100 protein-coding genes (2 of these 100 cut by a window edge) are annotated in these 115,343 nt (G+C 59.7%); 58 read left to right on the top strand and 42 right to left on the bottom strand.

Annotation, left to right across the window (positions count from 1 at the left end; all coding sequences use genetic code 11):
* Positions 1-407 carry the 5' portion of an RNA methyltransferase gene (locus tag MJ639_RS13510; RefSeq protein WP_243373701.1) on the bottom strand. Its footprint begins 328 nt before the window's first position, so 407 of the gene's 735 nt are visible here — the first part of the coding sequence; it begins with the start codon at positions 405-407; the stop codon falls past the left edge of the window.
* Between the two features lie 27 nt (positions 408-434).
* On the opposite strand from MJ639_RS13510, the gene MJ639_RS13505 reads away from it, so the two are divergent.
* From MJ639_RS13505 to MJ639_RS13460, 10 genes are all read left to right on the top strand, one after another.
* Positions 435-1,163, top strand: a complete 729-nt coding sequence (locus MJ639_RS13505; RefSeq protein WP_243373699.1) for a hypothetical protein — start codon at positions 435-437, stop codon at positions 1,161-1,163.
* A 163-nt stretch (positions 1,164-1,326) separates the two neighbouring features.
* Positions 1,327-2,076 (top strand): bestrophin-like domain, encoded by a 750-nt coding sequence (locus MJ639_RS13500; protein WP_243373697.1) that lies wholly within the window; start codon positions 1,327-1,329, stop codon positions 2,074-2,076.
* A 99-nt stretch (positions 2,077-2,175) separates the two neighbouring features.
* On the top strand, positions 2,176-2,553 hold the full coding sequence (locus MJ639_RS13495; RefSeq protein WP_243373695.1) for a phospholipase A2 family protein: 378 nt from the start codon (positions 2,176-2,178) through the stop codon (positions 2,551-2,553).
* Between the two features lie 110 nt (positions 2,554-2,663).
* On the top strand, positions 2,664-3,878 hold the full coding sequence (locus MJ639_RS13490) for an NADP-dependent isocitrate dehydrogenase (RefSeq protein WP_243373693.1): 1,215 nt from the start codon (positions 2,664-2,666) through the stop codon (positions 3,876-3,878).
* Between the two features lie 239 nt (positions 3,879-4,117).
* On the top strand, positions 4,118-5,158 hold the full coding sequence (locus MJ639_RS13485) for a ParA family protein (protein WP_243373691.1): 1,041 nt from the start codon (positions 4,118-4,120) through the stop codon (positions 5,156-5,158).
* Positions 5,159-5,288: 130 nt separating this feature from the next.
* Positions 5,289-6,140, top strand: coding sequence for a hypothetical protein (locus MJ639_RS13480; protein WP_243373680.1), 852 nt, complete (start codon positions 5,289-5,291; stop codon positions 6,138-6,140).
* Positions 6,141-6,196: 56 nt separating this feature from the next.
* Positions 6,197-6,640 carry a GFA family protein gene (locus MJ639_RS13475; RefSeq protein ID WP_243373678.1) on the top strand — a complete coding sequence of 148 codons (444 nt, stop codon included), beginning with the start codon at positions 6,197-6,199 and terminating at the stop codon, positions 6,638-6,640.
* 53 nt (positions 6,641-6,693) lie between these two features.
* Entirely contained in the window at positions 6,694-7,158 is a 465-nt protein-coding gene (locus MJ639_RS13470) for a GFA family protein (protein WP_243373676.1), read from the top strand.
* A gap of 171 nt (positions 7,159-7,329) precedes the next feature.
* Positions 7,330-7,761: a DUF2231 domain-containing protein gene (locus MJ639_RS13465; RefSeq protein WP_243373674.1), complete on the top strand. Its 432-nt coding sequence runs from the start codon at positions 7,330-7,332 to the stop codon at positions 7,759-7,761.
* Entirely contained in the window at positions 7,758-9,041 is a 1,284-nt protein-coding gene (locus tag MJ639_RS13460) for a PQQ-dependent sugar dehydrogenase (protein ID WP_243373672.1), read from the top strand. The genes MJ639_RS13465 and MJ639_RS13460 overlap by 4 nt, the downstream gene beginning before the upstream one ends.
* A 79-nt stretch (positions 9,042-9,120) precedes the next feature.
* On the opposite strand, the gene alaS is transcribed toward MJ639_RS13460, so the two are convergent.
* The 3 genes from alaS to cckA form a co-directional block, all read right to left on the bottom strand.
* The gene (alaS, locus tag MJ639_RS13455; RefSeq protein ID WP_243373670.1) at positions 9,121-11,772 is read right to left on the bottom strand and encodes an alanine--tRNA ligase; all 2,652 of its coding nucleotides are present in this window, start codon (positions 11,770-11,772) and stop codon (positions 9,121-9,123) included.
* 900 nt (positions 11,773-12,672) lie between these two features.
* Positions 12,673-13,767, bottom strand: a complete 1,095-nt coding sequence (recA, locus tag MJ639_RS13450; protein WP_279306631.1) for a recombinase RecA — start codon at positions 13,765-13,767, stop codon at positions 12,673-12,675.
* 172 nt (positions 13,768-13,939) lie between these two features.
* Positions 13,940-16,471, bottom strand: coding sequence for a cell cycle histidine kinase CckA (gene cckA / locus MJ639_RS13445; RefSeq protein ID WP_243373666.1), 2,532 nt, complete (start codon positions 16,469-16,471; stop codon positions 13,940-13,942).
* Between the two features lie 376 nt (positions 16,472-16,847).
* Between cckA and MJ639_RS13440 the strand changes: the two genes are divergently transcribed.
* Positions 16,848-18,086 (top strand): hypothetical protein, encoded by a 1,239-nt coding sequence (locus MJ639_RS13440; RefSeq protein WP_243373664.1) that lies wholly within the window; start codon positions 16,848-16,850, stop codon positions 18,084-18,086.
* A 74-nt stretch (positions 18,087-18,160) separates the two neighbouring features.
* On the opposite strand, the gene dksA is transcribed toward MJ639_RS13440, so the two are convergent.
* From dksA to MJ639_RS13410, 6 genes are all read right to left on the bottom strand, one after another.
* The gene (dksA, locus tag MJ639_RS13435; protein WP_116529411.1) at positions 18,161-18,580 is read right to left on the bottom strand and encodes an RNA polymerase-binding protein DksA; all 420 of its coding nucleotides are present in this window, start codon (positions 18,578-18,580) and stop codon (positions 18,161-18,163) included.
* A 165-nt stretch (positions 18,581-18,745) separates the two neighbouring features.
* Positions 18,746-19,801 carry a hypothetical protein gene (locus tag MJ639_RS13430; RefSeq protein WP_243373662.1) on the bottom strand — a complete coding sequence of 352 codons (1,056 nt, stop codon included), beginning with the start codon at positions 19,799-19,801 and terminating at the stop codon, positions 18,746-18,748.
* Entirely contained in the window at positions 19,776-21,149 is a 1,374-nt protein-coding gene (locus MJ639_RS13425) for an MBOAT family O-acyltransferase (protein ID WP_243373633.1), read from the bottom strand. The genes MJ639_RS13430 and MJ639_RS13425 overlap by 26 nt, the downstream gene beginning before the upstream one ends.
* Positions 21,150-21,277: 128 nt before the next feature.
* Positions 21,278-22,264, bottom strand: a complete 987-nt coding sequence (locus MJ639_RS13420) for a YcjF family protein (RefSeq protein ID WP_243373631.1) — start codon at positions 22,262-22,264, stop codon at positions 21,278-21,280.
* The gene (locus tag MJ639_RS13415; protein ID WP_243373629.1) at positions 22,261-23,709 is read right to left on the bottom strand and encodes a YcjX family GTP-binding protein; all 1,449 of its coding nucleotides are present in this window, start codon (positions 23,707-23,709) and stop codon (positions 22,261-22,263) included. Before MJ639_RS13415 ends, MJ639_RS13420 begins: the two co-directional genes overlap by 4 nt.
* Positions 23,710-23,775: 66 nt before the next feature.
* On the bottom strand, positions 23,776-24,783 hold the full coding sequence (locus MJ639_RS13410) for a hypothetical protein (protein WP_243373627.1): 1,008 nt from the start codon (positions 24,781-24,783) through the stop codon (positions 23,776-23,778).
* A 126-nt stretch (positions 24,784-24,909) separates the two neighbouring features.
* Between MJ639_RS13410 and MJ639_RS13405 the strand changes: the two genes are divergently transcribed.
* On the top strand, positions 24,910-25,425 hold the full coding sequence (locus tag MJ639_RS13405) for a GNAT family N-acetyltransferase (RefSeq protein ID WP_243373625.1): 516 nt from the start codon (positions 24,910-24,912) through the stop codon (positions 25,423-25,425).
* Here MJ639_RS13405 and MJ639_RS13400 read toward each other — a convergent pair.
* Together MJ639_RS13400 and MJ639_RS13395 are read right to left on the bottom strand one after the other, a co-directional pair.
* On the bottom strand, positions 25,422-25,946 hold the full coding sequence (locus tag MJ639_RS13400) for a SixA phosphatase family protein (RefSeq protein ID WP_243373623.1): 525 nt from the start codon (positions 25,944-25,946) through the stop codon (positions 25,422-25,424). The genes MJ639_RS13405 and MJ639_RS13400 overlap by 4 nt on opposite strands.
* Entirely contained in the window at positions 25,946-26,791 is an 846-nt protein-coding gene (locus MJ639_RS13395; RefSeq protein WP_243373621.1) for an AAA family ATPase, read from the bottom strand. Before MJ639_RS13395 ends, MJ639_RS13400 begins: the two co-directional genes overlap by 1 nt.
* A 137-nt stretch (positions 26,792-26,928) precedes the next feature.
* Between MJ639_RS13395 and MJ639_RS13390 the strand changes: the two genes are divergently transcribed.
* From MJ639_RS13390 to MJ639_RS13365, 6 genes are all read left to right on the top strand, one after another.
* Positions 26,929-27,774 carry a COG3904 family protein gene (locus MJ639_RS13390; protein WP_243373619.1) on the top strand — a complete coding sequence of 282 codons (846 nt, stop codon included), beginning with the start codon at positions 26,929-26,931 and terminating at the stop codon, positions 27,772-27,774.
* Positions 27,775-27,819: 45 nt separating this feature from the next.
* Positions 27,820-29,109, top strand: coding sequence for a cystathionine gamma-synthase family protein (locus tag MJ639_RS13385; RefSeq protein ID WP_243373609.1), 1,290 nt, complete (start codon positions 27,820-27,822; stop codon positions 29,107-29,109).
* A gap of 222 nt (positions 29,110-29,331) precedes the next feature.
* Positions 29,332-31,122 (top strand): cation:proton antiporter domain-containing protein, encoded by a 1,791-nt coding sequence (locus MJ639_RS13380; RefSeq protein WP_243373607.1) that lies wholly within the window; start codon positions 29,332-29,334, stop codon positions 31,120-31,122.
* A gap of 4 nt (positions 31,123-31,126) precedes the next feature.
* Entirely contained in the window at positions 31,127-32,302 is a 1,176-nt protein-coding gene (locus MJ639_RS13375; protein ID WP_243373604.1) for a vWA domain-containing protein, read from the top strand.
* A gap of 4 nt (positions 32,303-32,306) precedes the next feature.
* Positions 32,307-32,876 carry a PNPOx family protein gene (locus MJ639_RS13370; RefSeq protein ID WP_243373602.1) on the top strand — a complete coding sequence of 190 codons (570 nt, stop codon included), beginning with the start codon at positions 32,307-32,309 and terminating at the stop codon, positions 32,874-32,876.
* 4 nt (positions 32,877-32,880) lie between these two features.
* The gene (locus MJ639_RS13365) at positions 32,881-33,450 is read left to right on the top strand and encodes an NUDIX domain-containing protein (protein WP_243373600.1); all 570 of its coding nucleotides are present in this window, start codon (positions 32,881-32,883) and stop codon (positions 33,448-33,450) included.
* A 9-nt stretch (positions 33,451-33,459) separates the two neighbouring features.
* On the opposite strand, the gene MJ639_RS13360 is transcribed toward MJ639_RS13365, so the two are convergent.
* Together MJ639_RS13360 and MJ639_RS13355 are read right to left on the bottom strand one after the other, a co-directional pair.
* Positions 33,460-33,885, bottom strand: a complete 426-nt coding sequence (locus tag MJ639_RS13360) for a universal stress protein (protein ID WP_243373597.1) — start codon at positions 33,883-33,885, stop codon at positions 33,460-33,462.
* A 15-nt stretch (positions 33,886-33,900) separates the two neighbouring features.
* Positions 33,901-34,221: a 2Fe-2S iron-sulfur cluster-binding protein gene (locus tag MJ639_RS13355; protein WP_243373585.1), complete on the bottom strand. Its 321-nt coding sequence runs from the start codon at positions 34,219-34,221 to the stop codon at positions 33,901-33,903.
* A gap of 319 nt (positions 34,222-34,540) precedes the next feature.
* On the opposite strand from MJ639_RS13355, the gene MJ639_RS13350 reads away from it, so the two are divergent.
* Complete coding sequence (locus MJ639_RS13350) at positions 34,541-39,223, top strand: apolipoprotein A1/A4/E family protein (RefSeq protein ID WP_243373583.1); 4,683 nt, start codon at positions 34,541-34,543, stop codon at positions 39,221-39,223.
* Between the two features lie 120 nt (positions 39,224-39,343).
* On the top strand, positions 39,344-39,850 hold the full coding sequence (locus tag MJ639_RS13345; protein ID WP_243373581.1) for a MepB family protein: 507 nt from the start codon (positions 39,344-39,346) through the stop codon (positions 39,848-39,850).
* Between the two features lie 410 nt (positions 39,851-40,260).
* Here the strand turns inward: MJ639_RS13345 and MJ639_RS13340 are convergent, their stop codons facing one another.
* From MJ639_RS13340 to MJ639_RS13325, 4 genes are read right to left on the bottom strand one after another with little or no spacing between them, the layout of a single operon-like run.
* Positions 40,261-40,923 (bottom strand): ABC-type transport auxiliary lipoprotein family protein, encoded by a 663-nt coding sequence (locus tag MJ639_RS13340; RefSeq protein ID WP_243373579.1) that lies wholly within the window; start codon positions 40,921-40,923, stop codon positions 40,261-40,263.
* 25 nt (positions 40,924-40,948) lie between these two features.
* Positions 40,949-42,286 (bottom strand): MlaD family protein, encoded by a 1,338-nt coding sequence (locus MJ639_RS13335; protein ID WP_243373577.1) that lies wholly within the window; start codon positions 42,284-42,286, stop codon positions 40,949-40,951.
* A 9-nt stretch (positions 42,287-42,295) separates the two neighbouring features.
* Entirely contained in the window at positions 42,296-43,096 is an 801-nt protein-coding gene (locus tag MJ639_RS13330; RefSeq protein WP_243373575.1) for an ABC transporter ATP-binding protein, read from the bottom strand.
* 5 nt (positions 43,097-43,101) lie between these two features.
* Complete coding sequence (locus MJ639_RS13325; RefSeq protein WP_423790796.1) at positions 43,102-44,208, bottom strand: ABC transporter permease; 1,107 nt, start codon at positions 44,206-44,208, stop codon at positions 43,102-43,104.
* A 124-nt stretch (positions 44,209-44,332) separates the two neighbouring features.
* On the opposite strand from MJ639_RS13325, the gene dgcA reads away from it, so the two are divergent.
* Positions 44,333-45,316 (top strand): N-acetyl-D-Glu racemase DgcA, encoded by a 984-nt coding sequence (dgcA, locus tag MJ639_RS13320; protein WP_243373573.1) that lies wholly within the window; start codon positions 44,333-44,335, stop codon positions 45,314-45,316.
* Here dgcA and MJ639_RS13315 read toward each other — a convergent pair.
* From MJ639_RS13315 to MJ639_RS13305, 3 genes are all read right to left on the bottom strand, one after another.
* On the bottom strand, positions 45,286-46,494 hold the full coding sequence (locus MJ639_RS13315; protein ID WP_243373571.1) for an MFS transporter: 1,209 nt from the start codon (positions 46,492-46,494) through the stop codon (positions 45,286-45,288). The two genes, dgcA and MJ639_RS13315, sit on opposite strands and share 31 nt — an antisense overlap.
* 731 nt (positions 46,495-47,225) lie before the next feature.
* A complete protein-coding gene (locus tag MJ639_RS13310; RefSeq protein ID WP_279306638.1) occupies positions 47,226-48,233 on the bottom strand; it encodes a glycosyltransferase family 4 protein in 1,008 nt (335 codons plus the stop codon).
* Positions 48,233-49,081 carry a UDP-2,3-diacylglucosamine diphosphatase gene (locus tag MJ639_RS13305; protein ID WP_243373561.1) on the bottom strand — a complete coding sequence of 283 codons (849 nt, stop codon included), beginning with the start codon at positions 49,079-49,081 and terminating at the stop codon, positions 48,233-48,235. Before MJ639_RS13305 ends, MJ639_RS13310 begins: the two co-directional genes overlap by 1 nt.
* A gap of 212 nt (positions 49,082-49,293) precedes the next feature.
* On the opposite strand from MJ639_RS13305, the gene MJ639_RS13300 reads away from it, so the two are divergent.
* Both MJ639_RS13300 and MJ639_RS13295 read left to right on the top strand, forming a co-directional pair.
* Complete coding sequence (locus MJ639_RS13300; RefSeq protein ID WP_243373559.1) at positions 49,294-50,226, top strand: DMT family transporter; 933 nt, start codon at positions 49,294-49,296, stop codon at positions 50,224-50,226.
* A gap of 106 nt (positions 50,227-50,332) precedes the next feature.
* The gene (locus tag MJ639_RS13295; protein ID WP_243373557.1) at positions 50,333-50,950 is read left to right on the top strand and encodes a helix-turn-helix domain-containing protein; all 618 of its coding nucleotides are present in this window, start codon (positions 50,333-50,335) and stop codon (positions 50,948-50,950) included.
* 20 nt (positions 50,951-50,970) lie between these two features.
* Here MJ639_RS13295 and MJ639_RS13290 read toward each other — a convergent pair whose 3' ends face one another.
* The 6 genes from MJ639_RS13290 to uraH form a co-directional block, all read right to left on the bottom strand.
* Positions 50,971-51,921: a c-type cytochrome gene (locus MJ639_RS13290; protein WP_243373549.1), complete on the bottom strand. Its 951-nt coding sequence runs from the start codon at positions 51,919-51,921 to the stop codon at positions 50,971-50,973.
* 62 nt (positions 51,922-51,983) lie between these two features.
* Positions 51,984-52,418 (bottom strand): c-type cytochrome, encoded by a 435-nt coding sequence (locus MJ639_RS13285; protein ID WP_243373547.1) that lies wholly within the window; start codon positions 52,416-52,418, stop codon positions 51,984-51,986.
* A 139-nt stretch (positions 52,419-52,557) separates the two neighbouring features.
* A complete protein-coding gene (locus tag MJ639_RS13280; protein ID WP_243373545.1) occupies positions 52,558-52,878 on the bottom strand; it encodes a rhodanese-like domain-containing protein in 321 nt (106 codons plus the stop codon).
* 70 nt (positions 52,879-52,948) lie between these two features.
* Positions 52,949-53,395, bottom strand: coding sequence for a peptidoglycan-binding protein LysM (gene lysM, locus MJ639_RS13275; RefSeq protein WP_243373543.1), 447 nt, complete (start codon positions 53,393-53,395; stop codon positions 52,949-52,951).
* Between the two features lie 73 nt (positions 53,396-53,468).
* Positions 53,469-54,911, bottom strand: coding sequence for an allantoinase PuuE (puuE, locus tag MJ639_RS13270; RefSeq protein WP_243373541.1), 1,443 nt, complete (start codon positions 54,909-54,911; stop codon positions 53,469-53,471).
* Between the two features lie 3 nt (positions 54,912-54,914).
* On the bottom strand, positions 54,915-55,268 hold the full coding sequence (gene uraH / locus MJ639_RS13265) for a hydroxyisourate hydrolase (RefSeq protein ID WP_243373539.1): 354 nt from the start codon (positions 55,266-55,268) through the stop codon (positions 54,915-54,917).
* Positions 55,269-55,463: 195 nt separating this feature from the next.
* Between uraH and MJ639_RS13260 the strand changes: the two genes are divergently transcribed.
* From MJ639_RS13260 to ligD, 7 genes are all read left to right on the top strand, one after another.
* The gene (locus MJ639_RS13260) at positions 55,464-56,666 is read left to right on the top strand and encodes a urate hydroxylase PuuD (RefSeq protein WP_243373528.1); all 1,203 of its coding nucleotides are present in this window, start codon (positions 55,464-55,466) and stop codon (positions 56,664-56,666) included.
* 58 nt (positions 56,667-56,724) lie between these two features.
* Positions 56,725-57,159, top strand: coding sequence for a GlcG/HbpS family heme-binding protein (locus MJ639_RS13255; protein WP_243373526.1), 435 nt, complete (start codon positions 56,725-56,727; stop codon positions 57,157-57,159).
* A 171-nt stretch (positions 57,160-57,330) separates the two neighbouring features.
* A complete protein-coding gene (locus MJ639_RS13250; RefSeq protein WP_243373524.1) occupies positions 57,331-58,926 on the top strand; it encodes a peptide ABC transporter substrate-binding protein in 1,596 nt (531 codons plus the stop codon).
* An 85-nt stretch (positions 58,927-59,011) separates the two neighbouring features.
* A complete protein-coding gene (locus MJ639_RS13245) occupies positions 59,012-59,932 on the top strand; it encodes an ABC transporter permease subunit (protein WP_243373522.1) in 921 nt (306 codons plus the stop codon).
* 8 nt (positions 59,933-59,940) lie between these two features.
* Positions 59,941-61,086, top strand: coding sequence for an ABC transporter permease subunit (locus MJ639_RS13240; protein WP_243373520.1), 1,146 nt, complete (start codon positions 59,941-59,943; stop codon positions 61,084-61,086).
* 1 nt (position 61,087) lies between these two features.
* Positions 61,088-62,722, top strand: a complete 1,635-nt coding sequence (locus MJ639_RS13235) for an ABC transporter ATP-binding protein (protein ID WP_243373518.1) — start codon at positions 61,088-61,090, stop codon at positions 62,720-62,722.
* A gap of 40 nt (positions 62,723-62,762) precedes the next feature.
* The gene (gene ligD, locus MJ639_RS13230; protein ID WP_243373516.1) at positions 62,763-64,328 is read left to right on the top strand and encodes a non-homologous end-joining DNA ligase; all 1,566 of its coding nucleotides are present in this window, start codon (positions 62,763-62,765) and stop codon (positions 64,326-64,328) included.
* Positions 64,329-64,332: 4 nt separating this feature from the next.
* On the opposite strand, the gene MJ639_RS13225 is transcribed toward ligD, so the two are convergent.
* A complete protein-coding gene (locus tag MJ639_RS13225) occupies positions 64,333-64,968 on the bottom strand; it encodes a glutathione S-transferase family protein (RefSeq protein WP_243373514.1) in 636 nt (211 codons plus the stop codon).
* A 140-nt stretch (positions 64,969-65,108) separates the two neighbouring features.
* On the opposite strand from MJ639_RS13225, the gene MJ639_RS13220 reads away from it, so the two are divergent.
* From MJ639_RS13220 to MJ639_RS13210, 3 genes are all read left to right on the top strand, one after another.
* A complete protein-coding gene (locus MJ639_RS13220) occupies positions 65,109-65,933 on the top strand; it encodes a polyphosphate kinase 2 family protein (protein WP_243373512.1) in 825 nt (274 codons plus the stop codon).
* 62 nt (positions 65,934-65,995) lie between these two features.
* Positions 65,996-66,832, top strand: a complete 837-nt coding sequence (locus tag MJ639_RS13215) for a universal stress protein (protein WP_243373510.1) — start codon at positions 65,996-65,998, stop codon at positions 66,830-66,832.
* A complete protein-coding gene (locus tag MJ639_RS13210; protein WP_243373508.1) occupies positions 66,832-67,746 on the top strand; it encodes an SMP-30/gluconolactonase/LRE family protein in 915 nt (304 codons plus the stop codon). Before MJ639_RS13215 ends, MJ639_RS13210 begins: the two co-directional genes overlap by 1 nt.
* Here the strand turns inward: MJ639_RS13210 and MJ639_RS13205 are convergent.
* The gene (locus tag MJ639_RS13205) at positions 67,743-68,198 is read right to left on the bottom strand and encodes a PaaI family thioesterase (protein ID WP_243373502.1); all 456 of its coding nucleotides are present in this window, start codon (positions 68,196-68,198) and stop codon (positions 67,743-67,745) included. The genes MJ639_RS13210 and MJ639_RS13205 overlap by 4 nt on opposite strands.
* An 83-nt stretch (positions 68,199-68,281) precedes the next feature.
* On the opposite strand from MJ639_RS13205, the gene MJ639_RS13200 reads away from it, so the two are divergent.
* The 7 genes from MJ639_RS13200 (at position 68,282) to greA (ending at position 74,682) form a co-directional block, all read left to right on the top strand.
* On the top strand, positions 68,282-69,217 hold the full coding sequence (locus MJ639_RS13200; RefSeq protein ID WP_243373500.1) for a DMT family transporter: 936 nt from the start codon (positions 68,282-68,284) through the stop codon (positions 69,215-69,217).
* Positions 69,218-69,320: 103 nt separating this feature from the next.
* Positions 69,321-70,511: a substrate-binding domain-containing protein gene (locus MJ639_RS13195; RefSeq protein ID WP_243373499.1), complete on the top strand. Its 1,191-nt coding sequence runs from the start codon at positions 69,321-69,323 to the stop codon at positions 70,509-70,511.
* 7 nt (positions 70,512-70,518) lie between these two features.
* Positions 70,519-71,298, top strand: a complete 780-nt coding sequence (locus MJ639_RS13190) for an ABC transporter ATP-binding protein (RefSeq protein WP_243373497.1) — start codon at positions 70,519-70,521, stop codon at positions 71,296-71,298.
* Complete coding sequence (locus tag MJ639_RS13185) at positions 71,291-72,016, top strand: ABC transporter ATP-binding protein (RefSeq protein WP_243373495.1); 726 nt, start codon at positions 71,291-71,293, stop codon at positions 72,014-72,016. Before MJ639_RS13190 ends, MJ639_RS13185 begins: the two co-directional genes overlap by 8 nt.
* Complete coding sequence (locus MJ639_RS13180) at positions 72,013-73,038, top strand: branched-chain amino acid ABC transporter permease (RefSeq protein WP_243373494.1); 1,026 nt, start codon at positions 72,013-72,015, stop codon at positions 73,036-73,038. The genes MJ639_RS13185 and MJ639_RS13180 overlap by 4 nt, the downstream gene beginning before the upstream one ends.
* The gene (locus tag MJ639_RS13175) at positions 73,035-74,153 is read left to right on the top strand and encodes a branched-chain amino acid ABC transporter permease (RefSeq protein WP_243373493.1); all 1,119 of its coding nucleotides are present in this window, start codon (positions 73,035-73,037) and stop codon (positions 74,151-74,153) included. The genes MJ639_RS13180 and MJ639_RS13175 overlap by 4 nt, the downstream gene beginning before the upstream one ends.
* Before the next feature lie 61 nt (positions 74,154-74,214).
* Positions 74,215-74,682: a transcription elongation factor GreA gene (greA, locus tag MJ639_RS13170; protein ID WP_243373492.1), complete on the top strand. Its 468-nt coding sequence runs from the start codon at positions 74,215-74,217 to the stop codon at positions 74,680-74,682.
* A gap of 12 nt (positions 74,683-74,694) precedes the next feature.
* Here greA and MJ639_RS13165 read toward each other — a convergent pair whose 3' ends face one another.
* A complete protein-coding gene (locus tag MJ639_RS13165; protein ID WP_243373490.1) occupies positions 74,695-76,116 on the bottom strand; it encodes a sensor domain-containing diguanylate cyclase in 1,422 nt (473 codons plus the stop codon).
* A gap of 372 nt (positions 76,117-76,488) precedes the next feature.
* On the opposite strand from MJ639_RS13165, the gene MJ639_RS13160 reads away from it, so the two are divergent.
* On the top strand, positions 76,489-77,058 hold the full coding sequence (locus tag MJ639_RS13160) for a histidine phosphatase family protein (RefSeq protein ID WP_243373489.1): 570 nt from the start codon (positions 76,489-76,491) through the stop codon (positions 77,056-77,058).
* A gap of 3 nt (positions 77,059-77,061) precedes the next feature.
* On the opposite strand, the gene MJ639_RS13155 is transcribed toward MJ639_RS13160, so the two are convergent.
* From MJ639_RS13155 to MJ639_RS13145, 3 genes are all read right to left on the bottom strand, one after another.
* Positions 77,062-77,289, bottom strand: coding sequence for a hypothetical protein (locus MJ639_RS13155; protein WP_243373487.1), 228 nt, complete (start codon positions 77,287-77,289; stop codon positions 77,062-77,064).
* A 167-nt stretch (positions 77,290-77,456) separates the two neighbouring features.
* Entirely contained in the window at positions 77,457-77,831 is a 375-nt protein-coding gene (locus tag MJ639_RS13150; RefSeq protein WP_243373485.1) for a hypothetical protein, read from the bottom strand.
* 27 nt (positions 77,832-77,858) lie between these two features.
* Entirely contained in the window at positions 77,859-78,059 is a 201-nt protein-coding gene (locus tag MJ639_RS13145) for a hypothetical protein (RefSeq protein ID WP_243373483.1), read from the bottom strand.
* A gap of 325 nt (positions 78,060-78,384) precedes the next feature.
* On the opposite strand from MJ639_RS13145, the gene MJ639_RS13140 reads away from it, so the two are divergent.
* Positions 78,385-79,827 carry a protein adenylyltransferase SelO gene (locus tag MJ639_RS13140; protein WP_243373480.1) on the top strand — a complete coding sequence of 481 codons (1,443 nt, stop codon included), beginning with the start codon at positions 78,385-78,387 and terminating at the stop codon, positions 79,825-79,827.
* Positions 79,828-80,203: 376 nt separating this feature from the next.
* Positions 80,204-80,788: a hypothetical protein gene (locus MJ639_RS13135; protein ID WP_243373479.1), complete on the top strand. Its 585-nt coding sequence runs from the start codon at positions 80,204-80,206 to the stop codon at positions 80,786-80,788.
* Positions 80,789-81,177: 389 nt separating this feature from the next.
* Here MJ639_RS13135 and MJ639_RS13130 read toward each other — a convergent pair whose 3' ends face one another.
* Positions 81,178-82,512, bottom strand: a complete 1,335-nt coding sequence (locus MJ639_RS13130; RefSeq protein WP_243373478.1) for a type II and III secretion system protein family protein — start codon at positions 82,510-82,512, stop codon at positions 81,178-81,180.
* A 460-nt stretch (positions 82,513-82,972) separates the two neighbouring features.
* Here MJ639_RS13130 and MJ639_RS13125 point away from each other — a divergent pair, with 460 nt between their 5' ends.
* The 7 genes from MJ639_RS13125 to MJ639_RS13095 all read left to right on the top strand — a co-directional run bounded on the left by MJ639_RS13125 (position 82,973) and on the right by MJ639_RS13095 (position 87,850).
* Entirely contained in the window at positions 82,973-83,488 is a 516-nt protein-coding gene (locus tag MJ639_RS13125) for a tetratricopeptide repeat protein (protein WP_243373470.1), read from the top strand.
* A 355-nt stretch (positions 83,489-83,843) separates the two neighbouring features.
* Positions 83,844-84,029 carry a Flp family type IVb pilin gene (locus tag MJ639_RS13120; RefSeq protein WP_243373468.1) on the top strand — a complete coding sequence of 62 codons (186 nt, stop codon included), beginning with the start codon at positions 83,844-83,846 and terminating at the stop codon, positions 84,027-84,029.
* A gap of 104 nt (positions 84,030-84,133) precedes the next feature.
* Entirely contained in the window at positions 84,134-84,649 is a 516-nt protein-coding gene (locus tag MJ639_RS13115; protein ID WP_243373466.1) for an A24 family peptidase, read from the top strand.
* Positions 84,650-84,710: 61 nt separating this feature from the next.
* Positions 84,711-85,481 carry a Flp pilus assembly protein CpaB gene (gene cpaB, locus MJ639_RS13110; protein ID WP_243373464.1) on the top strand — a complete coding sequence of 257 codons (771 nt, stop codon included), beginning with the start codon at positions 84,711-84,713 and terminating at the stop codon, positions 85,479-85,481.
* A gap of 40 nt (positions 85,482-85,521) precedes the next feature.
* Positions 85,522-86,868, top strand: coding sequence for a CpaE/TadZ family protein (locus MJ639_RS13105; protein ID WP_243373446.1), 1,347 nt, complete (start codon positions 85,522-85,524; stop codon positions 86,866-86,868).
* Between the two features lie 14 nt (positions 86,869-86,882).
* Positions 86,883-87,437, top strand: coding sequence for a TadE/TadG family type IV pilus assembly protein (locus tag MJ639_RS13100; protein WP_243373444.1), 555 nt, complete (start codon positions 86,883-86,885; stop codon positions 87,435-87,437).
* Positions 87,434-87,850 carry a TadE/TadG family type IV pilus assembly protein gene (locus MJ639_RS13095; RefSeq protein ID WP_243373442.1) on the top strand — a complete coding sequence of 139 codons (417 nt, stop codon included), beginning with the start codon at positions 87,434-87,436 and terminating at the stop codon, positions 87,848-87,850. The genes MJ639_RS13100 and MJ639_RS13095 overlap by 4 nt, the downstream gene beginning before the upstream one ends.
* Positions 87,851-87,867: 17 nt before the next feature.
* Here MJ639_RS13095 and MJ639_RS13090 read toward each other — a convergent pair whose 3' ends face one another.
* Positions 87,868-88,305, bottom strand: coding sequence for a pilus assembly protein N-terminal domain-containing protein (locus MJ639_RS13090; protein ID WP_243373440.1), 438 nt, complete (start codon positions 88,303-88,305; stop codon positions 87,868-87,870).
* A 240-nt stretch (positions 88,306-88,545) separates the two neighbouring features.
* Between MJ639_RS13090 and MJ639_RS13085 the strand changes: the two genes are divergently transcribed.
* From MJ639_RS13085 to MJ639_RS13075, 3 genes are read left to right on the top strand one after another with little or no spacing between them, the layout of a single operon-like run.
* Entirely contained in the window at positions 88,546-90,036 is a 1,491-nt protein-coding gene (locus MJ639_RS13085) for a TadA family conjugal transfer-associated ATPase (RefSeq protein ID WP_423790795.1), read from the top strand.
* The gene (locus tag MJ639_RS13080; protein WP_480212885.1) at positions 90,036-91,031 is read left to right on the top strand and encodes a type II secretion system F family protein; all 996 of its coding nucleotides are present in this window, start codon (positions 90,036-90,038) and stop codon (positions 91,029-91,031) included. The genes MJ639_RS13085 and MJ639_RS13080 overlap by 1 nt, the downstream gene beginning before the upstream one ends.
* Before the next feature lie 7 nt (positions 91,032-91,038).
* On the top strand, positions 91,039-92,007 hold the full coding sequence (locus MJ639_RS13075) for a type II secretion system F family protein (RefSeq protein WP_243373434.1): 969 nt from the start codon (positions 91,039-91,041) through the stop codon (positions 92,005-92,007).
* Between the two features lie 163 nt (positions 92,008-92,170).
* Here MJ639_RS13075 and MJ639_RS13070 read toward each other — a convergent pair whose 3' ends face one another.
* The 4 genes from MJ639_RS13070 to glgA (MJ639_RS13055) form a co-directional block, all read right to left on the bottom strand.
* Positions 92,171-93,562, bottom strand: coding sequence for a TadE/TadG family type IV pilus assembly protein (locus MJ639_RS13070; RefSeq protein ID WP_243373432.1), 1,392 nt, complete (start codon positions 93,560-93,562; stop codon positions 92,171-92,173).
* Positions 93,563-93,682: 120 nt separating this feature from the next.
* Positions 93,683-96,337 (bottom strand): hybrid sensor histidine kinase/response regulator, encoded by a 2,655-nt coding sequence (locus MJ639_RS13065; RefSeq protein WP_243373429.1) that lies wholly within the window; start codon positions 96,335-96,337, stop codon positions 93,683-93,685.
* 21 nt (positions 96,338-96,358) lie between these two features.
* Positions 96,359-97,087 (bottom strand): LuxR C-terminal-related transcriptional regulator, encoded by a 729-nt coding sequence (locus tag MJ639_RS13060; protein ID WP_243373427.1) that lies wholly within the window; start codon positions 97,085-97,087, stop codon positions 96,359-96,361.
* A 699-nt stretch (positions 97,088-97,786) separates the two neighbouring features.
* Positions 97,787-99,316, bottom strand: a complete 1,530-nt coding sequence (glgA, locus tag MJ639_RS13055; protein WP_243373425.1) for a glycogen synthase GlgA — start codon at positions 99,314-99,316, stop codon at positions 97,787-97,789.
* Positions 99,317-99,576: 260 nt separating this feature from the next.
* Between glgA (MJ639_RS13055) and treZ the strand changes: the two genes are divergently transcribed.
* From treZ to glgX, 4 genes are all read left to right on the top strand, one after another.
* Positions 99,577-101,397, top strand: coding sequence for a malto-oligosyltrehalose trehalohydrolase (gene treZ / locus MJ639_RS13050; RefSeq protein ID WP_243373423.1), 1,821 nt, complete (start codon positions 99,577-99,579; stop codon positions 101,395-101,397).
* Complete coding sequence (gene treY / locus MJ639_RS13045) at positions 101,394-106,247, top strand: malto-oligosyltrehalose synthase (RefSeq protein WP_243373422.1); 4,854 nt, start codon at positions 101,394-101,396, stop codon at positions 106,245-106,247. The genes treZ and treY overlap by 4 nt, the downstream gene beginning before the upstream one ends.
* 124 nt (positions 106,248-106,371) lie before the next feature.
* Positions 106,372-108,600, top strand: coding sequence for a 1,4-alpha-glucan branching protein GlgB (gene glgB, locus MJ639_RS13040; protein ID WP_243373419.1), 2,229 nt, complete (start codon positions 106,372-106,374; stop codon positions 108,598-108,600).
* A 91-nt stretch (positions 108,601-108,691) separates the two neighbouring features.
* On the top strand, positions 108,692-110,899 hold the full coding sequence (glgX, locus tag MJ639_RS13035) for a glycogen debranching protein GlgX (RefSeq protein WP_243373416.1): 2,208 nt from the start codon (positions 108,692-108,694) through the stop codon (positions 110,897-110,899).
* A gap of 10 nt (positions 110,900-110,909) precedes the next feature.
* On the opposite strand, the gene glgA (MJ639_RS13030) is transcribed toward glgX, so the two are convergent.
* The 3 genes from glgA (MJ639_RS13030) to MJ639_RS13020 form a co-directional block, all read right to left on the bottom strand.
* Positions 110,910-112,361, bottom strand: a complete 1,452-nt coding sequence (glgA, locus tag MJ639_RS13030) for a glycogen synthase GlgA (RefSeq protein WP_243373414.1) — start codon at positions 112,359-112,361, stop codon at positions 110,910-110,912.
* Positions 112,358-113,641, bottom strand: coding sequence for a glucose-1-phosphate adenylyltransferase (glgC, locus tag MJ639_RS13025; protein WP_279306629.1), 1,284 nt, complete (start codon positions 113,639-113,641; stop codon positions 112,358-112,360). Before glgC ends, glgA (MJ639_RS13030) begins: the two co-directional genes overlap by 4 nt.
* Before the next feature lie 145 nt (positions 113,642-113,786).
* On the bottom strand, positions 113,787-114,188 hold the full coding sequence (locus MJ639_RS13020) for a DUF2934 domain-containing protein (RefSeq protein WP_243373412.1): 402 nt from the start codon (positions 114,186-114,188) through the stop codon (positions 113,787-113,789).
* Between the two features lie 264 nt (positions 114,189-114,452).
* On the opposite strand from MJ639_RS13020, the gene MJ639_RS13015 reads away from it, so the two are divergent.
* Positions 114,453-115,343: the 5' portion of a phospholipase D-like domain-containing protein gene (locus tag MJ639_RS13015; protein WP_243373410.1), read on the top strand. 621 nt of this gene lie beyond the right edge of the window; 891 of the gene's 1,512 nt are visible here — the first part of the coding sequence; the start codon lies at positions 114,453-114,455; the stop codon falls past the right edge of the window.

Here is a 115,343-nt window from a genome sequence, read left to right as displayed (position 1 = left end):
GGGAAGGTGATGATGGCATCCGCCAGCGAAACCTCGTCGTTCTCAAGGCCCGTCCGCTCGCGCCCGAACATGATGCCGATGCGCTGGCCTTCCGCGCCTCGCCTGTGAGTTTCCGCCATCGCCTCATCCGGCCCGAAGACCCGCTTCATCTGCCCCCGCTCCCGCGCCGTGGTGGCGAAGACGAAGTTGAGATCGGCAATGGCCTCCCGCGCGGTGTCGTAGAGGGTCGCACCTTCCAGCACATGCACTGCGCCGGAAGCCGCCGAATGCGCGCCCTTCCTCGGCCAGCCGTCGCGCGGGGCGACGATGCGCAGTTCCGAGAGGCCGAAGTTGGCCATGGCGCGGGCCACCATGCCGATATTTTCGGCCAGTTGGGGTTCCACGAGGATAATGATAGGAAGTTGCATAGGAACCCTTTACAGGTCTTCAGGTCGATGAATCAAATCGAACAAGGTTCGAGCGGAAGCAAGATGCCGTCGAGGCTCTCTGTTCCCATGGCGGACATCCTAGCGATCTACGTCTTACCGCTCGCATGCTTTGGCGCCGATTTCGCGATCGGGGGCATTGTCGTCAGCACCTATCCGCTCTCGATCTGGGTTTTTGCGTCATCCGGCATAGCCGCATTCGCGCTCTCCCGTCATGTCACGGCGCCGGGAAGTCAGGCGATTGTCAGATCCGCCCTCCGCACATCAGGGATCGGCGCCGTCGTCATTGGAGTTTTGCTTCTACCCTTATCGATGATGGCGATTCTTCTCGCTGGCCTTGGGCTCCTAGGCTTCATTCCGTTCTTCACGGGCTATCGGCTCATTCACCGGGCAGGTCAAATGCAGAAAGGAACATGGACGCGGGGAATAATCGGTGCTTTGGCTATCCTGCTGCCGGCATTCGGAGTGCTGACTGTCGAAGTCCTGGGCGAATATCGGCGCAGACAGGACCTTCTGTCGGGAGATGCGGAAAGAGTTCTCCGCGCAATGTCACAAACGGCAACCTATACCCCGAGCGACGTCCTCACCGAATCCAGAACTCCGATGGCCCATATGGTCTGCAGCAATCTCGATGCCCTTCCTCTCCATATTCCTGACGTGGAAGCTGCGGCGCGAGAGGCCACCGGCATTCACGGTGAGCCTTTGAGCGACGATTGTCCTGCCATTCTGAACGACTGATCCTCATTGCAGCGAGAGACGTGCCATCCAATCCAGTCTGCGAGCATGGGCATAAAGAATCTGATCGGCGGAGAGAGCGCAACGCCCATCGCCTGAACCGCCACATTGATTTCTGAATCAAGCTTCACAGATGGCATGTCAGCATCAGGCAGGTGAGAAGCCGATGATCGTTGCCAATGAAATCCTGATCTCGGCCTTCACCTTCGTCCTCCTTGTGGGGGTCTCCCTCGGCTGCCTGTTCGGGCACACCAGGCTTTCCCCCAAGCAGCTTCAGGAAGACACGAACGCGACCGTCCGGATCGTCGCCAACGTGTTCGTGGTCATCGCATCCCTGGTGCTGGGCCTGATGCTGAGCTCGGCCAAGAACACGTTTCAGGCCGTGGACGACGACCTTCATGCCTATGCCACGGATCTCATCCTGCTGGACAAGACGATCCGCTCCCTGGGGCCGCTCGGCGACGAGGCCCATCGCGGGCTCGTCGCCTATCTGGACAGGGCGCTCAGCTCCAATCCCGGCGTTGCCGCCGACCGGGAGGCTGGCCTCCTGTTGGACGAGGTCGGGAATCGTCTGAGGGCGATCCGTGTCACGGACGATCAGCAGACGGCCCTCTGGAACGAGGCGCGAGAGCTCTATCGGGAGGTCCTCGACGAGCGCTGGGTGATCGCCGGTCAGTCGGGAGGGACGATCCCGATGCCTCTCATCATTGTCGTGATCGCCTGGCTCGTCCTGATCTTCGCGAGCTTCGGCTATAGGTCGCCACGGAATGCGGTGGTCATCGGCACGCTCATCGCCGCCGCCTTCCTCATCTCCGCCTCGCTCTGCCTGATCCTGGACATGGACAATCCGTCATCGGGGCTGATCCAGGTCTCGGACATGCCCCTGCAGCGTGTGCTGGAGCAGATCCGGCAATAAGGCCCCGAGACCGGAACCCAATCTTGAACGCGGCATTGTTTCCTGCGTCGCCAGCGGGCGGCTTTCCCCATGTTCCCCAAGCCCCAAAGGAGTCGACGGGTGCCCTGGCTGCGCAGGCTTGCGACATTGTTCTGCCTGATCCTGGCATCCTCCGCCTCGGCTCGCCCGGGTGTCAGTAATCCGCAAACATCCGCTCCCCTCTTCCACGGCAACTGGTGCGGTGTGGGAGACGCCGATCGCGCTTCGCCCGTCGATGCGCTCGATGCCGCCTGCCGGGCCCACGATCTTTGTTATGAGCAGGCCGGGCGAGGAGCCTGCATTTGCGACCGGGCTCTTCTGAAGGCGACAGCCGCCCTCATTCGAAGCCCGGCCGTGCAGGAAAGCGTGCGCAGCAAGGCTGCCACCGTGAATTCCCTCTTCAGCGCCGTCTTATGCCGGGAAGACGGGAAAAACACGCATCCCCGTAGAAAGCGCTGAATTCCCGGTCTCCCCCCACCTTCCCCCAGGGCCTTAACCGCGCTATAGCCCCCGGCAACCGCCTGCCGCCCGGCAGGCCTGTTCCAGCCCTTCAAGAGCAAGGTGAGATCATGGCGAAGATCAAGGTTGCCAATCCGGTCGTCGAACTCGACGGCGACGAGATGACCCGCATCATTTGGCAGTTCATCAAAGACAAGCTGATCCACCCCTATCTCGACATCGACCTGAAGTACTACGACCTCGGCATCGAGCACCGCGACGCCACCAACGACAAGGTCACCGTCGAAGCCGCAGAGGCCATCAAGAAGTACGGCGTCGGCGTGAAGTGCGCCACCATCACGCCGGACGAGGCCCGTGTGGAAGAGTTCAAGCTGAAGGACATGTGGAAGTCGCCCAACGGCACGATCCGCAACATCCTCGGCGGCGTGATCTTCCGTGAGCCGATCATCTGCAAGAACGTTCCGCGCCTCGTGCCCGGCTGGACCCAGCCGATCATCGTCGGCCGTCACGCCTTCGGCGACCAGTACAAGGCCACGGACTTCAAGGTGCCCGGCAAGGGCCGCATGACGATCAAGTTCGAGGGCGAGGACGGCACCGTCATCGAGAAGGAAATCTTCAAGTTCCCCGGCGCCGGCGTCGCCATGGGCATGTACAATCTCGACGAGTCGATCCGCGAGTTCGCCCGCGCCTCTATGAACTACGGCCTGAACCGCAAGTATCCGGTCTATCTCTCCACGAAGAACACGATCCTCAAGGCCTATGACGGCCGCTTCAAGGACATCTTCGAGGAAGTCTACCAGAACGAGTTCAAGGCGAAGTTCGATGCCGCCGGCATCCATTACGAGCACCGCCTCATCGACGACATGGTGGCCTCGGCCCTCAAGTGGTCGGGCGGCTATGTGTGGGCCTGTAAGAACTACGACGGCGACGTGCAGTCCGACACGGTTGCCCAGGGCTTCGGCTCGCTCGGCCTCATGACCTCCGTGCTGATGACGCCGGACGGCCAGACGGTGGAAGCGGAAGCCGCCCACGGCACCGTGACCCGCCATTACCGCGAGCATCAGAAGGGCAAGGAGACCTCCACGAACTCCATCGCCTCGATCTTCGCCTGGACCCGTGGCCTCGCCCACCGCGCCAAGCTCGACAACAATGCCGATCTCGCCAAGTTCGCCGCGACCCTCGAGAAGGTCTGCGTGGACACGGTGGAATCCGGCTTCATGACGAAGGACCTCGCCCTTCTCGTCGGCGCCGAGCAGAAGTGGCTCTCCACCACCGGCTTCCTCGACAAGATTGACGAGAACCTCAAGAAGGCGATGGCTGCTTAATCGAAAGATTCATCCTCTTGGAGATAAAAGCCCGGGCAAATACCGGGCTTTTTTTATTACGCAAAAAGGTAAAATTTAGATAAAAACCTATAAAATACAATAGGTTATAAAACAGCCTGCATATTATCGTTATGCCTGCACCAATTTATATAAACTGCACATCTGTTAATAACCTGCGCGCTACGGCTTGACCTGCAGGCTCGGTCACGTTCTAATGTCTCATCAGATTGGAGATTAGCATGTCGACAGGTCTTTTACGTATTATTCAAAATCATGATCGTTCACTTGAAGAAGATTGGGCGCCGTCTTCCGGTTTCCGTTATTCACGCTATGCCATTTCAAATCTTCGTGGTGGCATAGGAAAATCAACTATATCTTTTAACTTAGCTTATATGTTCTCTAGAATGGAGAACACGCTTATACTTGATCTATGCCCGCAAAGAAATCTTACTGAGTCAATAGTTAGAGGTCAAAAACATGCTATAACCATTGCCGATGCCATCCGTCCAAAAGTCCTTGGACCAGCTTTTGGGGTAGTACCTGACGATATTGCTTATCGGATTAGCGGGCTGAATGAGCACTTTAAAGGAGGAAAACGAAGCTACTTTGTCCCCGGCGATGGCGCTTTATTCTCTTTCCCTTCTTCTCTCTATCAGCAACTGCAGCAAGCGATGGCTGCAAACAATACTAATGCAGTGAAGAATATTTTGCTTAGTCTCGGCGAAATTATCGAAGATGAGATGGAAGATAAATCGTGCGCAGCGTGCTTAATGGATTGCAGTCCATTTTATGCTGGAGCCACTCATCTGGCCTGGTGTGCATCAGATGCAATTATCATACCTGTTCGCGTCGATGAGCACTCAATCGATTCGCTCGAATTAACATTGAAGATGCTTGCCGACAAAGATAGCGACTTCAACATCTGGGCAGATCGCGCTGGAGGATTACCATCTCCGAAAGTAGCAGCCATTGTAATGACCATGGTAGGCGCACGAAGTCCAAAGAAAGGCGTAAAAGATCTTGCTTCACGCATGTACGTCGAACGTGCCTACAAAGTAGCGACGAAATATCCGCAGCTCTTCGATTACGATGATCCCGCTGATGCTTTTGCTATTACGGATGACTTTATGTCAGCAGGCCGTATCAGCGGCGCTCAATCGATTCCAATTCCGATGCTTCAGGTTGGCAGCTTCAAAACCGTCGACGGGAAGAGACTTCAAGTCAATAAATCACAAGTCAAATACAAGAGAGAACTTGAATATTTGACCGATATTCTCTAATTATATTTAGTTCATATTGAATATAATATATGTTACTGTTTACGCAGTATTTCGTCCTAGCGCAAAAAATGGCCGGGCTTGTCCCGGCCATTTTTGTTATAGAATAGCGGGCGACTCGAAGAGGCCCGCGATGAAGACCATTTCCGTATTGAAGCACCTGTCCCTAGCGCTCGTTGCCAGTGCCTTGCTAAACGCGGGCAGTACTCAAGCCCAATCCCCGCTCCAGGCCGTCCGCCTGCGCGAGATCAAGGATCTCGACAAGCTCGATCCCAACTGGATCATGGGCATGTGCAACCTCCCCGGCCTCGAGTGCAACAAGGTGGAGGAGCCGAAGCTCTATGAGCGCAAGACGGAGACGGGCAGCGAATACTATGCCGTGATGGTGAACCGGACGATTTCCCGTCTTGCGATGAAAGCCCCAGGCCAATGGCAGGTACTGAACCGCTGGAGCTTCGAGAAATATCCGCTGCCGGCATCGGAAGACGGTTCCGAGGTGAGGATGGTCGACATCCACCCTGCCCTCTATCCCACGGGCTCCGGCCTCTGGGCCGTCGCCGTGCTCAACCGCATTCGGGAAGGGTATTCGGGCGGCGGCGCTGAATTCGTCATTGCCGATTTCGTCACGCTCGATCCCGAGATGACGGAAGTCACTGAGGATCAACGTCGTTACAACAACGTGCCGTTCAGCTGCACCAAGACGGTGCGCGCCTGCTTCACTGAGAAAGAGCAAAAGACCTCGCCGCATTGCCAGGACGAGACCAGCGGCTACCTCACGCTGAAATTCGAACTGAATCCGGCAAGCCATTTCCATGATTGGACTGCCACCTGGAACGAGACCTCCTGGCCTGCCGGCGTTCCGAAATCTGCACAAAAGAAAACGCAGCAGACGGAGCGTCTCGAACCGATCAAGCACGATGTCGGCCCCAAGGGCTTCATGCCGAAGTCATTCGCATTCTGCGAAGGCGGGCCGGTGGATTTCTAATCGGGCTTAGCGCCCTAGATCATCTGCCTCAGAGTTCTTAAGCCTAAGGCTGTTGCATGTCGGACCGACGCCCATCCATCATGACCGGCGGATGCCAATGCGGCGCGGTGCGCTATGCGCTTTATGCGCAGCCGACGGGCGCGAATATCTGCCACTGCCGTATGTGCCAGAAGGCTTTCGGGAATCTCTTTGCCGCATTCACGGGCGTGCAGCCGAAGGACTTCGCGTGGACGCGCGGCGAGCCAGGAATCTTCAACAGCTCGGATGATGTTGAGCGCGGCTTCTGCCGTGATTGCGGGACGCCTTTGTCGTTCCGCAACACCAAATGGAACCGCATCTGTATCTCGATCGGCAGCCTCGATGATCCGTCCCAAATCAGGATCGAGAAGCAATTCAGCATCGACAGGCGCGTTCCTGACTTTGAGGTTCTTCACACCATTCCCGTGGTGGACACGGATGAAGAGGAAATCCAGTCTCGTCAGCATCCGGACCACGATTGACGTTTTGACGCCAAGGAGCCGATGATCGGTTTGTCTTCGAGAAAGGAGCGCCCATGTCAGAAGCATCATCCCCAAGCATGACAGGCGGCTGCCAGTGCGGCGCGGTGCGCTATGCGCTGATGTCGGAGCCGACGCATACGAGCATCTGCCATTGCCGCATGTGCCAGAAGGCTTTCGGGAACTACTTTTCCGCGCTGACGGGCGTGCCGCGCAAGGATCTGGTTTGGACGAAAGGAAAGCCCGGAAGTTTCAGGAGCTCAGAGGCGGTCGAGCGCGGGTTCTGCCGGGATTGCGGCACGCCGCTGACCTATAATGCTCTTGAGACGGATCGTATCTGCATCTCCATCGGCAGCCTGGACCATCCCGAAAAAGTCGATCCGGAAATCCAATACGGCACCGAAGGCAGGCTCCCCGCCTTCGAGCGGCTTCACACGCTCCCAGGCATCAGCACCGAGGATGACAATCCGCCCGAGCTGCTGGCGAAAATGAAATCCCGCCAGCATCCCGATCACGATTGAAGATCGGCTGCCCTTCCCGCCGTCTCGGGAGAGCGGCAGCCAAGGTCACAGGCCCCTATCAAGAAATCCAAGCCGTTTTCGAACCCGACCGGCCATTGACGCATTGATCCATCGATACCTTTGCCGGACGTGAAACAGCGCGACCGGCCCCAGGGAACGAGAGGAAAAGCCTTGGTTGTCGTATCCAGCTCAGGTCCCATAAGACCGCTTCACCCTCTGCATGCCATCCTTCTTGCGTTTCCGCTTCCTTTGTTCGCGGGCGCGCTGATCAGCGACTTCGCGTATCGAGCGAGCTTTCACGCGCAATGGAGCAATTTCTCGTCCTGGCTCATTGCCGGCGGCTTGGTCGGCGGCGGCTTCGCGACGCTCTGGGCATTGATCAATCTCTTTCGCAGGCAACCCGCACACAAAGGGCGGATGATCGTCTATTTCGCTCTGCTGCTCGTCATGTGGGTGCTCGGCTTCATCAATGCCCTCGTCCACGCGAAAGATGCCTGGGCGACCATGCCGGAAGGCCTCTATCTCTCGGCGATCACCACGCTCCTGGCCCTTGTCGCATCCTGGATCGGCTATTCCGGATTTCATGCGGGAGGGATGAAATGATCCGCTCGATCCTCCTCATCGGTATGCTGACAATCGCCCTCTCTGCCGGCGACGCTGGAGCCCAGCCGCAGCAATTTGGCCCGAACCCGAACCTGCCCGAGCCGGAACGCGGATTGCTGCCCAACATGAAGATCCCGCGGCCGGCTAATTGGGGCAATGATCTCCCGAAAGTGCCATCGGGATACAAGATTCAAGCGATTGCCACGGATCTCAAGATTCCGCGTCAAACCCTGCTGCTTCCCAATGGCGATATTCTGGTGGCCGAAGGGTCCGGCGGCTATGCGCCGAACGTTCGCCCCAAGGACGTGATCGCGGGCTACATCAAGAGCCTCGGCAAGAGCTCGGTGAAGGGCGGCAATCGTCTGACTCTGCTGCGCGACGCCGATGGCGACGGCGCTTACGAAATGCAGGGCGTCTTCGCCGATAACCTCGATGCACCCTATGGCCTCGCGCTCGTCAACGGCGCCCTCTATGTCGCCAACCAGGACGCGCTGGTGCGCTTCGATTATCGCGACGGCGACACCAAGGCGAGCGGGCCTCCGGTAAAGGTCACCGACCTGCCTTCCAAGATCAATCACCACTGGACGAAGGCGATGACCGCCAGCGCGGACGGGCGCTTTCTCTATGTGGGCATCGGCTCCAACAGCAACATCACCGAGCGTGGGATGGATGCCGAGGAAGATCGGGCCATGATCTGGCAGATCGATGTGCAGACGGGAGCGCACAGGCCCTACGCAACCGGCCTTCGCAACCCGACCGCGCTCACGATTCAGCCCGGCACAGGACAGCTCTGGGCGGTCGTGAACGAGCGGGATGAAATCGGCCCCGACCTCGTTCCCGATTACCTGACCTCTGTGAAGGAAGGCGCCTTCTACGGATGGCCCTACAGCTATTGGGGCCAGAATGTCGATCCGCGCGCGCAGCCGCAGGACCCGGAAAAGGTCGCCGCCGCCATTCGCCCTGATTATGCCTTGGGATCGCATGTGGCAGCACTCGGCGTCGCTTTCTCGACACCGGCCATGGGCCCTGATTTCTCTGAGGGCGTATTCGTGGGCATGCACGGGAGCTGGAACCGCGACGCTCCGGTGGGCTACAAGGTGGTCTTCATCCCATTCCGCGATGGCAAGCCAGCCGGAGACCCGGTCGATTTCGTGTCCGGCTTCCTGGTGGGCGATGGCAACACCCGTGGCCGTCCGGTGGGCGTGACGGTCGACCCGCGCGGAGCCCTGATCGTCGCAGACGATCTGTCGAATACGATTTGGAGAATTACGAAAAACTAGTCCGGCCCAATCCTGCAGAGACCGGCGCTTCAAAATGAAAAGATCCCGGATCGTTTTCGCGATCCGGGATCTTTTTAAATCAGGTTGCCGACATCGCAGCTTCGATGGCGGTGAGCGCGGCTTCCGCCTGCGCTCCGTCGGGGCCACCGGCCTGAGCCATGTCGCGGCGTCCGCCGCCGCCCTTGCCGCCGAGGATTTCGGAGCCGACGCGCACGAGCGAAACCGCGTCGTATTTCGACGTCAGATCATCCGTGACGGCGACGACGATGCCGGCCTTGCCGTCATCGGCCACGCCGACGATGGCGACGACGCCGGAGCCGAGGCGCTTCTTGCCTTCATCCGCAAGGCTCTTCAGATCCTTCATCTCGACGCCGGTGACGGCACGCGCCATCAGCTTGGTGCCGGCGACATCCTTGATCGGATCGCCGCCGCCTGCGGCACCGCCGCCCATGGCGAGCTTGCGACGCGCTTCGGCGAGTTCGCGCTCCAGCTTGCGGCGCTCTTCGAGCAACGCGGAGAGACGCGAGGACACGTCATCGACCGGTGTCTTCAAGATGCTCGCAACTTCGCGCAGCTTACGGCTCTCATCGGCGAGATAACGACGCGCGGCGTCGCCCGTCATCGCTTCGAGGCGGCGCACGCCTGCGGCGACTGCGCTCTCGGCCACGATGGTGACGAGACCGATATCGCCCGTGCGGTTCACATGCGTGCCGCCGCAGAGTTCGATGGAGAAGGTCTTGTTGCCATCGGTCTTGCCCATGGAGACGACGCGAACCTCGTCGCCATACTTCTCGCCGAAGAGCGCGCGCGCACCGGACTCGATGGCCTCGTCAACGGCCATGAGCTTGGTGACGACCGGCTCGTTCTGGAGCAGCACACGATTGGCGATCTCCTCCACTTCCTTCAGCTCCGCATCCTCGATGGGCTTCGGGTGGCTGAAGTCGAAGCGCAGGCGGTCGGGCGCAACCATCGAGCCCTTCTGGGCCACGTGATCGCCGAGCACCTGACGAAGCGCCTCATGCAGAAGGTGGGTCGCCGAGTGGTTCGAACGCACGGCCGAGCGGCGCTCGTGATCGACATTCAGCTCCAGCGATTGATTGAGCTTCAGCGCACCGTGCTCCACCGTGACGTGATGCACGAAGAGATCGCCAAGCTTCTTCTCGGTGCTGGTGACGCGAACGCGTGCGCCCTCGCCCTGCATCACGCCGGTATCGCCGACCTGACCGCCGGACTCGCCATAGAACGGCGTCTGGTTCAGGACCACGAGGCCGGTCTCGCCAGCCTTCAGCTCCGACACTTCCTTGCCGTCCTTGAGCAGCGCCACGACAACGCCCTCGGCCTGCTCGGTATCGTAGCCAAAGAATTCGGTCGCGCCGGTGCGCTCCTTGACGCCGAACCACACGGTCTCCGTCGCTGCCTCGCCTGAGCCGGACCAGGCCGCGCGGGCCTTCTCGCGCTGGCGCTCCATGGCGGCGTTGAAGGCATCCGTGTCGACGCCGATGCCGCGCGGCTTCAGCGCGTCCTGCGTGAGATCGAGCGGGAAGCCGTAGGTGTCGTAGAGCGTGAAGGCCGTATCGCCCGAGAGGTTCTGGCCCTTGGTGAGATTGCGGGCTTCATCGTCGAGAATCGTGAGGCCGCGCTCGAGGGTCTTGCGGAAGCGGGTTTCCTCCAGCTTCAGCGTCTCGGTGATCAGCGCTTCGGCGCGGATCAGCTCAGGATAGGCCTGCCCCATCTCGCGCACCAGAGCGGGCACGAGGCGGTACATGATCGGATCGCGCGCGCCAAGCAGCTGCGCATGGCGCATGGCGCGGCGCATGATGCGGCGAAGCACGTAGCCGCGGCCCTCGTTCGACGGCAGCACGCCATCGGCCACGAGGAAGCACGATGTGCGCAGGTGATCCGCGATCACGCGATGCGAGGCCTTGCGGTCGCCTTCCGGCGCCACGCCGGTGGCATGGGCCACGGCCTCGATGAGCGTGCGGAACAGATCCGTGTCGTAGTTCGAATACACGCCCTGCATGATCGCGGAGATGCGCTCCAGGCCCATGCCGGTATCGATGGAGGGCTTGGGCAGAGCGATGCGATTGCCGGGCTCGATCTGCTCGTATTGCATGAACACGAGGTTCCAGAATTCGAGGAAACGGTCGCCGTCCTCCTCCGGGCTGCCGGGAGGGCCGCCCCAGAGCTTGTCGCCCTGGTCGATGAAGATTTCCGAGCACGGACCGCAGGGGCCGGTATCGCCCATCTGCCAGAAATTGTCCGAGGTCGGGATACGGATGATCTTGGAATCCGAGAAGCCGGCGATCTTCTTCCAGAGGTTCGCAGCCTCGTCGTCGTCATGGTAGACGGTGACCAGCAGCTTCTCCTTCGGGAGATCGAACTCCTTGGTGATCAGATTCCAGGCGAGCTCGATGGCGCGTTCCTTGAAGTAATCACCGAACGAGAAATTGCCGAGCATCTCGAAGAAGGTGTGGTGGCGCGCCGTGTAGCCGACATTGTCCAAGTCGTTGTGCTTGCCGCCCGCGCGAACGCATTTCTGCGAGCTCGCCGCCGTGCTGTAGGGTCGCTTCTCGACACCCGTAAACACGTTCTTGAACTGCACCATGCCCGCGTTCGTGAACATCAGGGTCGGGTCGTTGCGCGGCACGAGGGGGCTCGATGCCACGACCTCATGGCCGTTCTTGGCGAAGTAATCGAGGAAGGTCGACCGGATTTCGTTGACGCCGCTCATGGGTTCTCAAACTCGGGAATTGGGGCTTTTCGGGCCCGGTAATCTGTTGATGTGGGCCGGTTTTAGCGGTCCCCGGCCCCTCTGTCGAGGCACTGCCAAGACTTACGGCACAATTGAAATTCAAATAGGCGACCTGGCTAGGCCAAGGAGGCTTCCCTAATCCTCGCGTTCATGAATGCGACCAATCCGTCTCTGTCGGTCAACCGGCTTAAGGCTGATGAAGGGATAGCGACAGTGGAATAGTTTCGCATGATCAAATAGAGACCACTCTTATCTTCCTCGCATGAGAAGATGGCAGCCCAAGGGGTAATCTGGACGGAGCGGGGCGCCCTCGACAGGATACCCTTCGAACCGATGATCAGCTTTATCGGCTCAGATTGCCTGAAGGTACCAAACACTCTGCCATGAAGCCTTTTCAGTTCAGCGTTGAATATTATGTTCCTGAAGACAAGAAAGCTAATGCCGCCTGCCCAATATGCAGAAGCTACTGTAAAGCCATAATTTATTAGGCAAAATAAAGTCGCTGTTAAGATCAAACACATGACAAGCGTAGCAAGGAATGTCACCGAATTCCTTCGCCCCTTCATGTAAGAGATCAGCATCTTATGACTTTGAAGGTACGCTTTATAGTCATCAGTAGAGACATCGAGCATCCAATGTATCTCCCCCACATCTGAATTCGCAGGATCAATGCAATAGATGCTGTAATCTCTAGATACTTCGCTGCTCATGAAAAACTTGCTCAGGTACGAGTTTCCTAAAGAGCTACAAAGTTTCACATACAATTGAAATAATAAAGTTGGGCTTAGCGCAGTTCTACTCACGATCATCCCATGCAAAAAGACCGCCGCGATCTCTCGCGACGGCCCTTCCTTTGCCCTTGAAGGAGAGCAAACCTCGTTATTCAGCAGAACCTTCATCCAGGTCGTCGGCGGTCGGGGTCGCCTGTTCCAGGATGCGGTCGGCGAGCAAGCCGGCATTCTGGCGGATCAGGGCCTCGATCTTGCCGGCAACCTCGGGGTTGTCGCGCAGGAACTGCTTGGCGTTCTCCCGGCCTTGGCCAAGGCGCTGGCTGTCGTAGGAGAACCACGCGCCGGACTTGTCGACGATGCCGGCCTTGACGCCGAGATCGACGAGCTCGCCCACCTTGGACACGCCCTCGCCGAACATGATGTCGAACTCGACCTGCTTGAAGGGCGGAGCGACCTTGTTCTTGACGACCTTCACGCGCACCTGGTTGCCGATCGGATCGTCGCGATCCTTCAGCGTCGAGACGCGGCGGATGTCGAGGCGGACCGAAGCGTAGAACTTCAGGGCGTTGCCGCCCGTGGTCGTCTCAGGCGAGCCGTACATGACACCGATCTTCATGCGGATCTGGTTGATGAAGATCACCATCGTGTTCGAACGGGAGATCGAACCGGTGAGCTTGCGCAGAGCCTGGCTCATGAGGCGGGCCTGGAGGCCCGGCTGAACCTCGCCCATTTCGCCGTCGAGCTCGGCCTTGGGGGTCAGCGCCGCCACCGAGTCGATGACGAGCACGTCGACCGCGCCGGAGCGCACCAGGGTATCGGCGATTTCGAGGGCCTGCTCGCCGGTGTCGGGCTGGGAGATCAGGAGATCGTCCAGGTTGACGCCGAGCTTGCGGGCATAAACGGGATCGAGCGCGTGTTCCGCGTCCACGAAGGCGCAGACGCCGCCCTTCTTCTGGGCTTCGGCGATGGTGTGCAGCGCCAGCGTGGTCTTACCGGACGATTCCGGCCCGTAGATCTCGATGATGCGGCCGCGGGGCAGACCGCCCACGCCGAGCGCGATATCGAGGCCGAGCGAACCCGTCGAGACGGTTTCGATTTCAACCGGCTGCTGGCCCTTGCCGAGCCGCATGATCGAGCCCTTGCCGAAGGCACGCTCGATCTGAGAGAGCGCCGCGTCGAGAGCTTTCGATTTGTCTTTATCCATTGATGTATTTTCCACCAGTCTCAGAGAGGACTGCGACATGACCAGAACATCCTTATGGCAGGAGGAGGAGTGAATCTCAACGCGGTGTTGAGAAGATATATGTACTCACTTTGTTCCTAGTCGCAAGTTCTTTTTTCGTTCTCATTCGAGAATTCACAGCCCTTTAGCAGGCCATGATGTCGCAGAAAATTATTTTTTATTTTTCAGTAATTTACTGCCCGATCACCTGTTTCACGGTCTCCACCAGCTGACGCAGGCTGAAGGGCTTGGGTAGGAAGTTGAATTCCTCGCCTTCAGGCAGGTTCTTGCGGAAGGCCTCTTCCGCGTAGCCGGACACGAAGATCACCTTGAGATCGGGATAGAGCTTGCGCAATTCGCCGAGCAGCGTGGGGCCATCCATCTCCGGCATCACCACGTCGGAGACCACGAGGTCCACCGGCGCGCCGCGCTCCTGAATGATCTCCATCGCCTCGACGCCTGAGGCCGCCTCCAGCACCGTGTAGCCACGTGCCGTCAGCGCGCGCGCATTCACCGCGCGAACCGGGTCCTCGTCCTCCACGAGGAGAATCGTGCCCTGCCCCGTCATGTCGGCGGCAGGTTTCTTGACCGCATCAGCCTTGGGCTCCTCGGGAGCCTCCTGCACATCCGGGATGTGGCGCGGCAGGTAGATGCTGAAGGTCGTGCCCTCGCCCGGCTTCGAATTCACGTCGATATAGCCGCCCGACTGCTTCACGATGCCGAACACCGTCGAGAGGCCGAGGCCCGTGCCCTTGCCCACTTCCTTCGTGGTGAAGAAGGGCTCGAAGATTTTCTCCACCACATCGGAGGTCATGCCGGTGCCCGTGTCCGACACCTCCACCAACACGTAATCGGCGGGCGGCATGGCGCTGACATTCAGACGCGCTGCATCCTGCGCGGAGACATTGGCCGTGCGGATCGCGAGCTTGCCGCCATCGGGCATGGCATCGCGCGCGTTGACCGCAAGATTCACCACCACCTGCTCGAACTGGTTCACGTCCGCTTTCACGAACCACAGCTCGCGGCCATGACTGAGGTCGAGCTCCACGCGCTCGCCAAGAAGGCGCTTGAGCAGCATGGAGAGATCGTAGAGCCGGTCGTTGAGATTGAGCACTTCCGGCCGCAGGGTCTGGCGGCGCGAGAAGGCGAGCAGCTGGCGCACCAGGCTCGCGGCCCGGTTCGCGTTCTGCTTGATCTGCATGATGTCCTGGAAGGACGGATCGGTGGGGCGGTGATTGGCGAGCAAAAGATCGCTGTAGCCGATGATCGCCTGGAGCACGTTGTTGAAGTCGTGCGCGACGCCGCCGGCGAGTTGGCCGACCGCGTTCATTTTCTGCGACTGCGCGAGCTGCTCCTCGACTTTGCGGAAATCCGTGGTGTCGAGCGCATAGAGGATCGCCGTCTCGCCATCGGCGCCCGTATCGCCCGCGGGCGTCACCCAGACGCGCACGGAGCCGCCGCTCTCGCCTGCCGTCTGCAATTCGAGCGGCGCGATATCACCCCGGTTTTCGGCAACGGCCTTGAGAGCCGCATCGAGCGGTCCGCTCTCGCGGAAGCTGTCGAAGATCGAAGGCCCCTCGCCCACGCTGTCGCTCGTGCGCGGCAGGATGCCGAAGAGCTTTGAGAACGGCGCGTTGGCGTGAACGATGCGGCTGGCCTTATTCACGGTCGCGATCGCGATGGGCGTGTTGTTGAAGAAGCGCACGAAGCGCACTTCGGCGGCGCGCTGCCCCTCGTCGCCCTCGACGCCCTGCGAGCGATTGATGACCAGCGTGCGCGAAGCGCCCATATGGCCATCCTGCCCGAAGGCGATGCGGTGATAGAGCCGCGCGGGCAGGAACTGGCCGTTGCGGCGGCGCAGATCCAGGTCGAAGGTTTCGGTGCGCACGGTGCCCGGATCGCCGGTGAACGAGGTCATCATCGCCACCACATTGCGCGGCAGGATATCGGTCAGGTTCAGGCCGCCGGATCCGACCTGGGCGAGATCGTAATCGAGCCAGGTGGCGAGCGTCGCGTTGAGATAGATGATCGAGCCATTGGGATCGATGGAGAGGAAGCCCGCCGGCGCATGATCGAGATAATCGATGGCGTGCTGCAGTTCCTGGAAGACGTTCTCCTGCCGCTCGCGCTCATGGGTGATATCGGCGATGCTCCACAAAGCCGTGTCCCGGCGTCCTCCGCGCGGCATGGGCCGTACGCGAACGCGATACCAGCCGAATTCCTGCGCGCCGCCGAGGGATGGGGAAAGGCGGATTTCCTCCGTGCCCGTGCGCTGCTCGCGGCCAGCCTGAGCCAAACGATAGATCGCCTCCGAGACTTCCGGCGCGCCCATGAACAGGCGCTCGACGGGGCGGGGCTCGCCCGTGTCGGAGCGCGCGAAGGAGAGATAGGATTCATTCGCATAGAGGATGCGGCCATCCTCATCGATCACGGCCAGCCCCTCGCCTGCCGTGTCGGCCATGAGCTTGGTGATGTCGTTACGGACGGTCTGTCCCGCGAATTGAATAACGCCGATGGCCCAGGCGAAGAGGAAGAACACGCCCGCCATGGCGAAGAAGGCGAGAAGCCCGAGGATGAGGAATTGGGTCTGTTCGCCGTTGAGATAGCGGATGCTGAAGGCCGCGCCGACCAGAACGGCGACGAGCATGAGAACCCATCCGAAATGGCCGGGACGGTCGGATCGGTCGATGGTCGAGCCCTTCGGCATGTCGCCCTGATGAGCCATGAACTTCACTATCCTTCAGAGCGCCATTGCGCCACATCCCTCGGCGTCTGGTCGTGGAACGTCCTACACGGAATTTATTGATTGACCTCTAAGGCGGCTTCAAGAGCCTGCGCAAGAGTACTGAAGAACTCCTGAATGGTTTGCTTTTCAGGGGAATAATTCTCAGCCTGCCCCTCGACGGCCACATTTTGCGTGCTTGAGAGCCTCTTCCGCTTTCCCCTGCGGTTTGCGTGGTTTCACCTGAACCCCATATGCAGCAAGGCGAAAATCGCCCCGTTAACCATCCATTAACCTTGCGGGTGGCTTTGACGGTCAATGTGGTACAACCAACACAGAACTGGCCTGTCAAAGGCCCCACAAGGCTTGAGAGTTCATCGTGTCATCTCTTTTTGGTATCGAAGCGTCGCGAGCAGTCCTTTTCGTGATCGCATTCGCGATCATCCTGGCTCTGGTCGCCCTGTTCGGCCTGGTCCTGCGCAAGCTGACCGGCGCCCGACTCATGATGCCGGGTAGCGACCGCACCCGCAGCCGCCAGCCGCGGCTGGGCATCGTCGACGTTTACGATCTCGACCGCCAGCGTCAGCTTCTGCTGCTGCGCCGCGACAATGTCGAACACCTCCTTCTCATCGGCGGCCCCAACGACGTGGTCATCGAGACCAACATCGTGCGCGTGGCCGGCGCCCGGATTCCCGTGGCTGCCAACGAGGTTGCCCCGGAGCGCTTCGAGCCCCCGCTCGATCAGGCTCAGCGCCCGGCGCAGGTCGAGGCCAGCGGACGTCCGTCGATCGAGTCCCAGCTTGCGGCCCAGCTCGGCGCCTTCGTCCGTCGTCCGTCGGAAGATTCGGACGTCGATCAGGAGCTCTCGCCGGTGTCCTCCATCAGCGCCCCGGTTGCGGCTCATCCGGAGCCGGAGTTGAGGCCCGATACCGTGTCGCTCGGCGCCCCCGCCATGCAAAGCCTGCGCGCAGAGGCTCGGACCGCGCCCTTCCCGAACGCACCTGTGCCGCCTGCTCCCGTGGAGCGCCCCGAGCCGCGGCCTGCCTTCACACCGCCGCCCTCGTTCCAGTCGCGTCCGACTCCGACGATGCCGGCATCGCCCGCTCCTGTCGCTCCCGCCCCTGTTGCTCCGCAGCCGGAGCCCGTGCGCCCCTTCCCACCGGCAGCGCCGGTCGAGAAGCCGGAAGCTCCAGCCGTCAAGGCCGGACCCGACGCGGCCGTTCTCTCGAACATGGCCAAGCAGCTCGAGGAAGCCTTGAAGCGCCCCGCTCCCGTGGTGGCTCCGACCCCGGCTCCCGCTCCTGTCTTCGCCGCAAACGAAGAGATCGCAGACGATGATGATCTTCTCGAAACGGATCGCGTTCAGGAAGCGCCCGAGGATTACCGCGAGGAAGAACTCGATGACGACCTGATCGAGGAGCCCGCACCCGCTCCGCAGCCGGAGCCCATGCGCCCGGCCGTCGAGCCGGTCCGTCCCGCTCCGTCGCCGCTGCCCCCGCAGCAGCCGGCAGCCGCTCAGGCCTCTGACAAGGCCGCCGATCCCTTCTCCGTGGAAGAGATCGAGGCGGAGTTCGCCCGCCTTCTCGGCCGCCCGCTGGACGGCGGCAAGAAGGGCTAAACAGCTCCGCACATTCCAACGAAAAAGGGCTCCGTCACCGGAGCCCTTTTTGTTTTTGAGAATGAAGGGTGAGATCAGTCGTCCCGATAGACCCGCTCGTTGCGCTCGTGGCGCTCCTGGGCTTCCAGCGAGAGGGTCGCGATGGGGCGAGCCTCGAGGCGCTTGAGGGAGATCGGGTCGCCGGTCTCCTCGCAATAGCCATAGGAGCCATCATCGATCCGGGCGAGTGCCGCATCGATCTTGGCGATCAGCTTGCGCTGGCGGTCACGGGCACGAAGCTCGATGGCCCGATCCGTTTCAGAGGAGGCGCGATCCGCAAGGTCAGGATGATTCTCGTTCTCGCTCTGCAAGGTGGCGAGGGTTTCCTGAGCCTCCTTGAGGATATCGTTCTTCCAGCGAATGAGCTTCCGCCGGAAATACTCCCTCTGCCGTTCATTCATGAAGGGCTCGTCTTCTGTCGGTCGATAACCCTCATCAATCACGATGTCTGTCATTGTACGGCCGTTGTTCCCCAATGAACTGTGGCGCTCCTATATAGGGAAGCCATGGCCGCGACAACGCTCTTCAACGTCATCGATTTGTCTAAATATTTGCGTCCGACCCCTTGAAATGCCCGAAAACGAGGCAAAGGCCGGCATGTGCAGAATTTGCCGCACCCCTTAAGGATGAGACGGATACCGCCGGATCACCTCGACGATATCGGCCTCCATCGCCTGGGCAATCGGCCGCCGGTAGTGAACCCGATCGAAGAACAGGGCGGGATTCCGGATCTCGGGCCGATCGACCCGCCAATCCACCAGAACCGTCCGCGAATGGCCGGACACCGCCGAAGCCACGATCTCGTCCCGGCAGGCCTGGAGGCGGAAAGCCTGTTCCGTGCCTGCAGGCGGCAGGGAGTTCTTGTAGAGAGGCGGCGTCACCAGAACGAGGGTTGCGCCCTCGGGTAGAGCCGCAGCGACCTCCTTGATCCGGGCGGCTGCGGGGAAGACATGCCGCCCCTCCTGAGGGTCGCGCTCGAAGAGCCGCGCATTGGCATAGGGCGTCTGCTGCAATTCCCTGCGGGCCGCCGAGCCCGCTCCGGCACCCTGGGCGCTCTTCTCGGCTTCATAATCCCAATATCCATCGGCCCGGGCGCGCTCCGCATCGAGGCCGAGGAGATAGGCAAGGCGCGAGGGCACCTCCTCCAGTACGTCGAAGCGCAGCAGCCCCCCGGCATATTCGAGGGGATTGCTGCTGTAGAGCCAGAACGGGAACGGCTGCTCGTTCGTCAGTTCCGGATCGGACGTGCACCACGTCTCGTCGATGCTGACCACCAGGGCCTTCGGCGGCTCTTTCCGGTGCCGGAGGAACCAATCGATCAGGGTGAGGTGTTCCTTCGGTCCCGATCCCGGCACGGAGAGCTGGACGAAGGCGAGCCCGGTCGCTTTCGACAACCGTTCCGGCGAGATGAGCTGAATTCGGGAATTCCCGAAGATCGCAGCATCGAAGGCAGGATCACGCCCACGGCTGGCATTCGCGGTGCGGGGCCCCTGAGGCCTCACGCCCGGCTCCGAGGAGAGGATGGAACGGCCGCTGTCATAGGGATCGATGGCGTAGATCAAGGCCAAGATGGCCACCGTGACGGCCGCAGCCGTCGCCACAAGAGCGGTGGCAAAACCTCGCCAAGTTCCTGCTTTCGGAAGCACATTCTTAGAATTGGAAATAGATGAACTCATAATTGGCATCATCTCCAATCTTGAAAAGAATGATCACGAGGACGAGCGCGAAGGCGGCGGCAATCCAGCGATAGGGAGGCAGGCGGTGCACGAGAGCCCAGGTCGTCGGCCCTAAAGTGGCGATCAGGGCCGCAATGAGGATGGTTCTCCACTTGAAGGCGAAGCCGGGCGCGCCGAGGCCGATCAGCCCCTCATAAATCCTCATGGCTGCATCGAAGCTCGTGGCGCGGAACAGCACCCAGGTGAGCATGACGAAGACGAAGGTCAGGGCCCAGCCGAGCGGACGGGGCATGGAGAGCCCTGCCTTGCGCCAGAGAACGCCTGCCCCAAGGGCCAGGCCATGAGCCGCGCCCCAGGCCACGAAGGTCAGGCCCGCGCCATGCCAGAGCCCGCCGAGGGTCATGGTGGCGAAGAGGGCCACGAGCTGGAGGGCAAGGCCTCTCCGATTGCCGCCCATGGCGATGTAGAGATAGTCGCGCAGGAAGCGCGACAGGGTCATGTGCCAGCGCCGCCAGAAATCCTGAAGCGAGACCGAGCGGTAAGGCACATCGAAGTTCTGCGGCAGCAAAATTCCGAACATGAGCGCGAGACCGAGCGCCATGTCGGTATAGCCGGAGAAGTCGAAATAGATCTGGAACGTGAATCCGAGCGAAGCCTGCCAGGCCTCGCCCATGGTCACGGCATTGCCGGCAGCGGCAGCCTGGAAGATCGGGTTGACGTATGCCGCCAGGGGGTCGCCGAGAAAGACCTTCTTCGCAAGGCCGAGGGTCAGCTGCATCAGCCCGCGCGCGAAGCGCTCCGCAGCATCGGGACGAAGCGAGGGGCGCTCTTCGAACTGATGCATGATCTCGCTCCAGCGCACGAGCGGACCGGCGAGAACCTGCGGAAAGAAGGTGATGTAGAGGCCGTAGCGGACCAGATCGTAACGGGGCGCATTCCCCTTCTTCAGATCCGTCAGGTACATGATGTGATGGAACGTGAAGAAGGAAATGCCGAGCGGGAGCGCGATATCGTAATGGGGCGCCTGCAAGCCCGGCACGAGCGAGACGAGATCGGCAAAGAAATTGAAGTACTTGAAGACCGCCAGCACGAGCAGGTTGGCGGTGATGGCCAGCGGGATCAGCACATCGCGACCGGAACGCATGAAGGCCTGGGCGATGAGCCAGTTGATGGCGATGGAAGCCACCAGCAGAGGCGTGAAACGCCAGTCCCAGTAGCCGTAAAAGAACAAAGACAGCAGCAGGAGCACCGACAGACGCCACTCCGGCTTGAAGCGGTCAGTGAGCCAATGGAGGACCAGCGCGGCCGGGAGGAAGGCCAGCAGGAAGATGAAGGAATTGAAAAGCATTGCGACCGCAATTTGCCGGATAGGGCTCTATGCTATTTTGCCCGTGTTGCGGCGCTTATTGATGAATGAAAATAGAACGTCAATATTCGTAACAGTAATTCATGCCGCGCCGTCTCATGAAGATGTCATCATGTCGCCGCAGCTTCCGCGCGGCTGATCAGCTCGCCGGCTACATCCCCGATCTTCGGTGTTTCTTCGCGGATGAAGGGCAGCGGGCGGCAGACGGAGAGTGCGGCAAGACCGAATCGGGCCGTCATGAGCCCGTTCAGCACCCCCTCCCCGAGCTTCGCGGAGATCCGCGCCGCGAGGCCTAGGCCCAGAACCTGCTGCATGAGGCTGTCGCCCACCGCCACGCCGCCCGTGATGGCGAGATGATTCAGCGCCGCCTTGGCGAGCCTCAGGAAACCGAAAAGACCGGGGCGGCCGCCATAGATGCGCGCAAGAGTGCGCAGCAGCCGCACGGCGGCGAAGATCACGAAGGCCACGTCCACGATGGCGCGCGGGCTCACCGCCGTGACCAGCGAGACCTGCTTGGCGGCAGCGGCAATCGCACGCTTGGCCTGCGCATCGAGGGGCGCAAGCAGCTCGCGCTCGGCAATGGCGAGGCGGTCATCCGCGTCGATGATCTCGTCCGTCAGTTTTTTCAGCCGGGCGCTGCCCTGGGCGGCGGCGCTTCGGCCGCCATAGAGGGCGACGAGATCGGCAACGATGCCCTTGGCCGCCTTGTGATCCTTCACGGCGAGCGCATCGATGGCGGCTTCGCGCAGCCTTTCGATTTTCTGCTCCCGCCAGATCCCCAAAACCTCCCGTCCGATGATGGCGAGAAAGGCGAAGGCGGCAAGCACGGCAAGCGCCAGGGCCACCCAGCCGAGCCAGGGGGCAACTGCATAAAGGTCGACGATCAGGTTTTCGAGGGCGAGGCCCAGCCCTAAGAACAGAAGACCCGAGAGCGCAGAGAGCAGAATGCCCATCCAGGGCGCGCGCCGCCGCTCGCCCATGAGTACGACGACCCCATCCGCCGCCTCGATGGCGTCGAAAGGCTCTTCCGTGACCTGAACGGCACCGCCGGTCACGTTGGGATCGTCGAGGCGGAAGGCGCGAGGTTGGCGGCTCATGCGAAACGGTCCCCCAGCAGGAATTCAAGGGCGCGGTCGAGGCGGATATGGGGCATCTTCGCCATGCGGCCCGCCGCATCAACAGGCAGCTTCGGCGGCCTGAAGCGCGGGAAGCGGAACGAGCCGGGCTCGATGGCCCCATGGAAAATGGCCTCCGCCGATTCCGGCAGCTCGCCCGGAAAGATCGCGGCTTCCGTCTCGCCGTCGAAGATCTCATCCCCAACCCGCTCACCGGCTTCGGGAACGCCCGCCACCGCGCGCAGGGTCTCGCGGCCTTCGCGGATCGTGGTCTCCCGCGTGGCGCGGACAGAGGCGAGCGCCACGGTGCCGACCCGCGCCCCCGCCGCTTCCGTGCGGCGCGTGGCGCGGTTCACGAGATGGCGCAGGACCGCATCGAGCCGGTCATGGTCGGTGTGGTGGATGTGATCCGCCTTCGTCGCCGCGAACAGCACCCGGTCGGCGCGGGGCGAGAACAGGCGCGAGAACAGGGTGTTGCGCCCGATGCGGAACGCCATGAGCACCTGGTCGAGGGCCTCTTCCAGTTCGGCCAAGGCGGCGGGCCCCGCATCAATGGCGGCGAGCACGTCCACGAGCACGATCTGCCGGTCGATGCGCTGGAAATGATCGCGGAAGAAGGGTTTTACGACGTGGGTCTTATAAGCCTCGAAGCGGCGCTCCATGAGGGCCGCGAAGCTGCCCGGCGCGATGAGCTGGCCATTGGCCAAATCGAGCGGCGCGAAGGTGAGCGCAGGCGAGCCCGCGAGATCACCGGGCATGAGGAAGCGCCCTGGTGGCGTGGTAGCCACGGCCTCCGCACCGGCGCGCAGGGCGGTCAGGTAATCCTTGAAGGCTTCGCTGGCTTTCGCCGCCAGAACCTCATCGGAGGCGCCTGCGGGATCGAGCGCCTTCAAGGTTTCATGCCAGCGACCCGCGACAGCCGCACGGTCGCGCCTGCGGCTGGCTTCCACCGTCTGGCGGGACCAGTCGGCGTAAGAGGCATCGAGCAGCGCCAGATCGAGCAGCCATTCGCCGGGATAATCCACGATGTCGAGGGCAAGCGAGGCCGGGCCGGAGCGCCATCCGGCTTTGCGCTCATATTCAATATCCACCCGCAACTCGCTGATCCGGCTCGTGGATTGCGGCCAGCGGCGATCTTCTGTCAGCGCCGCCATGTGCTCCTCGTAAGGAAAGCGCGGCACCGCATCGTCGGGCTGGTGGGCAAGGTGCGCGCGTCGGATGCGCCCCTCGGCCGAGGCTCGGAAGGCGGGAAGGTTCGTACCCCTGGTCAGGTGATGGACGAGCGCGCTCGTGAACACGGTCTTGCCGGATCGGGCGAGACCGGTAACGCCAAGGCGCAGCGAGGGTTGGACGAGCTGGCCGGAGGCCTCCCAGAGCGATTGCGCGGCAGACCCGGCGCGGGAGGCAAGATCGGTAATGACGGACACGCGATGAACCTATTCTCTCAAGCCAAGCTGAAAGGTGGGGCTTGAAGTCCTATCGCGCAAGGCGGCTCAGTGTTCCTGCGGACGGTCCGGATTGAGGGCAGCCTCGATCTTGGCGCTCGCTCGCTCGATGGCGGCCTCCACCAGATCGGGGGTCGCCCGCAACGTCCCCAGCTCGAAGGAGGACATGGCGAGCATCACGGGGGCAAGGTTCGGCTGGGGCCTGCCATCCGCATCGAAAAGTTTCAGGTCGTCGTCGGGGCCGAGGCCCAGCTCCGCCACCATGCGGCTCACATAATTGCGCAGGCGCTGCTCGTCGGAGCCGCAGAGCGAAGCCACCTGCGGTTTGGCAGTGGTGGATGCCGTGGTCGCGGGCTCGCGCTTCGGTTTGGCCTTCTGGGCGACGAGAGGCTGGGGCTTTGCGGGTTTCGGCTTCTCGCCCATGCCAGCCGCGATGCTGGGCACCCGGTATTGCGGCGTCTTCGGGGTCAGGGAAATGGACAGGGACACGCGTCCTGGCTTGCCGCCGGGACCGCTTTTTGCCGTATAGCGCACCACGCCTCCCTTGCGGCGCGAGGCGAGATATTGCGCGCGCACCGTGCCGCCGATTCCGCGCACGGCGAGCGCCGCGATGCCGCCGATGCCGGTGGCGATCCCGCATTCGGGCGGCGCCCAGCGGCGCACGATGTCGAGGGCGGATTTGCGCTTGTAGTCGAGGTAGTAGCGCTTCAGCAGCAGGGCCGCCGCATCGGCCCCGTGATCGGCGGAAGCAAAGCCCACATGTCCCTCGCCATCGGTGGCGAGTTCCCCGTTCCAGCGGGCGCTCTTGATGCACCAGTAATTATTGAGCTTCACGCAGCGCGTCACGAAGGGCCGCTCGGCCTTGAAGAGGGCAGCCAGCGTCACGACCGTCTTCGGCTCCAGGGCATCGACGGCCTCGGAGCGCCAGTTCGTGACCTCGCGGCTCTGCGGCTCGTAGCGCGCCTGCAGCGTGGGCATCCCGACCGCGAGATCGGGAACGTCCGACACCAAGACGCGCGAGGCAAGGCTCAGCGCAAGAAGCGTCTCAAGCAGCATGATGAAGAAAAGTCCCCGCGACTGTCTGATAGTGTCGAGATGATTTCGGGAGAAACGATGGCAAGGCGGATATGTTCACACGTCATCGACCTTGACCGTGACGGACGCCCACGCCACGAATATCTCATGACCGCCAAACTTCTGATCCGCACACTCGAACCATCGGATGCCCAATCCTATCGCGACCTGAGGCTCGAAGCGCTTCGCGCGAACCCAGAGGCTTTCGGGTCAAGCTATGAGGAAGAGGCGCCGCAATCCCTCGAGACGGTTCGCGCCCGCATCCCCGCATCAGGCCCGAACGCGATCTTCGGGGCTTTCGCGGATGGCAGGCTCGTCGGCATGGCAGGCTTTGCGGTCTATGACCGGAAGAAAGCCTTGCACAAGGGTTTGATGTGGGGCGTCTATGTGCAGGCCGAATGGCGCGGAAATGGCCTCGGCAGAGAGCTCGTCCAGCGTGTCATCGAGCGTGCGTCACAGCATGTGATCATTCTCGAAGCGGCGGTGGGACTGTCGAACGACAGCGCGCGGCGCACCTATCACGCGCTCGGCTTCAAGCCCTACGGCATCGAGCGCAAGGCGCTTCGCATCGGCGATGTTTTCTACGACGAGGAATTGCTGTTCATCGAATTCGAGAACGCTTAATCGTCCTCGCCCGCGCCGAGCGATTTCGGCGTCACGAAGCGCTCCAGCCGCCCGGACTTGCGCTTCACCTCCGACCAACGTTCATGCGGAAAATCGATTACGGCGAGACCGGCGGTAGGATACTTGCGCCCGAGCCGCATGATGCCGTCCATGTCGCCCTCGCCGATGAGAAGGCTCGCGAGATCCTCGAAGCCGGGATTGTGGCCGATCATCAGCACCGTACGCGCTTCAGCCTCGACCTCCTGCAACACAGTGAGCAAACGCGAGACGGGAGCCTCGTAGATGCGCCCATCATTGCGGATCGGAACATCGCCGATGATCGGATGCACGATCTCCCAGGTTTCCTGCGTGCGGCGCGCGGGGGAAACGAGCGCGAGATCGGGCGCAAGAACCTCGCTCTTGATGTAGTTGCCCATCGTGACGGACGCCTCCTGCCCGCGCGGGGCAAGGGGACGATCCACGTCGAGAACCCCGGCGGGCCAGGCGGCCTTGGCGTGACGGAGAAGAAGAAGACGGAGCATCAGCGCCCTTCCCTCCTGGCGATGAAGGCGAGTTTTTCGAACAGGCTCACATCCTGCTCGTTCTTGAGCAGCGCGCCGTGCAGCGGCGGGATGAGCTTGCGGGTATCGCGCTCGCGCAATTGCTCGGACCCGATATCCTCGGAGAGAAGAAGCTTCAGCCAATCGAGCAGTTCGGACGTCGAGGGCTTCTTGCGCAGGCCGGGAACATCGCGCACGTCGAAGAAGATCTTGAGCGCTTCCTCCACCAGCCGATGCTTGATGCCCGGATAATGCACCTCGACGATGCGGCCCATCGTGTCCGCATCAGGGAACTTGATGTAGTGAAAGAAGCAGCGGCGCAGAAACGCGTCCGGCAATTCCTTCTCGTTGTTCGAGGTGATGATGACGATGGGGCGCTGCTTCGCCTTCACCGTCTCGCCCGTCTCGTAGACGAAGAATTCCATGCGATCGAGCTCGAGCAGGAGATCGTTCGGGAACTCGATATCGGCCTTGTCGATCTCGTCGATCAGCAACACGGGCCGCACATCGGACGCAAACGCCTCCCACAGCTTGCCGCGCTTGATATAGTTCTTGATGTCCGACACGCGCGTATCGCCGAGCTGGCTGTCGCGAAGGCGCGAGACCGCATCGTATTCATAAAGCCCCTGCTGGGCCTTGGTGGTGGACTTGATGTGCCAGGTCAGAAGCGGGGCGTTCAGGCTCTTGGCGATCTCCTCGGCCAGAACGGACTTGCCGGTGCCGGGCTCGCCCTTGACCAGAAGCGGGCGCTCCAGGGTGATCGCCGCATTCACGGCCACCGTCAGGTCCTCGGTCGCCACATAGCTCTCGGTTCCAGTAAAGCGCATCCGCTCATCCTCTGCTCGTTCAGCGAGAAGATGCGGAATGGAAGGGCCGGAGACAAGCCGCTCCTCAAAAAATGTTACTCCCTTTCAATTTCCCGCTGAATCGGCAAGCATAAGAGCAGATCGTTCGAGATGACCCGATGTCCAAGCCTCTGCCAGCCTTTCTCGCTGCCCTGATCCTGATTTTTGCCGCCGCAACTGCCCAGGCGCAGCAAATCGACCCTACGAATAAGGGCGACATGACATTCACGCGCCTGGATGTCTCATCGATATGCCCGGATTGCAGCGTGGTGCAGGCAAAAGGCGAATTCACTAAAAAGACGATGGACGAGTACCGCAACTTCGTCTGGAAGGAGCGCTTCAAGAAGAACATCTATTTCGTGTTCGACTCCAATGGCGGCACGATCAAGAGCGCCATCGAGCTGGGCCTGGTCATGCGCACGCTGAAGGTCAACACGATCGTAGGCCGCGCATCTATCCGCAACGGCGAGATCGAGATCGACCCGGCAAACTGCGCTTCAGCCTGCGTTCTTGCCTACGCGGGCGGCGTGACGCGAAGCATGCCCCAGGGCTCGAAGCTCGGCATTCATCGGTGGGCCCCCTTAGACAGCGAGTCCGGCGATGGCAAGAAGAAAAACAGCAAGCCCCAGCTCATGGATGAGGAAGGGGTCGCAATCGTTCAAAAACAGGTCGCCCTTCATCTCAAATACTTTCAAATGATGGGCATCGATTTGCGGATCGCGATCCCGCTGCTGGAAACACCTTACAGCAGCATCACCTGGATCACGCCGAAAGATCGGAGCTTATGGAATCTGGTAACGATCGATTCCAAGCTCAGCACGCCAGCCGACAGGCGCAGGCCCATCCTTTTCCTGCCGGTTACCCAACCCATCCCGGGCAAACCAACCCCGGGACAGGACAAACTACCCTCGAATGCCAACACGGCCCATCGGCTCGCAACAGAGGCCTTGCCTTCCGCTCTCTGATCGGCTCGAAGGAGCCCTATAACAAACTAGGGAGGACAAGAGCCAATGGCTTCTAATCGTTATCACAAAGACCGAATCGGCAATCACAAGCTGAAGCCCGAGACCCTTATGCTGGGCTACGGCTACGATCCGACCCTGTCGGAAGGCGCCGTGAAGCCGCCGGTCTTCCTGACCTCGACCTTCGTGTTCAACAGCGCCGAGCACGGCAAGGAATTCTTCGATTACGTGGCAGGCCGCAAGGAGCCGCCGAAGGGCGAAGCCGCGGGCCTCGTCTATTCCCGCTTCAACCACCCCAATTCCGAGATCGTCGAGGATCGCCTCGCCATCTTCGAGGAAGCCGAGGCCGGTCTCCTCTTCTCCTCGGGCATGTCGGCCATTGCCACCACGATCCTGGCCTTCGCTCGCCCGGGCGACGTGATTCTCCACTCGCAGCCCCTCTATGGCGGCACGGAGACGCTCATCGCCAAGACACTCGCCAATTTCGGCATCCATGCCGTGGGCTTCGGCGACGGCGTCGACGGAGCGGGCATCCGCCAGGCTGCCAAGGAGGCTCAAGCCAAGGGGCGTGTCGCGGTCGTCATGATCGAGTCGCCCTCGAACCCGCTCAACACCCTGGTAGACGTGGCGCTCATCCGCACCATCTCGGAGGAGATCGCGCAAGCTCAGGGCGGCCAGCGCCCGGTCATCGTCTGCGACAACACCCTGCTCGGCCCGCTCTTCCAGAAGCCGCTGAAGCACGGCGCTGACGTCTCGGTCTATTCGCTGACGAAATATGTGGGCGGCCATTCGGACCTGATCGCCGGCGCGGCCTTGGGCTCCAAGGAGCTGATGAAGTCTGTGCGCCTGCTGCGCTCGGCCATCGGCACCCAGCTCGACCCGCATTCCTGCTGGATGCTCGGCCGCTCATTGGAAACCCTGGCGCTGCGTATGTCGGCGGCGAACCGCAATGCGGAGATCGTGGCCAAGTTCCTGAACGAGCACCCGAGCGTCGTGAAGGTTCACCACCTCGACTATCTGGTTGAGGGCTCGCGCGCTGCCGAAGTCTACAAGGCGCAGAGCGATGCTCCCGGCTCCACCTTCTCCTTCGACGTGAAGGGCGGCGAGCCGGAAGCCTTCAAGGTCCTGAACGCCCTCCAGGTCTTCAAGCTGGCGGTAAGCCTGGGCGGCACGGAATCCCTCATCTCGCATCCGGCCTCCACCACCCATTCCGGCGTGCCGAAGGAAACCCGCGACCGCCTCGGCGTCACCGACGCCACCATCCGCGTCTCCATCGGCATCGAGCACCCGGATGATCTGGTGGCCGATCTGTCGCAGGCCCTGGCGACGCTGGGCTGATCCAAACGGCGTCATCCCGGACGGCGTCAGCCGATCCGGGATCGTGCGCAGGACAAGGCGCTATTCTCGTCGAACGATCCCGGGTTCTGCTCCGCAGCCCCGGGATGACGCTCCTGAGCCACACCTTTCACAAGCCATGCCTCGGCTTCATAGCTTGAGCGGAATTTACCCTTGCACTCCTGTTCGCCGTAGAAACACAATGCGTGCGAACGGAAAGAACAGATGACGACCTCGATTGACCTGCACGCGTATCAGGAACCCATTCTTTTTCTGGCAACGGCAGGCGTCGTCGTCCCCCTCTTCCATAAGCTGAAAGTCAGCCCGGTTCTCGGATTTCTGGGCGTCGGCGCATTGCTTGGCCCTTACGGCCTTGGCCGCCTGATGCCCGATTATCCCTGGATCGACTGGCTCACCTTCTCGAATCCCGAGGGCACATCGCGGCTCGCCGAGTTCGGCGTGGTGTTCCTGCTCTTCACCATCGGCATCGAGCTGTCATGGCAGCGCCTGCGCGTGCTGCGCCGCCAGGTTTTCGGGTTCGGCACGCTGCAGGTCGTGCTCTGCACCCTAGCCCTGGGTCTCTTCGCCTACAAGGCCGTGAGCTCCCTCGCCGCCGCAGCGGTCATCGGCATCGCGCTCGCGCTTTCCTCCACGGCCATCGTGCTGCCCGTGCTAGCCGAGCAGAAACGCCTCAGCTCGGCGGCGGGGCGCGCGAGCTTCTCCGCCCTGCTCTTCCAGGATCTCGCGGTCGCGCCGATCCTGTTCACGATCGCCGCCCTCGATACGCGCCAGCCTGAAGTGAGCATGCTCTCCTTCGGAATTGCCCTGGGTCAGGCGGCCATTGCACTCGCGATCATTGTCGGGCTCGGGCGCATCGTGCTCCGACCCTTCTTCAAGATGGTCTCCGCCACGAAGAGCCCCGAGATCTTCATGGCGGCCTGCCTGCTCGTGGTGATCGTCACCAGCCTGATCGCCGCCGTGAGCGGATTGTCCATGGCGCTCGGCGCTTTCATCGCGGGCATTCTTCTTTCCGAGACGGAATATCGCCGCGCCGTCGATACGACGATCCAGCCCTTCAAGGGCCTGCTGCTCGGCGTGTTCTTCGTGTCGGTGGGCATGAACCTCGATCTCGCGCGCTTTCTCGAAGCGCCGGTGACGATCCTGGCTGTTGCGACTTTCCTCATCGCCATCAAGAGCGTCATCATCTTCTGGCTCGCGCGCCCCTTCGGCCTCAGCGCGCCGGAAGCCGCAGAAACGGGCATGCTGCTGGGGCCGGGCGGCGAGTTCGCCCTCGTCATCATCGGTACCGCCATGACGGCGGGTCTGGTGCCCTACGAGATCGGCAAGAACCTGCTGCTCGTCACCACGCTCACCATGGTGGCCATTCCCTTTCTCGCTCGTTTCGGCCGCCGCCTGAGCCGCCAGCTCGAAAGGCAGGCCCCCTTGAACGCGGAACCCGTGGAGCCTCCGCCGCCTGAAGAAGCCGGGCGCATCATCATCGCCGGGTATGGCCGCGTGGGTCAGCTCGTGTCGGACATGCTCCAGCGTCACAACGTGCCCTATCTCGCCGTCGACATGGACCCGGATCGCGTGGCCGAGCAGCGCAAGAGCGGCAAGCCGGTCTATTTCGGCGACGGCTCGCATCCCGCTTTCCTGCACGCCTGCGGCATCGAGCAGGCCCGCGCGCTCGTCATCACCCTCGACACGCCGAGCGCCATCGAAGCAGTGGTGGCGGCAGCCCGGCAGGAACGGCCCGACATCACCATCGTGTCCCGCGCCCGCGACGCGAAACATGCAACGCGGCTCTATGAGCTGGGAGTCGATGATGCGGTGCCTGAAACCATCGAGGCCTCGCTGCAATTGAGCGAGGCGGTTCTCGCCGATATCGGCGTGCCCATGGGCCTCGTGATCGCCTCGATCCACGAGCGGCGCGACGAGTTCCGCACGATCCTGCGCAAGAACAACAAGAAGCCCGAGAGAACCGAATTCCGCGCAAGGCGCACGGTGGGGAAATGACGCCATGTTCCTCACCTTCTTCACGGAGCTGCGCGCGGCCAAGGTCCCCGTCTCTCTCAGGGAATATCTCTCCCTGATCGAAGCCCTCGACGAGGATCTCGCCGACAAGAGCGTGGAGGAATTCTACTATCTCTCGCGCACCTGCCTGGTGAAGGACGAACGCCATTTCGACAAGTTCGATCAGGTCTTCGCGCATGTGTTCAAAGGCCTCGAAAATCTAAGTCACGCGCTCGGCCAGGAAGAGATCCCCGAGGAATGGCTGAAGAAGCTCGCGGAGCGCTATCTCACTGAAGAAGAGAAGCGGCAGATCGAGGCCATGGGCTGGGACAAGCTTTGGGAGAATTTGAAGAAGCGCCTCGAAGAACAGAAGGGGCGACACCAGGGCGGCAACAAGTGGATCGGCACCGCAGGCATCTCGCCTTACGGCGCTTATGGCTACAATCCCGAAGGTATCCGCATCGGCCAGGACAAGAACCGCAATTTCCGCGCCGTGAAGGTGTGGGACAAGCGCGAGTTCAAGGATTTCGACGACAATGTCGAACTCGGTGTGCGCAACATGCGCATCGCGCTGCGCAGATTGCGCCGCTTCGCGCGGAGCGGTGCGCCGGAAGAACTCGATCTCGACGAGACGATTCACGAGACCGCGCACAAAGGCTATCTCGATGTGCGCCTGCGGCCCGAGCGTCGCAACGCGGTGAAGGTGCTGCTTTTCCTCGATGTGGGCGGCTCGATGGATTGGCATATCCAGGCAGCGGAAGAGTTGTTCTCGGCGGCGCGCCTCGAGTTCAAGCACTTCGAGCATTTCTATTTCCACAACTGCGTCTACGAGCATCTGTGGAAGGAAAACCGCCGACGCTTCGACGAGAAGATCGATACTCTCGACGTGATCCGCACATATCCATCGGATTATCGCGTGGTCTTCGTGGGCGATGCCTCCATGAGCCCTTACGAGATCACCCATCCCGGCGGCTCGGTTGAGCATTGGAACGAGGAAGCGGGCGGCGTCTGGATCAAACGCATCCTCGATCATTTTCCGAAAGCCGTATGGCTCAATCCCGTTCCTGAAAACCACTGGAAATACACCCAGTCCGTGACCCTCATGCGCCAGCTCTTTTCAGAGCGCATGCATCCGCTGACGCTGGAAGGCATAGACCACGCCATGCGCGAGCTGGTACGTTGACCCCATGACAAAGACCTATACCCATAGCCCCCGCCCGGTGGGCGGGCCGATCAGCTTTGCGCTCGATGGCGACCGGCTCACCGTGGATTCCGGCCGCAAGGTGCACGAGGTGCGCCTCGGTGCGGTCGAGACTGTCCGCATGACCTACGAGCCGGGCCGCGTCGGCCAGAAATCGTTTCGCACGAAAGTGACGCTGAAGGACGGCAAGAACTTTACCTTCAGCTCGCTCAGCTGGCGAAGCATGATCGAGGCGGAGCAGCTGACGGCGGAATATCGATCCTTCGCGCAATCCCTGTGCGATGCCATCGCAGCAGCGAACCCGGAAGCCCGCTTCATTGCCGGAAAGCCGTATTGGCTGTGGTTCTCGACGACGGTCGTTGCGATCCTGTCGCTGCTGCTGATGGCTTATCTGATCTGGCAAGCGCTCAACATGGGGTCCACCGGCGTGGCCCTGATCGGTGCGCTGCTCGCGATTGTCGGCGTCTGGCAGATCGAGCCGATGGTGCGCCTCAACAAGCCGCGCTTCTTCAGGTCGAACGCGCTCCCTGAAGAGCTGATGCCGAAAGCAGGCTGACCTTATGGCAAGCGATGCGCTTCAGGATTTGGAAGAGCCTGACATCACCACGCTCGGCAGCCGGATTGTCTACGAGAACAAGTGGATGAAGGTCCGCGAGGATCGGATCCGCCGCAAGGACGGCTCGCTCGGCATCTATGGCGTCGTGGACAAATCCGACTTCGTCATCATTGTCCCGATCCAGGACGGCATCGTCCATCTGGTGCAGCAATACCGCTATCCCATCGGCCAGAGGCAGTGGGAGTTTCCGCAAGGCTCATGGGAAGAACAGCCCGACGCCGATCCGCGCGATCTGGCGCGTGGCGAGTTGGAAGAGGAAACGGGCCTGCTCGCCGGCGACATCCAGGAAGTGGGACAGCTCTACCCGCTCTACGGCACCGTGACGCAGAGCTACCGCATCTTCCTGGCGACGGACCTCAAGCCGGGCCGCCGCCGTTTGGAGCACGAGGAACAGGACCTCGTGACCAAGGCTTTTCCGCTGTCCGAAGTGGAGACGATGATCCTGAACGGCACGATCCGTGACGCGGGAACCGTCGCCTCCTTCGGGATGCTCAGGCTGAAGAAGCTTATCTGATCGAGAGCGTTACGCCCTCACCACCAGCACCGAGCATTTCGCGTGGCGCACGATGGTGGAGGCGTTCGAGCCCAGGAGATAGCTCGCCATGCTCGGACGGTGCGAGCCGATGACGATGAGATCCGCGCCGGTCTTCTCGGCCTCGTCCAGCACGTCGTTATAGACGGAGCCCAAGCGCACCACGGCGGAGACGCGCTCTGCGGGCAGCTTCACTTGCGCCGCGAGCTTGGCGAGCTTCTTCTCAGCCTCGTCCTGCTGCTCCTGGTCGAAGGCCGGGGGCATGAATTCCATGTAGGTCACGGGCACGATGGCGCGCACATAGATGAGGCGGACACTGCCCTCGGAGGCGCTGGCGAGCTCCACCGCCTTGTCGAGGGCGGGCTGGGCCGCACCGATTTCACCGAGATCGACGGGAACGAGGATCGTCTTGAACATGGGTCTTTCTCCGGTTCAGCCCTGGCGGATGGGGGTGCGGACGACGAGGCCATCGAGTTCCGGGCGAACCCGGATCTGGCACGACAAGCGGGAATTGGGGCGCACATCGAAGGCGAAGTCCAGCATGTCCTCCTCCATGGGCTGGGGCTGGCCGGTCGCGGCCTCCCATTCCTCATCGACATAGACATGGCAGGTCGCGCAGGAGCAGGCGCCGCCGCATTCGGCCTCGATCCCCGGAATGCCGTTGCGGATGGCGGTTTCCATGACGGTCGCCCCCTCCTCGGCATCCACGGTACGGGCAGTCCCCTCGGCATCGATGAACGTAATCTTGATCATTGCGGACCTTTCTGTGACGGCGCATATTTAAGATAAGGCGCGCCGGATGACGAGAGACGAGCGCGAGGCTTGCCGTCTTTTCGCCGCATTTTCCCCGGTAGTGCAGGTTACTGAGCCGTTAACGACGTTCGCAAGTGGCAGGGGACATCGGGTTTCCTTGAACATGACCGGCCGCTAAAGTTGCTTGGTAAATAGCAGATTACCGTACGGAAGGACTGTCAGCAGTTTTTCCGTACAGGTCGGGGCGGCGTTTTATCCCTTGATGGTCAAGGGAACAGATTGCTTCGACCACCATTCAGTTGCGTCACGAGGGCGGATCATGGCGACCGAGAAGAAGAAGATTAAAGACCCGGCGGAGGCAGCCCTTTCGGCTGTCGAGCAGGCGCTCAACCTTGATGAGACGTTCGAGATCCCCTCTCCGGATCAGACGGAGAGCCGGCTTTCTTCCGACGAGCCCCGGCTTCCGGACATCGACGACCATGATTTCACGAAGGGCCCCTTCGCCCTGAACCCCGAGCTTCCCGATCGCCGCGACGATCGTTTGGACGAGCGTGACCTCGATCGCGACATCAAGCTGGACGATGCGCCCCGCTCCGGCTTCGTCGCGCCCGATCGCAATACCGTCGCCAACGACGACCGCCAGAATATCGGCGTGATGCTGCAGGCTCTCCAGGTTCGCCCCTCGCGCCGCTCCTATGTGTTCGCCACCCTCGCCTCCCTGCTCTGGCTCGGCGGCATCGGCTATTTCCTGTATTCGCAGGGCATCGTTGAGCCCCAGCAGCTGCTGGCCACCTTCTCGACCTCGCAGCTTGCCCTCGGCGCTCTTGCAACTGTCGCACCGCTCTTCCTGTTCTTCATCGCCGCGATGCTGACCGTCCGCTCGGCCGAGATGAAGATGGTGGCCCGCGCCGTCGGCGAAGTGGCCGTGCGTCTGGCTCAGCCCGAGAACTTCTCGACCGACGCCGTTCTCTCCGTCTCCCAGGCCGTTCGCCGCGAAGTGGCTGCCGTGGGCGATGGTGTGGAACGCGCGCTGGCCCGTGCCGGCGAGCTGGAAACCCTCGTGCGCAGCGAGATCTCCACACTCGAGCGCGCCTATTCCGACAACGAAATCCGCATCCGCTCCCTCATCGACGAGCTCATCGCCCAGCGTGAGGCGATCGTTTCCAATTCGGAGCGCGTGCGCGGCGCCATCACCGGTGCTCACCAGAACCTGATCGCGGACCTCGACGTCGCCAGCGAGCGCGTCGTCACCGCCGTCGGCAGCGCAGGCGACAAGGTCACCGGCTCCCTCGAGAACCAGGGCGACCAGATCACCCAGGCGCTCGGCCGCGCCGGCGAGCGTGTCGTCGAAGAGATGGCAAGCCGTGGCGTCGAACTCGTGGAGCGTCTCTCGGGCGCCAGCGAGGACATCAAGTCCGGCATCGCCGATGTGGGCACCACGATCACCACCGCGCTCGAAAGCAAGGCGCAGGACATCACGGGCGCCTTCGAGCGCACCGGCGACGTTCTCACCCGCCACCTGCAGGAAGGCGCAAGCCAGGTCACCCGCACGCTGGCCGAAACCGGCCGCGGCGTCATCGACGCCCTCGCCCAGCAGGGCAGCGACGTGCGCGAAGCCTTCGAGCAGACCGCCAAGAGCCTGGAAGAAAGCTTCGCCCTGCGCGGCAGCGAAATCACCGAGAAGCTCGCGGCCACCGGCGGCGTCATTGCCGACGACATTTCCGCCCGCACCGCCGAGATGCGCGACCAGATCGCTTCGGCCGGCCTCTCCGTGAGCGAAGAGCTCATGAACCGTGGCACGGCCCTGCGCGAGCAGCTCGCCACCACCGGCTCGGATGTGGTCAACGACATCATCACTCGCGGCAACGAGTTCCGCGAGCACCTCGCCATGACGGCTTCCGAAGTGGGCAGCCAGATCACCGTTCGCGGCAACGAAGTGCGCGAGCATCTCGAAGGCGCCGTGCGCATGGCCGATGAATCCATCGGCAGCCGCGTCGAGGATCTCGCCATCCGCCTCGAAACCGCCAGCCAGCGCGTCAGCGAGACCGTCACGGTTCAGGGCCAGGCTCTCGAAAGCAACCTGTCGCAGGTCGGCGAGCGCCTGTCCTACCTCATGGGCTCCAAGATCGAGGACTTCTCCGAGACGCTCACCCGTCACGCGGACGAAACCCAGACCCGCCTCGCCGGCACCGGCAAGGATATCGTTCTCGCCATCGCCACCCAGGGCGCGCGCGTCAACGAAGTTCTCAACCGCACGGCAGAGACGCTCACCACCACCGTCGACACCCGCACCCGCGAGATGGAAGAGACTCTCGGCTCGCGCCTCGAAGCCTTCGAGGGCGTCATGGGCCGTGGCGGCGAACTCGCCGACCGCATCTCCACCGAGGTGGGCAGCCTGACGGAAACGATCAGCGGCCGCTTCGAGGAGATGGACCGTCTCATCACCGTGCAGGGCCGCACCATGTCGGAAGCCTTCGCCGAGCGTGCTCGCGAAGCCACCTCCGCCATCGAGACCCAGCTCACCGCGCTCGAGGAGCACGCCACGCGTCGCACCACCGAGATCACCGCGAACTTCGACACCATCGTCGAGCGCGTGGACGGCGTTCTCAGCGCCCGCTCCACGGCCCTCAACGAGGCGCTCGTCGTGCGCACCGGTGAGATGGCCCGCGTGATGGCCGAAGGCGGCCGCGACGTGGCCAGCGCCCTTCAGGCCCGCGTGGACGAGATCAGCCAGGCGATCACCGCCAAGACCAGCACCATCGCAGACACCCTCTCCTCCAAGGCGGAGCAGATCAGCGAAGCGCTGGATTCCCGCGCCACCAGCATCAACGAAATCCTCGGCACCCGCGCCGGCGAGATCACCGAGACGCTGGAGAACCGCATCAACACGATCAACCAGATCCTCGGCGACCGCGCCGACGAGATCGCCGAGACGCTCGGCGCCCGCGCCTTCGAGATCAACCAGACTCTCGGCGGCCATGTGGACGCGATCGCCTCGACCCTCGGCAACCGCACGGAAGAGCTGGCCTCCACGCTCGATCAGCGCGTGACCCAGTTCGAGGATCGCGTGGTCAACCGCCTCGGCGGTGTCGTGGAAGCCATCGACGAGCGCGGCTCGGCCGTCGTTTCCTCGCTCAACAGCCGCATCGGCGAGATCCGCTCGATCTTCGACACGCAGGGCAACTCGCTCATCGAGACGCTCGGCAACCGTAGCGAAGTGATCGGCCGCGAAGTCGAGACCATCACCGAGAGCACCCTGCGTGCCCTCGAGGAGCGCAGCCAGACCATGCTGTCCTCGCTTCAGGACCGCACGATGGAGCTCACCTCCTCCTACATGCAGTCGACGGAAGCCATGCGCGTCGCCATCGACGCCGGCACGGAGCGCACGGTCGAGACCCTGCTCGGCACCAACGAGCGTCTGCGTGGCGAATTCGCCGACGTGCTCGGCCGCCTGCAGGATGCCAGCCGCACCCTGCAGCAGGTGGCGGCCTCCGCCGGCAACAACCTGGGCGCCGTCGAGGACGGCCTGGGCGGCCGCGTGCAGCAGATCGAGACGCTTCTGTCGGAGATCGCCGCACAGGCCAACCGCGCTTCCGATCAGGTGGCCGATCAGGTCGATGCCCTACGCAGCGTCTCTTCGGGCGCGATCCAGCAGGCCATGGACCTCGCTCACACCCTGGAAGACCGCGCTCGCGGCCTGACCGAGACCACCTACGAGCAGATCAACACCCTCACCCAGGCGGCCTCCGCCCTGGAGCGTGTCGAGAGCCGCATGACCGAGGCCCTGGCCAGCCGCCAGAGCGCCCTGGACGAACTCCTCGGCCGCATCGAGGAGCGCTCGCAGGATCTCGAATCCGTCACCCGCTCCTTCACCACCCTCGTGGAAGGCTCGCTCCAGAGCGCCGAGAACAAGGCGCGTCAGATCGGCTCCGTCCTTGCCGGCGCCGCCGAGACGACCACGCATGCGGTCGGCGAGCAGTTCGAGCGCATCCGCGCCACTACCAGCGTGGAAAGCGAGCGCACCGCCGCTGCCCTCCGCTCGACCTACGAGCAGGCTGCCGCTGAAATGGCGGAAGCGCTCAGCAGCGCCACCGCGAAGTTCCGTGACACCATGGGCGAACTGCGCGGCATGACCGGCCAAATCCAGCGCGAGCTGGAAACGACCCGCGCCGAACTCCGCCGCGGTGTCGTCGAGCTGCCGCAGGAAACGCAGGAGACCACGGCCAACATGCGCCGTGTGGTCGCCGACCAGATCAAGGCTCTCAACGAGCTTTCCGCTCTGGTCTCGCGCTCCAACCGCGTGGTCGATGCGGCCCCCGCCGCTCAGCCCCGCCGCGCTGCGGTGAACGAGACCCCGGTCGCCGCGACCATGGCCGCCGTTGCCGCCGCCGTCGAGCAGCGCATCGCGTCCCCTGCCCCGGCTCCGGCCCCTGTGGTTGCCCGTCAGCCCGAGCCGCGTCCGGCTCCCGCTCCGGCTCCTGCGCCTGTCCGTCAGGCTCCGGCTCCGGTGGAGCGCGCCGCTCCGCGCCGCGAAGAGACCGCTCCCGCCCGTGACGCCGGTGGCGCTCGTGGCGGCTGGCTCTCGGACCTCCTGACCCGCGCCTCGCGTGATGACGAAGAAGAAGCGGTTCGTGCTCCCGCCCGTGGTGGCCGCACCAACAGCCTCGACTCGCTCGACTCGATCTCGGTCGATATCGCCCGCATGATCGATCACGATGCGGCCGTGGACCTGTGGGAGCGTTACCGCCGCGGTGAGAGCAACGTCTTCAGCCGTCGCCTCTACACAGCGCAGGGCCAGCAGACCTTCGAGGAAATCCGTCGCAAGTATCGTCGCGACGAGGAGTTCCGTCAGACAGTCGACCGCTACGTGGACGAGTTCGAGCGCCTGCTCTCGGAAGTCTCCCGTGACGACCGCGACTCCACGCTGACGAAGACCTACCTCACCTCGGAAACCGGCAAGGTCTACACCATGCTGGCCCATGCGAGCGGTCGCTTCGAGTAAGATCGGCTTCGATTAAACGACACACGAAAACGCGGCCTTCAAGGCCGCGTTTTTTGTTGAGCCGGTTGATGTCAGGGCTCACCGCAAGCGTCGAAAGGAAGCGCCTTGGATCAATCCAGTATGAAAGTTCATCCGGATTTTCTGGCTGCTGCAGATCGCGTCTATGCATCGCTCGGACTCGAATGCTCCGCGATGCAAGTGGAGCCTGAAAGCGCCGAATATGGCGCGTGCCGCTTCGACCTCGGCGAACGCTCGGTTGTGTTTCGGGCCTCAAAGATTACACCCACGAAGATCGGGCAGTTTGTCACTTGCTGGAAGCGCATCGGCAACGGCCCGATCCAGCCGTTCGATACATCCGATGCGTTCGACTTTCTCGTCGTCAGCTGCCGAAGCGGAGAGCATTTCGGACAGTTTGTTTTTCCGAAGTCGGCGCTGCGTGAAAAGGATATCGTCTCGGATCAGGGCAAAGGCGGGAAACGAGGCATCCGCGTTTATCCGCCGTGGGATGAACCCGAGAGCCGTCAGGCACAGCGGACGCAGGATTGGCAGAGCGCGTATTTCTTGAAGATAGATGATGCGAGCTTGGATGAGGTCAGGGCGCGAAAGCTTTATGGGCTGGCGTCGTGACGAATACTGAACAGCTTCAGGGCTGCGTTCTTTGTTTGGTATGAGTTCTCTCCCTTGCAGAGAGGGATTAAGGGTGGGAGTCGCAAAGTCACAGCGTACGCGTCATTCAGAACACGCGAGGGCCGCCACGGTGCATTACCTCTCCCTAAGGGAGAGGTCGGACCATCAGGTCCGGGTGAGGGGTGACAGGTCTTTCCGGAAAGGTCTCACCCCCCTCACCCGCCGCGCTGAAGCGCGTCGACCTCTCCCGCCCGGGAGAGGTAATCAGAGCCTCACTTGTTTGAACCCACGCCCGATCGCCCCCTCCCTGCAACACAGAGGGACCGTCGTGTCTTCTGGCCGCCACATAAACAAAAGGCTCCGATCCGGTCGGAGCCTTGAACGATCAATCTGGATGGGACCAACACGCCTTAAGTCGGCGCCTTGTCCGTCACCGGAACCTGACTGCTGATCTCGCCCGGCTCCTCGCGACGAGGCAGTGGGCTGCCGCTAACCCAGCGGACGATGTCGAGCATCACGACGGAGAGCGTCTCGTCGAGGGCGCGGGCGGCGTTCGCCGCATCCACGGAGGCCACCGGCGTGCGGGCGCGGAAGATGCGACCGCTCGCGATGCGGCCGGTCTGGTCGCTGACGATCTTCACCGAAATCTCGACCACCGCCTCGTTGGACGGCGTTTCCACCTCGAAGCGGCGCAGCTCCGAGATGAGCTGGACGTCGGCCACCGCGCCGCTGCTGGGACGCGAGACGCCGCGCAGCTGAGAGGCGTTCTCGAAGGTGTTGATCAGGCGCGTCTGGACCAGGCGCGGCAGGTTATCGGCCCACTGCCCTCCTCCGACGAAGGAGACCGAGCCGCCCGTATCCTTCACCAGGATCTGCTGGGTGGCGAGGGTCTGGATGGCGGCGGGCTCGTTCACGAGCACCTGGACGCCGGAAGCGCGCCGAACGGGGGCTGTGGGCGCGGAGAGGTCATACGTGGTCGGTGCCGGACCCGACGAGCAGGCGCCGGCAAGCGCCGCCAGAAGCACGACGGGCATCAGGCGCTTGAGCGGCCGGGAGGTCGGGGAAGGAGACACGGATGATCCACGCATACGAGTTTACTTAACGGCGTCCATTGTATTGGGGGAGATTGGGTTGGCTACCGAAAAGAAACTGCTGTGGATTACGCTCGATGCTGCGCACCGCGCGGCTGATATCCCCCAGCGTCTTCCGACCTTCGACGGCCAGTGCCTCGTATTCCCGAAGCCCTGAATCTGTGAAGCGACCGACGCCTGACAAGACCCCCTCGATGCCGCTGGTGCGGCGGTTGAGGTCGTCGGCCAGCTCGCGCACGGAGACGGCGGCGGCCCTGATCTCGTCGAAGGCGCCCTTGCCCGCCTCGCCCGAGGCCGAGCCGAGGAACTTCTCGGCCCCCGCCAGGACGCCGTCGATCCGGTCGGCGGACTTGTTGAGCTTCTCGGTGATTGAGCGGGCTTCCTGAATCGCCTTGTCGATATCCGGACTGCGGCGATTCAGGGTGTCGGTGAAGTTCTGGACGTTGTCGACCGTGCTTCTCACCTTGTTCGGATCGACGGCCTTGGTGAGGTTCGCGATCTCGGACACGGCGGCATCGAGCTTGGGAGCCGTCTCGTTGAGGCGAGCGACGAGACCGGCCGTATCGCGCAGGATCTCGCCCACCGCCTCACGGTTCTCGCCCACGGTCTGGGTGAAGTTGTCGACATTCTCGACGATGCGGGACACGCGCTGCGGCTCGACCGCCCGGACGACCTCGTCGACGTTGGTGGCGAGCGTCTCGAGCTTTTCGGCGAGCGGGCCGACCTTCTCCGCCGCCTGCCCGATCTGGGCCAGGAAGCGGTCGATGCCCTCCGCGTTCTCGCCGAGCGCCTGTGAGAAGCGCTCCACGTTCTGGACCGTGCGGTTGATGGAACCCTCGTTGTCCGCCACGACCCGGCCCACGCGCTCCAGCACGTCATCGGCCCGGCGGGCGATGTTGCGGGCGGTCTCGATGAGATCCTGGAAATCGGAACGGTCGGCGAAGATCGTCGGCATGGGCTGGCCGGGGCCGGCCACCAACGGAGGAGCGCCCGGCTCGCCGCCCGAGAGGCCGATATTCGCAACACCCGTGAGGCCCTGGTATTCGAGGCGGGCGCGGGTATCGGCGCGGATCGGAATGTCGCGGCCGACCTGGATGATCGCCACCACGCGGCGCGGATCCTCGGGCAGCAGGCTGATATCGGTCACCTCGCCCACGCGCAGACCGTTGAAGGACACGGTCGAGCCTTGCGACATGCCGGAGACGGAACCGGAGAACACGACGCGGACGGATTGGCGCTCCTGGCCCCGGTTTCCGCCGGAGAACCAATAGACGAAGCCGAACGCCGCCGCGATCACCGCGAGGGTGAAGATGCCGATCAAAGCGTAATTCGCACGCGTTTCCATCGTAAGCCCTTACGCGCCGCCGGCCATGGCCGCGCGTGCCCGTTTTCCATGAAAATAAGAGCGGAGCCAAGGGTGATCAGAGGCCAGCATCGCCTCAATCGGCCCCTCCGCCAAAATCTTGCCCTCGCCCAGCGCCGCGATCCGGTCGCACACCGTGTAAAGGCTGTCGAGATCATGGGTTACCATGAATACGGTAAGCCCCAAAGTCCGCTGCAATGTCGCAATCAGCTCGTCGAAATCGCCCGCGCCGATGGGGTCGAGACCCGAGGTCGGCTCGTCGAGGAAGACGATATCCGGGTCGAGGGCGAGAGCCCGCGCCAGAGCCGCGCGCTTGATCATGCCGCCGGAGAGCTCGGAGGGCAGCTTGTCCGCCGCATCGGGCTTCAGGCCCACCATCTCGATCTTGAGCATGGCGAGTTCGTCGAGAAGCCGCTCGGAGAGGTTCAGGTGCTCGCGCATCGGCACCTGGACGTTCTGCTTCACGGTGAGCGCCGAGAACAGCGCGCCCTGCTGGAACAGCACGCCCCAATGCCGCTCCATCATGCGGCGCTCGGAGGGTGACAGATCGTCGAGGTTCTGGCCCAGCACCTCGATGGTGCCCGCGCGCTTGGGAACGAGACCGAGGATGGCGCGGGTGAGCACCGACTTGCCCTGACCCGAAGCGCCGACGAAGCCGAGGATCTCGCCGCGATACACATCGAGATCGAGGCCCTTGAGTATGGTCTTCTCGCCGAAGCCGACCTCGACGTCGCGGACGCGGATGATCACTTCGCGATCTTTAGCGGGAGCGGGATGGCGGCGTTCGAGCATCGGGATCAATACCTAATGGCCGCGAAGAACATGGCAAACAGGCCGTCGAGCACAATGACCATGAAGATGGCCTTCACCACCGAGGAGGTCACGTGCCGGCCCAGGGACTCGGCGGAACCCTGCACCGCCAGACCTTCCAGCGTGGCGATGATGCCAATCACCATGGCCATGAAGGGCGCCTTGATGAGGCCGACCATGAAGGTGTTGAAGCCGATGGACGCCCGCAGGCGTGTCAGGAACACATCGGGGCTGATGTCGCCGTAAATCCAGGCGGTGACGCCGCCGCCCATCAGGGCCGCGATGGACGCGATGAAGGTCAAAAGCGGCAGGCCGATGATGAGGGCGAGAATGCGCGGCAGGATCAGCACTTCGATGGGATCGAGCCCCATGACGCGCAGCGCATCGATCTCCTCGCGCATCTTCATGGAGCCGATTTCGGCGGTAAACGCCGAGCCCGAGCGGCCCGCCACCATGATCGAGGTGAGCAGCACGCCCAGTTCGCGCATCACCAGGATGCCGATGAGGTCGACCACGAAGGGCGTGGCGCCGAATTTGACGAGCTGGAAAATGCCCTGCTGGGCCACGATAGCACCGACCAGGAACGAGATGAGCACGATGATCGGCACGCCGCGATAGGCGATCTGCTCCAGCTGGTTGATGACCGCCGTGCCCCGGAACCGCCGGGGATGGGTGACCACCCGGATGAAGGCCGCAACCAACTCGCCCAGGAAGGCCACGCCGCGCACGAGATCGCTGCCGGCGCCGGCGACGGTCTCGCCCACATCGACGAGGAAATCGACGAATCGGGAGGGCTTCGCCTTCGGCTTCTCCTGGAAGCCGCGATAGGCGACCTCATTGAGAAGGATATGCTGCTCCTGGGTGGCGTTGACGAAATCGGACGCCAGTCCCTTCTCGCCGAGCTCATGCCGTGTCCGGTCGAGCACCCAGGCGCCCAGGGTATCGAGGCGTTGCACTCCCGAAAGATCGATGATGAGGTGGCCCCGGTCGGCCTGCTCCGCGATCTCGGAGGTCAAGGCCTCAACCGTGCGCGCATGCTCGGCGGTCCACGGACCAGCCAGCACGGCTGTGACCTTGTTTCCGGCGCGCTCGATTCGAAGCTGCGGCTCTTGAGCCAGGGTGCCCTGCGCCACGATGATCCTTCCGGGATTGATTCCGTTTGGTGATAGCGTGTAGCTGCGCCACAAGTCGAGATGAAGTTCTAAAGAGAAGAAGAGAATGCGTCAGCTCACCGTTTCCATCGACCGTTTCCCCATCGCGGGCAAGTTCACAATCGCGCGGGGTTCGCGCACGGAGGCCGTGGTGGTGACGGCCACCATTACCGAGGGCGCAGCCGTGGGACATGGGGAATGCGTGCCCTATCCCCGCTACGGCGAGACGGTGGAAGGCGTGGCGGAGGCCATCGAGGCCATCCGCCCGCAGATCGAAGCCGGGCTGACCCGTGAGGTTCTTCAAGCTCTCCTGCCCGCAGGTGCGGCTCGCAACGCGGTCGATTGCGCCCTCTGGGATCTGGACGCCAAGCGCTCAGGCATCCGCGCCCATGTGACGGCGGGGCTGACCCGCTGGCCGCCCGTGACCACCGCCTACACGATCAGCCTCGACACGCCCGAAGGCATGGCGGAAGCAGCCGCCAAGGCGGCCCACCGGCCGATCCTGAAGGTGAAGTTCGGTGCTCCCGACGGCGATATCGAGCGTATCAAGGCCGTGCGCAAAGCCGTGCCGGATGCAACGCTCATTGCCGACGCCAACGAGGGCTGGACGGATGCGAATATCGAAGCGCATCTCGCAGCCTGCGCCGAGGCCGGCTACGCCCTCGTGGAACAGCCCCTCCCCGCCAAGGCGGACGGCTTCCTCGCCAAGATCGCGCGCCCGGTACCTATCATGGCCGACGAGAGCGTCCATGACCGCGCGAGCCTGCAGCGGCTGGTCGGCCTCTACGATGTAGTGAACATCAAGCTCGACAAGACGGGCGGCCTCACCGAGGCCCTGGCGTTGGCCGATGCTGCGGAAGCCCTCGGCTTCCCACTCATGATCGGCTGCATGGTGGGCACGTCGCTTGCCATGGCTCCCGCCATGGTGATCGCGCCCCGCTGCCGTTTCGTGGATCTCGACGGCCCACTGCTTCTCGCCAAAGATCGCGAGCCCGGCCTGACATACGAGGGCAGCCTGGTCTATCCGCCCGAGCCCGCGCTCTGGGGCTGAGCCTTCAGCTTTCCGACCACGATCACCATGAGGACGAAACCGATGGCGCCCAAGGGCGCCATCGCCGCGAAGACGAGCGGGCCGACCTTCTCATAGATCAGACCGCTGCCGATGGTGGAAACCGCCGTCGTCAGGGCCGCCAGCGAGCCGTAGATCCCTTGCGCGCGGCCCCTCGCCTGCATCGGCGCGAGCTGGGTCAGCGCCGCCATGGTGCCGATATGGGTCGCGGCGAAGGAAAGACTGTGCAGGGTCTGGAGAACGAAGGTCACCTCTATCCCCGGATCGAGGGACATGCCGATGAAGCGGATCATCGCCGCAGCCGAGCCCAGCAGGATCAGCCCGACGCCTGAACCGCGCCCCACCGCACGACCAAGGAAGATGAACACCATGATCTCGGCGATCACGCCCGCCGCCCAGAAATAGCCGATGGCGGAATCGGAGAACCCCAGCGAGCGCCAGTGAATGCTGGCGAAGGCATTGAGCGCGCCATGACTGCCTTGAGTGACCGCGCCCGCGATCAACAGAAGCCACAACACTTTCGGCAGGGCCGGTGACGCGGGCTTCGCACTGCTCTCGGATTTCGCCGGATGGTCCGGCACCTCATCAGGAACGACGGTGAGCGTCGCTGAAATTCCGAGGATCGGGATGAGCGTGAGCGCCACGACCACCGCGCTCGGCCCGAAGGCCCCGACGAGATAGCCGGCAAGAATGTTGGTGATGAAGAACGCCACCGACCCGCTGCCGCGAATACGCCCGTAATTCAGGCCCGGATGACGCTGCACCGCATTGGTGGAGACGAGATCGTTGCCAGGAATGATGGCGGCCTGCGCGAAGGCCACAAGGGCCACGAGCGCGATGATCGTGACGCTGTGATCCGTCAGCATGAGCAGCGGGAAGCACAGCATCTGCCCCATATGGCTCGCCAGCAAAAGCCGCCTCGCGCCGAAGGAACGGTCGGCAAGGCTCAACAGGGGCGCCGTGGCGATGATGCGCACGATGATCGGGATCGCGACCACGAAGCCGATGATGGTGGACGACAGCCCCTTGCTTTGGAGCCAGAGCGGAAAGAACGGCAGATAAACGCCATGGCTCACGAAGCTCGCCGCCTGCAAGGCGCCCAGACGGATTTCGAGGGCTCTGGTGGGGGAGATCAAGGATTGAGCTTTCGGAATCAGCATGAGCGGCGAAGATGTCCATTAAAGACATGATGCCGCGACAGCCAAGAGTTGATCCGCATAGTTATGTTGACGAGCAGGCATGCGGCGATGGGCGTGCAAGGCCGAGTCAAGTCCGGCCATGACGGAAGACGACTGGCGTCCTCCCGGGGCTGCGCAGCAGAACCCGGGATCGCGAGACGAGAATAGCGCGGGATCATCACCTCTCCCTGAGGGAGAGGTCGGACCGTCAGGTCCGGGTGAGGGGTTACAGGTCTTTCCGGAGAGGTCTCGCCCCCTCACCCTCGCTGCGCTCGACCTCTCCCCACCGGGGAGAGGTGAAGTGGCGCCTCATCCTTCTCGCGATCCCGGCTCGGCTGACGCCGTCCGGGATGACGCCCTGTGCATGATGTTCCGCTTTTGTTCTTGACTTTGGTCCTAAGCTGGGCCATATTGGGGATGTCCTGGCTCGATGAGGGGCGCGCTCGCGAGGCGTCGTGATCGATGGAGCCGGGAACGGTCCCGGTTCGGTCTCGCAAGCCGGGCCGGGAGGCCCATCGTTGAAAGACACGATGAACGCCTAAAAGAACCGTGCGCGAGGAGCCGTCAGGTTCTTCTCACATTCCATAGCGAACCGGACGGCCTCTCGCGCCTCCCTCACCCCATACCTCGGAGCCACACGCTCGCGAGGCCATTCCCGCTCGCTCTTTGACATCTCACAAACAGCAGCGTGCCGGATCATAACCTGCATTCAATCAGGCTCTCGTATGCGCTGCCTGAATATTCGAGAAGAATTGCCGTGCGCTCTCACGCCACGTGAAGGTCTCGCCATAGGCTCTGCAACGATCCCGCGGAATCTCCAACGCTTCGAGAGCCGCCTTCCGCAGATCCTCGTCGACGACACCGCAGCCCGACGCACCGATCACATCGACGGGTCCTGTCACCGGAAAAGCTGCGATGGGTAGGCCCGACGCCAAGGCTTCGAGCAGCACAATGCCGAAAGTATCGGTGAGGCTCGGAAACACGAAGACATTGGCTGAAGAATAAATCCGCGCGAGATCATCGCCTGTGAGCGCCCCGAGAAAACGCGCTTCGCTGTATTGACGCTCGAGATCCTGACGCGCGGGACCGTCGCCCACGATCACTTTCGTGCCGGGCAGATCAAGGGAGAGAAAGGCCGAGAGATTCTTCTCCACCGCAACGCGGCCCACATAGAGAAAGACCGGTCCCTTGCAATCGAGCACGCGTTCATGGCGCGGACGGAACAGCACGGTGTCCACGCCGCGCGTCCAGCGCACGATGTTTTTGAAGCCGCGCCCGCTCAACTCACGCTCAAGCGAGGGCGTCGAGACCATCATGGCCTTCGCCTCGCGGTGAAACCAGCGCAGGACGCCGTAGGACAATCTCTCCGGAACCGGCAGGCGCGCGGAGAGATATTCCGGGAAGCGCGTATGATAGCTCGTGGTGAAGACACGCCCCTGCTGCCGGCAGGCCAACCGCGCGGAAAAACCAAGCGGCCCTTCTGTCGCGATATGCACGTGATCGGGCTGCGCTTGTGCGATCATGCGTCCGACGATATCGGGCCGCGTCAGCGACAGGCGGATTTCCGGATAGGTGGGCATCGGAAAAGAGCGGAAGCGCTCCGGCGTGAGAAACACGATCTCCGCACCGAAGGCAGGAGCCTGCTCCGCCATGTATTCCAGCGAGCGCACGACGCCGTTGACCTGCGGCCTCCAGGCATCGGTGACGATCATCACGCGCATCATGCAGCCTTTTCATTGAGAATGACGGGCTTTTCCACCGGCATCATGATTTCGGAAGGCGCGATCTCGAGGCTTGGAGCAGGCAGGCTCCTGCTGCTCTCCTCCGTCCAACGGATCAGTTCGAGCTTGCCGTCCCAATGCTCCACGACGACGGTGCAGGATTCCACCCAGTCGCCTGTATTCACGTAAGAGACACCGAAATTCTCGTGCATGGCGGCGTGATGGATGTGCCCGCAGATCACGCCGTCCACCTCCTGCCGCTTGGCCTCCGAGGCGAGCAACTCCTCGAACTTGCTGATGAAGTTCACCGCATTCTTCACCTTCAGCTTCGCCCAGGCGGACAAGGACCAATAGGTCAGACCGAGCTTTCGGCGGATGATGTTGAGATAGGTGTTGACGAAGAGAGCTGTCGTGTAGGCTCCATCGCCTAAGAGCGCGAGCCAGCGGGCATGGCGCACCACCAGATCGAACTGATCGCCATGGATCACGAGATAACGCTTGCCGTCAGCCGTCTCGTGAATGGCATGCTCGGCGAGTTCGATGCCGCCGAGACTGATGCCCACGTAATCGCGCAGGAACTCGTCGTGATTGCCGGGGACGTAGATGAGCGACGAGCCCTTTCTCACCTTGCGCAGGAGCTTCTGCACCACGTCGTTATGGCTCTGCGGCCAGTACCAGCCGGATTTCAGCCGCCATCCGTCGACGATATCGCCGACGAGATAAATGGTCTCGGCATCGTAGAGCTTGAGAAAGTCCAGAAGCGCTCCCGCCTGGCACCCCTTTGTGCCCAGATGAAGATCAGACAGGAACATCGTGCGCACACGGATCGTATCCACATCCCTCGGCATGCGGCGCCCTCTTGTTGCAAGTTCTCGCGCCCAGCCAGACAGGATTCGCGTCTCGCCCGCGTGACGTTCCGGTTGCGTTTTTGTGACAGCAGGTCGGAGTTCCATGCACACAGCGCAGGGACGCGGGAGCAATAATCACTTCACGAAGCAGGCGTGGCGTGTTCTTGTGCGGTTCCTTCGCTTAAGTGACTCGCCGTTGTGAAATCTCTCCTGTGAAACCTGTTCTGGGGATCTCCCTCAAAGTCCTGTCGGCTCTCATCTTCACGGTGATGTCGGCTGTCCTCAAGACCCTGATGGATCGCTACCCGACCGGGGAAGTGGTGTTCTTCCGCTCATTCTTCGCCATTCTGCCGCTCTGGCTGTGGCTCGGCTGGAAAGGCGACCTGATCAACGGCCTGCGCACGAAGAACGTGGTTGGACATTTCAAGCGCGGCTTTCTCGGAACCGGCGGCATGACGTTGGGCTTTGCCGCCCTCTCCTACCTGCCCCTTCATGATGCAATCGCCATCGGCTACGCCTCGCCGCTGATGGTCGTGGTGCTCGCGGCCCTCGTCCTCAAGGAACGCGTGCGCGCCTATCGCTGGACCGCTGTCGCCCTTGGTTTTATCGGCGTCATCATCATGCTGTCGCCCTACCTCACGCCGGAGACTTTCACGGGCGGATTGCTGGCAGGACCCGCCCTCGGCGCGAGCTGCGCCCTTCTGGGTGCCGTCTCCTCGGCGGGCGCACAGATCCAGGTGCGGCGGCTGACCGGAACGGAAAAGACCGGCGCCATCGTCTTCTATTTCTTCGTCCTCGCCTCGGCGCTGTCGTTCTGCACCATCATCTTCGGCTGGCGCATGCCGGACGCACAGGATCTCGCCCTCTTCATCCTCGGCGGCATCCTGGGAGGGGTCGGCCAGATCCTGCTGACGGAGTGCTACCGCTATGCGGACACCTCCGTGATCGCACCCTTCGAATACACCACGATGGTCTGGGCGCTCCTGTTCGGCTGGGTCATGTTCGGGGACCTTCCGACCCCTACGATCCTGATCGGAGCTGCCATCGTGGCCGCGACCGGCCTCTTCATCGTCTGGCGAGAGCGCCGCCTAGGCCTGGAACGCTCCCGCGAACTGAAAGTCGCGGCCCCAAAGCCAGGGGCCTGACGGGAAAACTCCCCCTGCGGCCTCTCCGGCCTTGACCCGCCCGGCCTCTTATCCCACAACCGTTTAAAGGAACGAGCGTACGGTTTTTCAGAACAGAGGCAGCGTGATGGGCGTCGAAGGCAAAGAGCGGCACCGGGACCTGGAAACAGGAGCACAAGTCTTGTCCGGCAATATGGGCAAGACGATCCAGCGCCTGCGCAAGGCCTATAACCTCTCCCTGTCGGAGCTCGCCGAGCAATCGGGCGTGGCCAAGTCCATCATCAGCCAGATCGAGCGCAACGAGACCAACCCGACGCTTGCCACCATCTGGCGTCTCAGCCAGGCCCTCGACGTCTCCATCGAGGGCGTGCTGGCCTCAGCCGACGAAGAGCCCTTCATCGAGAAGTCCTCGAAGGCCGATACGCCGATCCTCGTCTCAGACGACGGCAAGATGCGCCTTGCCATCATCGGCTGGATCAAAACCGTCGAGTGGCTGCAATGGTACGACGTGCAGTCGGAACCCGGCGGCGTGCTCGATTCCGACAGCCATCAGCGCGGTTCGGTGGAATGCCTCTCGGTGCTCGAAGGGGAGTTCGAGGTCGAGGTCGGCGGCGTGACCCAGCAGGCCAAGGCAGGCGAATCCCTGCGTTATCGCTGCGACCGTCCCCATTCCGTGCGCTGCATTGGCGACACGTCCGGCCGCGCCACCATGGTCTGCATCCTCAAGGCCGCCGTGATGGATTGAGGCTTAAGGCCTCAACCCTCTCAAGATTTCGGAGCCTTGTAGCCTTCCTTGGGCGGTAAGGAGAGCAGGTATTCCGCGATCGCCTTGCGATCGCTCTCCGGCAATTGCGCCGTGTTGCGCACCACCGAACCCATCGGCCCGCCGACCGTATCGAAATTCGGCGTCTCACCCGTCGTGAGCAAGGTCACGAGATCAGCTTCTGTCCAGCCGCCGATGCCGCTCGGGTCGGGCGTGATGTTGGGCACCGTACCCCTGCCCTCCGGATCGGGACCGCCGGCAAATCGCCGATCTTCGATGATCGCACCCACGAAGTTGCGCTCGCTGTGGCACTCCACGCAATGCCCAGGACCATTCACGAGATAAGCGCCCCGGTTCCAGCTCTCAGACTTGGATGGATCGGGCGTAAAGGCTTTTCCGTCGAGAAAAGCAAGCTTCCATAACCCCACGCCGCGCCGGATGTTGAACGGGAACGGCAGTTCGTGATCGGGCGCCTTACCTTCGACGGCGGGGAGCGTCTGCAAGAAGGCGAACATATCCGCCAGATCCTCACGGCTCATGCGCTGATAGGATGTATAGGGAAAGGCCGGGTAATAGTGCCGCCCATCGGGGGATGCTCCCTCCTGCATGGCGCGGATGAAATCGACGACACCCCAGGAGCCGATGCCATCCTGCTTGTGCGGCGAGATGTTGGGAACATGGAATGTGCCGAACGGCGACTTTAGGGCATAGCCTCCGCCGAGACGGAGTTTGTCGTCCTGGTTGGGCGTGGAATGACAAGAGGTACAGCCCCCCGCGAAGAACATGACGCGCCCTCGCTCCACATCGGGTGCTCGGCCGAAGCTCATCGGGGTAGAGAAATCCGTCGATGGATCGCCTCGAAGCAGACGATAAACTGAGGGCGATGTGAGCGCGAAGAAACCCAGCACGCCGACCAGCACCAGAAGACCTAAGCCAACAATTGTCTTACGCATTGCCCTTCCCAACATGAATCGGGCGGCTATGAAAGCCGCCCGCTCGATCATTCAAAATCGTCTTAGCTCTTCTTGCGGAAGTCGTTGTGGCAGGCACCGCAATTCTGCATGACCTTCGGCATCTCGGTTTTGAAAGTCGCCTCGTCCTTGATGGACGCCATCGCGGTCTTCGCATCCTGGTTGAACTTGGTCAGGATCCCTTCGAACTTCGTCTTGTTCTCCCAGATGCTTGGAAGAGCTTCGGTCTTGGGCGCATCTTTCGAGTTCTCAGGGAAGAGCGAGGCCGCCTTCTCCGAATTGTCGGCGAAGACCTTGAGACCGGCCTGAACCTTGGCGAGATCGAACGGCTCCTGCCCACGCAGCATGCCGCCGATCGGTCGCGTCTGGGCGCCCATCTGCTTCATCAGGTTCTGGCGCTGCTCGACCACATCGCCTTGCGCAATAGCTGCGGTGACGCCCAGCGTCAGAAGGCTGGCGAGCAAAATCGTACGCTTCATAGAGTTTTCCCCATTTTACCGTGCGGTGAACGGCTTCGCCGTATCGGCCCCGCTGGACGGGCATTAGGGCATATCTCCTTGAAAATGCGCACTGTACTTTAGAACAAATCTACGTGAGCAAGTGAGCTTATCCCTGCGCTTATTCCACCGGCTCACCTGCCAGTGCCCAATCCTTGAACCCGCCCTTGTAATGTTCATGGATATCGAGTCCCGCTGCTTGAGCGAACTTAAGGGCTCGGACGGAACGAACACCCGCCTGGCAGGAGAACACGATGCGCTTTCCTTGCGGCAGGGATTCCGGGTCGAAAGTGGAAAGCGGATGCAGAACGGCACCTGGAATGTGCCCGGCGGCATATTCGTGGGGCTCCCGGACATCAACCAGAAGGATCGAGCCTTCCTGGAGACCCTTCTTGATGTCCTCACGGTCGAGATCGACCACCTTTGGCATGGATGAGTTCATGTGAAAAACAGTTCTCCCTGCAGAGCCTCACTCATATCGGCTTTGCAGGGAGGATGACAATCGAGGCATTTCACCCGAGCGGCGGAATCCGCAACACCCAACCGGGCTGGATCATGTCGGGGTCCTTTACCGGTGGGGAGTTCGCCTTGACGATCTCGGTATACTTTGCGCCTTTGCCCTTGCCGTAATGCTTTTCGGCAATCTCCCAGAGCGTATCGCCCTTCTGAACGGTGTACATGGTGGCTGGCGCAGAAGGCTGCTGGACCTGAAGCCCGCTCGTATCGACCTCCGCGACGCCATAGGTATTGCCCAAGGATAGAATGATCTTTTCGGCTTCCTCCTGGGTCATCGCCTGGCCCGAGAGCTTCACCTTGTCGCCTTCGACCTGGATCCCGAGCTTACTCGCATCGAAACCATGTCCCTGGACTTCCTGCTGAAGCTTCTCCGGCGTCGCAGCGGCGGCGCTGCCGCCGAAAATTTTGGCGCCGGCCTCCTTGATGAATTTGAACAGACCCATGTGCATCTCCTCTCGCATCGACCGCCAGCGGCCAAGCAGAGTGAAGACGCACGGCCCAGGTTAAGAGTTCCGTTCAGGCCAAGCTCGAGAACACATCCGCCAACGATGGCAGCCGGTCCTTGAGGCGCAAGAGAGCAATCAGCTCGATCTGTACGACGGCCGTATCGAACTCTGTCTCGGCATCGTGGTCCAGCCGCTGCTCGAACGCCGTCATGATCTCATCCTTCGTGCGCCCCTTCACCGCCATGATGAACGGAAAGCCGAACTTCTGCTTATAGGCGTCGTTCAGCGCGATGAAGCGATCACGCTCGCCCTCCGTGAGACTGTCGAGACCGGCGGAGGATTGCTCGTTGCGGGAATCCGATGTGAGATCGGCAAGTTTCAGGCGCCCGGCGAGATCGGGATGTGCGCGGATCAATGCGAGCTTCTGCTCCCGGATAGCCTCGGAGAGCACATGCACCATGGCGGCATGAAGCCCTTCCGCCGTATCCTGTGCCGACGTGAACCCCGCATCGTAAGCACGCTCCGCGATCCAAGGAGAGTGTTCGAAAATGTCGCCGAATAATTCTGTAAAGACAGCCTTGCTCATCGTGCTCGGCTTCAGAGCCGCCGAGCGATGATAGCGGATCCAAAGTCGCGCGATGTCGACGCGCCGGGCGATCCACACATCGTCATGGGATGCCACATAATCGAGAAAGCGCGCAAGCGCGGCAGCACGTCCCGGGCGCCCGACGAGACGGCAGTGCAGACCGACTGACATCATCTTCGGCGCAGTCTCGCCCTCTGCATAAAGCGTATCGAACGTGTCCTTGAGATAGGTAAAAAACTGATCCCCTGCGTTGAAACCCTGCGGCGTTGCAAAGCGCATATCGTTAGCGTCGAGCGTATAGGGCACGATAAGCTGCTGACGGTCCCCATGCTGCTCCCAGTAGGGTAGTTCGTCCGCATAGGAATCGGCGCTGTAGAGAAAACCGCCCTCCTCTGCCACAAGGCGGTTCGTATGCTCCGACGTGCGGCCCGTATACCAACCGAGCGGGCGTTCGCCCGTGACCTCCGTGTGGATGCGGATTGCCTCCTTCATATGCGCCCGCTCTTCATCAGCGGAGAAGTCGCGATAATCGATCCATTTGAGACCATGACACGCGATTTCCCAATCGGCTTCCTTCATCGCGGCCACCGCTTCCGGGTTGCGCATGAGAGCTGTCGCGACGCCGTAAACGGTCACGGGCATCCTGCGCTCGGTGAACATGCGCCACAGGCGCCAGAAACCGGCACGTGAGCCGTATTCGTAAATCGACTCCATGCTCATGTGGCGCTGGCCGAGCCAGGGCTGCGCGCCTACGATCTCGGAAAGGAACGCTTCCGATGCACGGTCGCCGTGAAGGATGCTGTTCTCGCCGCCCTCCTCGTAATTGATGACAAACTGCACACAAATTCGCGCATTGTCAGGCCAACGCGGATGCGGCGGATTTCGCCCGTAGCCGATGAGATCGCGGGGATAGGTGGTCTCGGGCATGGGTCAGCTTCCTCGATAGGTGGAATAGCTCCAGGGCGTCACGAGGAGCGGCACGTGATAATGACCATCGGGCTCGGCGATGGTGAAGCGAATGGGAACGATATCCAGAAACGGTGGATCGGCCGTGGGCACCACGAGCGCTTTGAAATAGGAACCGACATCAAAAACCAATTCGTAAGTGCCTGTTCGAAAGGCCTCGCCGATCATCAAAGGTGCATCCGTGCGCCCATCCGCATTCGTGATGGTGCGCAGGACGGAGCGGCGGCCCTCGCCCTCAATGGCGAAAAGCTCGATGGCAATGCCCCTGGCGGGCTTGCCATTAGCATTGTCCAAAACGTGGGTGGAAAGGCGGCCCATGAAACCTCGCGTGCATGAAGGCGATCCGGGAATGTTTCGGGCGCGGCGCCCAGACGTCAAGCGCTCCCTCCCCGATAGTTCGGAAAGAACCGGGGCTCGGCCCGCCTGTTCTTGTTGAAAAAGGCCTCGGCCAGGCCTTTCGGAATTGCCGAGGCCGCCCTAGGCTAAGCCTTCCTTCATCTTCACAGTGGCTGCATGATCGACCCGCAAATCTCCGAATGGATCAGCCAGATCCTGCGTTGGATCCACGTGATCACGGCAATCGCCTGGATCGGTTCCTCCTTCTATTTCATCCATCTGGACTTGAGCCTGAAGAAGCGGGAGGGCTTGCCCGAGGGCGTCGGAGGCGAGGCCTGGCAGGTTCATGGCGGCGGGTTCTACAATATGCGCAAGTATCTCGTTGCGCCGCCCGAGCTGCCGAAGGAGCTCACTTGGTTCAAATGGGAGAGCTATTCAACCTGGATCAGCGGCTTCTTCCTGATTGTCTGGGTCTATTACCTGCATGCCGACCTCTACACCATTGACCCAGCCGTGCGCGCGCTCGCTCCGTGGCAGGCGCCGGCTATCGGGATCGCTGCCCTCGTGGTGAGCTGGTTCGTCTATGAGGGCCTCTGCCGCTCTCCTCTCGGCAAGAGCGGCCTTGCGCTCGGCATCGCGCTCTTCGCCTATATTCTTCTCGCGGCTTACGGCTTCACGCAGGTTTTCAACGGACGCGCGGCCTTTCTCCATACGGGCGCGATGATCGCAACCTGGATGTCCGCAAGCGTGTTCTTCATCATCATCCCGAACCAGAAGAAGGTTGTGGCCACCCTGCTTGCCGGCGGCTCCCCCGATCCGAAACTTGGGAAAGAGGCGAAGCTGCGCTCGACGCACAACAATTACCTCACCCTGCCCGTCATCTTCCTGATGCTCTCCAACCATTATCCGTTGGCGTGGTCTTCACGTTATGCGGTGGGGATCATTGCCTGCATCCTCATCGCAGGCGCCATCATCCGGCATTTCTTCAACTCCCAGCATGCCGGCAAGGGTTCGCCCTGGTGGACCTGGGGCTTGGCGGCGGCTGCTATTGTCCTGGCAATCTGGCTCTCGATCATCGGCAAGCCCGGCAACGCCAACATGGCGGACGCCTCAGCAACGGCTGCACCGGCTGCGGCCTTCGAGGAGGCGGCCCTCGCTATCCAGTCCCGCTGCTCCATGTGCCATGCGGCAGAGCCTGTCTGGGATGGTATTACGATTGCGCCCAAAGGCGTGCGGCTCGACACGCCGGAGGAGATCGCCCGCCATGCGGAGATCATCCGCATCCAAGCCGTTCTGACCCATGCCATGCCGCCCAACAACATCACCGAGATGACCCTGGACGAGCGCAAGGCCGTGGCGACTTGGCTCGCAACGCGCTAAACCGCGCAGCAGAGAAGCGTGCATTCAAGCACCAAGAACAATCCATGGAGGATCGCCCATGCCCGAACTCACCCTGAAGACCGCTCAGACCATTGCGGAATCAACCCTCAAGAGCGCACGCGAAAAGGCTTTCAAGCCGCTCGCGGTGGTTGTCTATGATGCACGCGGCTCGCTGAAGGCCCTGCTCGCGGAAGATGGCACGAGCCTCAAACGGGCGGAGATTGCCATGGGCAAGGCCTATGGCGCGCTGGCCCTTGGTGTGGGCTCCCGGGCTCTTCACAAAATGGCGACCGACCGGCCTTATTTCGTGGCCGCGGCCACCCACGCGGTGGGCGGACAGCTCGTTCCGGTGCCCGGGGGCGTGCTGATCAAGGACGCAGCAGGCCAGATTTTGGGGTCGGTAGGCGTCTCCGGTGATACATCGGACAATGACGAGATCGCCGCTGCAGCCGGAATCGAGGCCGCCGGGCTCGTTTTCGACGCGGGAGCGTGACAATTCTCCACATGCCAGCCCCTTGCCAACCCTGGGTTTCGAGGTTGTTACAGGGATAGCACTGGACATGAACAGTTGATTGTTCAACAAATGGGACAAGGTTACTGCCGTATCGGCCTTGACCGAGACATTACTAAAAACCCTGAGAAAATCAGAAAGGGAACGCGTCCGATGTCATCTTGGATCAAACGCACGGCTCTTGCTGCCGTCGCCACCACCGCCCTTATGGGCGCCCTGAACCCCGCCTTCGCGCAGGTGGTTTACAACCGCGGCAACACCGGCGAACCGGAGACCCTCGACACCCACAAGACCTCGACCGTGCAGGAAGCTCACATCCTGCGCGACCTTCTTGAAGGTCTCGTGGCCTATAACGCCAAGGGCGAAGCCATTCCTGGCCAGGCCGAGAAGTGGGAAGTGTCTGACGATGGCAAGACCTACCGCTTTACGCTGCGCAATGGCCTGAAGTGGTCGAACGGCGACCCGATCACCGCCGAAGACTTCGTCTATTCCTACCGCCGCATCATGGATCCGGCGACCGGCGCGAAATACGCGAACATCCTGTACCCGATCAAGAATGCCGAGAAGATAAACAAGGGCCAGGGCAAGCCTGAAGAGCTGGGCGTGAAGGCAGTCGACGCCAAGACCGTCGAGATCACCCTTGAGGCCGCGACCCCCTACTTCATCGAGCTGCTGACCCACCAAACCAGCCAGCCGGTCCACAAGGGCTCCGTCGAGAAGTTCGGCAAGGACTTCGTGAAGCCGGGCAACATGGTGTCGAACGGCGCCTACAAGCTCGCCGAGTTCGCCCCGAACTCGCACATCAAGCTCGTGAAGAACGAAAACTACTGGGATGCCAAGAACGTCAAGATCGACGTGGTCAACTTCATCCCGCACCCCGACCTCGCCGCCGCCGTGCGCCGCTATGAGGCTGGCGAACTCGACAGCATGGACGAGCTTCCGGCCGACCAGACGAAGTCTCTGAAAGAGCGCTTCAAGGAGCAGGTCAAGCTCGGCCCGTATCTCGGTTCCTGGTTCCTGGTCGTGAACTCCTCCAAGGCTCCCTTCAACGACGTGAAGGTGCGTCAGGCTCTCTCCATGCTGATCGACCGCGAGTTCATCGCCGAGCAGATTTGGGGCCAGACCATGCAGCCCGCCTATTCCTTCATGCCCCCGGGCCTCGGCAATTACGGCGAGCCCGCTTACATGACCTACAAGGATCAGTCCCCGATCGACCGCGAGGAAGCCGCCAAGAAGCTTCTCACGGAAGCTGGCTTCGGCCCCGGCAAGCCGCTGAAAGTTGAGATCCGTTACAACACCACGGACAATAACCGTAACTCGGTGATCGCTGTCGCCGAGCAGTGGAAGCAGGCCGGCATCGAGACTTCCTTCATCAACACGGACGGCAAGACGCACTTCGCTCACCTGCGTGACGGCGGCGACTTCGACGTGGCCCGCTACGGCTGGATCGCCGACTACTCGGATCCGAACAACTTCCTGTTCCTGGTGAAGAGCGACAACAAGGGCTTCAACTACGGCAAGTACAACAATCCGCAGTTCGACAAGCTGCTGGACGACGCCGCCAAGGAGTTGGACCTCAAGAAGCGTGCCGATCTCTTCAAGCAGGCCGAGGCGATCCTGATGAAGGACATGCCGTGGATCCCGATCATGTACTACGGCAAGAGCAACCTGATCTCGCCGAAGATCCAGGGCTACGTGCTGAACACGCGTGGCGTCTATCCGACGCGCTTCCTTTCGAAGACGCAGTAAAATAAAGTGCCGGAAAGGGGCGGCCTGATCTTCAGGCCGCCCTATTCTTTTATCCGTTATCGCGTTTCAACGGGAGGAGCTTGCCGTGCTCTCCTTCATCTTGCGCCGACTCCTTTCGGCCGTCCCGACGTTGTTCATCATCGTCACGATCTCCTTCTTCCTCATCCGTCTCGCACCCGGTGGCCCGTTCGACCTGGAACGCCCCCTCGAAGCGAAGGTGATGGAGAACCTCAATAAGATCTATCAGCTCGATAAGCCGCTCATCGAGCAATATTGGCTGTATCTTGGCGCCGTCCTGCGCGGCGATTTCGGCCCCTCCTTCATCCTGCGCGACTTCTCGGTTGCTGAGCTCTTCGCCCATGGCCTGCCGATCTCGATGACACTCGGCGCGCTGGCTCTCTCCTTCGCCATCCTCGTCGGTGGCACGCTCGGCGCCATCGCCGCGTTCCGCCAGAACAGCGCCGTCGATTACATGGTGACTGGCATGGGCGCGCTCGGCCTGACGATTCCAAACTTCGTCGTAGCGCCTGTCTTCCAGATCATCTTCGGCCTTGCCCTCGCCTGGCTGCCTGTAGCCGGATGGGCCAACGGCAATCTGCGCAACCTCGTCATGCCGGTGCTCGTGCTGGCCCTGCCGCAGATCGCGGTGGTGGCGCGCATGACCCGCGCGGCCATGATCGAGAACCTGCGTTCCAATCACATCCGCACCCTGCGTTCGCTCGGCCTGCCCACGCGCGTCATCGTGGTCCATGCGCTTCGTGGCGCAGCATTGCCGGTCGTCTCCTATCTGGGTCCGGCTGCTGCGGCGCTGCTCACCGGCTCGGTGGTGGTCGAGACCATCTTCGGTCTGCCCGGTATCGGACGTTACTTCGTCGAAGGCGCTCTCAATCGCGACTATACGCTCGTCATGGGCACCGTTGTGGTGGTTGCCGTCTTCGTTCTGCTCTTCAACCTCGTGGTCGATATTCTCTACGCCCTTATCGATCCGCGCATCCGTTACGATTGAGGTGGATCATGGCTGAAGGCGCTGTTCTTCCGATCGAAGCCACGACCGGTCCGGTTGTTACCGGCCGTTCCCTCTGGGCCGAGGCTCGTGGTCGTCTCATCCGCAACCGAGCCGCGCTCACCAGCATCATCATGCTGGGTCTGATTGCGCTCGCCTGCATCTTCGGACCGTTCCTTACGGGACACCCTTTCGACCGGGTCTATCCCGATTACGTGAAGGTGCCCGCGAGCATTGAGGCCTATCCCAAGGCCGACCAGATCGAGCCCAATCTCGAGCGTATCGGTGCACGCGTTCGTGCGAAGGCCGAGAACATCTCCATCGATAAGGGCGTCGTGCATCTCACGCTTGTGAGCACTAGCACGCGCCCTGTCGACGAGCGGCTTCTCGCCTATTTCGAACGCTCCGACCTCTTCGGCACGGCGAAGGTGCTCGAGCGTCAGGACGAAGGCCGCAAGCTCGTCGTCGACGTGCCGGTGAAGCAATACTACTTCTTCTTCGGCACCGACACGAACGGACGCGATCTTCTCACGCGCACCATGAAGGCTGGCCAGATCTCACTAGCCATTGGCCTTCTCGCCACCTTCGTCGCCATCCTCATCGGCGTCATCTACGGCGCGACATCGGGCTATCTCGGCGGGCGCGTCGATCTCGTGATGATGCGCATCGTGGATATTCTCTACTCGCTGCCGTTCATCTTCTTCGTAATCATGTTGGTCGTGTTCTTCGGCCGCAACTTCATCCTGATGTTCATCGCGGTGGGTGCCGTGGAATGGCTCGACATGGCCCGCATCGTGCGTGGCCAGACGCTGTCCATCAAGCGCCAGGAATACGTGCAGGCGGCCGAAGCCCTCGGCGTCGAAACGAAAGGCATCATCCGTCGCCACGTGATCCCGAACACGCTCGGGCCCGTAGTGGTCTACATGACGCTGCTCGTGCCGAAGGTGATCCTTTTGGAGAGCTTCCTCTCCTTCCTTGGCCTCGGCGTTCAGGAGCCCAATACCAGCCTCGGCGTTCTGATCTCCGAGGGTGCCAAGAACATCCAGGGCGCTACCTGGATGCTGATCTATCCGTCCATCACGCTTGTCGCGATCCTGTTCTGCCTCAACTTCATCGGCGACGGCTTGCGCGATGCTCTCGACCCGAAGGATCGATGACATGGCCGAACCTGTTCTTTCCGTTCGCAACCTTCACGTTCGCTTCCGCACGGGCGACGGCATCCTTCATGCCGTGAAGGGCATCGATCTCGACATCCCCGCCGGCGAGACTGTCGCCATTGTGGGCGAGTCAGGCTCCGGCAAGAGCCAGACCATGATGTCCGTCATGGGCCTTCTCGCCTCCAACGGCTGGGCCGAAGGCTCAGTGAAGTACCGTGGGCAGGAACTGGTCGGCCTCAAGGCCGACAAGCTCAATGCCTATCGCGGCTCCAAGCTCACGATGATCTTCCAGGAGCCGATGACCTCGCTCGATCCGCTCTACAAGATCGGCGATCAGCTGGCGCTTCCACTCATGACCCATGGCGGCTTGAGCAAAGCCGATGCACGCAAGCGCGCCATCGAGCTGCTCGAACTGGTTCGCATTCCCGACCCAGCCCGACGCATCGATGCTTATCCGCACGAGATGTCAGGCGGCCAGCGCCAGCGCGTGATGATCGCCATGGCGCTCGCCAACAATCCGGACGTGCTGATCGCAGACGAGCCGACCACCGCCCTCGACGTGACGGTGCAGGCCCAGATCCTCGAGCTCCTGCGCGATCTGCAGAAGCGCCTGGGCATGTCCATCGTGTTCATCACCCACGATCTCGGCATCGTGCGTCGCTTCGCTGACCACACTTATGTGATGAAGCGTGGCGAGGTGGTAGAGAGCGGACGCACCGCCGATCTCTTCGCGGCACCGAAGCATCCCTATACGCAGATGCTGATCGATGCCGAGCCGAGGGGGACGAAGGAGCCGGCGCCGGCAAATTCGCCCGTGATCCTCGATGCTCAGAACATTCAGGTGACCTTCGCGCTCGAGAAGAACTTCTTCGGCAAGGCCACCCATGTGCTGCGCGCCGTCGACGACGTGAGTCTCACGGTTCGCGCCGGCGAGACAGTGGGCGTCGTCGGTGAATCCGGCTCCGGCAAATCGACGCTCGGACGCGCGATCCTGAAGCTGCAGCCGGCTTCCGGCATGGTCCGCTTCGAGGACCGCAACCTCGCTCCGCTCGACCGCGCGGGTATGCGCCCGCTACGCCGTCACCTCCAGCTGGTGTTCCAGGACCCCTTCGGCTCCCTCTCCCCGCGCATGACCTCGGGTGAGATCGTGACCGAGGGCCTGCTTGTCCACGAGCCTAGCATCTCGCGCAAGGAACGCGACCGGCGCGCGGCCCAGGCTTTCGAGGAAGTGCAGCTCGACCCAGCATGGCGCAACCGCTTCCCGCACGAATTTTCGGGCGGCCAGCGCCAGCGCATCGCGATCGCCCGCGCCATGATCCTGCATCCGAAGCTCGTGGTGCTCGACGAACCGACCTCGGCCCTCGACCGCTCCGTGCAGAAGGAGATCGTGGAGCTTCTGCGCAATCTGCAGAAGGCACATGGCTTGGCCTATGTGTTCATCAGTCACGACCTCGCTGTCGTCCGGGCCCTCTCGGACGAGATCATGGTCATGAAGACCGGCAAGGTGGTGGAGCGCGGCACGGCCGAAGAGATCTTCGAGCGTCCCCGCGAGGCCTATACCCGCGATCTGATCGCAGCCGCTTTCCTGACAGAACGTGAGAAGGCGGAGCCCAAGAGCGAGCCTCTGGCCTCTTAAATCGGAACCGAAATCCATGGCGCGGACTTGACTCCGCGCCATGGCAAAGCTCGCATCCTATCGCGCCAAGCGCGACTTCACGAAAACCTCTGAGCCGCAGGGCAAGGCAACGCGGCGCAAAGGCTCCTCCTTCGTCATTCAGAAGCACGATGCCTCCCGACTGCATTACGATTTCCGCCTCGAACTCGACGGCACCCTGAAAAGCTGGGCCGTGGCGAAGGGCCCGAGCCTCGTGAAGGGCGAGAAGCGGCTCGCGGTCCACGTAGAGGACCATCCCCTCGCCTACGCGGATTTCGAAGGCACCATCCCCGAAGGACAATATGGCGGCGGAACGGTGCTGGTCTGGGACCGGGGTACTTGGGAGCCGGAAGGCGACCCTCATGACGGCTATGAGAAGGGTCGCCTCACCTTCCGCCTCGACGGCGAGAAGCTCCATGGCACCTGGCATCTGATCCGCATGGCGAAGCGTCCGCGCGAGCGTCAGGAATCCTGGCTGCTGATCAAGGCGGACGACGCTCATGCCCGAAGCGAAGATGATTCTGACATCCTCGAAGAAGCACCGCTCTCGGTAAAGTCGGGCCGTTCCCTAGAGGAGATCGCTCCCGAGCGAACAGCAAAGAAAAAAGCAGCTCCGAAGAAGGCATCCTCATCCTCACCGCAAAAACCAGCCGCGTCTGCGAAGCGTGCATCCGCTGCCAAAGCGGAGAAAGCGAGCAATGCCGCGGTGGCTGGCATTACCCTAACTCATCCCGAACGCGTGCTGTGGGAAGATCAGGGCGTCACCAAGCAGGAGCTAGCGGAGTTCTATGCAGGCATTGCCGATTGGCTGCTACCGCATCTCATTGACCGACCACTTACCCTGATCCGCTGTCCTGGTGGCACGGAGAAGAAGCGCTTCGTGCAGCGTCATTCCTGGGCCGGCATGAACGCGGCGATCCGCAGCACGATGGTGCCGGATACCTCTGGCAAGCTGGAAGTCCTGACCGTCAGCGATATTCAAGGCGTCATCGCTCTTGTGCAATCCGGCGTTCTGGAACTGCATGTTTGGGGTTCGACACTGAGCGATCTGAAAAAACCCGACAGGCTGATCTTCGATTTCGATCCTGGCGACGGAGTGGAATGGAGCCAAGTCATCGATGGAGCCTTCGCTCTTCGCGAGCGGCTGAAGGCAATGAACCTGGAGAGCTTCGTGAAGACGACCGGCGGCAAAGGGCTGCATGTGGTCGTTCCCTTAAGGCCTCAAGCGACATGGAAAGAAGCACTCGCTTTTACTCGCTCCCTCGCAGAGACTATGGCGCAGGACGAGCCGGATCGCTACACCGCCACGTCCATCAAGGATGAGCGTCAGGGCAAGATCTTCATCGACTACCTGCGCAACAACCGCGAGGCCTCCGCTGTCGCGCCCTATTCCACGCGCTCGCGCCCTGGTGCGCCTGTGGCGACACCCGTTGCGTGGGAAGAGCTGACGCTGAACCTCAAGCCCAACGGCTTTACTGTCGAGAACCTCAACAAGCGTCTTGCATCTCTTGCCCGGGATCCGTGGGCAGAGCTGGCAAAGATCGATCAGGTTCTGCCAGCACCGAAACGTACGTCCCGGAAGCGATGAGACCTCAAAACAGAGGAGCTTTCAAACCTTCCTTTTCAAAGACGGCTTGAACAGCAGGACGTGCGGCCACCCGCTCGGCCAATGCGTTCAGATTGGGAATAGCGCGCGGCGGACGCGGCATGCCCCTGCCCCAGCGGATCAGCATGAACAGGAAAAGATCGGCTGCCGAGAAACGATCTCCCACAAGCCATGTTTTATTGCCCAGCTGCTCGGAAATCACATCGAACATGCGCTCAAGGCGCTCGCGCGCGGCTTCCTTCACGGCTGGCGCCGCAGAATCTTCGCTCACATGCTCATGCGGGTAGAACCAAGCGCGGTACTCGGCCTGAGGTGTGTTGGTGAGATGCACCATCCACTTGTAAAACTCGGCCCGCTCCTTTGTGCCTATAGCCGGAGCAAGGCCAGCCTGTGGAAACTTGTCGGCAAGATACAGCGCAATGGCCGTCGTCTCGAACAGCACGAGGTCCTCATCCACCAGTACGGGGATACGACCATTCGGATTGAGCTTCAGATACTCGGCGCTCTTCTGTGCATTATTGTTCCGATCCACGAGACGCAACTCGAAAGGCACGCCGATTTCCCGCAGCATCATATGAGGCAGCAGGCTGGCGTTGCCGGGATAATAATAGAGAGCCAACATCGGATAAGGACCTTTCGTGACCGTGGTGTTACCTTCCTATGAGGCCTCCGCCAGAACGTAAAGATGGACGCGGCAGCCATCCAGATCTTCCTTTCAGGGACAGATGCCCTATCGTCCTGAGAAGCGTTGGGAGGGTCAGAATGACGGAACAGGAAAACCGCATCATTGCCGCTTTGCGGGTAAAGCCCGGCGATCGCATCAAGCTCAAGGACCGCGATCCCCGCGATTCCAGCCTCTTCGGCGACGAGCAGGAGACGAAAGCCGGAACGGCATCCCTAGCCCGCGATATCGATACCCTGCAGGATCGGCTCTATGCAGAAGGTTCGCGCGCACTCCTGATCATCCTGCAAGGCACCGACACCTCGGGCAAGGACGGCACGATCCGCAGCGTCTTCAACTCTACCGGTCCCCTGGGCGTCTCGGTGCATGCCTTCGGAACGCCTTCCAAGCTGGAACTGGAACACGATTATCTCTGGCGCATTCATGCGGCATGCCCCCGCCGCGGCACCATCGGAATCTTCAACCGATCTCATTACGAGGACGTGCTGATCGCGAAGGTCAGAAAGCTCGCCTCGAAGGAAGCTGTCGAGCAGCGCTACGATCAGATCAATGCTTTCGAAAAGATGCTCGTCGAGAATGGCACGACGATCCTGAAATTCATGCTGCATATCTCCAAGGAAGAGCAGAAGGAGAGATTGCAGGAGCGCCTCGACGACCCGAAGAAGCACTGGAAGTTCAATCCGGGTGATCTCGAGGACCGACAGTACTGGGACGAGTACCAGGATGCCTACGAGACCATGCTACGCCGCTGCTCCACGGACCATGCCCCCTGGCACGTTATTCCCGCCGATAGGAAGTGGGTGCGCAATGCGGCCATCGCCTCCATCGTCAAGGCAACCCTCGAAGAAATGGACCCGCAATATCCGAAGGTGGATTGGAAGCCTGCCGACTTTAAGATCCCGTAATCGATATGCCACCTTCGTCGATGCCCCTTGCCGAGAAGGGGTTTCGGCGCGACAATAATCTCATGAAGAGCATCCTCGTTCCGATTGAAGACCATGGCCAGATCGATAGCCAGCTCGAACTGGCGCTTCTGGTAGGCCGAACCTTTGACAGCTATATCGAGGGCCTGGCGATCACCCCCGATTATCCCGTGGTTCTGCCGGTGGACATTGCCATCGGCGTACCATCGCCGTTGACCCCCGAAAACCGCTTCGAGATGGCGCAGACCTGCCGGGAGCGGTTCGAAGGCTTCATGGCCACCAAGCAGATCTCGCGCTCCTCGGCAGGCCTGTCGGGCCTCAGCTTCGGCTGGCGCCAGGACGGCTTGATGGAGGACGCCTTCTTGGGAGCTTATGGCAGAGTTTTCGACGCCATTCTGGTTGGCAGGCCGGACGGTTCGAACGGACAGACCCGCCTTTCGACCGTCGAGGCCGCTTTATTCGAAACCGGCCGCCCGGTCCTCATCGCGCCGCCATCGGTGCCGAGAACCTTCGGCGAGGTGGTCGTGATCGCGTGGAACCGCAGCACCGAGACGGCGCGCGCCGTGCTCGGCGCCATGCCGCTGTTGAAGAAGGCCCGGCGCGTGGTGGTTCTGGAGCTTGAGGATTGGGGCGTCCCCGGCCCTTCGGGAGCGGAACTCGCCCGTTCATTGCGGATGCACGATGTGGCTTCCGAGGCCATCACCGTTCCCGACCCGACAGACAGAGCCGGAGAGACAATCCTGAAGGAAGCGGCCGCCCTCGGCTGCGATCTTCTCGTGAAGGGCGCCTACACCCAAAGCCGCCTCCGGCAGATGTTCTTCGGCGGTGCGACGAGCCATATCCTGAGCAACACGACCATTCCCGTTCTGATGGCCCATTGATGTTCCGGGACATTGCCGTCACGCTCGACGAGCGGTTCAACCGCCTGTTCATCGGCTCCGCGCGCCTTGAGAAATTGGCGGAAGGATGCCGGTGGGCGGAAGGCCCCGCCTATTTTCCCGCCGGACGTTATCTCATCTGGAGCGATGTGCCCAACGACCGGATGATGCGCTACGACGAGACGTCGAACAGTGTCAGTGTCTTCCGCCATCCATCGGGCTATTCAAACGGGAACACGGTGGACAGGCAAGGCCGTCTCGTCACCTGCGAGCATGGCAACCGGCGTGTGACGCGCACGGAGCATGACGGCTCGATCACCGTGATCGCGAGTCATCATGGCGGCAAACGCTTCAACAGTCCCAACGACGTGGTGGTAAAATCAGACGGCTCGATCTGGTTCACCGATCCCGCTTACGGCATCGACTCCGATTACGAGGGCCACAAGGCGGAAAGCGAAATTGGCGCCTGTCATGTCTATCGCGTTGATCCGCACACAGGCGCGATCAACATCGTCGCAGATGATTTCGTGCGCCCGAATGGGCTGGCCTTCTCGCCGGATGAAAAGAATCTCTATGTCGCCGATACGGGGGCAACTCATGTTGCCGATGGCCCACGCCACATTCGGATTTTCGATGTAAGCGAAAGCGGTAAGCTTACAGGCGGCGAGATTTTTGCCACCTGCACCAGCGGCCTCTTCGACGGCTTCCGTTTGGACGAAGCGGGACGCATCTGGACCAGCGCGGGTGACGGCGTACATTGCTACGAGAGCGACGGCACGTTGATCGGTAAGATCCTAGTGCCTGAGGCCGTAGCGAATGTTGTGTTCGGCGGCGTGAAGCGCAATCGCCTCTATATCTGCGCCACCACATCGCTTTATGCGATCATGCTGCTTGTGAATGGTGCGAAGACATTCTAGTCGTCCACTCCGGCGCGCCCCTCGACCGTCATGAGAGTAGCTGTGAGGACCGCGACGAGTTTTTCCTGTCCCTCGCGCTCAGCAAACACATCGGTCTGCGCCAGAGTGAGCGTGCGCCCGGCCTTGATGACCTTTCCCTTCGCCACGATGCGCTCACCGACTGCCGGCGCGAGAAGATTGATCTTGAACTCCGCAGTGAGAACGCCGGCTCCGGGCGGCATCAGAGTCAATGCTGCGTAGCCCGCCGCCGAGTCCGCGATGCTCGCCACCGCTCCCGCATGTACAAAGCCATGCTGCTGCGACACGGCAGGCGACGGGGGCAGCGCGATTTCCACCTGACCAGGCGCAACATGCGCGATTGATGCGCCCAGTGTTTCCATGAGCCCCTGCTTGGCGAAACTCGCCCGCACCCGGGCCTCGAAACTGGGGTCTTTAGGGGTCGATTCCGCCATGCTCGCCTCTCAATGCTCAAGCTCATTAAGGCATCTTCCTGACCTCTTGTGAATTGCCCCGGCTTCCCTCATGAATGCGGGCCATGAGTCACTCCACTTCCTCATCCGCCAAGATCGTGCGTTCGGGCGCCCTCGTCGGCATCGGCCTGATGCTGCTGGGCATGTTCATGTTTTCCGTCAACGATGTGATGGGCAAATGGCTCGTTGCCACCTATTCCGTCGGACAGGTTCTGCTGTTGCGCAGCATCGCGGCATTAGCCGTTCTACTACCGATCATGCACCGGCAGAAGATTTCGCTGCAGATCCCACCGCAGCCCGCTCTTCATGCCGTGCGCATCCTGCTCTCAACCCTGGAAGTGGCCTGCTTCTATTGGGCCGTCACCTACCTGCCGCTGGCCGACGTGATGACCTATTATCTCGCAGGTCCGATCTATGTTGTTGCATTCGCAGCCCTCTGGCTGGGTGAGAAGATCGACAAGCCACGCATCATCGCAGCCGGCGTCGGTTTCGTCGGCGTTCTGATCGCATTACGTCCTTCGGCAGCAACGATCTCCTGGCCCGCGATGATCGCGCTTGTCGGCAGCGTATTCTATTCCCTTCTGATGATCACGACGCGAAAGCTGCGAGACACTGACGACGGGACGCTGGTCCTGGGTCAGATCCTGGGCAGCCTGATTTTTGGCATCATCGCAGCACCCTTCGCATGGGTCACACCCGGCTGGCTCGATCTGGCCGGTCTTTTTCTACTGGGTATCGTGTCGATGGCCGCTCACGCTTGCGTGAACAGAGCGCTGAAAATCGCGCCTGCCTCTGTCGTTGCGCCGTATCAATATACGCTGATCGTCTGGGCGATCGTGCTCGGCTATCTCGCATTCGGAGACATTGTGGAATTCTGGACGCTCGTTGGAGCAGGCGTCATCTGCATAGCCGGCTTGGCATTGCTCCTGCTCGAACGTGAGGCCGCACGCCGTGGGCACGATGCGAAGGACATCAAAGAGCCGGTGCTGCCGGAGGCTTAATCCAAAGACCAATTCGCTCTCCACAATCTGCCCAAGAAACGTGCTTGACAGTGACAAGCGCCAGACCGTCAATGGCGCAACAAAAACACACATGGGGAGTGCCATGCGCCTCAAGCTCACGATCGCTGCCGCAACGGCAGGAATTTTCTTCGCTTCTGCCGCTTTTGCGCAGGACATCAAGGTTGCTCTGATTGCCGGCAAGACCGGTCCGCTCGAGGCTTACGCTAAGCAGACCGAAGCCGGTTTCATGATGGGCCTTGAGTACCTCACCAAGGGCACCATGGCTGTGAACGGCCGCAAGATCTCCGTGATCGTGAAGGACGACCAACTCAAGGCCGATCTCGCCAAGACCCTGCTGGAGCAGGCCTACAACGACGACAAGGTCGACATTGCTGTCGGCACCACCTCCTCCGCTGCCGCGCTCGCCATGCTTCCCGTCGCGGAAGAGAACGGCAAAGTGCTGATTGTCGAGCCTGCCGTGGCCGATGCGATCACCGGCGACAAGTGGAACCGCTTCATCTTCCGCACGGCCCGCAACTCCACGCAGGACGCTTACGGCGCCGCGGCGGCCGTTCCGGCCACCGGCGAGGTGTCCATCGCAACGCTCGCGCAGGATTACGCTTTCGGTAAGGACGGCGTTGCCGCTCTCAAGAGCGCGCTCGCCGAGATCCGTCCGAACGCGAAGGTCGTGTTCGAGGAATACACTCCTCAAAACGCCACGGACTTCACCGCTTCCGCGCAGCGCATCTTCGACGCGCTGAAGGACAAGCCGGGCAAGAAGATCATCAACATCATCTGGGCCGGCCAGCATCCGCTGCCGAAGATCGCCGACCTTAAGCCCGAACGCTTCGGCATCGAGATCGCACCCGGCGGCAACATCCTGCCCGCGATGCAGATCTATAAGAACTATCCCGGCATGGAAGGCGCTGTGTACTATTACTACGCCTTCCCGAAGAACGAGATGAATGACTGGCTCGTCGCCGAGCACCAGAAGCGCTTCAACGCTCCGCCGGACTTCTTCACTGCAGGCGGCTTCGCTGCGGCCTCCGCTGTCGTCACCGCCATCCAGAAGGCCGGCGGCACCGACACCGAGAAGCTGATCACGGCTATGGAAGGCATGAGTTTCGAGACGCCGAAGGGCACGATGACTTTCCGCAAGGAAGATCACCAGGCGCTGCAGGCCATGTACCACTTCAAGGTCAAGGCCAATGGCAAGGACGCGAACGATCTGCTCGATCTCGTGAACACGATCCCTGCCGACAAGATGCCGATCCCGGTTCGCAACAAGCGCTAAATCAACCGTGACGTCATCAGCAACGACAACGCCCGCGCTTGAAACGCGCGGGCTTACCATTCGTTTCGGTGGCCATGTGGCCGTCAACGACGTGTCGTGCCGGTTTACACCCGGCACGCTCACAGCGATTGTCGGCCCCAATGGCGCCGGCAAGACCACCTATTTCAACCTGATTTCCGGCCAGCTGCGTGCATCGTCGGGCCAGGTTCTGGTCGAGGGTGAGGATATCACCTCCCTCGCCCCATCGGCCCGCGCCAAGCGCGGTCTAGGGCGTGCCTTTCAGCTGACCAATCTCTTCCCTGACCTGACCGCACTGGAAAACGTGCGCTTGGCCGTGCAGAGTCGCGCTGAGGCGGGATGGTCGCTCTTCAAGATCTGGAACGAACGCCGCGATCTCATCGCCAAGGCGGAAGAAATACTTGAACGCGTGCGGTTGAGCGACAAGCGGCACGTCCCGCCGAAGGCGCTCTCGCATGGTGACCAGCGGAAGCTCGAAGTCGCCCTTCTGATCGCGATGGAGCCCAAGGTGTTCATGTTCGACGAGCCGACTGCCGGCATGAGCGTCGACGAAGTGCCGACGGTTCTAGAACTCATTCAGGACATCAAGCAGCGCGGCGATGCGACTGTGCTTCTCGTGGAGCACAAAATGGATGTCGTGCGCTCGCTCGCCGACCGCATCATCGTGCTGCATAACGGCTCGCTCGTGGCCGACGGCGACCCGGCCGAGGTGATTGCCTCCCCTGTGGTGCAGGAAGCCTATCTCGGTGTGGAGGTGGCAAATGGCTGAACCTCTTCTCCAGCTTTCGGGCGTTCACACGCATATCGGCCCCTATCATATCCTGCACGGCGTGGATTTCGCCATTCCCGCAGGCCAGCTCACCATGCTCCTCGGACGCAACGGCGCGGGCAAGACGACGACGCTGCGCACGATCATGGGCCTGTGGCAGGCCTCGTCCGGTGCGATCCGGTTCGACGGCCAGGACATTACCAAGAACAGCACGCCGAATATCGCGCGTGCCGGCATCGGCTACGTGCCGGAATCCATGGCAATCTTCACGGATCTCACCGTGCGCGAAAACATCGTGCTCGCCGCCCGCAGTGGGCCGGTGGATTCCGCGCGTCTCGATTGGATGCTCGGTCTCTTCCCCGCGCTGAAGCGTTTCTGGAACCTCCCTGCGGGCAATCTCTCCGGCGGTCAGAAGCAGATGCTCGCGATCGCTCGCGCCATTGCCGAGCCGCGCCGTCTCCTGCTCATCGACGAGCCCACCAAGGGCCTCGCGCCCGTTATGGTGCGCAGCATGATCGAAGCGTTCAAGGCTTTGAAAGCTGCCGGCGAAACAATTCTGCTCGTGGAGCAGAATTTCTATGCCGCCTCCGCGCTCGGCGATAATGTGATCGTCATGGATGACGGACGTATCGTGCATTCCGGCGCCATGCGCGAGATGGTGGAGGACAAGAACCTGCAGCAGCGCCTGCTCGGCCTTTCCCTGGATGCTCACCAATGACCGATATGGCTGTTGAAACCACCACGTCGTCCGAGCCATTGCCGCGCACCAAGACGGATTGGCTGCCGCTCCTGCTCGTCCCGGCTCTCGCCCTCCTCGCCCTGCCTTTCATCGGCAGCGGTTCGACCTGGGTGACCCTCACCGTCGCAGGCCTTGCCATGGGGATGATGATCTTTCTCATGGCATCTGGCCTCACGCTGGTGTTCGGCCTCATGGACATCATCAATTTCGGCCACGGCGTCTTCATCTCGCTTGGCGCCTACGCAACTCTCATCGTTCTCGGGCCGCTTGCAGGCTGGGGCCAAGCGGATTCCGTGTGGTTGAACCTCGGACTTCTCTTTCTGTGCATCGTCGTCGCCATGGCTGTGACCGGCGTTGTCGGTGCGGTGTTCGAGCGCGTCATCGTACGCCCGGTTTATGGCAGTCACCTCAAGCAGATCCTGGTCACCATGGGCGGCCTGATCGTCGCCGAGCAGGCGATCCATGCGATCTGGGGTGCATCGCCCATTCCGCTGCAGCTGCCGCAAACCCTGCGCGGCGCCTTCGTCATCGGCGATATCGTGATGGAGCGTTATCGCGTGGTAGCCGTGTGCATCGGCCTCGTGGTCTTCATCGGTATGCAGTTGCTCCTCAACCGCACCCGCATCGGTCTTCTCATCCGCGCGGGCGTCGAGAACCCGGAGATGGTCGAGGCTCTCGGCTACCGTATCCGCCGCCTGTTCGTAAGTGTGTTCGTGGCGGGCTCCGCGCTCGCTGGCCTCGGTGGTGTCATGTGGGCGTTCTACCGCCAGACGCTGACCGCAGGCATGGGCATGGAAGTGATGGTGCTGGTGTTCATCGTCATCATCATCGGCGGCCTCGGCTCCGTTGGCGGCTGCTTCGTCGGCTCGATTCTCGTAGCGTTGGTCGCCAATTATGTCGGCTTCCTTGAGCCGAAGCTGGCGCTTATTTCGAATATCCTTGTCATGGCCCTCGTGCTGATATGGCGTCCGCAGGGCCTCTTTCCGGTAGCGCGTCGATGAGCACATCCCCTGCCTTGCCTCTGGCATTCGATGAAACCCGCAAGAGCGGCGGCGCCCTGAGCAGCATCCTGTCTTCGGACATGCCGCGCTCGAAGGCTTTGACCTTCATTCTTCTCGCGATTTTCGTGGTCCTGGCCGCAACGCCGTTCCTGTTCTCCGGCAGCCAGCCCTTGAGCACGGCTGCGAAGATCTGCGTCTTCATCGTGCTGGTCGCAAGCTATGACCTGCTGCTCGGCTATACCGGCATCGTGTCTTTTGCCCACACCATGTTCTTCGGCATCGGCGGCTACGGCATTGCCATTGCATTGGAGCGTCTTGGCGCCACCTGGACATCGGTCGTGGTCGGGCTCCTCGCAGCATTGGTTCTCTCTGCTTTGCTCGCGGTGGCTATTGGCCTTCTATCCCTGCGCGTACGAGCGATCTTCTTCTCGATGATCACGCTCGCGGTGGCTTCCGCCATGGCGGTGCTGGCCTCCCAGCTATCGGACATTACCGGCGGCGAGGATGGCCTCTCATTCCAGCTGCCTTCGGAGCTCCGCCCTGCCTTCCGGCTGCTTTCCGAGCCGATCTTCGGCGTATCCATCAACGGGCGCCTCGTTGCCTATTACATGGTGTTCTTCGTCGCCCTGCTGATGTTCCTGCTACTGCTGCGCATCGTGAACTCCCCGTTCGGGCGTGTGCTGCAGGCGATCCGCGAGAATGAGTTCCGCGCTGAGGCGCTGGGCTACCGTGTGGTGGCTTATCGCACCATGGCCTCCGTCATCTCGGCCTTGGTCGCGACCGTAGCCGGCGCTCTCATGGCCCTGTGGCTGCGCTACAATGGCCCGGATACCACCCTCTCCTTCTCCATCATGATCGACATCCTGCTCATGGTAGTGATCGGCGGTATGGGAACGATGTACGGTTCGGTGATTGGTGCCGCCCTGTTCGTGCTCGCGCAGAGCTACCTGCAGGTTCTCATGGATGCCGGCAGCAAGGCCCTCGCTGGAATGCCTGTGCTGCCGAACCTGGTCCATCCGGATCGCTGGCTGCTCTGGCTCGGCGCCCTGTTCGTGATCAGCGTCTATGCCTTCCCGGGTGGCATCGTGGGGCGCCTGCGCCAAACAAAGAGATAAGGCACAGACGGAAACTTAGCCGGTCTCGAGCGTTCTCCTCAAAAGAGCGGAGGAAGCGTCCATGAGCCGTGCCTTTGTTCGCGAGCCTGAGGGTGGTGAGGCCTTTGAGGACCTCCCCGAGCGGACCCTGAGCCCGCATCATCTCGTGACTTCATCGGGGCTTGCCCAGATGGAAGCCGAGATCGAGCGTCTTGAAAGTCGTCTTGAAGACGCGAAGGCTTTGGATGACAAAGCCGAGATAACCCGTGTCTGGCGCGACCTTCGTTACTGGTCTGCTCGGCGCGTGACGGCAGAGCTGATACCTCCCCCGGCCGATACCGCCCATGTGCGCTTCGGTGCCCGGGTCACCATTGAGCGTGAGGATGGCCGACAGCTGACTTATCGGATCGTCGGCGAAGACGAAGCCGACCCTACCAAAGGCAGCATCTCCTACGTTTCCCCTCTCGCACAAGCGCTTATGGGTAAGGAGATCGGCGACGTCATACCGTTAGGTTCGGCGCAGGCAGAGATCATCAATATCTCGACCTGAGGGATCGCTCCCTCAGGCGACGCCATTCTCTTTCAGAGCGGCATAATAGGCCCGCTTCGCTTCATACATCAGCAGATCAGCTCGCCGGACGATGGCTTCGAGCCGCTCACCGGGCTCGCTCGTGGCAAGGCCCATCGAGAAGCTGAGGGGCAGTCCTGTGTAGAACTGATTGTTGACCTCGAGCAGGTTCTCGATGCTCTCCAGTACGAGCTTACCATCGCGCTCATCCGTTCCAGGAAGCAGCAATGCAAACTCATCGCCGCCAATCCTCGCGGCACAACGAGGCTTGTCGACGGCCTTACTCAAAACCTCGCCAGCCCTCCGCAGCAGAGCATCTCCAGCAGCATGGCCTAACTGATCATTGGCCATTTTCAAGCCATTGAGATCGATGATGATCACGGTGACGGGAAGTGGCCCTTTGCGCTCCAGCCGGTTGAGCTCATCGACATAAAAGGACCGGTTGTAGAGCTTGGTCAACACATCATGCTTGCCGAGATACTCCAGATAAGCCTCGGCACGTTTGCGCGCGGTGATGTCGGTCAATGCCACCTGCACGAGCGACCAGTCATGCTCGTATCCAGGCAGCACGGAGAATTGAAGGTGCAAGTGCAGCTCGTCGCCGGCCAGCGAATAGTTCACGACTTCCCGCTGCTGGAAGATCTTGTCATTCCATAGATCGATCAGCTGCTCACGAAAGCTCTCACGCATTTCATCCCGGAGAACGTCTGCCAGATTGCCGAGTAGTGTCTTCTTGTCGGGCGCGGCAAAGAGTTCGAGCGTGTGACGATTGACGTCGATGACGCGGATCTCGCTCATGCATCGGGAGACGAACTCGGGATGCACATCGGTGAAGGTGCGAAAATCGCTGATCCCCTGCCGCCTGACGTCCTCCAGCAGCTGCTTGACCGCGCTGAAATCCTCGACCCAAAGAGAGACAGGAGAATGCTCGAAAAGACCGCGGGCATAAGCCTCGCTGACGGAAAGGTCCCGACGCGCGGTCTCTCTCTCCGTCACATCCTCGATTGCGACGAGAACACGATCCCAGCGTTCCTCATGACCCGGTAGGATCGTGCCCTTGAGTTGAATATCGAGGCGCTTTCCCGACAGGCTGTAATTGACGGTATTGCCGCCGAAGTCGGGCTTTCCCTCCCAAAGCTGAACCAACTCATCGATATGAGTTCTCAGCATGTCGGCGCGAAAAATCTTGTCGAGGTTTTCAACCAGATGTCCGATATCCTCGGCCTCGAAGAGGTTCAGCGTCTTGCGGTTGACCTTGATCACGCGAATTCGGCTCGAGCAGGCTCGCACACGCTCGGGATCCGCTTTGAGGTGTTCCCTCAACGAGCTGATGCCGGCCGCGCGCCATTCATCGAAGAGCTGCTTCACGCCACTGTAATCCTCCAACCAGAGGGAGACCGGAGCCAAATCGAACATCCGGGCATCGTCCTGTTGGTTATCTGGGTTGGAAGCTATCGAAGGGCTGGCGCTGGAATGAAGCATGGAGAGCCTACGGGGTCGACATTGCTCTGGCAATTCACCCTGTCAGGGCCATGTAATACTAGATCAAAACACCCTATTCCCGATCACTTCTTTAATCACCGTGGCCGAAAGGTGACCATTCTGCCCTTATAATACTTCTTGCATGTACTCTTCGGTTCTTCCGACTACCAAACACCTGAGCCGTTCCCAAAAACCGTATTTGATTCAACTTATTGAGAGGCACGCTTGTAGGCAGAAGCAGCAAGAAACAAACGCCTCCTAAATGACGCAACCAGTTTCATTCTGGTCGCGAGAGAAGGAGAAGGCATGAGCCACAAACTTTTCAGGAACATCGCCGTATCGACTGCGACATTGTTCATGACCCTGCAAACAACGGTCGCATCCGATGCTGTATGGCAGGCTCTGCGAGATGGCAGTACGGTAGCCATTCTCCGCCATGCCCGCGCGCCAGGAACAGGCGACCCCATGAACTTTAAGCTGGATGATTGCGCAACGCAGCGCAATCTCTCCGAGGAAGGACGCCTTCAAGCTCGCAGCATCGGACAGCGCTTTAAAGAGCAGCGCGTGCCCGTGAAACAAGTCCTTTCAAGCCGCTGGTGTCGTACTCTCGATACGGCCCGCCTCGCTTTCGGCACCCGAGTTGAGCCCTTCCCTCCTCTGGATTCCTTCTTTGGAGAAAGAAGGCAAGAGGAGGCTCAAACACGCGCACTCCGACAAGTTATTGCAAAGTGGAGTTCGCCTGGCGTCCTGGTGCTCGTCACACACCAGGTCAATATCACTGCTCTGACCGGCATCTTTCCGGCGGAAGGAGAAGTTCTCGTTCTCAGACCGAAAGCCCAGGAGGGCTTTGAAATCGTGGGAAGGATCAGACTCTAGCGCTCAGTCATCCGCCTGCATTTCGGAAGCGAGGCTTTGACTCATGTAAGGATGTCCCGCCTCATTCAAAGCGCGATCCAAAGCCTCGATGGCGCCGAGTATCTTGGAAAGCTCTTCCGCCATCTCAACGGATGGAAGCGGTGCCTCAGCAACTTGCCGCGCCATCTCCCGCCGACGCTTTACAAGGCTTTCACGCGCCGCATTCAACTCCTTGATTTCCTCGGACGTCATAGTTTCCTCGTCATGATAATTATCAGGATAAGTCCACTGAGCTGAATATGTTCGCAGATCAGCCAGGACAAGCCATGACGGCACAATCCTCAGATGAGCTTGCCCAACCATTCCCAGGCAGTCATCAACTGCTCCTTCGGGGACGAGGAGGCTTAGAATTTCCAAGGTTAGAGGCTTGGGCGTTTCAAATACGACCCAGGTCGCGGCGCTCCCCTTTCGGCTTTACGCAACTCGAAAAGTGCATCTTGCAACATGTCGACAGAAGCCACGGCCTTTGCCCTGGAGATGGCGATCATGGCAGGGTCGCGCATGGAATAACGGTCAGCATCATGCGCGAGCTTAGCGCAACGCTCCTGTACGAGGCGGCGTGCCTCCTTGAAGCGCGGAGAAGGTTGGGTCGGCCTCGCGATTTCATCGCAGGTTCTAAGCACATCACGCGCGAGATCCTCACCGGCATACAAGCCTGAATAGGAATGGATCATCAACCGCAGGTGTCTCAGAGAGTGTCGGATTTCTTCGCGGAGAATGCTGTCCTCGTTCATAGCCCACATCCGAAGAAGCTGAGAATCCTAACCCTGCCCTCCCGTTGAGGAAGCGCTCTTCACTCGGATGACCTGCGGCGCAGGCATGTCGTCCTGCGAGACTGCCAGCGAAGGACGAAGGCTGGACTTGGAAAGCAACGGAGACGCAACGATCCCCGCAACGAAAGCGAATGCAACGACGATCAGAGCAACCCGCCCATAGACGACCGCAAAATTCTTGAGTGCCATTCATTCCTCCCAAGACTGCTTCGTTAAAGGAATCATAGGAGTCGGGAATAAATCAGCCAAGCTCACAATCTAGGCTTTGGCCCTTCCAATGTAGCAACGTTCTACAATTGCGCCCGCAAGTGCTGGAAAGTGGATATGTTTTTCAAACCTTACGTGGAAAGATACTTTTCCACAGGACAACGAGAACGAAATATATTCATATATTTCGTTACACCATTGAGTGTTAATTGCAGCAAAGTTGCAAAATTATCCCAAGAGCTTGGTCGCATCGTTGCGAACAATTCGTCGAGAGGCGGATTGAAAGGAACATCCGGAACCTGAAACGATGCCCTTTTCTACCGCGTACCACGCCTCGACCCATCATCAAGCTCTTGGCCCTGATTTCTACGATATCGTCGCGCCAGCGCGCTTTCCCAATCACATCCTGCGCTACCGCAACCAACGATGGGCCGCACACATCGGCTTGGACGCCCTGACGGATGAGGAATGGGTGAAGCACTTCGGCTACTTCGAGGCACTTCCGGGAAGTTTTACAGAGCCGCTCGCACTTCGTTATCACGGTCACCAATTTCGAACCTACAACCCTTATCTCGGCGATGGGCGAGGTTTTCTGTTCGCGCAGCTACACGATGCCGGCAACGGACGCCTCCTCGATCTCGGCACGAAAGGCAGTGGCCAGACACCCTGGTCACGTCATGCAGACGGGCGTCTCACATTGAAAGGTGGAATCCGCGAAATTCTAGCGACGGAGATGCTGGAAGCTCTCGGCGTCGACACGTCGAAGTCGCTTAGTCTCATCGAGACTGGAGAAGAACTCGAGCGAGGTGACGAGCCTTCCCCCACCCGCTCGTCCGTCCTCGTCCGCCTCAGCCATTCTCATATCCGTATCGGCACGTTTCAACGGCTGCTTTACCTGGATGAGATAGGCAACATCAGCAAACTCCTCGATTACACGATCACCACTTATATGCCCGAGATCTGGAGTGACGGTGAAGCAGATCGGGCTGCGGCTTTTCTCGAAGAGGTTTGTCGTCGCGTTGCACGAATGGGCGCACAATGGATGGCCGCAGGCTTTGTCCATGGTGTTCTCAATACAGACAACATCAATGTCACGGGCGAGAGTTTCGATTATGGCCCCTGGCGGTTTTTGCCTGTCTACGATCCGGGCTTCACAGCCGCATACTTCGACGAAACCGGCCTTTACGCCTTCGGTCGGCAGCCGGATGCGCTTCTGTGGAATTTGTACCGGCTCGCGGAGTGTCTTCTGCCACTTGCAGATCAGAGCAAACTTAAAGCATCACTCGCAGCATTCGAGCCAGCCCTTCATCATGAGTTCTCAAGCGCACTTTTGCGCCGTCTTGGCTTAAAGCCTCAAAGCATCGAGAAGAATGGGATCCTCGCTAGATCGCTCTGGACCTTTTTGCATGAAACTAAAGCGCCTTTCGAGCAAACCTTTTTCGACTGGTATGGAGGATATCAGGGCCAGGAGCGCGCAAAACACAGCCCCTCCGCTCATTTTTACGCACATGAGGCATTTCAACCCGTTCGCCAATTCATTAGCGATTTCGAGCCGTTAGATGACCTCAAACTCGATCACTCCTACTTTGCACGATCCGTTCCGTGCACGATGCTGATCGAGGAGGTGGAAAAACTATGGGCGCCGATTGCCGAACATGACGATTGGTCGGCTTTCATAGTCAAGCTTCAAGATATTTTATTGATGTCAGAAGCCTATGAAACGAAGAGAACAATTATTGCCAAGTCATAGAGCGGCAATTCGAACGATACCCATCCGCAATGAAGCTTAGCTGAAAACAAGATTAAAATCTTCCACAGCATACGGGAACGATATTTCTAGGAGCGCGTCATATAGCCACGAACGTCACTCTCGAGTGACATAGGTGCTGTAAAGTCAATTCTTACAGGTAAAGATGATGCGTTCTCATGCTCTGATCTTGTCCGGCGCTGCTTTCCTCGCCGTTCTTTCCACTCCATCCCTTGCTCAATCCGTACGTTCAGGCGTGCAATGCGTGCCGGATGTACCCAACGTCTCCATGTACCATAACTGCCGGCTTCGCATTGTCGCTGGTCAGGAAACGTGCCGTTGCGCCATTCGCCCTCAGGCACTTCGGCAGATCGATCGCATGCGAAATCAGGATCAAGACACTCTTGCAACTGGTTCGATCAACAGCCTTCCTATCGGTCGCGGAACACGCTCTGAAACGAGCAATTTCGGAGATGGCGGCACAATCGGTAACGGCAACACAGGTGGTGCTGTCAGCAGCGGATCGGCGAGCGGCGGCTCTATAGGCGGAGCTGGAGCAGGCACGGGCAATGGTGGCGCTGTTGCGAGCAACGGAGGCACCGGCGGCGGCTCTGTCGGTAACAATACAGGCGGTCAGGGCAATGGCGGCGGCAGTACTGCCGGCGATGGCGGCACCGGCGGCAGCGGTACTGGTGGCAACGGCACTGGCGGTGGCGGCACTGGAAACAGTAACGGCAATGGCACCGGCAGCGACAACGGGAATGGTCCGGGCAACAACAATGGCAATGGCCCTGGCAACAACAACGGGAATGGCCCCGGCAACAACAATGGCAATGGCCCTGGCGGCAACAACGGGAACGGTCCCGGTAACAACAATGGCAACGGCGGCGGTAACGGCAACAATGGTTACGGCAACGGTGGCGGCGACGGCAGTCCGAACGGCAAGGACGACACCAACCGCTAACGTCTCATCGAGCGCCTAAACACAAAACCCTTGGCAGCATTGCTGCCAAGGGTTTTGTATTCGCATAGCTAATAGAGAAGTGCCTCTATTAAGGGGTGGACGCTGCTCCTCCCGCAGGAGCTGGTGCAGCACTTGGAGTACCTTCGGTTTGAGCATTGCCTGTGCTGTATCGGCGGATAACACCTGCCGTCCGCTGACCGTCGCCCGGGATACGGTTATCCATCACGTAAGGCGGCCATGGATCCGCAGTATGCACTGTCTTGTTCCAAGCCTGCGCCTCACCCGCATGAAGCGTGATTGTATCGCGCCGCTCGATATAATCCGCACAGCCTGCCAGGAGTATTGCAGAAGCAAACAAAGGAATGCACAGAGCAAATCTTCTCATCGCGTTACTGCTTGACGACTTTCTTGACCACATTGCGCTTTCCTGGCTTCAGTTCGACGATATGGCCGTAGGGGCCGATCACACCCGTTCCTTCAGAAAAGCGCCTCTGCATCTCATTGTCGACTTCCAGCGCACCCAGGAGAAAGAACTCCGCATCGTTGCTCGGCTTAGATGAGTCAAGCGGAGTGCGAAGAGGCTGCCCGGGCTTGCCAGGCCTGACGAGGCGCGGCGTCACGATGATAACGAGATCAGTTTCCTGCTCCTCGAAGGATGAAGAGCTGAATAGAGCGCCGATGATCGGCAGAGATCCGAGCCAAGGAATTTGCTCGCGATTCTTTGAATGGACGCTTTGCAGAAGTCCCGCCATCGCGAAGCTCTGCCCGTCACGGATCTCAATAGAGGTGCTGGCACGACGGGTGATGAATCCCGGAATGGAAATCGAGCCTGTGCTGACACGGATCGAATCGTCGATCTGGCTCACTTCCGGTTCCAGCTTTAGGTTGATGATGCCGTTTTCGAGAACGGTGGGCGTGAAATTCAGACGAACGCCGTATTCCTTGTAGGTAACGGTGACCTGATTGTCCTCTGCAGACACGGGAATCGGCACTTCGCCGCCGGCCAGAAAGCTTGCCTTCTCTCCAGAAAGTGCAATCAGGTTCGGCTCGGCAAGGCGCCGCGCCAATCCTTTCTCTTCCAGGGCTTGCACGAGAATATCAGCGCTGACACCACCCCCGAGGACTTGAGCAAGTACGGTGCCAAAGGGGGTCGCGCCGCTGGCTAGAAGCGGATTGAACCGGACAATGCCATCCGATGCCTCTTCATCGCCGCGGGGCTTAAAGCTGCCCGTCCTGACATCACCCTTTCTTCCGCGAGCATGCCAGCTGACGCCGAGCTCGCGACCTGCCGTCCGGTTCGCCTCGATGAATCGAACTTCGAGCAAAACTTGTTGGCCACCCGTGACGCGCAGCGCATTGATGACGCCATCGGAGCCATATTGCTCAGCAATCTCCAGAGCCTTGCGAAGGGCAATGCCATCCGGAACCGTGCCGCTCAGGCGCAGGCGACCATTGATCGTCTCGACCCGAATATTGGCCTGAGGAATGGTCTCTCGAATCGTGTCTGCCAAGTCCGGAGTATCGGCCCCGATTTCTACATTGACCGTTCCAAGCAACTCATCATCCGCCCCATAGACGGCAACATTGGTCCGCCCATTGGACTTGCCCAGCACATAGAACGAGCGTGCCGTTAGAGGAACGGCCGTTGCGATATCCGGATTTCCCACCACGACACGGCCAACATCGGCTGCCGTCCTGGCGGTGAGAAACTGCCCTTGTGCCACATTGAGGTCACCGATGGCACGCCCCTTGGTGAACCGCAGGAGCTTCTCCTGCGCCTCAGCGTTAGAATTAAATCCTATAAAAGCGAAAGAAAAGGCGATGAGTGCGAGAACAGGCCCAATCTTGCTCAGCGCGGCCCACCAGCGCGCCGGGTCACACGTAACTCGCATTTCTGAAAACCGCCCCTAAAAATGTTACTTTGTTCTAATTCTCTTCCGAACGCGGTGTCCATCCGGTCGAACGGCCTAGAACATCCTTAGATGTGGGGCCTGTATAGTTAACCGGCGGTAAAGAATGCTTGGCCTAAGCCATCTGGACTAGTGTTAACTTCACCTGGAAAGCAGTTGCGCCAAAAAGCCTTAGTTATAAGGCCAAGGGTTGCAGACGCCAGGGAACCGTTGCTACATCAATTAAAGCGAATCATAAATGAAGTGCGGCCGAAAAAGGCACGGGGGACTTGGCATGAAAGGACTCGACAGAAAGCTGGCATCAGCTCTGCTTATCTGCGCGCTCCCGCTACTGGCTGGCTGCAACAGCGCAGGCCTCTCGAGCTTCGGCAATGACCTCACCGAACTCGAACTCCCCGCCTCCGTCGAGGAATATCCCGACAATGAAGTGTTCAAGGTCGCCAAGGTGCAATTCGCCCAAGGCAACTATGGACATGCGGCTCGTTATTACGAGCGCACGGTCGAAGTTGAGCCTAATAACGGAGAGGCATGGCTTGGGCTCGCGGCCTCCTATGATCGCGTGCGCCGCTTCGACTTGGCCGATCGTGCCTATCGGGAAGCCGGGCGCCTGATTGGAGACCGGGCCGAGTATTACAACAACATCGGCTATTCCTACATGCTGCGCGGCGATGTGGTGAAGGCGAGAGCCAATTTCCTGAAGGCTCACGAAATGGATCCCACCAGCCCGACAATCAATAACAACTTGGATATGCTGCGGGACAACGTCACCCGCCCTAGGGCGAGAGTCTAACCCAAAGCGCGGGACCAAAGGCTCTAGCGTCTGGTCTAATGGGCCTGCACGCAGCCCTCTTCCCTGCAGTGATCACTCACTGATGTCGGCAGTGGATGCGTGGTGGCTTCTCATGCCCAGCATAGGCATTGCGAGTTCTATCGCTCTCTAGGAAAGCCTCCCGTAGGGAAACTCCCATGGAAAGTACTGCTAGACCGTTTGGCTGAATGTCGCACGCCCGAAGCACTAGGCCATCAGGCTGAATAGACCGGCATACGAAAAAGTTCTTTGAATATGTGTAACACAGCCACACCGGCTTGTGGGGGGCCGCACCGAAGGTGTGGCAGGCCAATGCACTAACCGAGGAACAAAGGCTATGAAGTCTCTTATCAATCGCTTTCGCAAAAACGAGTCCGGCGCGACCGCCATCGAGTATGGCCTCATCGCAGCCCTGATCGCTGTCGTCATCATTGGCGCCTTGACCATGGCAGGCTCTGAGTTGACCACGACCTTCGAGAACATCACGAACAACCTGAAGGCTGCTAACAAGCCTGCTACCTAATATCTTAGCGATACGCTCGCTTTGATCGGCGGAGGGCCCCTCCCTCCGCCATTTCATTAAATTATCCGCGTTCATTGCTATCATAAACATTAGAGAGGGCAGTAATGACGATCTCTGCTGTAGCAGCACTTACTGCAAGTCTTTGCTTCGCTGCAGCAACGATCTGGGCGGGCCTGATGGATCTCGCGACCATGAAGATCCGCAATGAACTCGTTCTCTTTCTTCTCGCCATATACGCCACCCTCGCTCCTCTTGCGGGGCTAGGAGCTGTCCAGATCGGCATGAGCGCGGCCGTCGCGATCGCCGTTTTCATGGCTCTTTTCATCTTCTTCGGCTTCGGGTGGATCGGCGGCGGCGACGCCAAACTCATTTCCGTTATCGTGCTATGGCTCGGGGCCGAACATGCCCTTCCCTATGTAGTCTTCATGGCCCTCTTCGGCGGCGTTTTCTGCCTTCTGCTTATTCGCTTCCGTTCGATACCGCTTCCTGCTTTCTGCGCGCAAGTTCCCTGGATCGTGCACCTGCACTCCAAGGAGAAAGGAGTGCCTTACGGCGTGGCCATTGCAGCGGCAGCTCTCTTTATCTTTCCTAAAACGCCTTGGATAACGCTCCTGTCATGATGCAGATGGCTACCATGGCTCGCCTTATGACCAACTCCCGACCAAGTGGAGGCTTTTGATCATGCTGCGCATCATCATTCTCGTCGTCGCGATTGGCGCCGGAAGTCTTGCCGGCTGGCTTGCGCTGTCGATGCAGCCTGGCGTCGCCGTCACCACAGTACAGGCACCAGCCCCTACAGTTGCCATGGTCGACGTTCTCGTCGCCGCTGCGGATTTGGGACAAGGCCACCCTCTAAGCGAAAAGTCATTCAGCTGGAAGCCCTGGCCGGTCGATGCAGTCAGCCCGGGCTTTATCACGCGCTCCGGTCAGCCTGATGCCACCAAAAATCTCATGGGCATGATGGTCCGTAGCCAATTCGTCTCCGGCGAACCAATCCGCGAAGAAAAACTGTCCCGAACTTCCAATCTGCTCGCTTCGATGCTGAGCCCCGGCAAGCGTGCCGTGGCGATACGCATCTCTGTGGAGAGTACGGCAGGCGGTTTCATTCTACCGAACGACAGGGTTGATGTGATCCAGACCCTTGGACGCCCCGGTGAAAATCAGGCAAGCGGTCTCAGCCGCACTCTTCTCACTAATATCCGCGTACTTGCGGTGGATCAGAGAGTCGAAGAAGCCACGCCAAAGAGCCAGCAGCCTGTCGCCATGGGCAAGACGGCAACGCTCGAACTCACCCCACCCCAGGCCGAGGCAATCGCCGCGGCTCAGGCTACGGGCATTCTGTCTCTCTCACTTCGCTCCATAGCCGACAACGCTGAACAGCCGTCGGTTCGCACTGAGAACAGCGCAGTTCGCATCCTGCGAGCAGGACAAAGCGAAGTGGTGAAATTCTAGTATCAATTATGAGGCATCTGCGACGAGGATCGCTTCTCCCATGACGGACTTGGTTTTGGACACGACGGATCAGCTCTCTGGTAAAATCTTCGAACAAAGCCGCGAGACGGCCCATCTCTCCGTCGACTCCGTCACGGAAACTGCTCGCGCACGTGAGACAGTCCGCATTCCACGGATCGTCATCGAAGCATTCTGCGATAGCCCGGATGTGGCAGCAGCCATCGAGAGCGCAGCCCGTGACCGATTGATGGCACGAACTCGCGTCACGGTTCGCATGGGTGGCTTAGCGGCAGCTATTCAGCATTACGGCCAGGCAGCAACACCCAATCTTGTCATTATCGAGAGCCGCTCCGGAGGAGCAATCTATCTCTCCGATCTCGACCGCCTTGCGGAAGTCTGCGACCCGGGAACGCGTGTCATGGCTATCGGACATGCCAATGACATTGTCTTCTATCGGGAACTCATCAAGCGCGGCATCAGCGAATATTTGCTCGCCCCTACCGATCCTGTCTCGTTGATCTCATCCATTTCCAGCGTCTATGGAGAGCGCAATCCGGATAAGCTCGGCCAGACTTATGCCTTTATCGGTGCGAAAGGTGGCGTTGGCTCGTCCACGATTGCTCATAATATTGCCTGGACGATTGCACGGCGGTCCAGTTCTGACGTCATGATCGCTGATCTCGACCTGCCCTTCGGCACCGCCAGCCTCGACTTCAACCTCGATCCAGGGTCCGGAATCGCAGAGGCCTTGCAGGATACCAGCCGTCTCGATGAGGTTCTACTCGACCGGCTTCTGACCAAATATGACGATCACTTGAGCCTTCTCTCCGCTCCAGCAACGCTCGACAGACCTTATGACCTTCATGAGAACGCCCTTGAGACACTCATCGAAGTCGCTCAATCAAGTATTCCCTTCACGGTTTTGGACATTCCGCACATGTGGACCTCTTGGTCCAAGAACGTGCTGATTGCGGCCGATGAGATCATCATCGTGGCCGCTCCGGACCTGGCCAACATGCGCAATGCCAAGAACATGATCAGCGTCCTGCAGCAGGCACGTCCTAATGACCCGCCGCCCAAACTGGTCTTGAACCAAGTCGGCATGCCAAAGCGTCCTGAGATTAAACCGAAGGAATTCGCGAAGGCCGTACAGCTCGAACCGGTCGCCTGCATTCCTTTCGACGCGCAGGCTTTTGGAAACGCTGCCAACAAGGGACAAATGGTTGCTGAGGTTTCCGCGAAAGGAGCTGCGGCCAAGACGTTCAACGAGGTGTCCGACCTTCTGATTGGGCGCAAGGATACGAAACGCGGGCGTGGTTCAGCTCTAAGACTGGGATCTCTTTTGGGCTCTCTGAAACGCAAATCGGATGGTTCCGCCAACAAGTAGTTCGGAGCAGCCCTATGCAAAGCGAGAATGCAATATTCAGGATGCTCACGAAGGTTGTTCCGATCCGGAATCGCCGATCGCGGAAGAGGTCCATATCGTCACTCCTCCGGCGGGACCAGAGAGGCGTCTCCGCCCTTGAGTTCAGCCTCTTCGCGCCTATCCTGATCTTCGGATTTCTTTCTGTTGCCGATCTTGCATTTCTTGCTCAGCAGGACATGGCTATCGGCCATGTGCTTCGGATCGGCGCGGATGAGGCCATGATGGACCTGTCGCCTGATCCAGAAGCGTCATATATCGTCAACGTCATGAACCGCATGGCGACAGAGAATTTTGCCGTCGACAGCACGAGTGCCGTCAATGGGAAACCGCCGGTGAAATTCTCGGCAGCACGCTCCTGTGCCTGCCCTAACAATATCAACGCTCCTCAGAGCTGCTCGTCCATCTGTACGACCTCAACGGGAAATACAACGCCGCTTGCCTTCTATACTCTCTCCGCCGAGAGCAGGTCCCTCAATGTTTTCCTGCCTCAGATTACCTTGAAGCCCAGCATTAAGATCCAGGTCCGATGAACAAGGTCTTCAAATCCCTCAGCCGAACAAAATACTGTGAAAGCGGTTCTGCCGCTGTCGAGTTTGCTTTCATTGGATTGCTATTGATTGCAGGAACTGTCGGCATTGTTGAGTTCGGGCGCGCTTTTTGGCTTTACAACAAGCTCTCGAACGCCATTGAAAAGACCTCGCGCAAGAACCTCGTCAAATCGATTGACGACGCTCAAATTGCTAAGGAAATCAAGAAGGATTTCCCAACCGCTGAAGTTGGCACTGTGTGGGCTGAACCACCGGAGGTCACAGTAACGCTCGGCCCGAACTTCAGGACCGTGAAAGCTGTTATAGCCTTCAAGCCCGTTATCCCGGTATTAATGGGTGAGAATATCGATATTACGCTGACGCGGCGCTTCTGGAAGGTTCCAAGCGCAACTTGAACGCCATCGAATAAGTTTTACTGCTGCTTTGTAGCCTCGGCCTTGCCAATCGGTCGGCAGGCATCGACACAGGAATACACCTGCTGAGCGCTGCCGTGATAAACGGTCGTTACTTGGCTCGCACTGGCCGAGACAACCACCCGCAGATTGGCAATCTCCGCTCCCGCTTCGCCAAGAATGATCATGTTCGTGACGCCGACAGCCTTCCCTGTCAGGACAAGATTATACTCATCGCTCAATGTACCGTCGACAATACTAGGGTTGCCGATGATGATCGTGCGCGCCGGCAGGTCGAATGTCAGGATCTTGGCAAAATCCAACGTGACAGGAAGGGCATCTTGATCTGCTCGGACGCGAATGCGAGACGCCGTTGAACTTACAGCACCCTGGGATGGCAATTCATCCGAACGCACTTCGGCGAAAGGGCACAGGAATCCCAGTACGAGTGTCGCCAAGGTGGTCTTCAAGAGTAAGCCCTGCATCGATTTAATCCGGTCGGATGGCATTCTTCTTTCAAACCACCTGTTCGGCCATGGATGCAATTAGGCCATATGGCCGAGGCTTGGACGGAAATGTCCTAGGCCAAGAAGCTGAATGGACCCCTGCCTTAGGCAGGTTCAAAAAGAGATCTGATGTGGACGGCGACGAGCCTGACGGAAGGATCGGAGAGCCGAGCAAAGGCGAGACTTCACAATATGTTCGGCAAAAGAAGTTTGCAGAATGAAGGCTTCAAGAAGCCCCCTGCTCTGCCACCAGGCATTCAGGCTGACTCTACGTCTGCCGGCACTCAACCCAACACGCACAAGTCCCACCCTGCCGAGCCCACTTCACGCGCCGTAACAGGGCAAGCAAAGCCAGGCTCAACAGAAGGCAATGGCCCACGTCCGCAAGCGCCCCGGAAGAATGACGAATATTATGCTCTAAAGGCCCAAGTCTTTGCCACGCTGATCGAAGCCATCGACGTTACCCAGCTGGGTAAGATGGATCTTGAACAGGCACGCAGTGCCATTGGCGATATCGTCAAGGATATCGTAAGCGCGAAGAAGCTTGCGATGTCCACCGCCGAGCAGGACGAACTTCTGCAGGACATCTGCAATGACGTCCTGGGATATGGCCCTCTCGAGCCTCTGCTTGCCCGCGACGACATTGCCGACATCATGGTGAACGGCGCTGATACCGTTTATATCGAAGTCGGCGGCAAAGTTCAGAAGACGGATATCCATTTTAAGGACAATGCTCAGCTTCTGCATATTTGCCAGCGCATCGTTAGCCAGGTCGGCCGTCGTGTTGATGAATCGAGTCCCATTTGCGATGCTCGCCTCGCTGATGGGTCTCGCGTCAACGTCATCGCCCCACCGCTGGCCATCGACGGGCCGACGCTCACGATCCGAAAGTTCAAGAAGGACAAGCTCACGCTTGAGCAATTGGTCAAGTTCGGGGCAATCACTCCCGAAGGCGCGGCCATTCTTGAAATCATCGGACGCGTCCGCTGCAACGTGATCATTTCCGGCGGTACGGGCTCCGGCAAGACGACACTGCTGAACTGCCTGACCCGTTACATCGAGCCTGGCGAACGCATTGTCACCTGCGAGGATGCCGCCGAACTGCAATTGCAGCAGCCCCATGTCGTCCGCCTGGAAACCCGCCCTCCCAATATTGAGGGAGAGGGTCAAATCACCATGCGCGATCTCGTCAAGAACTGTCTCCGTATGCGTCCAGAGCGCATTATCGTAGGCGAGGTGCGAGGCCCGGAGGCTTTTGATCTCCTCCAGGCCATGAACACCGGTCACGACGGGTCGATGGGTACACTGCACTCGAATTCTCCACGCGAAGCAGTATCCCGTATCGAGTCGATGATCACGATGGGAGGTTACAGCCTTCCATCCAAGACTATTCGTGAAATGATTACCTCATCCGTCGACGTGATTGTTCAGGCTGCTCGTCTGCGTGATGGTTCCCGTCGCATTACACACATCACCGAGGTGCTCGGCCTGGAAGGAGATGTCATCATTACGCAGGATCTCTTCACTTATGAGATCATTGGCGAGGATGCGAACGGCAACATTATCGGGAAGCATCGCTCGACAGGCGTGGGACGCCCGCGGTTTTGGGACAGGGCGCGCTATTACGGCGAAGAGAAGCGCTTGGCCGCAGCCCTCGACGCCGCGGACAAGGTCGACGGCTGATGCTGAAGCCCGAGCTCATCCCAATCTATATTGCTCTGCTGGTTACGTTATGCGCTGCAAGCATCGTAATCGCGCTTCTGTACACTTACTTTGAGCGTCGTTCCGATACTTACAAACGCTTCGCAGCCATTGCTGCAATGGGGCCGACTGTAAGTCGCAGCTCTATAAGCGATGAAGCGAAGCGCCGCAAAGCGCTCGAAGCAACGCTTCAAGAATTGGAGGACAAGCAGAAATCCAAGAAAAGCTCCAAGCTGACGTTGATGGTACGCATCCGTCAGGCTGGCCTCACCTGGACGATGAAGACCTATTACCTGGTGAGCATCGGAGCAGGCATCTTCTCGTTCTTTCTGTCGTTGATCCTCTTCGGTCTTGGCCTCGTTTCCTCCATCGGCTTCGGTATAACCGGCGGCCTCCTGATCCCTTACATCTATGTCAACGGCAAGAGAGGCAGCCGCTTCAAGGCTTTCTCGAATGAATTTCCGAATGCGGTCGATGTGATTGTTCGTGGCGTGAAGGCCGGCCTTCCGCTCGTGGATTGCCTTCGGATTATCTCCCTGGAAGCCCAGGAGCCGGTGAGAGGCGAGTTCCGAGCCATCCTTGAAGATCAAACCCTGGGATTGCCGATCGACGAAGCCGTCCAGAAGTTTGCCGGGCGCATCCCTCTTACGGAAGCAAACTTCTTCTCGATTGTCATCTCCCTGCAGAGCCGAACCGGCGGCAGCCTTTCCGAGGCTTTGTCCAATCTCTCGAAGGTGTTGCGCGAACGCAAGAAGATGAAGGCTAAAATCAAGGCCGTCAGTTCTGAGGCAAAGGCCTCCGCCGGCATCATCGGCAGCCTTCCGGTCGTGGTTGCGACGCTGATTTACCTCACGTCGCCGGAATATATCGGCCTTCTTTTCTCAACAACAACTGGGAACATTACTCTTGCTGTATCGGGCTTCTGGATGCTGATCGGATGTCTCGTGATGCGTAAGATGATCAACTTCGACTTCTGAGGCACCTATGAACCCGGCAGGAATCCTTGCGAACAGCGATCTTCTTATAGCTCTTTCAGCATCCATTTCCGTATGCGGTGCAATTCTGGTTATCGCTTGGCCCTACTTCGCCCGCGATGAGCTGAACACCCGCATGGCTCAGGTAGCGAGCGAGCGTGAAAGAATTCGTGCGCGGGAACGCGCCCGTCTCAATCCGACAAAAAAAGCTCCGTCCCTACGAAAGGAGCCTAAGAAGCTGTTCAAGGCTATTGTCGATCGGTTTGACCTCGCCAGCCAAGTCGAGGGCGGGGATCTCGCTCAAAAATTGCGCATGGCCGGTTATCGCGGCGAAAGCCCGGTCATTACGTTCTTGGCCATTCGAGCGATCGCTCCGCTCGTTATTTTCCTGCTCGCGCTCTTCTATGTTTTTGCCGTTCTGCGCCTCCAGCATCCGATGTTCGTAAAGCTCGGGATCTCTGTTGTCGGTGCTTGGATCGGCTATTTCGTGCCGCCCTTGTATTTGCAAAACAAGATCAAGAAGCGTCAGGAATCCATCCAGCGCTCTTGGCCTGATGCGCTCGATCTCCTCCTGATCTGTGTCGAGTGCGGCATGGGAATCGAGAGCGCCCTTCGCAAAGTCTCGGAAGAAATTGGAGTTCAATCTATCGAACTTGCGGAAGAACTTAGCCTTACGACGGCCGAACTCTCTTATCTACAGGATCGCCGTAAAGCCTATGACAATCTGGGAGAGCGCACAGGCCTGGATGGCGTCAAAAGCGTGGTCACGAGCCTTATTCAGTCAGAAAAATACGGCACTCCCCTCGCCCATTCCTTGAGAGTGCTCGCTCAAGAAAATCGCGATATGCGTATGAGCGAGGCTGAAAAGAAGGCTGCGGCTCTCCCTCCGAAGCTCACGGTACCGATGATCCTGTTCTTCCTGCCAGTTCTGTTCGCCGTCATCATCACGCCGGCCATCATTCGAATTATGATTATGTAAAAGCAAGGAAACGGAAGAGTTCGGCTATGAACGCAGGGCTCAGATAGGCTCCGACAAGCACAGAAACTAGACCGTTAGTATCCGTCTCTCTTGCCATAGGCGCAGGACGCCTCTCAATCAGAGTCCCTAGCTATTTCAGGTCATTAAATTAACCGGAAGCCTTTTACTCGGTAAGCCTTATTATCTGCGCGATCTTCGCTTCTTTCGTTCCGGCGAATTTGCAGTTTGATCCCATCTTGATTGTGGAATTTCCCGTGAAGATCACCCTATCTGCAATGATCTGAAAACAAATATTCGAAGCAGTCGAATTGCCCAAGAATTCGACTTCCGATCCAGGCAAGTAGATAGCGCCTTGAATCGTGGAATTAGGGGCGCCTGTGATCTTGAAAAGCTCATCACAGGTTGGCGAATTCAAAGTACAGCGTGCGCCAAAGAAGACGAGACCCATAAGGCTTTCAGTTGCCTCGTTCTTATTGCTAGCGTTAGGCGCAACCAAGTCAATGAATGGGTTTCCTGCCAATTTCGCAGTTGCGTTATTTGCAAAAAAGAACGTTACACCCTGCCCGCTGATAGTGCCGCCGTTCATGGACATATTGCCGCCATCGACGATGTAAAGGCCTGGGAGAAAGGTGACGCTGGTCTTATCTTTTACGGTTAGTCCACCGCAGAACCGCATGACATGATGCGGTCCTGGATCGACAGTGCCGGATACGACATTGCTCGTTGCGCATTCAATGTCCGAAAAATCCGGCTCCTCAACCATTGCATAGGGATCAGGTATCGCGGGGGCGTTCTCCTGGACACTAGGGCATATTTGCTCGTTCAGATCCAAAGTTTCCTCACTTGGATTTTTGATCGAGCTCCCCCCAACCGTACTGATACAATCGGCGGCGAGATACGCACTAGAATTCGGCATATAATACGCGGTATCCTGAACGGAGTTAGAGGCAACCCCACAATCCTTCAAAGTTGCTGATGAGCTGCCGGAGACTTCGACAGCCTTCTGCTTTGTCTGCGACAGAGCGATAACGCAGGCTGGTGTTCCATCCGATAGTCGAGCGACGGCACGCGACTCGATCCTAATTGGGTCCTTTGAGAATATGGATGATAAGAGACGTGCCTTGACTTCGAAGAGACGAACCTCAACCGCTTGGTGATCTTTGGCTGAGACGCCTGTCTGTGGAGGGTTGTTAACGAAGAGATTGGTTGCAATCCATTCAGTTGAAACAGGGTCAGGGTCCAAATCCACCAATTTGGGCTTAAAACCTGTGCTTGCTGCAGCTCTAATGGCAGCGGCATCCAGCTTGGTTCCGGTATCTCCCGCGCGCTTGCGTACAGCGGCAGAATACGCTGCTGTATCGGCGGCGTTCTGCAACTTGCGTGCCGTATAATACCAGTATCCGGTCTCCCCCCCTAAGGCCATGCCACCGATGATGACGGGCGACATGAGGCCCATGGCTACTGCCGTTGCTCCTCCCTCGTTCTTCCAGAACTTATGAAGGCGTGAGAAAACAGAGTTTTTTTGTGATACAGGCATAGGAGACACGACCATCATGGACTCTCCGCCGGAGCACGATGAGGATGCGCTCCGCGTTCAAGGCAAACTAAGACAGCCAATATATTGGCGTACTTTAGGAAGCTGTTCCATTCACCTGGATGGCCTAGGCCTAATGCGCTATGCAAGCGACAAGGAGTTCATCTCGGCGATGACATCTCGCGCCATCCGGGCAGCTTGGCGCGCTTTTCCCAAGGTAGTCGAGATGTCCCCGCCGGAGCCACATTCCTGCTCGAGCGCGGTACAGAACTCCGCCAATTCGGAGAACCCTAGTAGAGCAGCCTGGGACGTGATCGCGTGCGCCGCCCTGGCAATATAACGCCGGTCTGCATCGACAAAGTCATCGCTTGCCAATGATGTTCTCAATTGCTCGTCGAGCCTCGCAAGCCACTGCGAAATACGTTCCGCACCGATTGTATTTCTAAAATCTGCAAAGTGGCTCTTTTTGAAGGTTTGGCTAGATGGGCCGGCATCCGATTCTGCGCTCGCATCCACTATATCTGGAAGCCACTCCTTCAGTTTGCGCATGAGATCATCACGCCTGACCGGCTTGCCGATATGGTCATTGAAGCCTGCCTTCATGAAGTCCCGAACCTGCTGCGGCAGCACGTTGGCCGTCATGGCTGCGATGAAGACTTTGCTCGCTGGATGATCAAGGGCTCGAATTTCGCGAATTGCCGTCATTCCATCCATGCCAGGCATCTGGATGTCCATGAGGACAAGATCATAGTTTGAGGCCTGCACAGCCGCCACGGCCTCCTCCCCATTGCAGGCGGCGTCAATCGTATGACCTGCAGCCTCGAGCAGAATCTGCACCAGCTCCCGGTTGATCTCGACATCCTCGACAATAAGGATGCGGGCGGGCTTTGTGGCCTTTGGCACTCCCTCCTGGATAGGCACCAAGGGCGGCATGTCGATTTGAGGCAAGCTCAACTCGATCCAGAATGTCGATCCTTTGCCCTGCTCGCTCTGCATGCCGATCTGGCCGCCCATCAACTCAATGAGGCGCTTGGAGATGGCAAGCCCTAACCCCGTGCCGCCGAACTCACGCCGGATGGATGGGTCGCCCTGGGAGAACCGCTTGAAGAGGCGACCATGTTGCTCCAGCGGAATACCAATGCCTGTGTCAGTTACGGAAATGCGAATGATCTCCCCCGCATCGGAAGCGCCCTTACATTCCACACGAGTCGTGATCTGGCCTTCACGGGTGAACTTGACGGCATTGTTCAGAAGATTGAGCAGGATCTGGCGCAACCGCGCCTCGTCACCAAGAACCATCTTGGGAACTTCGGGATCCCATTCAATGCGGATGGGAACTCCCTTCTTTCCCGCGCCGCTGCTGACAATAGAAACCGTGTTGTCGATCAGAGACATCAGTGAGAATGGCTCGATCTGCAGCCTGATCTGCTCTGCTTCGATGCTGGAAAAGTCGAGAATGTCATTTGCCACAGTCAGCAGCGCGGACGCGGATACCTGAATCAGGTCTGCATAACGCCTCTGCTTCGTGTTCAGCTTTTCATCCAGAAGCTGCTCGGTGTAGCCGATAATTCCATTGAGCGGAGTGCGGATCTCGTGGCTCATGGATGCCAGAAAGTTCGTCTTGGCCTGGCTTGCGATGTTAGCTTGGCTCAGAGCCTTCTCCGCAACATCCTTGGATGCCATCAGCTCCTTCTCACGGTCGGCAACGGCCTGTGCCATTCTATTGAAGGCACGCTCTAGAATGCGAACCTCTCCCATTCCTTTGTAGGGAGAACGCACATCAAAATTGCCTCGCTCGAGCGCCTCAGCTGTTTGGACAAGGCTTCGAAGCGGCCGCAAAATCAATCCTTCCACGCCCAGCATTCCAAGCAGAAGCGATCCACTTACAATAATGATGATGAGGAAAAAGCGGTAACGCAGCGTTTCATCGATCGCACCAATCACAGATGCTCTGTTAAGCCCGACGGCCAGAATCGTATCCGTCCCCGGCAACGCCCGGAAGACGAAAAGCCGAGAAGAGCCGAAAAGGTCAGCAGCCTCAGCATATCCTTGCGGCTTCTCAAGCGCTGAGCGCGCCACCTCATGGCTTTGGAGGCTGCGGCCGATCCACCCTGGCATGGGAGGATCATGAGCAATGAGTGTTCCATTGCGGTCGAGCACGAGAGTGTTGATGTCGAGACTTGTCCCAAGCGCCAGGAAAGAATGCTCTTTCTGAAGATCAAGCCTTATGACGGCAGTAATAATGGCTTCAACCTGTCCTTTATCCAGGATAGGCATAGCAGCAGCCATGCTGAGGAGGCCTGACTTGGAGTCTGCAGTGAGTTCTCCAAGAGCGAAGCGTTCACCACTCAGAGTCTTTCTGAAAACCTCCTGCTCAGAGAAGGTGGAATTTGAGTTCTCCGAACTGGCAGTGCAGATTTCTCGTCCGCCCGGCTCCGAAACACGCAATGAGATCAACCACGGATAAATACCGAAGTGGCGCTGAAGGGCATTCTTACAGCCTTGCTCGTCATCATTCAGAGAGCCCGTGTCGCTGAGGTGATGCAGAAGCACCCTTGTATCCTCTAGCATGCGGCTCTGACGCTCTACGGCATAAGAAATGAGAACTTCAGCCCGCTCGCGTGTGGCCTCCATCGCGAGCTTGCGCTCATCCCCGGCGAATTGGACGAGAGCGGCGCTTAAGGGCGCCAGTGCGGCAACTCCGATTAGAAAGAAACGCCAGATGAGGCTGCTGCGCTGCTCGCGGAAAATCCCCGAACCAGCCCGCATGATCTTTGCCTTCCATCCGACCTTCATGACTTCGCACTCGAGGCTGAGCTACATGCTGCTCATGAGATTTCGCCGACGGTTCGGATAGGGGCGCGCCCCTGCAACGGCTGCCGCAGCACGATTATTCACTCCGAAATAACGGAAGATGGCCGCCATGTGGATCTTCACCGTTCCCTCACCAAGCCGGAGAGCAAGCGCAATTTCCTTGTTTGTTTTTCCCTGAACAAGGAGATCCAGAACATCCTGTTGGCGTGGTGTCAGTGGGCTCATGGGCCCGGCTTCTGGCTCCAGCGAGGCGGCTGGCAATTCTACTTTCTCGACAGAAACCTTGCTTATGTCATCCGAGGTTTCTACGGCCATGGAAGAGATGTCGGCTAGGCTAGGCGGAACATAAATTCCGCCATCAAAAATAATCTGGAGAGCTGCAGCGAGATCCGTAATGCTCAAGCTCTTGAGCATATAGCCGTGAACACCCGCTTCGAGTGCCAGAAGGATATTGCGCCGGTTGTTCGAAGCCGAGATGACAGCCACCTTCGTTTCCGGAGAGCACTCTCGGACTGCGCGAAGGTTGGTGGGTGTGCCCATACCCGGCATAGAAAGGTCGAAGAGTGCCGCACCGATATTCGGGCTCTCGCCCAAACGCTCCAGGGCCTCATCCAAGGAACCGGCTTCTATGATCTCGGAGAATCCGAACTGCCGAACCAGAATCGCACCTACAGCCATTCGGAAATACGCATCATCATCAGCCACAAGGCCGATGCGCGCAGGCGCCCCCATCAATATGCCCCCCCTTTTAGACCCTGTCCGATGGCTCGGATCAGTACAGAAAGTCGAGTATTAAGTTTTATCTGGCTCAACTTGCCTTATTCCTAATAAAAGAACAATACGATACAATGTTATCGCGACATTAAGAGGCAACTAATCCCAGCTTTGCTCATCCTTATGAAGGTTAAATCGACATACTTTTACTCAATACGAAACAACGTTTGGGTTTCAGCACGCCGATCCAAGCAGAACTCATTTCTCCCTTACGAGATGAGCGGCGGTTCCGGACATATGGGAATAATCCCGAGCCTCGTTTCGAGATCTGAGCCTAGATAGAGACTGGCATATTATGTTTTATTATTACATAGACCAAACTGCATAGACTGTTTGCAAAATCGCCTACAGACGGGCAAGCAGAGCCCGAAAGAGCAACTTTTAGAGAAGGGCATTAAGAAAAAAATGAATCGGCACCTGCAGAAACGCAAATCTTATCTATCTTGCGTGGGATCATCACATAGCGGTCCCACCATGCTGCCAAGTCTCGAGAGCCGCCCTGGTACAAGCGCCAACTTATTTGGTAAATGCGGCAACCGCATCAGCGCCTAGTGTACTGTCACCAAGCTGGCCACAACAGGCTCCCGCAATCAAGGAAAAGCGCAGGCTGCGGCACTGTTCAAAGCACCCTGCCCTCGTCGACATTGCGCATTGCTCCTAAGCGCGAGCGGCGACTTGGCAGGCCCTTTCATAAACATCCTTGTATTTGGTGGCTGAACGATCCCATCCGAGAGGCCTGCTCATGGCGGCGCGACGCATGGCAGAGAGCCGGGAGCGCGAGCGGAATGTTTCAAGTCCTCGCTTGATGGCATCGGTGAAGCGATAAAGACAAGGCTCCCCGAAAAGGAAGCCCGTCACACCGTCCTCTATGGTGTCGGCAAGACCGCCTGTCTTGTGAGCGATGGGCAACGATCCGAAGCGCTGAGCGTACATCTGGCTCAGTCCGCAGGGCTCGAAACGGGACGGCATCAAAAGAAAGTCGCTGCCTGCATACATGCGACGGGCGTCACCTTCGTCATATCCGATCTTCACGCCAACGGAGCCAGGATGCCTCTGAGCCAGAGCTTTCAACTCAGCCTCGAACCGGGGTTCCCCCTGGCCAATGACAGCAATCTGCCCACCCTGCGACACGATGGTCTCCGCAGCCGAGATAGCCAGATCGACGCCCTTCTGATGAACCAGACGGGAGACCACGGCAAACAGCGGCCCGTTGGAAAGTGCAAGACCGAAATTCTTACGCACATTGTTGGCATTGGCGCGCTTGCCACGAACATTCTCTGCCGAGAAGCGGCTCACGAGATAAGGATCCTTGGCCGGATCCCAACTCGGATCGCTACCGTTGATGATCCCATCGAGACGCCCCTGACGGGCGCGGGTTCTCAAAAGCCCATCGAGACCACAGCCGAATTCCGGCCTCGTGATCTCCTTTGCATAAGTCGCACTGACGGTCGTGATGTGCGATGCGTAGAAGATACCTGCCTTCAGGAACGACAGCTTGCCGTAGAATTCGACACCGTTGATATGAAAGGCGGCATCCGGAATGCCTAGGCTCGACAGGCGATCTCGCTCGAATAACCCTTGATACGCCAAGTTATGGATGGTCAGGATGGTGGGGATGTGCTGGCCGCGCCAGGTCAAGTATGCAGCAGCTAAACCGGAAGGCCAATCGTTGAGATGCAGAAGATCGGCGCGCCAAAGCGCGTCCCCATGACCGCAGGCAATATCCGCCGCAGCAAGGCCAAGACGCGCGAAGCGAATATCATTGTCCTTCCAATCCACGCCAAGTGCATCGACATAAGGCGAACCGTCGCGCTCATACAGTTCGGGGCACAGCAGAACGTAAACTGTCAACCCATCCTTCGTTTGCCCACGCCCAAGGCCACAGGAAGGAATACCGAATGCTGAAGGTAGGCGGCCGATCTCTTCGATATGGCCGATTTGAGATAAAACCTGCCGATAACCCGGGATAAGGATGCGCACATCGTAATGATGCCTGAGAGCACGCGGCAAGGCTGCCGATACTTCACCAAGGCCGCCTGCTTTGACGTAATCGGCAATTTCCGATGTGACGAAAAGAATGGATTGGCGGCGTTTTACTGAGATTGAAGTCTGACGATCCTGATTCAGACCGACATGATTTGTCGTTGCGAAAGCTGCATCAGCTTCCGAGTAAAGTGTTTCCAGCATGTCATCACGAGGGCGCGCTCCCCAGTGACCTCCCGCGCCCAAAGCAGGTCGCCGTCATAACGCTTTTGCTCGTTGGAATGTTCCGCTGAAACTTCGAGTATTTTTGGGTACCCCTGGCCTGAAGACGATATGGAACTTTTCACCCCGTGCATCACGTATCGTGCAAGGAACTGCCTCAAAGCTTGGCCATATCCTTTGCGAAAGCTGGGAACATTGCACAGCAAAGCTCGTTCGCAAGTGTCCCAACCATTGGAGATGTCATGCAGCGGATACACACCATGCCTTTCGGAGCTGAGGTTACGGCAGAAGGCGTCCGCTTTTCTCTCTGGGCGCCGACTGCGCGGGATGCCAGACTTGTGGTGGATGGAACCGATCATGCCATGGAGCTTCATGAAGGTGGGTGGTTTCGTCTCACTACTCCTATGATCGATGCCGGAAAACGATACGGCTATAGAATTAACGGAAATCTCGTGGTCCCCGATCCAGCATCGCGCTTCCAGCCCGATGATGTTCATGGACTGAGTTCAGTCATCGATCCCCGATCCTTTGAATGGTCCGATAGGTCGTGGAAAGGACGCCCCTGGGAAGAGACCATTCTCTACGAAGTGCATGTGGGAACGGCCACGCCCGAGGGGACCTATACCGGGCTGATGAAGAAACTCGACTATCTTCGCGATCTGGGTGTCACAGCAATCGAGCTCATGCCGCTTGCAGAGTTTCCTGGTCGCAGGAACTGGGGTTACGATGGCGTTTTGCCTTTTGCTCCCGATGCGAGCTACGGGAGCCCCGACGATCTGAAGCGCCTGATCGACCATGCGCATAGTCTTGATCTGATGATGTTTCTGGACGTGGTCTACAATCACTTCGGGCCGTCAGGAAACTACCTGCATTCCTATGCCAAATCGTTCTTCACTGAACGGCATCCGACCCCATGGGGCGCCGGCATCAATATCGATGGAGAAGGCAGTCGCATAGTGCGCGACTTCTTCATTCACAATGCGCTTTACTGGCTGGAAGAGTATCACTTTGACGGCCTCCGGTTCGATGCCGTACATGCCATTGTCGACGATAGCAAACCTCATTTCCTGGAAGAACTCCCGACCCGTATTCGCGAGAGCATCCCTGATCGCCAAGTCCACCTCGTTCTTGAAAACGAGGCAAACCAGGCACGCTGGCTGGAACGGAAAGACGGGGGACGACCGCGTCTGCACACGGCACAATGGGCCGATGACGTCCACAATTCCTGGCATTCACTCCTGACAGGAGAGAATGAAGGCTATTATGAAGATTATGCGGACAGGCCGCTCGAGCGTCTGGGCCGGGCGCTGGCGGAGGGTTTCGCCTATCAGGGAGATCCCTCAGCGCATAAACCCGGAATCATCCGCGGCGAACCCTCGGCGCATCTTCCGCCGACAGCTTTCGTGTCCTTTCTCCAAAACCATGATCAGGTGGGCAACCGCGCCTTTGGAGAGCGGCTCTCGCATCTCATTACCTCCGACCGCCTTGCGCTCGCCCGAGCGATCTTTCTGCTCTCCCCCCAAATCCCTATGCTCTTCATGGGGGAGGAATGGTCGGCGTCATCGCCCTTCCAGTTCTTCGTCGATTTCGAAACGGAGCCGGATCTCGCTAAAGCCGTCCGCGAAGGGCGACGGAGCGAATTCAAGCATTTTAAGGCTTTTGCCGATGCCGACATGGCACAGCGCATCCCCGATCCAACAGAGCGTTCAACCTTCGAGCGCTCCAAAATCGATTGGGCAGAGAAAGAGAGATCGCCTCATCAAGGTGTACTGTCGGAAACACGTCGTTTGCTGAAACTCCGACGAGACGAAATCCTGCCTCTCCTCAGTCGCGAATATCAGGGCTCCCATTACGCCGCTTCGCAGGAGGGCATACTTGAAGTGATCTGGTCATTCTTTGAGGAAAATCTGCGCCTTGTCGCGAATGTCGGAAATCAATCGGCTTCCATCGATCTCAGCAATAAGTCTCGTGTCATCTGGACGAATGCAAGCCTCCCATCTGAAAGAGATCACTTCTCTCTCGAACCCTGGGAAGGATTGATTTTGAAAGAGGCCTCGGCATGAGCAGATTGGAGGCTCTTCTCGAGAATTTGTCAGAAGCCATTGGTATATCTTCGGATTACTCAGACGCTTTCGGACGGAATATCAAGACGACGCCGGAGACGCGACGCGCACTTCTCGAAGCCTTGGGCCTCAACATTTCAACCGAGGAAGCGGCGCAGCAGAGTCTTTCTCGTCTGAAGAAATTGAAGGCCGGATTAATACCCGCTGTCATATCTATCCTTGCGGATCGGCCTACTCTCATCCCACTCCGAGGCAAACCTCCACAAGGCCACTGGTCAATCACCCAGGAGAGCGGAGAAGCTCTTGAAGGGCGAGTTGCTGAGAATGATAATGCGCTGAGCATCCCTGCCCTGCCTATGGGCTATCACAGCCTTAACTTGGATGGTTTCGAGGCGACGATCATTGCTGCGCCCGAACAATGCTGGCAGCCCGAGGCACTAAACGATCACCGAAGACTATGGGGCGCGACGGCTCAAATCTATTCACTGCGTTCAGCGCACGATCTCGGCATTGGCGATTATACCGATGTCGCCGATCTGGCTCGAAGCATTGCTGCCTTGGGAGGAGCCTTCCTGGGTCTGAGCCCTGCTCACGCCCTCTTTGCAGCCGATCGCACCAAGATCTCACCTTATTCCCCATCATCACGGCTGTTCTTGGAATCGCTGTATATCGACCCAACCGCCGTCGATGGATTTGCTGAGAGCGGAGCCAAGCAAACTCTGGAACGGCAGGATGTGCAGGATCACATCTCTCGCCTTCAGGGCGCGCAACTCATCGACTATGGGCAAGCCTGGTGCATCAAGCGCTCCCTGCTAGACGCTGTATGGAAACATTTTCAGGTCTCGGGCGACCGATCTGCATTCGTAGCGTTCCAGCGCGGGGGAGGAAAAGCCCTCGAAGCACATGCGACATTCGAGGCCCTGTCAGAACATTTCAGCGCGCAAGGCCTTGCCTGGATCGGCGAGTGGCCGCAGGCATTTCGCGATGCCAGTTCCGTCGATGTCGAGAGGTTTCGATCCGAGCACGAGGAGCGTATTGAATTTCACGCTTGGCTGCAATGGATCGCCGATAAGCAATTGGCTCAGGCTGCCGATCATGCACGTGCGGCCGGTTTGACGATTGGCCTCTATCGGGATCTCGCAGTCGGAGCCGATGGCGGAGGATCTGAAATCTGGGCGACCCCTGAGCGCTATGCAGCGGGGCTTTCCATCGGCGCCCCACCCGATCCTCTCGGACCACAAGGTCAGAACTGGGGCTTGCCGCCTTTCAATCCTTTGGCTCTTGAGGAGCAAGGTCTCGCTGCCTTCCGCGATCTGGTCTCCGCGAATATGCGTCATGCTGGCGCGATCCGCATCGATCATGCATTCCAGTTGCAGCGCCTGTTCCTCATTCCATCCGGCGCGGCAGCCTCGCAGGGCGCTTATGTCGATTACCCCTTTGAGGCCATGCTCGCAGTGCTGCGCGTGGAAAGTCACCGCGCTCGCTGTCTAGTCATCGCGGAAGATCTCGGCACGGCTCCAAAGGGCTTCTCAGACGCTATCATGCAATCGGGTGTGCTCAGCTATCGCGTGCTTCCCTTCGAACGGGAAGGCGCAGGGTTCAAGGAGCCGCAAGCCTATCCGCGCCCTGCTCTCTCCGTTCTGACAACGCATGACCTGCCGACATTCATCGGGTGGTGGCGCGGGCTTGACATCGATCTGCGGCAGACCCTCGGCATCTTCGATCCTGAGACGGCAGAGCGCGAACGTGAGGCACGAGAGGCCGACAAGCGTCATTTCGCGGCATCCCTCGCCAAGGAAGGCCTGCTACCATCGTCTCAAGTTCCACATTCACCTCCTCTAGAACCTGCAATACGCTATCTCGCGCGCACTTCTTGTGTGCTGACGTCTCTGCAGATCGAGGACGCATCCGGCGAGTTGAACCAGCCCAACATGCCGGGAATGGATGTCGGACATCCAAACTGGCGCAGGCGCTTGTCCCGCACGACAGAATCCATTGCTGCGCCGGGCGGCCTTCTGGCAAAGCTCTCAGCTGCCTTGACCGAAGAAGGACGCGATGCTCGAGATCGTAAGAGTGCCTTGGCGTCCCCACCGCCGCGGGCCACCTATAGGCTGCAGTTTCACAAAGGCTTCACCTTTGATGATACCGTGAAAATCGTACCGTACTTGGCCAGCCTCGGCATCAGCCATGTCTATTCCTCGCCTATTCACGCCGCCAGCCCAGGGTCCACACACGGCTATGACATCGTGGATCATTACGTCATCAATTCTGAACTCGGTGGCGAGGAAGGTTTCCGCCGCTTTTCGGATGCTCTGAAAGAGCATGGCCTGAAACTCATTCTCGATATCGTTCCCAACCATATGGGCGTGGGCGGGCAAGCAAATGCATGGTGGCTGTCGGCTCTCGAATGGGGCCGCCTGTCGCCCACAGTAGACGCATTCGACATCGATTGGGAGCGACCAGGAGCAAACGGGAAGTTGCTTATTCCCATCCTCGGGAACGTCTATGGAGAGACGCTAGAGAAAGGTGAACTTGAGCTGAAGTTCGATGAAAGGGAAGGAAGCTTCAGCGTTTGGCATTGGGAACACCGCCTGCCGATCTGCCCAGCGACTTATCCGCTGGTTCTAGCACCAGTTCTGGCGGCTGTTGAGGACGGCGTGAAGACCAATGATCTTCTTTCTGTAACAGAGCGTCTTGCTGCTTTGAGTGAACCACATATCAAGTCGCCTGTGGAAGAAGGAGAGCGCTTGAAGGAGGACTTGGCGCGTATCGTAGCCAATCATCCCATGATTGGTGAGGCCATTAGCCGTACGCTCAAAAATATCAACGGCATCAAAGGAAGTCCCGAAAGCTTCAACGCTCTCCACCGCCTGCTCGAAGCTCAATCCTATCGCCTAGCCTATTGGCGCGCCGCATCAAGCGACATCAATTACCGACGGTTCTTCGACATTAATAGTCTTGCAGGCATACGAGTCGATATCCCGGAAGTCTTCGAGCGGACGCACGAATTGATCTTTCGCCTTGTGGATGAGAACCGCATCCATGGACTACGTATCGACCACATCGACGGGCTCGCCGATCCTGAGGGTTATGTGCAAGCGCTGCAGGGCAAACTCGGGCCAGGTTTCTATATTGTGGTCGAGAAAATTCTGGAGCCGGGCGAGGATTTACGTCCCTGGCCCGTTGCTGGCACCACCGGATACGATACGCTCAATCTCATCGACGGTGTCTTGGTCGATCAGGAGGCAGCTAAGACCTTCGAGCGTATTTACCAGGAAGCCTCTGGCTTCTCAGAAGATTATGACAGCCTTCTGAAGCAGGCGAAGATTGAGATCACTCAAAACAATTTCGCCAGCGAGCTGGACGCGATTACTTCCGATATCAAGACCATCGCTGACGCTAGCCATCACACGCGGGATTACACCAACCATGCCCTACGCCGGGCTTTGGTAGAGATCATCGCTGCATTCCCTGTTTATCGCAGCTATCTTACCGATTCCGCTCCTTCCCCCGAGGATGAGCGATTGATCACAGGCGCTATTGCTGCGGCGAAGCGATCAAGTCTTCTTCCAGACCGGAGTGCTCATGACTTTGTCGGAAGTGTTCTTCTCGGAAAGGCAAGGATTGCCAAGCTAGGAGATATTCGTCGTTTCCGGCAACGGTTCCAGCAACTCAGTGGGCCAGTTATGGCGAAGAGCCTCGAAGACACACTGTTCTATCGCTATGGGCGCTTGATTGCCTTGAACGAAGTCGGCGGGGATCCAGGGCATTTCGGCATAACGATTCAGGATTTCCACGAAGCTAATATTCAGAGGGCTCGGAACTGGCCTTACTCCATGCTCGCGACCGCCACTCACGATACGAAACGTGGCGAGGATGCTCGGGCGCGCCTGCTGGCTCTGTCAGAAATGCCGGATGATTGTGAGGCAACGATCAGGATGTGGCGAGAAATGATTTCTCCTCACCTTTCTGACATGGGTGGCTCTCCCGCACCGGACGCCAACGATCAGGTTATCCTGCTTCAGGCTCTTCTTGGCGCCTGGCCATTGGAGCTTTTGGACGCCAACGACAAGGAGGAAACGGCCTCATTCCACGAGCGGATGAAAGGTTATGTAACCAAGGCGCTCCGGGAGGCTAAAAGGCAGACAAGCTGGGTAAGCCCGAACGATGAATACGAGAGATCCGCGCTCAAAATCCTGCAGGCCGCTCTTGATCCGAAAAACGGCATTATCGAACGGCTTCGCCCGCTTGCACTGCGTCTCTCGGCCCTGGGCATGCTCAACGGATTGTCGCGCACGATCCTGAAGATGACGCTGCCGGGAGTTCCAGACATCTATCAGGGAACGGAATTCTGGGACTTTTCCCTAGTGGACCCCGATAATCGACGCCCTGTCGATTACGAAGCTCGTTCAAAAGCCCTGGCAGAGGGAAAACCATCCAAGAACTTTTTGGAGAATTGGCGCAGCGGCTCCACCAAGCAGCATTTTATCACGACACTCTTGAAGGACCGCGCCGGATCTTCTGATCTCTATGCGGATGGAGATTACCAGCCGCTACCTGTTATAGGCGAAGGCGCTGCACATGTAATCGCGTTCCTGAGAGAGCATGGCGATGAACGTCTTGCCGTGATCGTACCGCGCTTATGGAATGGCCTCATCGACATCGAAGAACTCCGGTTTCAACATCATTTCTGGAAAGACACGATCATAGCTCTGCCCGCAGGACAATGGACCAATGTGATAACAGGTGAGCTCCTGAGCCTCGACGACGGGGAACGGAGCCTGAGCGGGATCCTCTCCCCCTTCCCCTTCGCAGTCTTGAGACAGAAGAGTAAGACAGGGCGTCTCTGATCTTCCCGGACGCAAGGCTGGTCACGGGTCGGACCTGCTCCATAATGGTGTTCTCTCATGCAACATGAACACTGCCAGGGTTAACTCTCCAGGCAGTCACAGGACGATCAAGGGGAAATCCGGCATGGCCCAGCGCAGGGGTGGATCGCAGAGCGTCAAGGAACGTTCGGCCGAGCCACAATCGGCTGCCGAAATCCTCATCTCCGGAGACCCCTTCTCGGTGCTCGGGCCCCATGCTATTGCACCGGGCAAATGGGAGATCAGAGCCATCATCCCCGATGCGGACCGGGTGAGCATTGCTGGTCGTGATGGCGAAACCATTCTCACCGCGATGGAGAGAAGATCGTCCGATGGTCTTTTCGTCGGCACAGTGAGTGAGACTGAGCGACCTGACTACAGGCTTCGGGTGGAGCGCCAGGATCATGTGGAGATCAGGCACGATCCCTACAGTTTTGGAACGTTCCTGTCCTCCCACGACATTGCGCAGCTGCGCGATCCAAGAAGTGATGCGGCTTACCAAAAGCTCGGCGCACATCATCTGGACCTTGGTGGTATCCAGGGCTTTCTCTTCACCGTCTGGGCGCCGAATGCGCATCGTGTGAGCATAGTAGGTGACTTCAACGCATGGGACGGGCGCTGCCACCCCATGCGGCGGCGCCATGAGGGTGGAATTTGGGAGCTTTTCATCCCCGATCTCACGGCAGGGGAACGGTATAAGTTCGAGATCGTCGGTCTCCACGGAAATCTGCTGGCGCTAAAAGCGGACCCGTTAGCCTTCGCGGCGGAAAATCCTCCCGCCACGGCCTCAGTCCTGAAGAAAGATCTGGATCACAAGTGGCGCGACGATGAATGGATGAAATCCCGCGCCGTGCAGAACCAGCGCAAAGCGCCCATGTCGATCTACGAGTGTCATCTCGGATCATGGGCGCGCGTACCGGAGGAAGGCAATCGTTATCTCACTTATCGAGAACTGGCTGTCAGGCTCATTCCTTATGTGAAGGACCTCGGCTTCACGCATATCGAGCTTTTGCCGATTACCGAGTATCCCTTCGACGGCTCATGGGGATATCAGCCTATCTCTCTGTATACGCCGACAAGCCGTTTCGGCACGCCTGAGGATTTCGCCTCTTTCGTGGATGCTGCCCATGCCGCCGGGATCGGCATCATCCTCGATTGGGTGCCGGCGCATTTCCCGAATGATCCGCACGGCCTGAGTTATTTCGATGGCACTCATCTCTATGAACATGCGGACCCACGCCTCGGCTTTCATCAGGATTGGGGCACATATATTTACAACTACGAACGCCAGGAAGTCATGACTTTCCTCGTGGCGAATGCTCGTTTCTGGCTGGAGCGCTATCATCTCGATGGCTTGCGCGTCGATGCAGTGGCCTCGATGCTTTATCTCGATTACTCCCGCAAGCCTGGCGAGTGGATCCCCAACCGCTATGGCGGGAATGAAAATCTGGGTGCCATCGACTTCCTGCGCCAGATGAACGAGGTCGCCTATGCCTCGGCGCCGGGCGCCATCACCATCGCTGAGGAATCCACCGCATGGCCCGGAGTGTCACAGCCGACTTATACTGGCGGCTTGGGCTTCGGCTTTAAGTGGAACATGGGATGGATGCACGATACCCTGCGCTATATCAGCAAGGACCCCGTTTTCCGCCGCCATCACCATCATGATTTGACATTCGGGCTTCTCTACGCCTTTTCGGAAAATTTCATTCTACCGCTCAGCCATGACGAGGTCGTGCATGGCAAGGGCTCTCTCATTCGCAAGATGCCTGGCGACCAATGGCAGCGCTTTGCGAACCTGCGCGCCTATTTCGGCTTTATGTGGGGACATCCCGGCAAGAAGCTCCTGTTCATGGGCGGCGAGTTCGCTCAGGAGCAGGAATGGAATCACGATCACAGCCTCGACTGGCACCTCCTGGATGATTCCTATCACAAGGGCGTTCAGACCCTCATTCGCGATCTCAACCATACCTATCGATCAATCCCGGCCCTTCACGAACGCGACTGCGAGTGGAAGGGCTTCGAATGGCTGGTCTCCGACGACAGAGACAACAGCGTCATCGCCTGGCTGCGTCGTGGTGATCGCGAGAGCTCGATCGCAGTTGTTGTTTCCAACTTCACGCCCCTTCCCCGCGAAGGATATCGGCTCGGTGTTCCGGAGCCAGGCTTCTATAGGGAGGCCGTAAACACGGATGCCGCGATTTACGGCGGGAGCAATGTCGGCAATCTCGGAGGCCTCCGCACCGAGGAGACACAAAGCCACGGGCGACCCTATTCGCTGTGTCTGACGATCCCCCCGCTGGCCACGATCATTCTCGTCCTGGAGCAAACCTGACAGGCACATACATATTGTCAGGCTTCAAGGGGACTTCCTGCCCTTTCGCGCGTTGACGGCATGAATATCTGCCCAGCTTCCGAGACCTGCGATGAACGACAAAGTCGAGACCCGTGAACCAGCCCCTGCGGAGATTGTCGCTCCTTCGGTACGGCGCACCTCCCGGCTTCGCGAGGGATTGCCCTACCCTTTAGGAGCTACCTGGGACGGCCTCGGTGTCAACTTCGCCCTCTTTTCCGCGAACGCTACGAAGGTCGAGCTCTGCCTTTTCGATCCCAGCGGCAAGCGCGAGGTCGAGCGCATTGAGCTTCCTGAATATACGGACGAGGTCTGGCATGGCTATCTGCCGGACGCGAGGCCGGGTACTGTCTATGGATATCGCGTATACGGCCCCTATGAGCCCGATGCAGGCCATCGCTTCAACCACAACAAGCTTCTTCTCGATCCCTATGCCAAGCAGATTGTGGGCGATCTGAAATGGGATCCGGCTCTCTTCGGCTATACGGTTGGCTCACCGGAAGCGGACTTGTCCTTCGACGAACGCGACAGCGCGTCCTTCATGCCCAAGTGCCGAGTCATCGAAGGGGCGTTCACCTGGGGTAACGAGCGCAGGCCTATGATCCCCTGGGAGCGGACCATCATCTACGAAGCGCATCTGCGTGGCTTCACCATGAAACATCCGGCGATCCCGAAAGACATCCGCGGCACCTGCTCTGGCCTGATGCATCATGAATCGATCAACTACATCAAGAGCCTGGGCGTCACGACGGTCGAGCTTCTGCCCATCCATGCTTTCGTGGACGACAGCTACCTGATCGAGAAGGGCTTGAGAAACTACTGGGGCTACAACAGCATCGGCTTCTTCGCGCCTCAACCACGCTACCTCGCGACACCTTTCGTCAATGAGGTCAAGGAAATGGTCAGTCATTTCCACGATGCCGGGATCGAGGTGATCCTCGACGTTGTCTACAACCATACGGCCGAAGGCAACGAGTTGGGTCCGACCCTTTCATTCAAAGGCATCGACAACGCCTCCTATTACCGGCTCGCTCCCGATAAACGTTACTATATCAACGATACGGGAACCGGGAATACCGTCAACCTGAGTCACTCCCGCGTCCTGCAAATGGTCACCGACTCTTTGCGCTATTGGGCCCAGGAAGTTCGTGTAGATGGCTTCCGGTTCGATCTGGCGACAATTCTTGCGCGAGAGCCCCATGGCTTCGAGGAGGATGGCCGCTTTCTGGATGCCGTGCGGCAGGACCCGGTGCTGAGCCGTGTCAAGCTGATTGCAGAGCCGTGGGATTGCGGCCCTGGCGGCTACCAGGTGGGACGTTTCTCCCCCGGATGGGTGGAATGGAACGACCGTTACCGTGATACGGTACGAGCTTACTGGAAAGGCGAGGATGGCAAGTTGCCGGAATTGGCATCACGCCTCACCGCTTCGGCAGATCTCTTCAACAAACGCGGGCGCAAGCCCTGGGCCTCGGTGAATTTCGTCACCGCCCATGACGGCTTCACTCTCCATGACCTCGTTTCCTACAACGACAAGCACAACGAGGCGAATGGCGAGGACAACAAGGACGGGCACGATCATAATCTGTCCTGGAACCACGGTGTCGAAGGCGAAACCAAGGATCCGGATATTCGTGCCTTGCGCTTCCGCCAGATGCGCAACATTCTCGCGACGCTCCTCTTCTCCCAGGGCACGCCCATGCTTCTCGCAGGGGATGAGTTCGCCCGCACGCAGAAGGGCAATAATAACGCTTATGCTCAGGATAACGACATCTCCTGGATCGATTGGGAAGGTGTCGACGAAGATGGCGCTGAACTTTTCGAATTCACCCGCAAATTGATTCAACTGCGGCAGAACCTGCCGATCCTGCGTCGTGGTCGCTTTCTTTCGGGAGACTATAATGAGGATCTCGACGTCAAGGATGTGACGTGGCTCACGCCTGTCGGGGACGAGATGACGCCAGAGCATTGGCAGGATCCCCACGCCCGCTGCATTCTCATCCTTCTCGACGGACGCGCACAGCCGACCGGTATCCGTAAACGCGGCACGGATCTGACCTTGCTCTTGATCCTCAACGCGCATCATGACGTTGTGAAGTGCAAGCTTCCGGAGGTAACGGGCGGCCAGGCGTGGAAGTGTCTCATCGACACCAATATGCCGGAGCTGTCGTTTCCGACGCCGTTCAACTTCGGCAAGGAATACACGGTGACCGGCCGCTCGCTCCTGCTGTTCCAGCTTCAACCCGAGGAGCCCCTCAAGAAAGATAGAAGGCGCAGTTCCTGAATGGGTTGACTCAGGCTTCGGCGAGGCAGGAGCGGTAGAGATGGGCATATTGGCGGGCTGGCCTGCCCCATCCCACCTCGGATGCCATGCCGTTCCTCTGCACGCAGCGCCAGGCAGCTTTATCGGACCAGAGCATCTTCGCCCGAATGGCAGCATCGATGAGGCCCGTGAGGTTGACGGGAGAGAATTGGAAACCTGTCGCCGCGCCTGATGCGACCGCCATTTCATTCGCGTCGATGATCGTATCGGCGAGGCCGCCGACACGGGAGACGATCGGCACATTGCCATAATGCATCGCGCAAAGCTGCGTCAGTCCGCAGGGCTCGAAGCGGGAGGGAACAAGGAGCGCATCGCTTCCGCCTTGAATGAGATGGGCAAGCGTCTCGTCATAACCGAAGAAACAACCGACCTGTCCTGGATACACAATGCTGGCAGCGCGGAAGCTCTCCTCAAGTGTCCGGTCCCCAGCCCCGAGCAAAGCGAGCTGCGCCCCGTCCTGCAAGAGCGTTGGGAGAGCTCCGAGTACGAGATCGAGCCCCTTCTGTTCCGACAGACGGCTCACCACGCCGAACAGCATCGCATCAGGGTCTTCATCCAAGCCGAGGCGCCGTTGAAGCGCCTGCTTGTTAACACCACGTCGTTCAAGGGCATCGCGCGTGAACGAGGCCGCAAGCGCATTGTCCATGGATGGATCCCAGACACTTTCATCGATGCCGTTCAGAATGCCGACGACATCCTTTGAGCGGGAACGCAGAAGACCATCAAGCCCCATGCCCCCCTCCGGCGTCTGGATTTCCTTGGAATAGGTCGGCGACACGGTCGTGATGCGATCCGAGAGCCTCAACCCAGCTTTCAGAAACCCGATCTGACCGTAATACTCCACGCCATCGACCGTGAAGGCGTGAGGCGGCAGGCCCAGCTCGTAAAGCATGTTCGCGGGAAAGATTCCCTGAAACGCAATATTGTGAATCGTGATGATGGTGCCAGGGCGAGGTGTTTCGCTGTAATGCAGATAAGCAGGCGCCAAGCCTGCCTGCCAGTCGTGAGCATGAACGATATCGGGGATGAAGCCGGGCATTGTCCCCTGCCCGATATCGGCAGCTACTCTTCCCAATGCTGCAAAGCGCCGCGCATTGTCCGGCCAGTCCCGCCCATCGGGTGTCAGATAGGGTGATCCTGGGCGCTCATAGAGATGCGGCGCGTCGATCACGAGAAGATCGAGCTGGTTCGAAGTTGCCGTAAGAAGACGCGCTGGGCCGCCGAACAAGGACGGATAATGCCGAACAACCTCCGTGCGCCCAAGAGCCTTCATGACCCCCGGATAGCCTGGCAAAAGAGAGACGACCTGAACGCCCTCATGGGACAGGGCGAACGGCAAGGCGCCGGCCACATCGGCAAGGCCGCCTGTCTTGATGATGGGGAACAGCTCCGATGTAACGGAGAGAACGCTTAAGGACGTCATCCAGAAAGCCTGTCGACCATCGGCTTCGTGATGAGGCAGATCCCGCGTTCCGTCCGCCTGAAACGCCGCGCATCTTCTTCCGGATCCTCACCGACCACCAGACCCTCGGGAATGTTCACGCCACGGTCGATCACCACGTTCTTGAGCCGCGCTCCACGGCCGATATTGACGAAGGGAAGAATGACAGCTCCATCCACATGCGCATAGGAGTGAAGATGGACCGCCGTGAAGACGAGCGACTGGCGCAAGGACGCTCCTGAGACGATGCAGCCACTGGAGACGAGAGAGTTGATGGCATGGCCTCGGCGTCCATCCTGATCGTGCACGAACTTGGCGGGTGGCCAGGTTTCGGAGAAGGTCGAGATCGGCCAATCGCGGTCATAAAGATCGAGCGTCGGAACGATGGCCGTCAGATCGATATTCGCTTCCCAATAGGCATCGACGGTACCGACATCCCGCCAATAGGCGGGCGCATCGCTGCCCCCTGCTTCGGCACCCGAGCGTACGCATGAATGCGTGAAGCGGTGAGCGACCGCTTTTCCATGTTCGACGAGATAGGGAATGATATCCTTGCCGAAATCCCTGCTCGATCCTGGCGTCGCAACGTCCCGCTGTAACTGATCGAACAGGAACCGTGTGTTGAAGACATAGATGCCCATGCTCGCAAGCGCCATCTCGGGATTACCCGGAATGCCCGGCGGGTCCGCAGGCTTTTCCAGGAATGTGACGATGCGATCAGTCTCATCCACGCCCATCACGCCGAAGCCCGTCGCCTCCATGCGCGGCACCTCGAGGCATCCGACAGTCACATCAGCACCGGAATCCACGTGCTGGCGCAGCATGATCTCGTAATCCATCTTATAGATGTGATCGCCGGCCAGGATGATGATGTATTCGGGATCGATGCTCGCGATGATGTCGATGTTCTGGAAAACCGCATCGGCCGTTCCTTCATACCACATGGTCTCGGAAACGCGCTGGCTTGCTGGTAGGATATCGAAGCTCTCATTCCGCTCGGAACGGAAGAAGTTCCACCCCCTCTGCAAATGACGGATCAGGCTGTGAGCCTTGTACTGGGTTGCCACGCCGATGCGGCGGATGCCCGAATTCAGCGCATTCGAGAGGGCGAAATCGATGATCCGCGTATTGCCGCCAAAATAAACGGCGGGCTTCGCGCGGACATCGGTCAATTCCATGAGTCTGGAACCGCGCCCGCCCGCAAGGACATAAGCCATGGCATGGCGTGAGAGAGGCGAAGAGGCAGGACTCGGGCTGGGCAAGGTGTCGTCCTCATATATAGGGCGTTGATCTGCCCTGCTTCGCGACCTCTGAACCCGGCTGTTATTTCTTTGACGTATCCGGCTTCAGAGGATGTCCCTGCCCCCGCAGTTCTCGTCTCTTACAGACACTAGCTATTGTATCGTGTCAGGACGGTGTCTTCGGCGAACGCCTGCGTTTTGGCGCGGTCACCGTTTCGCCCACGGACTCGGCTACCTCAGCGGCAGTGCTCTTACGCCTACGGGGCTTAGGTGAGGCAGGACTATTCAGAACTTCGTCCAAGGTCTGGCTGGTCATGCCGAGTGGTGCCGGACTTGTTTCGACCGTGTCTTCTTCGCTACCGAATGATGTCTGGCCTGTCTCCAATGGAGCAGTCTCATCGCTGCCGATGATAGGATGCATGCCATTGCTGGCTTCACCGCCTCGGTTGCCTGTAATTTCTCGCTCAGCCTCATACCAATATTCATCCGCACGCCCCTGCTGGCTGCCGTGCTGCATCCACAATTCGTAGGCCCGTTCCCGAATTCTTTGCTCAAGATGCTTTTCCATAATGACCTTCTGTCCTTATCCCTGGCCGGTCTCGTCGAAGGAAAGCGAATGCCCCCGCGAGGCTGCATAATCAACGCGCTCAAGCTGCATAAGTTATTAGGCAGGGTTCACGAATGACAACGGGCGGAGCAGGCGGAGCATGAGCCTTTGATGATCGTGAGCAGATATATTTTAGGCGGCCTCCCGACGCGCTGGCTCTGAGACAGATATATTATTTCGCGCAGGGAACCTTGGCTTGGCTATTGAGTTGCAGATGAAGTTCCCATGACGATGAGCAACGTGCACTTCTTTGATGAAACAGGCGGGCTAAGCGGAGCGGTCGCAGGCGTCGAGCCGGCACGCGTGAACACGCGCCCCATTCTGCAGCCCGGAACCAATTGCTGGCGGGTTGTCCCGGCGGACAGGGCTGCGGCTCTCATTGATGGGGCTGATTATTTCACCCAGCTTGAAGCTGCCCTGCGCAAGGCGCAACGCTCGATCATGATCATCGGTTGGGATTTCGACGGCAGCATCCGCTTGCGCCCGGATGTCGACCCCGAAACGTCCCCTCCTCTTGGCCCGCTTCTTAGGTCCCTGGTGGAGGAGAAGCCGGATCTGGAAATTCGCATCCTGGTATGGAGCATCGCCATCGTTCATGCGCCTGGCGCACCGGGCCCTCTGATTTTCGGAGCCGATTGGCAGAACCATCCCCGCCTTCAGCTTCGCCTCGACAAGCATCATCCGCTCTATGCGGCCCATCACCAGAAGATCGTGAGCATCGACGACAGCCTTGCCTTCGTGGGCGGAATGGATCTGACAGTGCGGCGCTGGGACACAAAAGATCATGCCTGCGACAATCCCTATCGGCTAAGGGATGACGGCACGATCTACGATCCCGTCCACGACATCCAGATGGTTGTGACGGGAGCCGCCGCCCATTCGATTGCGGAACTCGCCTGTACCCGCTGGAAGATCGCGACAGGGGAGGAGCTTAGCCCCCTTCCCTATCCCGCGCTCAATCCCTGGCCGGAAGACCTGTCACCCGATTTCACCAACGCTCCCATCGCCATTGCACGGACATATCCCGCCTGGGGCGAGCATTCGGCGGTGCAGGAGGCGGCAGCGCTCAATCTCGATGCGCTTTCAGCCGCAAAGCATTCTATTTACATCGAAGCG

This window comes from Microvirga solisilvae, assembly GCF_022808595.1.
Classification (GTDB): Bacteria; Pseudomonadota; Alphaproteobacteria; order Rhizobiales; family Beijerinckiaceae; genus Microvirga; species Microvirga solisilvae.
This window is presented reverse-complemented; position numbering and strand designations above follow the sequence as displayed.

Excerpts from the sequence above, each read along its gene's own strand:
- MJ639_RS13155 (WP_243373487.1), bottom strand. The coding sequence starts at position 77,289 with ATGACGTCCGAGGAAATCAAGGAGTTGAATGCGGCGCGTGAAAGCCTT.
- MJ639_RS13250 (WP_243373524.1), top strand. The coding sequence starts at position 57,331 with ATGTCATCTTGGATCAAACGCACGGCTCTTGCTGCCGTCGCCACCACC.
- MJ639_RS13390 (WP_243373619.1), top strand. The coding sequence starts at position 26,929 with ATGTCCAAGCCTCTGCCAGCCTTTCTCGCTGCCCTGATCCTGATTTTT.
- MJ639_RS13425 (WP_243373633.1), bottom strand. The coding sequence starts at position 21,149 with ATGCTTTTCAATTCCTTCATCTTCCTGCTGGCCTTCCTCCCGGCCGCG.
- MJ639_RS13375 (WP_243373604.1), top strand. The coding sequence starts at position 31,127 with ATGTTCCTCACCTTCTTCACGGAGCTGCGCGCGGCCAAGGTCCCCGTC.
- MJ639_RS13330 (WP_243373575.1), bottom strand. The coding sequence starts at position 43,096 with ATGCTCGAACGCCGCCATCCCGCTCCCGCTAAAGATCGCGAAGTGATC.
- MJ639_RS13225 (WP_243373514.1), bottom strand. The coding sequence starts at position 64,968 with ATGTTGGCTCTCTATTATTATCCCGGCAACGCCAGCCTGCTGCCTCAT.
- MJ639_RS13135 (WP_243373479.1), top strand. The coding sequence starts at position 80,204 with ATGCGAAATCAGGATCAAGACACTCTTGCAACTGGTTCGATCAACAGC.
- MJ639_RS13500 (WP_243373697.1), top strand. The coding sequence starts at position 1,327 with ATGATCGTTGCCAATGAAATCCTGATCTCGGCCTTCACCTTCGTCCTC.
- alaS (WP_243373670.1), bottom strand. The coding sequence starts at position 11,772 with ATGAGCGGCGTCAACGAAATCCGGTCGACCTTCCTCGATTACTTCGCC.
- MJ639_RS13345 (WP_243373581.1), top strand. The coding sequence starts at position 39,344 with ATGAAAGTTCATCCGGATTTTCTGGCTGCTGCAGATCGCGTCTATGCA.
- MJ639_RS13240 (WP_243373520.1), top strand. The coding sequence starts at position 59,941 with ATGGCTGAAGGCGCTGTTCTTCCGATCGAAGCCACGACCGGTCCGGTT.
- MJ639_RS13220 (WP_243373512.1), top strand. The coding sequence starts at position 65,109 with ATGACGGAACAGGAAAACCGCATCATTGCCGCTTTGCGGGTAAAGCCC.
- MJ639_RS13310 (WP_279306638.1), bottom strand. The coding sequence starts at position 48,233 with ATGCGCGTGATGATCGTCACCGATGCCTGGAGGCCGCAGGTCAACGGC.
- MJ639_RS13205 (WP_243373502.1), bottom strand. The coding sequence starts at position 68,198 with ATGGCGGAATCGACCCCTAAAGACCCCAGTTTCGAGGCCCGGGTGCGG.
- MJ639_RS13070 (WP_243373432.1), bottom strand. The coding sequence starts at position 93,562 with ATGATGGTCGTGTCTCCTATGCCTGTATCACAAAAAAACTCTGTTTTC.
- MJ639_RS13020 (WP_243373412.1), bottom strand. The coding sequence starts at position 114,188 with ATGGAAAAGCATCTTGAGCAAAGAATTCGGGAACGGGCCTACGAATTG.
- MJ639_RS13490 (WP_243373693.1), top strand. The coding sequence starts at position 2,664 with ATGGCGAAGATCAAGGTTGCCAATCCGGTCGTCGAACTCGACGGCGAC.
- MJ639_RS13260 (WP_243373528.1), top strand. The coding sequence starts at position 55,464 with ATGATCGACCCGCAAATCTCCGAATGGATCAGCCAGATCCTGCGTTGG.
- MJ639_RS13370 (WP_243373602.1), top strand. The coding sequence starts at position 32,307 with ATGACAAAGACCTATACCCATAGCCCCCGCCCGGTGGGCGGGCCGATC.
- greA (WP_243373492.1), top strand. The coding sequence starts at position 74,215 with ATGAGCCGTGCCTTTGTTCGCGAGCCTGAGGGTGGTGAGGCCTTTGAG.
- glgA (WP_243373414.1), bottom strand. The coding sequence starts at position 112,361 with ATGACGTCCTTAAGCGTTCTCTCCGTTACATCGGAGCTGTTCCCCATC.
- MJ639_RS13355 (WP_243373585.1), bottom strand. The coding sequence starts at position 34,221 with ATGATCAAGATTACGTTCATCGATGCCGAGGGGACTGCCCGTACCGTG.
- treZ (WP_243373423.1), top strand. The coding sequence starts at position 99,577 with ATGCAGCGGATACACACCATGCCTTTCGGAGCTGAGGTTACGGCAGAA.
- glgX (WP_243373416.1), top strand. The coding sequence starts at position 108,692 with ATGAACGACAAAGTCGAGACCCGTGAACCAGCCCCTGCGGAGATTGTC.
- MJ639_RS13280 (WP_243373545.1), bottom strand. The coding sequence starts at position 52,878 with ATGAACTCATCCATGCCAAAGGTGGTCGATCTCGACCGTGAGGACATC.
- MJ639_RS13505 (WP_243373699.1), top strand. The coding sequence starts at position 435 with ATGAATCAAATCGAACAAGGTTCGAGCGGAAGCAAGATGCCGTCGAGG.
- glgA (WP_243373425.1), bottom strand. The coding sequence starts at position 99,316 with ATGCTGGAAACACTTTACTCGGAAGCTGATGCAGCTTTCGCAACGACA.
- MJ639_RS13350 (WP_243373583.1), top strand. The coding sequence starts at position 34,541 with ATGGCGACCGAGAAGAAGAAGATTAAAGACCCGGCGGAGGCAGCCCTT.
- MJ639_RS13410 (WP_243373627.1), bottom strand. The coding sequence starts at position 24,783 with ATGCTGCTTGAGACGCTTCTTGCGCTGAGCCTTGCCTCGCGCGTCTTG.
- MJ639_RS13145 (WP_243373483.1), bottom strand. The coding sequence starts at position 78,059 with ATGGCACTCAAGAATTTTGCGGTCGTCTATGGGCGGGTTGCTCTGATC.
- recA (WP_279306631.1), bottom strand. The coding sequence starts at position 13,767 with ATGTCGCAGTCCTCTCTGAGACTGGTGGAAAATACATCAATGGATAAA.
- MJ639_RS13140 (WP_243373480.1), top strand. The coding sequence starts at position 78,385 with ATGCCCTTTTCTACCGCGTACCACGCCTCGACCCATCATCAAGCTCTT.
- MJ639_RS13095 (WP_243373442.1), top strand. The coding sequence starts at position 87,434 with ATGAACAAGGTCTTCAAATCCCTCAGCCGAACAAAATACTGTGAAAGC.
- uraH (WP_243373539.1), bottom strand. The coding sequence starts at position 55,268 with ATGGGCCGCCTTTCCACCCACGTTTTGGACAATGCTAATGGCAAGCCC.
- MJ639_RS13180 (WP_243373494.1), top strand. The coding sequence starts at position 72,013 with ATGACCGATATGGCTGTTGAAACCACCACGTCGTCCGAGCCATTGCCG.
- MJ639_RS13360 (WP_243373597.1), bottom strand. The coding sequence starts at position 33,885 with ATGTTCAAGACGATCCTCGTTCCCGTCGATCTCGGTGAAATCGGTGCG.
- lysM (WP_243373543.1), bottom strand. The coding sequence starts at position 53,395 with ATGGGTCTGTTCAAATTCATCAAGGAGGCCGGCGCCAAAATTTTCGGC.
- MJ639_RS13165 (WP_243373490.1), bottom strand. The coding sequence starts at position 76,116 with ATGTTCGATTTGGCTCCGGTCTCCCTCTGGTTGGAGGATTACAGTGGC.
- MJ639_RS13365 (WP_243373600.1), top strand. The coding sequence starts at position 32,881 with ATGGCAAGCGATGCGCTTCAGGATTTGGAAGAGCCTGACATCACCACG.
- MJ639_RS13200 (WP_243373500.1), top strand. The coding sequence starts at position 68,282 with ATGAGTCACTCCACTTCCTCATCCGCCAAGATCGTGCGTTCGGGCGCC.
- MJ639_RS13105 (WP_243373446.1), top strand. The coding sequence starts at position 85,522 with ATGACGGACTTGGTTTTGGACACGACGGATCAGCTCTCTGGTAAAATC.
- MJ639_RS13185 (WP_243373495.1), top strand. The coding sequence starts at position 71,291 with ATGGCTGAACCTCTTCTCCAGCTTTCGGGCGTTCACACGCATATCGGC.
- MJ639_RS13175 (WP_243373493.1), top strand. The coding sequence starts at position 73,035 with ATGAGCACATCCCCTGCCTTGCCTCTGGCATTCGATGAAACCCGCAAG.
- MJ639_RS13480 (WP_243373680.1), top strand. The coding sequence starts at position 5,289 with ATGAAGACCATTTCCGTATTGAAGCACCTGTCCCTAGCGCTCGTTGCC.
- MJ639_RS13080 (WP_480212885.1), top strand. The coding sequence starts at position 90,036 with ATGCTGAAGCCCGAGCTCATCCCAATCTATATTGCTCTGCTGGTTACG.
- MJ639_RS13295 (WP_243373557.1), top strand. The coding sequence starts at position 50,333 with ATGGGCGTCGAAGGCAAAGAGCGGCACCGGGACCTGGAAACAGGAGCA.
- MJ639_RS13235 (WP_243373518.1), top strand. The coding sequence starts at position 61,088 with ATGGCCGAACCTGTTCTTTCCGTTCGCAACCTTCACGTTCGCTTCCGC.
- treY (WP_243373422.1), top strand. The coding sequence starts at position 101,394 with ATGAGCAGATTGGAGGCTCTTCTCGAGAATTTGTCAGAAGCCATTGGT.
- MJ639_RS13150 (WP_243373485.1), bottom strand. The coding sequence starts at position 77,831 with ATGAACGAGGACAGCATTCTCCGCGAAGAAATCCGACACTCTCTGAGA.
- MJ639_RS13305 (WP_243373561.1), bottom strand. The coding sequence starts at position 49,081 with ATGCCGAGGGATGTGGATACGATCCGTGTGCGCACGATGTTCCTGTCT.
- MJ639_RS13430 (WP_243373662.1), bottom strand. The coding sequence starts at position 19,801 with ATGAGTTCATCTATTTCCAATTCTAAGAATGTGCTTCCGAAAGCAGGA.
- MJ639_RS13400 (WP_243373623.1), bottom strand. The coding sequence starts at position 25,946 with ATGCTCCGTCTTCTTCTTCTCCGTCACGCCAAGGCCGCCTGGCCCGCC.
- ligD (WP_243373516.1), top strand. The coding sequence starts at position 62,763 with ATGGCAAAGCTCGCATCCTATCGCGCCAAGCGCGACTTCACGAAAACC.
- MJ639_RS13065 (WP_243373429.1), bottom strand. The coding sequence starts at position 96,337 with ATGAAGGTCGGATGGAAGGCAAAGATCATGCGGGCTGGTTCGGGGATT.
- MJ639_RS13075 (WP_243373434.1), top strand. The coding sequence starts at position 91,039 with ATGAACCCGGCAGGAATCCTTGCGAACAGCGATCTTCTTATAGCTCTT.
- MJ639_RS13420 (WP_243373631.1), bottom strand. The coding sequence starts at position 22,264 with ATGAGCCGCCAACCTCGCGCCTTCCGCCTCGACGATCCCAACGTGACC.
- MJ639_RS13215 (WP_243373510.1), top strand. The coding sequence starts at position 65,996 with ATGAAGAGCATCCTCGTTCCGATTGAAGACCATGGCCAGATCGATAGC.
- dksA (WP_116529411.1), bottom strand. The coding sequence starts at position 18,580 with ATGACAGACATCGTGATTGATGAGGGTTATCGACCGACAGAAGACGAG.
- MJ639_RS13100 (WP_243373444.1), top strand. The coding sequence starts at position 86,883 with ATGCAAAGCGAGAATGCAATATTCAGGATGCTCACGAAGGTTGTTCCG.
- MJ639_RS13290 (WP_243373549.1), bottom strand. The coding sequence starts at position 51,921 with ATGCGTAAGACAATTGTTGGCTTAGGTCTTCTGGTGCTGGTCGGCGTG.
- MJ639_RS13060 (WP_243373427.1), bottom strand. The coding sequence starts at position 97,087 with ATGGGGGCGCCTGCGCGCATCGGCCTTGTGGCTGATGATGATGCGTAT.
- MJ639_RS13475 (WP_243373678.1), top strand. The coding sequence starts at position 6,197 with ATGTCGGACCGACGCCCATCCATCATGACCGGCGGATGCCAATGCGGC.
- MJ639_RS13195 (WP_243373499.1), top strand. The coding sequence starts at position 69,321 with ATGCGCCTCAAGCTCACGATCGCTGCCGCAACGGCAGGAATTTTCTTC.
- cckA (WP_243373666.1), bottom strand. The coding sequence starts at position 16,471 with ATGGCTCATCAGGGCGACATGCCGAAGGGCTCGACCATCGACCGATCC.
- MJ639_RS13160 (WP_243373489.1), top strand. The coding sequence starts at position 76,489 with ATGAGCCACAAACTTTTCAGGAACATCGCCGTATCGACTGCGACATTG.
- glgB (WP_243373419.1), top strand. The coding sequence starts at position 106,372 with ATGGCCCAGCGCAGGGGTGGATCGCAGAGCGTCAAGGAACGTTCGGCC.
- MJ639_RS13405 (WP_243373625.1), top strand. The coding sequence starts at position 24,910 with ATGACCGCCAAACTTCTGATCCGCACACTCGAACCATCGGATGCCCAA.
- MJ639_RS13395 (WP_243373621.1), bottom strand. The coding sequence starts at position 26,791 with ATGCGCTTTACTGGAACCGAGAGCTATGTGGCGACCGAGGACCTGACG.
- MJ639_RS13285 (WP_243373547.1), bottom strand. The coding sequence starts at position 52,418 with ATGAAGCGTACGATTTTGCTCGCCAGCCTTCTGACGCTGGGCGTCACC.
- MJ639_RS13470 (WP_243373676.1), top strand. The coding sequence starts at position 6,694 with ATGTCAGAAGCATCATCCCCAAGCATGACAGGCGGCTGCCAGTGCGGC.
- MJ639_RS13115 (WP_243373466.1), top strand. The coding sequence starts at position 84,134 with ATGACGATCTCTGCTGTAGCAGCACTTACTGCAAGTCTTTGCTTCGCT.
- MJ639_RS13120 (WP_243373468.1), top strand. The coding sequence starts at position 83,844 with ATGAAGTCTCTTATCAATCGCTTTCGCAAAAACGAGTCCGGCGCGACC.
- MJ639_RS13255 (WP_243373526.1), top strand. The coding sequence starts at position 56,725 with ATGCCCGAACTCACCCTGAAGACCGCTCAGACCATTGCGGAATCAACC.
- dgcA (WP_243373573.1), top strand. The coding sequence starts at position 44,333 with ATGCGTCAGCTCACCGTTTCCATCGACCGTTTCCCCATCGCGGGCAAG.
- MJ639_RS13385 (WP_243373609.1), top strand. The coding sequence starts at position 27,820 with ATGGCTTCTAATCGTTATCACAAAGACCGAATCGGCAATCACAAGCTG.
- MJ639_RS13085 (WP_423790795.1), top strand. The coding sequence starts at position 88,546 with ATGTTCGGCAAAAGAAGTTTGCAGAATGAAGGCTTCAAGAAGCCCCCT.
- MJ639_RS13335 (WP_243373577.1), bottom strand. The coding sequence starts at position 42,286 with ATGGAAACGCGTGCGAATTACGCTTTGATCGGCATCTTCACCCTCGCG.
- MJ639_RS13460 (WP_243373672.1), top strand. The coding sequence starts at position 7,758 with ATGATCCGCTCGATCCTCCTCATCGGTATGCTGACAATCGCCCTCTCT.
- MJ639_RS13485 (WP_243373691.1), top strand. The coding sequence starts at position 4,118 with ATGTCGACAGGTCTTTTACGTATTATTCAAAATCATGATCGTTCACTT.
- MJ639_RS13315 (WP_243373571.1), bottom strand. The coding sequence starts at position 46,494 with ATGCTGATTCCGAAAGCTCAATCCTTGATCTCCCCCACCAGAGCCCTC.
- MJ639_RS13380 (WP_243373607.1), top strand. The coding sequence starts at position 29,332 with ATGACGACCTCGATTGACCTGCACGCGTATCAGGAACCCATTCTTTTT.
- cpaB (WP_243373464.1), top strand. The coding sequence starts at position 84,711 with ATGCTGCGCATCATCATTCTCGTCGTCGCGATTGGCGCCGGAAGTCTT.
- MJ639_RS13210 (WP_243373508.1), top strand. The coding sequence starts at position 66,832 with ATGTTCCGGGACATTGCCGTCACGCTCGACGAGCGGTTCAACCGCCTG.
- MJ639_RS13125 (WP_243373470.1), top strand. The coding sequence starts at position 82,973 with ATGAAAGGACTCGACAGAAAGCTGGCATCAGCTCTGCTTATCTGCGCG.
- puuE (WP_243373541.1), bottom strand. The coding sequence starts at position 54,911 with ATGCCCGAGACCACCTATCCCCGCGATCTCATCGGCTACGGGCGAAAT.